This is a genomic window from Vibrio sp. Y58_MX_L22, assembly GCF_024181865.1.
Lineage (GTDB): Bacteria > Pseudomonadota > Gammaproteobacteria > Enterobacterales > Vibrionaceae > Vibrio > Vibrio alginolyticus.
The window spans coordinates 57,672-173,014 of sequence record NZ_JAMZAN010000006.1 but is presented as its reverse complement, the minus strand read 5'-3'; the positions used below and the strand labels follow the sequence as shown (position 1 = coordinate 173,014).

The following is a 115,343-nucleotide window of genomic DNA, read 5'->3' as shown; positions in this document are numbered from 1 at the left end:
AATCTCACCTAACCAAGATGAACCGGATCTTGGCACAGAATGAATTGCAAATCTTTTCATATTAAATAATCCATCAACTGGGTCTTAGGTACATTAAAAATCATATCAAGTATTGAAAGTCCTGGCTCAAAATCACTTGTCTGAGTATGCGTATATGGTTTTAATGATACATTTAGGAATTCTAGAGTTAAGCCTTGAGATCGAAAGTTCGATTCACTGTATAAATCCCGCCCTCCAGGAGGATTGATATAAGTGTCACCAGCTAATTTAACACAAGTATCTATAACTCTATCTTGTCCTTTAAGATTTTTATTATTCAGACTCGATGAAATTATAATTTCAGTATCAATATCTAAATAAGATTTTATTTTTTCTATAGAGTTTAGAATGAAAAGAAATAGATTATCTTCTTCATCCAACAAAATATCACTAAAAATCTGATATCCTTCATCAAAATTTGGTGACTTTCGATAAGACTCTCTAATCTTATTTAATAGTTTAGTTCTTTCTTTCAAGAATGTTGGAGATATAAAACGCTCTCTAACATCAAGGTAATCAGAGTCTTTCTTAATAGGAATGGTAAAAGTCTCTACTTTCCCTGAAGCACTTAAGTAACGATTACGATTTATCCACCCTTTCTTGGTGTACTGAATATCATCATAAACAATAAATTTATCTACAGAAGCCAAGAGCTGCCAGTAGCCAATATATGGTAAAAAATAAGGCTGCATAATAGCAATTTTCATACTATAAGAACTCTCACATGGTTAATTTAATATCAATTCTATAACTTTACATACTGCTTCAACATCATTTGAAGACATACTGGCATGTAGCGGTAGACAAATAATTCCTTTTGATATCTGCTGACTTATAGGGCATCCAAAGCTCAGATTATCAGGGTAAGCAACATCTAAAGATGGTGTAAAATATCGTCGATGTTCAATATCATGCTCAGACAAAGCATCAAGTAGTCTTTCCTGCTTGTCTTTATCTCTAACGAAAATTGGCATGTAAGCACCGTTATACGACGCTTCGGGTAGCCAAAGAGGTAATTCAACATAAGGTTCTAAAAGCGTCCGGTACAAACTAAACAGGTTGGATCGATGCTCAATTACCTCTTCAATCTGATCAAGTAGTGTTAATCCTACTGCGCATTGGTACTCATTCAACTTTGCATTAATACCTGGCTCGCCTAATTGTCCATTCGCTTGAAGACCAAAGTTAATGAACTCTTTCGCACGTAAATAATCTTCATGCCGCTTGAATACAATTGCACCACCTTCGACTGTATGGAATATCTTAGTGGCATGAAAACTCAATGTACTAGCATCGCCAAAGTTTAAGAGAGACTCCTGACCAACCTTAACTCCAAATGCATGAGCAGCGTCGTATAGAACTTTGACCTTATATTGCTCTGCAATTTCTTTGAAACTCTCAACTTCACAAGGATTTCCATATACATGTGTTGCAACAACACCATCTACTTGAGAATTTGCTTCAAGAGCTGCTTTCAAAGCATCTGGAGATAAGTTATAAGATTTTGAATCGATATCGCAATAGCTCACATCAATACCTTGCCACATCAACGCTGATGAAGTTGCAACAAAGCTAAATGGTGTAGAGATCGCGGATTCAATTCCTAAAACTTTACATGCCACCTGAAGTGCCAGCGTACCATTAGAAACTAACAATAAGTTTTTAACACCCAAAAACGTTTCAAGTCGTCTAGTAAGCTTTTCATGCAATGGCCCAAAGTTAGTATACCAACCACTCTCATTTACTTGAGATAAATAGTTAGAAAGCTTAGTTAAGTCTGGGGCTAATGGGCTGTTAAGTTTAATTGTCATCTTCGCTCACAATGCTTGATAGGTAGATACCATAATTGTTCTTCTTAAGGGCATCAACTGCCGCCATTAACTTCTGTTTGCTAATCCAACCATTGTTAAAGGCAATTTCTTCCAAACATGCAATCTTATAACCTTGTCGTTTCTCTATCGTCGAAACAAATTGAGCAGCTTCGAGCAAGCTTTCGTAAGTACCTGTGTCTAACCAGGCAAAACCACGCCCTAACATTTCAACATTGAGCTCGTTTGCTGTTAGGTACATTTGATTTAATGTGGTAATTTCCAGCTCACCTCGCTCTGATGGTTCGACTTGCTTAGCTCTACTCACGACTTGGTTGTCAAAGAAATACAGCCCCGTCACAGCATAGTGGCTCTTTGGCTTAGCTGGTTTTTCTTCAATAGAGATAGCTTTTCTGTCGGCGTCAAACTCAACCACACCAAATCGCTCAGGGTCTTTCACTTGGTAGCCAAACACCGTAGCCCCATTGCCACTCTCTGCCGTCTCAACCGCTTTCTTTAACTTTGGAGTGAACCCTTGCCCATAAAAGATGTTGTCACCCAGCACCAAACATACTGAGTCATCGCCAATGAATTCTTCACCAATGATGAAGGCTTGAGCTAAGCCGTCTGGGCTTGGTTGAATCGCGTATTGCAACTCAATGCCAAACTCTGAGCCATCACCTAATAGACGCTGAAAGCCTTCCTGGTCTTCTGGCGTGGTGATGATCAAGATTTCACGAATGCCCGCAAGCATGAGTACTGACAACGGGTAGTAAATCATTGGCTTGTCATAAACCGGCAGTAACTGCTTAGAGACACCGCGTGTAATAGGGTAAAGGCGAGTGCCCGAGCCACCTGCTAAAATAATGCCTTTCATTATTCGCCCGCTCCTAATCGCTCAAGACTGTATGAACCATCAAGCACACGTTGCCACCATTGTGGGTTGTTTAGGTACCATTCGACGGTTTTGCGAATACCGCTTTCAAACGTTTCTTCTGGCGTCCAGCCAAGCTCTTGAGCAATCTTGGTGGCATCAATTGCGTAGCGCACATCATGACCAGGGCGATCTTTCACATACGTGATCAAAGATTCATAAGACTCAACACCTGCAGGTTTGTTTGGTCGCAGCTCTTCAAGTAGCGAGCAAATGGTTTTCACGACTTCAATATTCGCTTTTTCATTGTGACCACCAATGTTGTAGGTTTCACCGACTTCACCTTCGTTGACCACTTTGTACAGCGCGCGAGCATGGTCTTCCACAAACAGCCAATCTCGGATCTGCATACCATCACCATACACAGGCAACGGCTTGCCATCGAGGGCATTTAGAATCATCAGAGGGATCAACTTCTCTGGGAAGTGGTACGGGCCATAGTTGTTGGAGCAATTAGTGATAAGTGTTGGTAAGCCATAAGTACGTTGCCAAGCGCGAACCAGGTGATCGCTCGAAGCTTTAGATGCAGAATATGGGCTGCTCGGCGCGTATGAAGTGGTTTCGGTGAACAAATCATCCGTTCCCTCTAAATCACCATACACTTCATCCGTAGAAATATGATGAAAACGGAATGCCGATTGGCGCGCTTCATCTAAGCCCGACCAATATTGACGAGCCGCTTCAAGCAAATGGTAAGTGCCCATCACGTTGGTCTCAATAAAAGCAGCAGGACCATCAATAGAGCGGTCGACATGAGACTCGGCGGCCAAATGCATCACCCTATCGGGTTGATGCTCTGAAAACACGCGATCTAGTTCAGCTCGGTCACAGATATCTACTTGCTCAAAGTAGTAACGTTCACTCCCTGAGACATCAACCAGTGATTCTAGATTCCCTGCGTAGGTCAGTTTATCTAAATTGATGACGGTATCTTGGGTGTCACGAATGATATGTCGGACAACAGCTGACCCAATAAAGCCTGCTCCACCGGTTACTAATATTTTCATTACAAATGTTACCTACGTTAATTTTTGTGCCATCAGATACACATGAATACTTTATGATTATTGTAGTTTATAGACTCACTCGAGCATCGTTAGACTCAAGAAGGCTTACTTAGAGCAATCAACATAAAATGATAAAAAACTCAATTAAGATTGAGAAGCATAACCGTCCTGAAAATGTTCAAAATCGGATTCTTGCCAAATAATCTGTCGCTTTAAACGCTCTTTATTAAATGAACGCAGAAGTCTATTTAGATTTTGATGCTTCCAGTCACCAGAAGTTTCAAAACGACACTTATCAAAATCGATAATCCATACCTTATCTTTGTCGTCGATCAAGATATTGTGGATATTCAAATCAGTATGGTTAACGCCAACCTGATGCATCTTGGCAATTTCTTGCCCTATTTTCTGATACATTTCTACCGATAAAGACTGTTCTTGCAAGATACTAACCAGATCTCTGGCGTTTGGGATTCGCTCACTTAATAAATCAGCTTGATAGAAGAGTCCTGACTTTACGGCTCTTGCTGCAATAGGACGAGGAACGTGCACCCCAGCCTCAATTAGCGCCAACAAAAGCTGAAACTCTTGCGCACAACGGGTGTTATCCCAGCCAGAGAACCAATAATGATCGTTAACTAACTTCCCAAACAAACCGCCACGACGGTAATGACGTAGTGCCGCTTGCATGTTCTCTAGTTGGATAAACCATGTCGTGCCTCGCCCCGTCGCACTGCCAACCACCTTGTCGGAGGACTGCCAGTATTCCTCATCAAATATCGGTTGGCTAGGGTCTGTAATGATCTCGTCATCAAACCAGATCACTTGGTTGTTGTTTTTATACTGTCGAGTCATACGCTCACCCTCTAGCCTAAATACCGGCTGGCTAATATATACAACCAAGTAAATGCGGCAAACGCCAAAGCAACCATAACGGCAGCAGAGCCTATATCTTTAGCTCGACCACTGAGTTCATGCCGTTCAATACCGATACGATCCACTACCGCCTCAATTGCTGAGTTTAAAAGCTCTACAATCAAGACTAATACCACGACCCCGATCATTAAGATACGCTCAACCATGCCGACATCCACTAGCCAAGCCAAAATCACGGCGATACTCAACAGAGCCAACTCTTGTCGAATGGCAGCTTCATGCTTAAAAGCCGCATTTAATCCTTGGATCGAATAACCCGTCGCTTTAACGATGCGCTTTAGTCCGGTGTTACCCGGCTTGCCAGATTCTTGCGATTGATGTGGTGTTGTCTTTGACATTGCAGAACACTTATCAGTACTTAGCTATATTCGAGCCGTGTATTTTACATTTATTGGGGATGTCTGCATAATTTACCTGCCTCTATTCATCGAATCAGACAATAATTATGTTCACTTCTGCCCCATCGTCACTATGCGTCTTGCGTTTGTCCGCTATCGGAGACGTTTGCAATACTATCGCCACCATTCAAGCTATTCAGAAACACTGGCCTTCGACCCAGATTACTTGGATAACGGGTAAACTTGAAGCCCAGTTATTAGCCGCCATCGATGGTGTAGAAGTGATTGTTTTTGATAAAAAAGCGGGACTTGATGGCTACAAATCACTTTGGCGACAGCTGAAAGGCAGAGAGTTTGATGCGCTATTGCATATGCAGTACGCGATTCGAGCGAGTGTCGCAACGTTGGGCATTAAAGCAAAATACAAACTTGGTTTCTCTTCTGATAGAAGCCAGGACTTTCAAACACTATTTACCAATGTCAAAGTGCCTTCCCCGCAATCTCTGCATGTCGCAGATGGCTTAATGGCCTTTGCCCATCAAATTGGGGTACCAAAGGCAGAACTAGACTGGGTACTTTCTTATTCAGACCGTGACCAAGCTTGGGCAGAGTCTCATATTTCTCGTAGTAAACCTAACCTGCTGATTGTGCCTGGTGCGAGCAAAGCTTATAAAAACTGGAACGCGGAAGGTTATGTGGATGTGATTCATCACGCCAGAGCAAAAGGCTGGAACGTGATTCTGGCAGGCAGCCCGGCTCAGGTAGAATTGGACCTGGCAGAGGCCATTCAATCTCGCTTGGAAGAACCGTGTCTAAATTTAGTTGGACAAAGTTCAATTCTGCAAATGCTTGCGTTAATAGATAAGGTTGAAATGGTCATCGCCCCCGATACCGGACCAGCACACATGGCAAATGCCATGAAAACGCCAATCATCGGACTCTATGCACACCATAATCCGCTTCGAGTGGGACCTTACCGTTATCTAAAATACGTTGTCTCAGTGTATGAAGAAACGATCTTTGCGGAAACAGGTAAAAACAGTCACGAGTTAAGCTGGCGAACTCGCGCTAAAGATGAAACGGCAATGAACCGCATTACCAGCACTCAAGTAATGAGCATGTTCGATCAAGTCTTAGAAGATTTGTATCCTCAATACCAGTAAACTTACTGTCTTGATTTGTTAAGAAGGAAATGACCTTGTCCAAACCAACCTTAGCCGTTGCCTTAATTGTAAAAAATGAAGAGAAGCACTTACAAGCTTGTCTAGACACAGTAAAAGATTGGGTCGATGAGATTGTCCTTCTAGACTCGGGCAGCACTGATCGCACTGAAGAAATCGCCCGACAATACACAGATAAGTTTTACACCAACCTAGATTGGCCAGGATTCGGTAAACAGCGCCAACTGGCGCAGCAATACGTTACGGCAGACTACGTTTTGTGGCTTGATGCGGACGAACAAGTCACTCCAGAGCTAAAAGAAAGTATCTTACATGCGGTATCAGCCAATAAGCCGAACGTTTTATACAAACTTAATCGACTAAGCTCAGCGTTTGGTAAGTTCATCTACCATTCTGGTTGGTCTCCAGACTGGATTGTGCGCTTATATCGCACCGAATATACACAATATAATGATTCGCTCGTTCATGAAAAAGTTGATGAGAAAAACTATCAAACTGAAAAACTGGATGGTCGACTGCATCACTACACTTACGAGCACCTTCATCATTACATCAATAAAACCACTGGCTACCTCAAGGCCTGGACGGATGAACGTGAAGGTAAAAAGAAAGCGGGTTTAACGACCGCTATCGTTCACGCTCTTGCTAGCTTTTTGAAGATGTATGTTCTCAAACGAGGCTTCCTTGATGGCAAGCATGGCTTCATTCTAGCTTGGCTAAGCATGCACTCTACTTTTGTAAAATATATCGATCTCTACTTACGTGAACAGGCAAAAAAATCATGAAAACGACTTTAATTATCACCACTTACAACTGGAAAGAAGCATTAAAAGCGGTGTTAGAAAGCGTGAAACGTCAAACCGTTTTGCCTGACGAAGTAATTGTTGCAGATGATGGCTCTCGAGACGATACCAAAGCAATGGTTGACCAAATGCGTGAAGGTTTTCCGGTTCCACTGATTCATAGTTGGCACGAGGATAATGGCTTTCAGCTTTCAATGAGCCGCAACCGTGCGATCGCCAAAGCATCAGGTGACTACCTCATCATGATTGATGGCGACATGGTGCTGTCCCAAACGTTTATTGAATCACATAAGCAAGTCGCAAAACCAAATTGGTTTGTGCAGGGTGGACGTGTGTTAACGGATGAAAGCTGCAGCAAGGCCATCATGGAAAACGGCTTAGTGCCTTCCATTTTCAGCAAAGGCATTCGCAATCGTAAAAACTGCATCACCAACGCCTTGCTATCGAAATGGTTCTCTTACGAGCGTAATAACGATAAAGCCACTCGCGGCTGCAACATGGCGTTTTGGCGACAAGATGTCATCGAGGTGAATGGCTTCAACCAAGATTTTGTTGGATGGGGACGCGAAGACAGCGAGTTTGTTCATCGCATGTTGAATGCGGGTAAGTCACGTCTTTACCTAAAATTCGCAGGTGTGGGCTACCACTTGTACCACGTAGAAAACTCTCGTGCGTCACTCGGACAAAATGACGAGATTTTAGAGAACACCATTAAAAACAAGCTTAAACGCTGTGAGAATGGTGTTGATCAATTTCTAGAAGCTTAAGATTATAAAAAAGGGGCGTTTCGCCCCTTTTTTATTGTTGCTGAGATAAAGCGAAGTACTTATCGGCAACCATCAATGAGATCAAACGCTCTTTACGTTTATCTTTGAACTGCTCAACCCACTGGTGCGCATTTTCAATGATCGCTAATGCTTCTTGCTCATTCGCTAGGTAATAATCCATCTTTTCGGGTAAATCCGAATAGTCATCCTTCACTTCAACATAGTGGACGCCTGCCTCTAACTTACCTTCCATAAACCAAGTCTCATATTTTGGCTTTGACATAATAACCAAGGAGTTAGACGACATAGCCCACTTAAGGTTGGTGGCCACATCATTGCCTTCTATACAGAGCAAAAACTTATACTGCAGTTGCTCTTCAATACTCATAAAGCCCTTTTCCCATGGTTTCCCTTCTACCGGGCGGGTCTGGCCAATATTGCATTGCGGATGGTTATAAAACGCATGAATTACCTTTTTACGATGCGGCTGAAAACCCACGCCGCGCCACGCTACCATGTCCTTTTTATCTTGATAGCGAACAGGATCATCAATAAATTTAAAATGACGAACTTGATTAAGTTTCAACACCACTGAATTTTGGTTGTTACCAAAAATAGGGCGGCTTTTTATAAAGCTCGGTACATTGGGGATGTGTGTAACATCGCCGTTGATGTAGTTAAACGCAAAACTGGAAGGGAAATAGCGTACAACTTGGCGAAGATCGAAAAAATACGTCCAGCCTTTCGTTTTTTTGAATGTATCGATGGTCGCGTAACTTTGTTCTCGGCTATCGACTGAAAACGGCATTTCACACTTATTGTAATAGTTCACCCGCTCAAGACAGCGGTGCTGCTCTGCCTCAGTCAGATTCGAAAGTAAACGCTTGGCTTGTGCTCGATATACAAAGCGAGGGATAAGTATCGAGAGAGCGTTTGAGAAATAATAAGGGAACTTACTGTCTTTCATTCAGTTTTTCCCCAATCGCGATGGCTACTGGCTTGGGAACGAATTGTTCGATACTTCCGCCATGAATCGCGACTTCTCTCACGATAGTCGACGATAAAAACGCAAACTCTTCTTCAGGAGTTAAAAATACGCTCTCAATTCCTGGTAATAGCTTTCGGTACATGTTGGTCAGTCCAAACTCGTATTCAAAGTCTACCGTTGTTCGTAAACCACGAATAAGAACCTTAGCTTTCTCATCTCTCGCGAAATCCACTAATAACCCGGAGAATCCCTTTACCGTCACACCAGGTAAATGCGCTACAACGTCCTGCATCAGTGCAACGCGCTCTTCCAATGAAAACATAGTGTTCTTCGATGGGCTTGCGGCTACGCCAATCACAACCTCATCAAACATTTCGTGAGTACGTTCTATTAGATTGAGGTGACCATTAGTCACTGGATCAAAAGTGCCCGGATAAATGACTTTCATATAATTTACTAAGTTATTCGAAACTAATTGAATTATTGAGGCTCGAACGCAAGATTACAACAACTTAAGCTCGATAATAGCTCGACTTACTTCTGACACTCACTACAAAAGAAGGTATTACGTTGGCCAACCTTTAGCTCTTGAAGTCGTTCGCCGCACTCTGGGCATGGCTCTCCGGCTTTTCCGTAAACCAATAACTCTTGTGCAAAGTAACCCGGCTTTCCATTGGCTTGCGCAAAATCTTTCAGAGTAGTCCCACCTTGCGTAATGGCAACCTCAAGTGTCATTTTGATATTTTCAACAAGTAACCCCCACTCTTGAGAAGTTAGCTTACCTGCAGGCCTTGAAGGGTGAATTCGAGATTTAAACAACGACTCATTCGCGTAGATATTTCCGACACCAACCACGACTTTGTTGTCCATGATGAACTGCTTGACGGCGACACGCTTATTTTTAGCTTTCTCCGCTACATATTCCGCATTGAACTCTTCAGTTAAAGGCTCAGGCCCCATGTTTGCTAGTACAGCATGTGACTCACCAGGAGCACACCACAGCCATGCCCCAAAACGACGCGGATCGTTATAACGCAGTATTTTTCCACTGCTTAGTTTGAGATCCACATGATCGTGCTTTGCTGGCGGAAAGTCGGCGTCTAGAACACGTAAAGACCCCGACATGCCCAAGTGAACAATGGCTGTACCGGTGTTTGTCTCGATCAGTAAGTATTTCGCACGACGACTAATCGCACGGATCACCTGCCCTTCCAATTTTTTAAGCTCTGTAGGAATATCCCAGCGCAATTTAGGCGTTCGAAAAGTAAACGACTGGATCGTTTGTCCAACCATGTGGGGGCTAATCCCCATACGACTGACTTCAACTTCTGGCAACTCAGGCATTAGATTCTCCAATTCACCGGCTAATAGTTCTCGCTGCTAGCATAATCGAAAAGAAAAACGATAAATAGGGAAGCTTATTAGGGGTATAGACGCAAAAAGGCTTTACTCTGGCATAAGGTAGTTTTCATCAACGGAGATAGCTACCCATTTGTCTTGCCAGGTTTTAAATAGCCAAAAATCAGGTAAACGAAAGAAAGTCACCCGCTGCGGCTCTTCGAGATCCTGATACCAGACTTCTACCGTTTCAGGTACCGCTAGGTTAGGTTTTAAATGGTCGTACTGTTCTGAGGTAAGCTCGGTCCCTTCCAATGATTGCCAGCGTGATACAAGCTCACTGATCGGTGCATCAACTTTGATGTTGGATTGCCACCGTCCATCATGCAGCTCGAACTCCCAGCCACTATAGTACAAAGACTCCACCGTATAGTCGGAGCGAAGTACATTTGGGTAAGGGTCTGCTTGGTCTGTTAATAGGTAAGTTTTGATCCACATCGGCGCATTTAAGATCACTATAAACGCGATAATGCCCAGAATAAGAATATTGTTCCATCGGCGGCGACGAGCCGGACTCACACGCATAACCATCTCTACTCTCTTATAGTTATGAGTAAATTACCAAAGAGTATTGAGCTTGACTAGAACAACGGTGTGCAAGTGTGTAGGGAAGTGGTAACTAAGCGGCAGAGAGCGATCAATCAAAAATTCGAGTATAGAGTCGGACCAGTAAAATAACTTCAGCAGTACTTTATAATCCGATGACGTACTGAACACTTTATCTTCAGCACTTTTATTCAGGTAATAAAAAACCCAACTCGAAAGTTGGGTTTTTCAATTCATCAAAGAGACTGAAACCAATTATTTGATTTTTGCTTCTTTGTACATAACGTGCTGGCGAACTACTGGATCAAACTTTTTGATCTCAAATTTGCCTGGCATGTTACGCTTGTTCTTATCAGTTGTGTAGAAGTGGCCTGTACCTGCAGAAGATACTAGACGGATTTTCTCACGAACGCCTTTCTTTGCCATTGCTTATTTCCTCTTAAACGTTTTCGCCACGTGCACGCATGTCTGCAAGAACAGTATCAATACCTTTCTTGTCGATGATGCGCATACCTTTAGCAGATAGACGTAGTTTAACAAAACGTTTTTCGCTCTCTACCCAGAAACGATGAGTTTGTAGGTTCGGCAGAAAACGACGCTTAGTAGCATTTCGTGCGTGTGAACGGTTGTTACCCGTTACTGGACGCTTACCAGTTACTTGGCATACTCGTGACATGAATGTCTTCTCCAAAATCGTTTCAGCTCGATATCAACCTTGGTGGCCGAACCTCTCTATCTCTCGAAAAGAAGTTAGAGGTTAAGAACCGCTATGGAAAATCCATACAAGGCTATCAAAGGTCGCGCATTATACTAACTTGATATGCATTGCTCAAGACCCGAACAGATCCTTTTTACAGGTTTTCGTGATCTTTTTTTAGACAGCAGATTTTTTTAGCAGTCCAAGCTGAATTCAGTTAAAAATTTAGTGGCGTGGATGATAGCAGATTTTTAGCAACTAACAACCTAAAAAACGCACAGTTACATCCAGCCTCTTTCAGCAAAAGAGACACTTTCCCCATCTCCGATGACGAAATGGTCCAAAATACGAATATCCACCAATGCTAATGCGTCGATGAGACGCCTTGTAATCCTTCTGTCAGCTTGGCTCGGCTCAGCAACCCCTGAAGGATGATTGTGCGCCAAAATCAAAGCTGCCGCGTTATGATGCAGAGCACGCTTAACAACTTCTCTCGGATACACCGACGCTGCATCCAACGTTCCTTCAAATAAAATTTCATCTTTTATCACTCGGTGCTGGTTATCGAGAAAAAGAATATAAAAAGCCTCTCTTTGCCGATCCCTCAAAATAGAAGACAGATATAACTTAGTTTGGTCGGGGCTGGTTAAGGCATCACCACGCTTTAGCGTCTCCGCCAAGTAACGTTGTGTCATTTCTAGTACAGCTTGCAATTGAACATACTTGGCTTGCCCTAATCCTTTGTGACGACAAAACTCTTCTTCTGATGCTGAAAATAGTTGTCTGAGCGAACCAAAGTCTTGAATAAGAAAGTCTGCAAGCTCAATCACGTTCATTCCGCGGGTGCCTGTGCGCAAGAAGATGGCCAGTAGCTCAGCATCGGTCAAAGCTTGCGGCCCTCGTTGCAGTAGCTTCTCTCTGGGCATGGACTCATTTGGCAAAGCTTTCAGTATCATCTGATGTCTCTTTATATGGAAAGTGTCCCTATTCCACAAAACAAAAAGCGAAAGTCGAGTATGACTTTCGCTTTCTTCGTACTATCAGTGTTTTCCATGCAACTTAACAGTTCATCAGAGTTTAAAGTTGCCAACCAAGCCGTGAATTTCTGTTCCAGACTGTGATAGCTGCGTGCTGATTGACTCGGCATGCTGCAACGTCTCATTAATGTTGTTCACGATCTGTTGAATAGCCACTAAGTTTTGGTTGATGTCTTCTGCAACCGCGCTTTGTTCTTCTGCGGCAGACGCGGTTTGAATACCCATATCTCGAATTGTTCCGATAGAATGATGAACACCAGAAAGAGATTGCTGAATGAGCGCAGATTCTTCCGCCGTTTTGACACCTCGTTTTTGGCTCACCGACATCGTACTGACCGCTCTTGATACACCATTTTGTAGCTGCTTGAGCATGTCGCCAATTTCATGAGTACTATTTTGCGTACGACTGGCTAACGAGCGCACTTCATCCGCAACGACGGCAAACCCTCGACCTTGCTCACCGGCTCTAGCCGCTTCAATAGCCGCATTTAGGGCCAACAAATTCGTTTGCTCGGCTATCTCGCCAATCACATCCAGCACTTTGGTTATTTTTTCGGTCTGTAAACTCAACTCAGAAATTGCATCTGACGTGCTGTCTATCTCCGTCACGAGTTCGGTAATGCCTTCTATTGCTTGCTCGACCTCATGCTGAGCGGCGGTGACTTGACTGTTGGCATCGTCAATTGCCTGCGCGGTCGCATTAGTATTGCTGGCTACTTCTTTGGCAGTCATGCTCATTTGCGTCACTGCCGTCACGACTTTGTCCGTCTCTAAACAGTGATCCTGCATTTGACCGCTCGCTTGGCAGGTCTGAGTGTTCAGGCTTTGAGAAACGGTCTGTACTGTCGTCGCAGAGCGATGAATGTCCTGCATCAGTGGGTGCAGCTTATCCATAAACTCATTAAACGCGGCCGCCACTTCACCGACTTCATCCTGACTTTCGACTTTTAAACGAGCCGTTAAGTCACCGCCGCCTGCGGCAACATCTTTTAATGAAGCCGCGACATGTTGTAATGGCTGAATACCTTTAGACACCACGATACTTGTGAGAACACTGGTAATGATCAATCCAATAGCGGAAATCAACACGGCAGATAATGTATGCTCTTTTAGCTCTTGAGTCTTTAACTCTCTGTGCATCGCAACTTGCTGGTCGATGTCATCAATATAAACGCCAGTACCTAAAACCCAGTCCCATTTCGATAGATATTCTGCATAGCCTAGCTTAGGCGCTTGTGCGTCAATGGTCGGTTTGTGCCACGAGAAATAGAGGAACCCATCCCCTTTTTGAGAAGCGTCAATCAAGCCCGCAATAACTGCGACCCCATTTTCATCTTTTAAGTCGTAAAGGTTTTTACCCTCTAATGCAGGTTTGATGGCGTGCAACGTATTCACACCTTGAGAGTCGTAGGCAAAAAAGTAGCCATCGCTTTCAAAGCGCATGGCTTTCAGAATTTCTTTTGCTGCCTCTTTATTACTTCCATTTACATCCGCGTCGTATAACGGTTTTATCGCCGTCACGCCCATCATCATGTAGGCTTGTAACTCTTTCTTTTTCGTTTCGATGAGCTCTTGCCTGTCTCTTGCCAGCTCCGCTTCCAAACTTTTACTGCTGTTGATGTAATACACCACTGAGATCAACGTAGTGATCAACAACAGCGGAATTAGGGTTATCAGCAGCAATTTATTTCGACTTTTCAACACCATGGTTTCCACTACCTCTTTTTCTTTTCAGACTTGCAAACTCCGCGCAACTTGTCTGTGAGGTAGGCGAGAATTTTCCCTTCCTCGGTCAGATTAATACTCTGGAGTTTGATGTGAATTATCTTCTCGTTATATATGCTCGGGCGGTCAGACTTTGAATTGTGTTAAAATCCGGTCATCAAATTGGAGATCTCACATGCAAACACTAGCAGGAAAGAAAATTCTACTCGGCATCAGTGGCGGTATTGCCGCGTATAAATGTGCGGAGCTAACCCGTCGCCTCATAGAGAGAGGAGCGCAAGTTCAAGTTGTAATGACGAAAGCCGCAAAAGAGTTCATTACCCCTTTAACCATGCAAGCCGTTTCGGGCCGTCCTGTCTCGGACAGTTTACTAGACCCAGCAGCGGAAGCCTCTATGGGCCATATTGAATTGGCCAAATGGGCAGATTTAGTGCTATTAGCGCCAGCGACCGCGGACTTAATCGCGCGCATGTCCGCAGGCATGGGGAACGATTTACTTACCACGCTCGTGCTCGCGACGGATTCCCCTGTTGCTGTTTCTCCTGCGATGAATCAACAGATGTATCGCAATATCGCAACCCAAGAGAACATCGCTACGTTAGCGCGTCGTGGTATGCACATCTGGGGCCCTGCGGCAGGAGAGCAAGCCTGTGGTGATGTAGGACCAGGTCGAATGCTGGAACCAATGCAGCTAGTACATCTATGTGAACAGTTCTTTCAACCAAAATTGCTAGAAGGTAAGTCGATACTCATTACCGCCGGACCAACTCGCGAAGCGATTGATCCAGTGCGTTACATTACTAACCATAGCTCCGGGAAAATGGGCTATGCATTGGCGAGCGCCGCAGCGCAGATGGGAGCAAAAGTCACCCTCGTGAGCGGTCCTGTCAGTTTAAATACGCCCGTAGGTGTTGAGCGCATTAATGTTTCCAGTGCACAAGAGATGCACGAAGCCGTTATGACACATGCAAACAGGCATGATGCCTTTATTAGCTGCGCTGCCGTTGCCGACTACCGCCCACAAACGATCGCGTCTCAAAAGTTGAAAAAGACAGAAGACAACGACGAAATGGTCATTAATATGGTTAAAAATCCTGATATTGTTGCATCTGTGGCAGCAATGACGGAGAAGCGTCCGTTTACCGTCGGTTTTGCGGCTGAAACCAATGATGTAGAGACCTATGCTCGAGGCAAGTTAACAAAGAAAAACCTCGATATGATCTGTGCAAACGACGTTTCGGTTGCAGGGCAAGGATTTAACAGCAACGACAACGCAATTACCCTTTACTGGCCTGAAGGTGAACTTGCGCTCGCTTTAGAATCAAAAGAAGCATTGAGCTTTAAAATTCTCGAAAAAATGCATCAATTGATGTAACTAACGTTTGAAAACCCTGCCAATTTTTTACAAAAGCTGGCATAAATTTGGTACAAAAATGACAACTAAGGGTGTTAAATCTCCCATTCCACCCTTAGTGGTCTAGTTTGAGGCGAAATAGCGTCTTATAATCCCCTCCGCTCAACTTTGTATTTTGAAAGGAAGTAACTAATGGCCGGCAGTAAAAAATCCAACCGTCGTGAAGAGATCTTACAAGCATTGGCAGAAATGCTTGAATCAACAGATGGCGCTTCACGCATTACTACGGCAAAACTGGCCAAGCAAGTCGGCGTTTCAGAAGCCGCGCTGTATCGTCATTTCCCAAGTAAAGCGCGCATGTTCGAAGGGTTGATTGAGTTCATTGAAGAAGCCTTGATGACACGTATCAACCGTATTCTAGACGACGAAAAAGATACACTAGAGCGTATTCGTATGGTGATGCACCTTATTTTGGCGTTCTCTGAACGTAACCCAGGTCTGACACGCATTTTGTCGGGTCATGCTCTAATGTTTGAAAATGAACGTCTACGTGAACGCATCAATCAACTCTTTGAGCGTATAGAAACACAATTGCGCCAAATCCTGCGTGAACGTAAGATTCGTGAAGGGAAGTCTTTCCCTGTCGAAGAGCGCATCCTAGCCGCGCAAATTCTGGGACAAGTTGAGGGGAGCCTAAACCGCTTTGTGCGTAGCGACTTTAAATACCAGCCGACTGCAAACTTTGACGAGTACTGGGCGCTTTTGAGTGCACAAATAAAGTAAAAGACTATGAGTAAAGACAAATACACGCAGCCCGAGTTTTCTCTTTCACTTCTTCACCCTCGTAACTGGGGCGTATGGCTTGGTTTTGGTCTGTTGGCCATCCTCGTCAATATTCTTCCTTATCGGCTGCTGCTTTCATTAGGTCGTTCACTCGGTAAACTTGGCATGCGCTACGGTAAAAAGCGTGTCCACGTTGCTCAGCGTAACTTAGAATTGGCCTTTCCAGACAAAACACCTGAAGAGATTCAACATATTGTTGAAGAGAACTTCAAAAATACCGGTATGGCACTGATAGAAACCGGAATCACTTGGTTCTGGCCGACTTGGCGCTTTAAAAACCTGATCGTCGAGAAAGATCTCGGCGCACTGCGTGAAAAAGCCAAAGAAGGTAAAGGCGTCCTACTTTGTTGTGTCCATGCTCTTAATCTAGAGATCACTGCGCGTGCTTTCGCCGTGTTAGGCGTGGCCGGGTACGGCGCGTTTCGTCCGCATGATAATCCTGCTTATAACTTTATCCAGTATTGGGGACGAACACATAACGGCAATAAACTGATTGATCGTAAAGATGTAAAAAAGATGATTCGTGTTTTACGCAGCGGTGAGCGTCTGTTCTATTTACCAGATCACGATTACGGTCGCAAAAAATCAGTATTTGTGCCCTTCTTTGCCGTAGACGATGCGTGTACGACAACAGGCACGAGCATTCTGGCGTATACCTCAAAATGTGCGATCATCCCAGGCTCAGGGTTTCGCAATGACGAAGGAAAATACGACATCATCGCCGATAAGTGCATTGAAGCCGATTATCCACAAAAAGACGAAGTCGCCGCTGCCGCTTATATGAACAAGTATGTGGAAGAAGTCATTCTACGCGCTCCAGAGCAATGGATGTGGCTCCATAAACGCTATAAAACCATGCAAGATGAGCATGTCGAGAAAGGCATTCGCTATAAGTAAGTGGTCAAGGCGATAAATCCAAAAACAAAAAAGGGCAGATGAATATCCATCTGCCCTTTTTACTTTTTCAGAAAAAGTAACGAATTAAATGCCGTATTCTGCGCGGTACGCTTTGACTGCTTCTAGATGCTCTTTGTCTGTGCCTTTCTCTTCAAGGAAAGTCACAAGGTCAGTCAGGCTAACGATCGAGATGATTGCACAACCAAAATCACGCTCCACTTCTTGGATCGCAGACAACTCACCTTTGCCTTTTTCTTGGCGGTCAATCGCAACCAACACACCAGCAAGGTCTGCGCCATTTGCTTGAATGATTTCCATCGATTCACGAATCGCAGTACCTGCTGTGATTACGTCATCCACTAGCATGATTCGACCTTCAAGCGCAGAGCCTACAAGGTTACCGCCTTCGCCGTGATCTTTCGCTTCTTTACGGTTGAAGCAGTAAGGCGTGTCGATATCGTGGTGATCCGCCAGCGCGACTGCTGTTGTCGTCGCGATTGGGATACCTTTGTACGCCGGGCCAAACAGTACATCAAACTCAATGCCAGAATCAGCGAGCGCGGCTGCGTAAAAACGACCAAGACGCGCTAGGTCACGACCAGTATTGAAAAGACCAGCGTTAAAGAAGTACGGGCTTTTACGGCCAGATTTCAAAGTAAACTCACCAAACTTAAGAACTTCTTTCTCAAGTGCAAACTCAATAAATTCACGCTGGTATGCTTTCATTATTTTCTCTCTATGTCCTTGGTTTCTTGTGTCTCTTCTCGACAATCATTCATTTCTCTATTGTCGAGATAAAAAAATAGCCCCCATAATGGGAGCTATTTAAATCAATTGGCTAACGCCGCCTTCTGCGCTGCGACAATTTCCGTAATGCCGACTTTCGCCGACTCTAGCAGAGCCATCAGCTGCTCGTGACTGAACGGTTCACCTTCTGCGGTGCCCTGAATTTCAATCATCTTGCCTTCTTCGGTCATTACGACGTTCATGTCTGTGTCTGCCGCTGAATCTTCAACGTATTCAAGATCACACAATACTTCATCGCCTAGCAAGCCGACAGAAACTGCCGCTACGTGGCCTTTCATTGGATTCGCTTTTAGCTTGCCGCTATCTACTAGGTGTTGGAATGCATCGGCCATTGCAACACTTGCGCCGCTGATGGATGCAGTACGCGTACCACCGTCAGCTTGGATAACATCACAGTCAACGGTGATCATGAACTCACCCATGGCTTTTAGATCGACAACAGCGCGTAGGCTTCGCGCGATAAGACGCTGAATTTCCATCGTACGGCCGCCTTGTTTGCCACTTGCCGCTTCACGACGAGTACGCGAATGTGTTGCTCGAGGTAGCATGCCGTATTCAGCTGTAACCCAGCCTTTACCTTGACCTTTTAGCCAACGTGGCACAGATTCTTCGACGGTCGCATTACACAACACTTTGGTGTTACCGAACTCAACTAGCACTGACCCTTCAGCGTAAGCTGTGTAGTTACGAGTAATTTTGATAGGGCGAACTTGATCCGCCTTGCGATCGTTTGGACGCATGGGCATCTACCTTAAATATGAGGAGAAGACGATTTGGTTGGGCGAAGATTATAACGGAATCGATTCCGGATTCATAGGTTACGCATCTGGCACAACATAAACAATCCATACATCCCGCGCACCTATCGACGCAGCGTGATACACTCTTGAAGTAATTTTCAAAAAATGAAGACAGGAAAATTCGATGATTTACAGTATGACAGCGTATGCACGCAAAGAAGTAAAAGGCGATTGGGGTTCTGCGGTATGGGAAATCCGCAGCGTGAACCAGCGTTATTTAGAAACATACTTCCGCATGCCAGAGCAATTTCGCGGGTTAGAGCCCGTTTTACGTGAGCGTTTTCGTAAGCGCTTAGCGCGAGGCAAAGTAGAATGTAATCTACGCTTTGAAGCAAACCCTGCCGCAAAAGGTGAGCTTAGCATCAATGAAGCGCTTGCTAGCCAGGTAATTAAAGCCGCTGAACAAGTCATGCACATGACTGGTGAACTGAGCCGAATCAATCCATTTCAAGTCATGCAATGGCCGGGGGTAATGGAAACGCCAGAGCAAGACATGGATGCGGTAAATAAAGTGCTACTAGAAGCGTTTGATGGCGCAATGGATGAATTTATTGAAGCGCGCGCTCGTGAAGGCGAGAACATGAAGGCGCTAATTGAGCAACGCCTAGAAGCGATCACATCAGAAGTTGTGAAAGTGCGCGCACGCATGCCAGAAATACTAGAGTGGCAACGTGAGCGTCTGTTCTCTAAGTTTGAAGATGCGAAAGTAGAGTTAGAACCATCTCGCGTTGAGCAAGAGCTTATCCTTCTGGCACAGAAATCAGACGTAGCAGAAGAGCTAGACCGTCTTGACTCTCACGTAAAAGAAACAACAAACATCCTGAAGAAAGGTGGCGCAGTCGGTCGTCGTCTAGATTTCATGATGCAAGAGTTCAACCGTGAATCGAACACGCTAGCGTCGAAATCCATCAGCACCGACATCACCGCATCGGGCGTTGAACTGAAAGTTCTAATTGAACAGATGCGTGAGCAGATCCAAAACATTGAATGATCTAAAAGTCATCGAGTATTGAAACAAAAAAGCCCCGCTAATACGGGGCTTTCTTTTATTCGTCTTTTTCCAAGGTTCTGTTATCAACGTAGGGCCAATAATGGTGCCCAATTCTGATCAGCAAAGTAGCCGCAGCCAAAATAAACGCAGCCAGAGATAACCACACAACCAAAACTGCATCCAGTTCTTTCATTCCGAGTGTGATGTAGCGGGCGATGGCCATCATCGCGATGTAGATAGGATAGCGTACCGGAATTTTACCGTTCATCACGAACTGCTGCACCATGGCGAGCACTTCCAGATAGATAAACATCAAAAGAATATCTGTGAGCAAGACACGCTTCTCTACAAATACGTGCACAAACTCTTGCATCATGGCGTACAACGTCGCCAAGGTAATAGAGACTAATAACACCGCCTCCAAAATATGGAAGATTTTCAGGAAAGGTCGACTAAAGGATTTCGGTAAATTCGACGGCATGGTCCATTATCCAAACAAAGAAAATAGGCCTTGAGTTTAGCATGCAACGATCTTCAATCAATCAGAATAAACATCAGTGCAAATCGACTCCAAGTCCTGGCATTTGCTTATAAAAACGCTCCGATTATTTGGCGGAGCGCTTTTGTGTTATAGGACCTGTGGCATCACTTACGCCACTTGCTGCTTTTTTTCAGCTACGCGCTTTTTCTTCCGATATTTAGGGTGAGTGATCGGAATCGCAGATAGGAGTTTTTTGGTGTATTCGTTTTGCGGGTTTGCATAAATTTCTTTAGCACTGCCCGCTTCTACCACTTTGCCAAAATACATCACGGCAACTTTGTCAGAAACATGTTTCACCACAGAGAGATCGTGAGAGATAAATATGATCGCCAAGTTCATTTCTTGTTGCAGTTGTAGCAATAGGTTCAAGATTTGCGCCTGTACCGACACATCTAACGCAGATACCGATTCATCACAAATCAGCAGTTTAGGCTTCAATGCAATCGCGCGAGCGATACCGATACGCTGCCGTTGTCCGCCTGAAAATTCATGTGGATAACGGTTTACTGCCGTTTCTGGTAATCCCACTTTGATTAAAAGCTCTTTTACCCATTGTTTACGCTCTGTTGGCGTGCCAATTTTATGAATAACAAACGGTTCTTCCAGAATCATACCGATGGTATGACGCTGATTGAGTGACTCCATTGGGTCTTGAAAGACGATTTGCATGTCTTTACGCAGCGAGCGCATCTCTTTCACAGACAATTTTGTGATGTCTTTACCTTCAAAGAAAATCTTACCTTCCGTTGGCTCGTATAACTTTAAGATCGTGCGACCAAGGGTGCTTTTACCACAACCTGACTCACCAACTAGCCCCAGTGTTTCACCTTCAGAAACAGACAGTGAAACTCCGTCTACCGCTTTGATGGTGTAGCCTTTCTTGAACAGCCCTTTACCAGAAACAAAGTGCTGCTTAAGATTTTCAATTCTTAATACTTCTTTTGCCATAACATCCTCTTTTATGACTGGTTCACTTTGCTCAGTTAACTGGCAAACATACTGGCATCAATAGGCTTGATATCGATCATCTGCTTTGGCTCATTATCTAAGCTCGGCATCAGCCCCATCAAACGCTCTGTATATGGGTGCTGTGGGTTATCAAACAACTCAAAAATTTCTGCTTTTTCGACAATACGCCCGCCATACATCACGGCAACATCATCACACACTTCTGCCACAACCCCGAGATCGTGAGTGATGAAGATCATCGCCATGCCCGTTTCTTCCTGAAGCTCGTTCATCAGTTCAAGGATAGACGCCTGAACCGTAACATCCAACGCTGTAGTCGGTTCATCACAAATCAGAATATCCGGCTTACAGGCCAATGCCATCGCGATCATGACACGCTGGCGCATACCACCAGATAGGTTATGGGGATACTCATTCAATCGCTTCTCTGGCATTGGAATTTTTACTTTTGCCAGCATTTCAATCGAGTACGCCTCCCGCTCCTTTTTGTCGAGCTCAGGTCGATGGAGCTCAAGCACTTCACATATTTGACGACCAATGGTATGCACTGGGTTAAGCGCCGTCATTGGGTCTTGGAAGATGATCGAAATGCGATCGCCACGCATGGCGTACATCTCTTCCGCAGGCAAATCAACTAGGTTGGTGCCGCGATAATTCACTTCACCTTTAATGATGTTGCCATATGGCTTAGGTAATAGCCCCATGATCGACATTGAGGTTACGCTCTTACCACTACCTGACTCTCCCACCAGACCGAGTGTACGCCCAGCTCTCACATCAAAGTTCACACCATGCAGAACCTTCACTGGCCCATCATCGGTGGTAAATTCAACTTCGAGATCTTTAACACTTAGGATTACATCGTTTTCCATAACCAATCCTTACAGCTTATAAGTGTCATCTACGACAACAACAGGTTCAAAAGCTTTGCCTGATTTCATCGCTTGTTTCGTTTCTTTTTTGATATCACTATCAATCCAGTAAGTGCCATCGCCTATGATTGAACCACTGAACAGCGCCTCTGTCATGCGATTCATTGGCTTATCTGGAAACTTTAACCAGCGCCAGTGACCATAGCGGACATAAGGAACCATGTAGCCTGGGACGATAACGTGAGCATCAATGATGTCACGCTGAATCTCATGACCTAGCTGGATCTTTTTATCCATATCCATGCCAAAACGATACTCGATGATCTTTTCATCCAGTTCAGGCGTGCTGTAGTTTGTGAAAGAGTTAGTTTGCGGCTTGTTCGCATTGACTGAATGGAAATACTCCCAATACGTTGGGATCTCAGACGTACCCATATCTAAGAAAGCCAAATCGTGCTTTTTCTCACGTACGTATTTGAACATGGATGAGCCATCAACTAACTTGAGCTCAATATCCAGCCCTGCTAGCTTGGCTTGCTCACGCAAAAAGGCAATACGAGGAGTATGAACAGGTGTTCCGTAGGTCAGCTCGAAGCTTAAGCGCTCACCTTTATCATTGACACGAATACCATCAGAACCAATTTTGTTAAAGCCTGCGGCTTCGAATGCCTCGGCCGCTTTTGCGGGATCAAACTTCGGTGCCTTAGCATCTGGTAGGGTGTATTTACCATGACCATAACCGGTCGGGTTCGGTTTACGGGAGTAGTCGCCACGCATGACATTCTCTATCATGCCATCAAAGTCAATCGCGTAAGTAATGCCCTTGCGAATGTTTAAATCATCCAGCAAAGGCATCGCGGTGTTCATCCATACACCACCAGCCCCAACTGGAAATTGGTTGTAACCCCAGAACTTTTGAATGTATCCCTTTTGGTAAGGTTCCGTATTCGATTTATCATGCCATAAGCTTGGTAAAACAAGACCAAATGCATCCAGCTTCCCTTTCTCAAAGTGCTTCATCGCGATATCACTGTCGCGAATCACTGTGATGCGGATTTTGTCGACATTATAGCGATGTTGATAATACTTATTGCTGTAACCCCACCAGTCTTCACCGACATGCTTGAAGGTCACACTTTTACCTTTTTTAATGTCATCTAGGTAGTATGCACTGGTCGTTGGTTCACTTTTAAAATTGTAGTAGCGGACAAAGTTGTCATGTATACCGTCACCATTTTCATCTTTTGAAGGGTTAGCATAAAAATGTGCGGGACGTGGGCGCAGAGCCCCCATTCGTAACAGCAATTCTTCCGGATTGAACTCTTTCGCCGCCTTAACAGCAAACGTGTGAGTGTCGTACTTGATAACATCCGCAATCGTTTTGTTGTAGTAATCGTTGTACCAAGGTTCCAAGATATCTTTGGAACGATAAAACTTCAGCATGAACACGAAATCGTCGGCAGTCACAGGTTTGCCGTCCGACCATTTGGCTTCAGGGTTGAGTTTGAAATAGACCGTTTTGTTGTCACCTGCTAACGCCCACTCGTTAGCAAGCTCAGGGATGAACTCTAAAGTATCTGGGTGGCGGACCACCAAGCCTGGTGTTTCATCTAAGATAAAAGAACGTAGCCCTGCATTAGCATCTGGGCCAACACTACGTAACGTCTGCGGGAAACTTGACATAAAGGTGCGATAAGTCCCTCCACGTTTCGCTTCTGGCGAACCATATTGAGGCTCATCCCAGTTTGTTTGCCAGTCTAAGTCGGTCGGAAGCGTTGCTGACATTGCACCAAAACTCAGGGCGCTCAGCGTGGACGCTAAAAATAATTTCTTCATAAAACTTCCCTTTTTTATGTTTTGCTCACAATGCTCGCTTAAACATAGCGTGTGAATTTTTTCGGGTCGAAAGCCGCTCGAATGGCTTCACCAATAAAGGTCACCATTACCAGAACCAGAACAATAGAAGTCACTACTGACGCAACAATCCATGGCGAATCTAAGTTTGACTTACCTTGTTGCAGTAGTTCACCCCAACTTGGCGTTGGTGGCATCAAGCCTAAGCCTAGGTAATCGAGAGCAGTCAGTGCTGTGATGTTAGCTGCAATAGTGAAAGGCGCTAGGGTTACAATCATCACCATCGTATTTGGCAAGATGTGATTAAACAAGATACGTCCGGTCGATGCCCCTAAAGCACGAGCCGCCATTACATATTCTCGTGCCGCTTCTTTATAGGTCATGGTCCGCATGTACCAAGTCATCCCCATCCAAGTGAAAAGCACGTTAATAGCGACAAAGAGAGCGAACGTCGGTTGAACGATTGAGACAAGAATCATAATGACGTACAAAAACGGGACCATTGACCAGATTTCGATAAGTCGCTGTACAAACAAGTCAAATTTACCGCCCCAAAAGCCCATAGCACAACCGACTGCAGTACCGATCGCGTAGGAAATGGCCATCGTAAGCAACGCAAATCCCATCGCCGTTCTGAATCCGTAGACAAGTCGCGCCAAAATATCGCGACCTATCACATCTGTACCTAAATAATGCTTATTTTCGGCGCTAGGTGCTGTTGGCGGGAAATCACCACTAAAATCTTGTTCATATGGGTTCCATGGCACAAGCGGCAAAATAACAAAGTTGTCGCCCCCTTCGGCCTCAAACGCTTTTTGCAGTACGCGATAATCCGCTTCGCTGGATGACTCTTGGCCGAATTCGCTACCTAAACGTACGTCACTGACAACAGGAAAATAGTAGCTACCATCGTACTTGACGACTAGCGCTTTACTGTTAATCAAAAGTTCGGCGAATAGAGAAAGGATCAACATGATAGAAAGAGCAACAAACGACCAATAGCCTCGTTTGATCTCTTTAAAGTGACGAATTTTCTTTTGAGTTAATGGACTAACTTTAATCATGTTACGCTCCAAACTTCACACGTGGGTCGACTAAAGCAACACAAATATCTGAAATGATGTTACCAATGAGCAGTAACAACGCATTAATGGCGACAATACCCATAACAACAGGGTAATCACGCTCCATGATTGATTCGTAACCCAATAAGCCAATGCCATCAATATTGAAGATAACTTCAATCAGGAAGGCACCGGTCATGAAGAACAACAAAGAGTTACCAAAGTGACTCGCGATTGGAATTAAGCTGTTACGCAACGCGTGCTTACGAACTGCTTTTTTGAAAGGTAATCCTTTCGCAATTGCGGTGCGGATGTAATCTGAGGAAAGGTTTTCCATCAGGTTATTTTTCATTGTCATCGTCAGCGTGGCAAAATCACCAATGAGGTAACAGATCAAAGGCAACACCGCATGCCACATAATGTCTTTAGCGCGTTCAAAGAAGGTTTCGTAATCGTCGAAGTCATCGCCGACAAAGCCTCCCATCGGAAACCATTCCAAGTGATAACTAAATAACGTGATCAGCAATACACCCACCACATAACCTGGTAGCGCGTAGCCTACGAAAATGAGTACTGAAGAAGCGGAATCAAACACAGAACCGTGCTTGAGCGCCTTATAGTAACCAAGAGGAATCGAGATAAAATAACTAATAAAGAAGGTCATGCCGCCATAAAACAACGACACTGGCAAACGCTCTGCGATCATGTCCGAGACAGGCTCGTAGTAACGCGTCGACTCGCCAAGATCTAGCATTACCAAACGACTTAACCACTCGACGTACGCTTCCGTTACAGGTTTATCCAGGCCATAAAACGCATTCAGCTCCGCGATTTGATCGTCAGAAAGGGCCGTATTACCACCCGCAGACGTCATTGATGCGGCGCCGTCCCCCTGGGACTGCATTTGTGACAACATGCGTTCAACAGGTCCGCCAGGCACGAAACGAGTGATAGCAAAGATGAGAATAGTTATCCCGAGAAACGTTGGGATAACCAACGCCAAACGGCGTAAAAAGTACGACAGCATATACAACTTGCTCCTTGTCTACTGTCCAGTTCAAACGGAGTGAAAGAGGATATTTTCCGCCCAAAATGGTGCATATTTATCTCGTAGTAACTAAAACTGTTGAAGCACACTCCCTGCGCCTCAAGAGCTAGACTTTTCTACTACTGCAATAATTTCAGCGTCATATTTATCTTGAATCCACATCAGCTTCAAGTGTTTGAAACCAAAACATGACAAACTTCCTTCGATGTCGAAAAACAGAAATGTTTTTGTAAAAAATTATAAAAAACCACAAAAATAATTCATACAGAATATCAATCTAGGCTGTTTAGAGCCAAAACCCTACATAAAAATGCACCCTAAACACATAAATAGACACATAATCCAAGGTTATATTTGACCTAAAAATACGAGTGAGCCCTTTAACCGCAATGGGTATCATATTTTGATACCACCTAATAAGTTCGAGCTAACAAAGTATGGATTCGATATAAAACTCATCTCAGAACAATTCACTGGAAAAATATCTTTTTCCAGATTCAATTACCCACTAAAAAACCATAGGCAAGATAAGTCATTAAAGTTTATAAGAAACACAAAATACGGTGTTTTATTGAAATTTAATCTCGATTCATAAACCTTACTCGGTTTTTTATTCCGCCTTTTAAATAAAGTCTAGTTATTTACATCTTTTTTACATTTAAGCATCCCCGTTTACCACTGGTTTGACTTCCTTTTTTCATCTCGGTTATACATTGGCCGAACGTTAACGAAATATTAACGTCACATTTGGCCGCTATGCGGCCAGACATAGGAAATAATAATAATCGGAGCAACAAGGATGTATAAAAACACAACCGCTTTATCTGTTGCGATAAGCCTTGCTTTGGGGACAGCAGCAGTTGCAGCCCCAGCAACAGCACTGGCAGAAGAGCAGCAAGTTGAAAAACTTCAAAAGATGAAAGTTACTGGTTCGCGTATCTCCACGACGGATATGGAAGGTCCTTCACCAGTTACTGTTATTAATAGTAAAGACATTGAGTCTAAAGGCTTTAACAGCGCGCAAGACGTATTGAACAGTTTGACCCAAAACACAGGTGGTGTAATGGCTCAAACAGACTCTTTCTCGTTTACACCAGCAGCGCAGTCAGTCAACTTACGTGGCCTTGGCGCGTCGCGCACATTGATTCTTATTGATGGCCGTCGTCTTCCTCAATACCCGCTAGCACAAAATGGTACATCTAACTTCCAAGATATCGGCCAAATCCCTGTCGCCGCTATTGAGCGTGTTGAAGTAATGACCGACTCAGGTTCTGCTATCTACGGCTCCGACGCAATCGGTGGTGTCGTAAACTTCATTTTAAAGAAAGACTTTGATGGCGTTTCTGTAAAAGTACGCGCGGGTGACGCGACGGATGGTGGTTACCAAAATGGTCGTTTAGACGTTGTAGCTGGCAAAAACTTTGACGACAAACGTATTCTCTTCGTTGGCCAATTTGCGGGCAACGAAATGCTAAAGCAATCTGACCGAGATGATTGGGCTGGCGATGACGGTTCTAGCCGTTCTCAGCTAAGTGGCTACTCTAGCTACGGTGCAAACTTTGAAGGCGCCAACGGAACACTTCTAACACCAGCTGATGCTGGTTCTTCATGTAAAGAAGTCGTTGGTGATGCCGCGATTGAACGAGCGGATGGAAAGTGTGGTGTTAACCGTTCTGCATACCGAACATTAAAACCAGAAAACAAACAAGTAGACCTACTTTTACGTGGTGAAATGGACATTAACGACAATGTCACTGCCATGGCAGAAGCCCGTTTTGGCTACAAGTCTACAGAATCTGAATTCGAACCTAACCCTTACAGCGTTGAAGTTGATGCCACTCACTTCCGCGGCGAAGGCGAATACACTCGCCGTATGGTCGAATTTGGACCACGCGAAAGTAACACTGAAGCCGATTCTTTTGGCTTAACCTTAGGCTTGAACGGCCTGCTTGCTGATACGTATGATTGGGACCTATCCGCTGGTTACTCTGAGCAAAGCGTTGAAACAAGCAACCCAGCAATCTTTCTAACTCTCGACCAAGCTGTACAAAATGGTGATGTCGATCTTCTAGGGCCTATCTCACAAGACGTTGTAGACAAATACAGCGGCACTTCAAGCAAAGAAGCTTACTCAAAGCTTTACTCTGTTAACGGCTCACTGGCTGGTGATTTGGTTGAACTTCCTGCAGGTATGTCTGGCTTTGCTGTTTATGGTGAATGGAACCGTACTGACTACAATGAGACGATTGATGCTACAACAGCAGCTGGTGGTTTCTCTGGTCTAGGTGGAACGTCAGGCGGCGGTGACCGCGATCAGATTGGTCTTGGTGTTGAAGCTCTTATTCCTATCATTGAAGATTTAGAAATGACTGTCGCTGGTCGTTACGACCACTACTTCGACGACTCGGCAACTGGCGGCGCATTCACTCCTAAAGTAGCCCTAGCATACCGTCCTACTGACACCCTATTGCTACGTGGTAGCTACGGTCTAGGCTTCCGAGCTCCAGACTTGAAGCGACTATTTGGTGATCAAACTCGAGGCTTTGGTTCTGGCTTTGACCCAGAGCTTTGTACCAATGCTGGTGGTAGCGGCCCACAAGATAAAGATAAGTACCCAGAGTGTGATACTCAGTACTTCGATACGCTTAATGGCCCTAACTCAGAGCTGAAAGAAGAAACAAGTACAAACATTAACTTGGGCCTAGCGTGGGAGCCTGTGGATGATCTTGGTGTAACCGTTGACTGGTACCACATCAAAATGGAAGACGTCGTAACTGCACCAACTTACCAAGATGTAATTAACGATCCAGGTAAATACCCAGGTACTGAAGTCGTTCGTAACCCAGATGGCACCATCAAGTCGGTATCCTATGGTCCAGTGAACCAGTCGTATGAAGAGCGTTCTGGTATTGACCTAGCGATCAAATACGCATACGACACTAATGAGTTCGGTTCATTTAACACGCGTGTTGCTGTAACGAAGATCTTGATTGCTGAATATCAAGAAAACGACAGCGAACCTGTAACGGATGAAAGAGATTTCATGCCTGAATACACCGCAACGTTAAATCTTGGCTGGGCATATGAAGATGTCGCTATCAACCTATTTGGTAAATACCGCGACCGTATGTGTTCAAGCTACGCAAACCGTTACTACTTTGATGACTGTGATTCTGCTAAAAAAGCGGGTTACAAAGCAGAAATCGCTAGTATGACAACGTGGAACCTAACGGCTTCTTACCAATTCAACGAGAGTGGTCGTGTAACTCTTGGTGCTATCAACATGTTTGACAAAGTACCGCCTGCAGATCCTCTAAGCGATACCTCTCCATTCTATGCAACTGGGTATGACGATCCAATCGGACGTCAGCTATACGTCGAGGCATCATACGACTTCTAAAAAATATTTGGCGCGGGTTTTCCGCGCCCTTTTCGACTGACTAAAACACTGACAAGGATGCAACCATGAAATTCAAGGAATTTGGTCTCAGTGCCATAGCTGCAGCATTGCTTACTATCAGTAGTAGCTCTATAGCGGCCAACTCTGGTGCTGTCGTTTCCACACAAGCAAAAGCAAATCAATCTTCAGAAGCTTCGCAACAAAAAATCGACAATTATGCCGAAAGTACTGAAGGCATGTTGGCAGAATACAAAGGCTTACTACGTCAAATCGACAGCATGAAAGTCTACAACGAGCAAATTAATCGTATGGTTCAATCACAGCAAGGTGAATTGGACTCATTAAATAACCAAATTGCTCAGATCGATCAAACGGCAACAGAAGTAGTGCCACTAACACTTAAAATGATCGATGCACTCGATGAGTTTGTGACTCTCGATCTGCCTTTCCAGAAAAAAGAACGTAATAAACGTGTCCAAGAACTGCGTCGTCTCATGGATCGCGCCGACGTAACGACTTCTGAGAAATTCCGTAAAGTGATGGAAGCCTACCAAATTGAAGAAGGCTTCTCTCGCTCAATTGAATCTTACAAAGCTAGCCTAGATAGAAATGGGGAAACCGTGACTTACGACTTCCTACGTATTGGTCGCACGGCGCTTTTATTCCAATCTCCAGACGGTGGTGAGACAGGTATGTGGAACCAACAAACACGTCAATGGGAAACATTACCGGAAAGCTACCGCATAGCGGTACAGCAAGGCCTTCGTATCGCGAAGAAGCAAGCGCCACCAGCGCTAATCAAATTGCCTGTATATGCTGGGGAGGAATAAGAGATGAAAGGATTCAAAACTCTAGCCGCTGGTCTACTAGCGAGCTTATTTATGGTTTCAGGCGTACAAGCAGAAACGCCTAAAAACCTATCTGAACTACTCAAAAACGTAAAATCAGAAAGCATCGTTGAGTCAAAAGAGAACAAAGCCCGAGAAGCTGAGTTCAAGAACAACCGAGATAAGCAAGCGGCATTATTGCAACAGGCTCGTGAAGAGCTAGCTTCACAGCAAGCACTGGGCGATCAACTTAAAGCGACATTTGATGAAAACGATAAGCAGCTGACTGAACTAACAGAAACCTTACGTGTTCGCTCTGGTACTTTGGGCGAAATGTTTGGTGTGGTCCGCCAATATGCGGGCGAGTTTAAGGGCTTATTTGCTGCCTCTCAAAACGCTGTTCAGTTCCCAGAGCGTGACGCTCTACTAACGAAACTGGCTGAAAGCAAAGAACTGCCATCAACACAAGAGCTAGAAGCATTCTGGCATACCATTCTTCAACAAGTGGTTGCCTCAGGCGAGACAGCAACAACCCAAGCAACGGTTGTTTATGGCGAAGGTAAAGAAGCGGTTCGCGATGTTACTCTTGTCGGTGAATTTAACGCGATTGCCGATGGTAAGTACGTTACTTATGTACCTCAAACAGGTAAGTTCGAAGAACTCTCTCGACAGCCTCGCACCAATATTACACGTCATGTTGCGGGCTTTGAGTCAGCGTCAAACAGCTATGAGCCACTGTTTATTGACCCATCCCGTGGTGTAATTCTGTCTCTACTTGTACAAAGCCCTACCGTTCAAGAACGTATTGATCAAGGTGGCATTGTAGGTTACGTCATCCTTGGTATGGGTGCAGTTGGCGCTATCATTGCTCTAGTTTGCTTCCTACGCCTTCAAGTGATTGGCGGTAAAATGCGTAAGCAAGCGAAATCAGAAACCGTGATTCCTGGTAACCCTCTGGGTGAAGTTATCCAAGCTTACCAAGAACACAAAGGTGACAACCTTGAAGATCTTGAAGCGAAACTGGACGAAATCATCCTACGTAACGCACCGAGCATTGAACGCTTTATCAGCTCAATCAAACTGTTCGCTTCTGTAGCACCACTTCTAGGTCTACTGGGTACGGTAATGGGTATGATCGGTACGTTCCAAGCAATCACACTATTTGGTACAGGTGATCCTAAGCTAATGGCTGGCGGTATCTCTGAAGCACTTGTTACTACGATGCTTGGTCTGGTTGTCGCAATTCCTCTACTGTTCCTGTACACCATCGTACACAGTAAAGGTCGTCGTTTGGTTCAAACTCTTGAAGAACAGAGTGCAGGCTTCATCGCTCGCTATCAGGAAAAACTACATAAAGCCGAAAGCTAAGGAGGCGTTATGTGGTGGTTAGTTGGAGAACTTGAATCAATTAGGCGCTTCTTGGGAATGGGTGGCGATGTACTCGTCGCCATCTTCATCCTCAGCTTTATGCTGTGGGCAGTATTGTTAGAACGTTGGTTCTATTTTGCTGCCGTCGCTCCAAAAGCCATGAAAAAAGCCGTTGGCTCATGGCAGGGGCGCTCAGAGCACCAGAGCTGGAACGCTAAGATGATCCGACAAGAAATTGTTTCTCGTCAGGACATTGAGAATAAAAAGGGCCTGCCAATCGTGAAAGTATTGATTGCGCTTTGTCCCTTACTGGGCTTGCTCGGCACCGTTGTTGGCATGATCCAAGTATTCGACATCTTAGCGGTAACAGGAACAGGAAGCCCTCGAGCAATGGCCTCGGGGATCTCAAAGGCAACAATCCCAACTTTAGCCGGGATGGTGGCTTCTCTATCAGGACTGTTCTTTAGTTCACGTCTTGATCATTTAGCCAAAGTCACAACGCAAAAGCTGGAAGATAAGCTAAAGCATATTGCCTGAGTAAATGGAATTAGAGGTATAGGTCATGAAAAGACGCTATAGCAGTGATAGCAGTGATGAAACCGCTATCGATATGACACCGATGCTCGACATCGTATTCATCATGTTGATCTTCTTTATCGTAACAACATCGTTCGTAAAAGAAGCTGGTCTAGAAGTAAACCGCCCGACGGCAAGCTCTGCGCAAACCGTGAAAAAAGGTAACATCATGGTCGCAGTTGGTGCGGCGGGTGATGTTTGGGTTGATAAACGCCGCATCGAAGTGGACGCGGTTCGCGCGAATATTGAACGTCTTCGTGCAGAAAGCCCTGATGGCGCAGTTGTTATCCAAGCCGACACTGAAGCAAATGCTGGCGTAGTCGTGAAGGTTATGGACCAGATCAAAATGGCAGGTGTAGAAAGCATCTCCATTGCCGCAACCAATAAGGATTAAGCTTATGCGGTATCTGGCCTCAATTGCACTGGCGCTCATTGTCTCCCTCGGGTTGTTCTGGGGGATGGACAAGCTAGTAAACAAAGAGCGCCACGAGTTAGTGTCGAATGATGACCTGCGTATGGTCGAGTTTATTCGCATTAAACCAGACGAAAAAATACAGGAGAAAAAACGCGAACTTCCAAAGCCACCACCGCCTAAGCGTCCGCCGCCGCCGCCAGAAATGAAAGTGACAGCGACAGTAAAACCGGTGATGGAGCAGACCCCAATGGATATGCCAAAGCTTGACCTACCCGTAAATGTTACAGGTGGTTCGGTGCTTGGACATTATAGCCAGGGTGGAGGTGCGCAACTCGCGGGTAGCGGAGGTCCAACACCTCTAGCGACATTCCAACCTCAAATGCCTAGGAAGGCTGCGAAAGCAGGAATAGAAAAAGGGGTCGTCTTATTAGAGTTTACTGTAAACGCACGTGGTGCCGTAGAGGACATCAAAGTTCTTAAAGAGCAACCACGACGCTTAGGCCTCGGTCGAGCGGCAAGAAAAACAGTCTCTAAATGGACATTTAAACCAAAATTGGTTGACGGGAAACCTGTTAGCTCGCGCCTATCGCAAGAAATAGAGTTCTCAACCAATTAAGGAGTCACGATGAAAAGTTTATGGAAAAGCAAAGTGGCTTCTTTAATTCTCTTCGCAGGAGTGGCAATGGCCGCTCCTACGATGGCAAAAGAAGCTCCTCAGTTATCAGATCGGACATTTCGAACCGTTAACAAAGTGCAAGAGTTGATCGCAACTGAAAAATATTCAGCAGCAAAAGAAAAACTAGCAAGCGCTTTAGAAAGCACAAGTTCGAAAAAATACGACCGAGCAGTTTTACTTCAGCAGACTGGCTTTTTGTATTCGCTACAAGACAATTATGTGCAAGCAGCAAAATACTTTGCCGAAGCATTACAGCTCGACGCACTTCCCGTTCCTGTTGCTCAACAAGTTCGCTACAGCTTGGCTCAGCTTTACCTAGCTGAAGAAAAGTATACGTTGTCTGTAAAAACGATGAAGGAATGGTTCAAGGTTGCAGAAACAACCAAAGAGAAGCCTCAAGCTCATGCTTATATCACGTTAGCGAGCGCTTATGTTCAGTTGGAAGATTACAGAAATGCAATCCCACCAACCAAAAAAGCCATCGCGATGAGCAAGAGCCCAAGTGAGTCTTGGTACTTAATTCTCGTTGCATCTCACTACGAGTTAGGCCAGCTGAAAAGCGTTGCCAGTGTACTCAAAACTCTGACTTCAAAGTACCCTCAGAAAAAGCGTTACTGGATGCAACTTTCTGGTGTCTACATGGAGCTAGGTCAAGAACGCAACTCTCTAGCCACCCTAGAAATGGTTTACAAAATGGGGAAACTAGAAGGAGAGAAGGAATATTTACGCTTTGTAAACTTCTTGGCTTATCAAGGTATTCCATATAAAGCAGCCAAAACTCTTGAAAAGGAAATGGCAGCTGGAAACATTGAAAAGACGAAGGAAAACTATGACCGCCTAGCCAGTTTCTGGCAGCAAGCTAAAGAGCTAGATAAATCAATTCTCGCTTATAAAAAGTCATATAACCTCGCTCCTTCTGCTAAAACGCAAATTCAGATTGCTCGCTTAATGATACAAGACAAGCAGTATTCTGAAGCAACTCGTTTTGTAGAAAGCGCGGCATCCAGTGCCTCTAAAGAGCAAAAGGCAGAACTTGAATACATTCGCGGGATGGCCTATTTCGAGCTTAAGCAACCACAAAAGGCCTTGCAGGCAATGAAAGGCGCTGCTCAATCGCCAAAATTCAGGTCAACTGTTAGCCCTTGGATAAATTTCCTAGAGTCTCAAGGATAATTCGAAGATTAAGTGTGAGTCAGTCGCACGCCTGGGGAAGTGAAAGCTTCCCCTTTTTTCCGTTTTATCTTTATTAACCCCTATTTTTAACCAGAGTCACTCACGCAAGCCAAATCGGGACTCTAAACCTAAAATCAGCACACTAAACGGTTGTAGAAATGGTTTTAGCGCGGATGGTAAGTCCTGTACCACGCTCCTTCTTCGCTGTTTAGGAACACTCTGCCGTAAGTAACTATTTCATCTGGGACGATCACAGACAGAAAGATCAACTGGTAACAAAATAGAGATCATGATACTCTTCGCCTCCATTTTTCTGGCGGGATTATCACCAAGATCCACTCCTTTGGTGGTTGATTTCTCAATGCCAGTGCTATCGTTATAAGAATGTCGAACTTTCCTTCGGCACTCAATCAATCCAATCAAAAGTGGAACAGTACAATGGGCAAAGGTACTCTCTATATCGTATCTGCACCTAGCGGCGCAGGTAAATCTAGCTTGATCTCAGCGATGTTGGAACGCAACCCAACCTACGCAATGAAAGTGTCTGTGTCTCACACCACGCGCAACATGCGACCAGGTGAAGAAAATGGTGTCCACTACCATTTTGTAGCGAAAGATGAGTTTGAAGCCCTGATCGCTAAAGGTGACTTCCTAGAATACGCAGAAGTGTTTGGTAATTATTACGGCACATCTCGTGTATGGATTGAAGAAACACTAAATAAAGGTATCGACGTTTTTCTAGATATCGACTGGCAAGGCGCACGCCAAATCCGTGAACAAATGCCAGAAGCCAAAAGCATCTTCATCCTGCCACCATCAAACGGTGAGTTAGAGCGCCGCTTGAACACTCGTGGTCAAGATAGCGATGAAGTGATCGCAAAGCGTATGGCTGAAGCCAAGTCGGAAATCTCTCATTACAACGAGTACGACTACGTGATCGTAAACGACGATTTTGATACCGCTTTGATGGATTTTAAAGCTATCTTGCGTGCTGAAAGATTGAAGGAAGAAAAGCAAGCTGCTAAATATAAAGGTATGCTTGACGCGTTGTTAGCAGAGTAACTTCAAAAAAGTCACGCTGTAAAACATAAAAGAATTTCCCGTTTTTTGCCCAGTGCGAAAAACACAATAAACTACCTGAGAAAGTCCACAAACGGTGGCTTGTCTAATTGCTAGTAAATAAAGTAGTTAGGTTGTATACTTTCTCGTCATTCTAAAATTTTAGTTAACTATTTGGAGTCCTCATGGCACGCGTAACTGTTCAAGACGCTGTTGAAAAAGTTGGCAACCGTTTCGACCTAGTACTGATTGCGGCTCGCCGCGCTCGTCAAATGCAAACTGGCGGTAAAGATGCACTAGTGCCAGAAGAGAACGATAAGCCAACGGTTATCGCTCTACGCGAAATCGAAGAAGGTTTAATTACTAAAGAAGTTCTAGACGCTCGTGAACGTCAAGAACAGCAAGAGCAAGAAGCGGCAGAGCTAGCGGCAGTAAGCAGCATCGCTCACAACCGTTAATTCTGACTTTAGAATTCAACAACCTCCCGGGCCTATAATTTGTATCTATTCGATAGCCTCAAAGACGTTGCCCAAGAATACCTAACAGAGCCTCAGATTGAGGCTCTGCGTCAATCTTATGTGGTAGCGAGAGATGCCCATGAAGGGCAAACCCGCTCTAGCGGTGAACCATACATCATCCACCCTGTCGCAGTGGCTCGTATCTTGGCCGAAATGCGCCTTGATATCGAAACCCTCCAAGCTGCTTTGCTGCATGACGTCATTGAAGACTGTGATGTAACTAAAGAAGATCTCGAAGAGAAATTCGGCAACACTGTCGCAGAATTGGTTGATGGTGTATCTAAACTGGACAAACTCAAATTCCGCGATAGGAAAGAGGCTCAGGCTGAGAACTTTCGTAAGATGGTTCTGGCCATGGTGCAAGATATCCGCGTCATTCTGATCAAACTGGCTGACCGCACGCACAACATGCGTACGCTTGGCGCGCTTCGACCAGATAAAAAGCGTCGTATTGCTCGTGAAACATTAGAAATTTACGCGCCCCTCGCTCATCGTCTTGGTATTCACAATATCAAAACCGAACTCGAAGAGTTGGGCTTTGAGGCGCTATATCCCAACCGCTACCGCGTACTGAAAGAAGTGGTTAAAGCCGCACGTGGTAATCGTAAAGAGATGATCCAACGCATTCACAGCGAAATAGAAGGCCGTCTGCAAGATTTCGGCTTGAATGCTCGCGTCGTTGGTCGTGAGAAAAACCTGTTCTCTATCTATAACAAGATGAAAACCAAAGAACAGCGCTTTCACACCATCATGGATATCTATGCGTTCCGAGTCGTTGTTGATACCGCTGATACTTGTTATCGCGTTTTAGGCCAAGTACACAGCTTGTATAAGCCACGTCCTGGTCGCATGAAAGATTACATCGCGGTACCAAAGGCGAACGGCTACCAATCGCTACACACTTCCATGGTTGGTCCACACGGCGTACCTGTTGAAGTTCAGATCCGTACTGAAGATATGGATCAAATGGCGGACAAAGGTGTCGCGGCACACTGGTCTTACAAAGACAAAGGCGACAAGTCTGGCACCACTGCGCAAGTAAAAGCTCAGCGTTGGATGCAAAGCCTGTTAGAGCTACAACAAAGCGCGGGTAACTCATTCGAATTCATTGAAAACGTAAAATCCGATCTTTTCCCAGATGAGATTTACGTCTTCACACCAAAAGGTCGTATCGTTGAATTACCTTTAGGCGCAACGGCTGTCGACTTTGCCTATGCCGTACATACCGATGTAGGCAACTCTTGTGTTGGTGCTCGTGTTGATCGTAACCCTTACCCATTGAGTAAGGCATTGAAAAACGGTCAGACGGTGGAAATTATCAGTGCCCCTGGTGCGCGTCCGAATGCGGCATGGCTAAACTATGTCGTGACTTCTCGTGCCCGCACTAAGATTCGACAAGTACTGAAAACGATGCGTCGTGAAGAGTCGATTACTTTAGGTCGTCGCCTACTTAATCACGCACTTGGCCGTCACTCGATTGATTCAATTTATCCAGAAAATATCCAAGAAGTCTTGAATGATCTTCGCCTAGAAAGCATCGATGATTTATTGGCTGCTATTGGATTGGGTGAGTTGATGAGCATTGTGATCGCACGTCGTCTCCTTGGTGACACCGAAGAGCTCACAACAACAAGTTCAATCCCAACGGACTCGAAGAAGAAGCTTCCGATTCGTGGCGCAGAAGGCTTATTGCTGACGTTTGCAAATTGTTGTCATCCTATCCCAGATGATCACATCATTGCTCACGTATCGCCTGGTCGTGGTTTGGTTGTTCACCGAGAAACATGTCCGAACGTTCGTGGTTATCAGAAAGAGCCAGACCGTTATATGGCTGTCGCTTGGTCTGAAGACTACGATAAAGAGTTCATTGCTGAACTTAAAGTCGACATGCTTAACAACCAAGGTGCTCTTGCAGAACTGACCAACGTGATCTCGAAAACAGGGTCAAACATTCATGGTCTTTCAACGGAAGAACGTGATGGTCGTTTATACACTGTGACAGTGCTGTTGACGACGAAAGATCGTGTCCACCTTGCTGGTATCATGCGTAAGATTAAGGCAATGCCTCAAGCAACCCGAGTCAGACGCAGAAAGAACTAACCTCTATCGCCACCTACTCTGTTAGGTGGCGATTTTTTATACCTCAATAAATATGAACCTAGAACGTTACAACCGTATTCACCAAGTCCTAAAAACTCGCCAAACTGATCTGACACTTTGTCTCGAAGAAGTACATAAGCCAAACAACGTCTCTGCTGTGATCCGCACCGCTGACGCGACAGGCTTACACAAAGTTCACGCAATTTGGCCAGACAAAATGCGTACGCTGAGCCATACCTCAGCTGGCGCGCGTAACTGGGTTGAAGTGGATACTCACGATTCGATTGAAACTGCGATTACCGAACTCAAAGCGCAAGGTATGCAGGTTTTGGTGACCAATCTTTCGGACACCGCCGTCGATTTTCGCGAGATCGACTACACCAGACCAACGGCAATCATTTTAGGCAGTGAAAAAGTTGGCGCTTCGGAGCAAGCCAAACAGCTTGCCGATCAAGACATTATTATCCCAATGGTGGGCATGGTGCAGTCACTAAACGTATCGGTTGCCAGTGCCGTAATTTTGTATGAAGCGCAACGTCAACGTGAAGCCGCAGGCATGTACGACCGAGAAGAAAGCGCTCTGCCTAAAGAGACAATCAACCGTATTCTCTTTGAACGTGGTCACCCAGTGCTGGCAAAGGTCGCGAAACGAAAAGGGCTCGTTTACCCACCACTCGATGAAGAAGGTCAAATCATCGCCGATGACGCGTGGTGGCAAGAGATGCAAAGCAAGTAACAGACTTTCGTCATCCTGAACGGCGGCGAAGGAGCGTGGTTCAGGATCTAATTCTCAAATATACAGATGCTGATAGTGTTAACTTCAGCGACATACTTGTTGGAAATAGAATCCTGATGTCGCTAAAGCTCCTCGGAATGATAGGTTATCAGTCAAATCATGACACTAACTAAAGCATGACTATTTTTTCCTGTACAAAAACACAGCTCCATGGTTAACATACTGCTATGTTAACCATTTTCTTGAGCCCTCTATGTCCGCCCAAATGTTATCTGCCGTCCCATTAACCTCCCTTTCTGGAGTTGGCGCGAAAGTCGCAGAAAAACTAGCCAAAGTTGGCTTACATAGCGTTCAAGATTTGCTGTTTCACCTTCCGTTACGCTACGAAGATCGTACTCGTATTTACCCTATTGCCAAACTGCATGCTGGCCTTTGGGCGGCAGTGCAAGGTAAGGTCATGGTAGTCGACACCATCTTCGGTAAGCGCAAAATGCTAACGGTAAAAATCAGCGACGGTAATGGCACTATCACGCTGCGCTTTTTCAACTTTACCGCAGCCATGAAGAACAATTTCACGCAAGGTAAGTTAGTACATGCTTACGGTGAAATTAAGCGCGGTGGCATGGGTTTGGAAATTGTTCATCCTGACTACAAGTTTTACGTCAGCGAGCAAAAGCCCGATGTAGAACAGAGCTTAACCCCTGTTTATCCCACCACCGATGGATTGCGTCAAATCACATTGCGCAACCTTACCGAACAAGCTTTAGCCCTGCTTGATAAAACCGCAGTGCAGGAATTACTTCCAGCGGGGTTGTATGACCATCAAATCACGATGTCGCAAGCGCTGCACACCATTCATCGCCCACCACCAACCATTAATTTAGATGAGTTTGACGAAGGCAAACATCCTGCCCAAATCCGCTTGATCATGGAAGAATTGCTCGCACAAAACTTATCGATGCTAGCGGTGCGTAGCAAAGGTCAGAAGGATTCAGCGCTACCTCTCAGTCCTTGTAATAAACTAAAAACGCAGCTTTTAGCCCAACTGCCTTTCTCTCCTACAAACGCTCAAACCCGAGTAGTACAAGAGATTGAAGCCGATCTAGAAAAACCGCACCCAATGATGCGATTAGTGCAAGGCGATGTTGGTTCGGGGAAAACGTTGGTTGCCGCTTTGGCCGCTGTTAGAGCCATTGAGCATGGCCATCAGGTGGCACTCATGGCGCCAACCGAACTATTGGCCGAGCAACACGCTATCAACTTCGCAAACTGGTTTGAAACAATGGGCATTCAAGTCGGTTGGTTAGCGGGCAAACTCAAAGGTAAGGCAAAGGAAGCCGAGTTGGCTCGTATTGCCAGTGGTGAAGCACAAATGGTAGTGGGTACTCACGCGCTATTCCAAGAGCACGTTGAATTTCATCACCTTGCTTTGGTCATCATTGATGAACAGCACCGCTTCGGTGTCCATCAGCGATTAGAATTGCGTGAAAAAGGCGCAAAACAAGGCGCCTATCCACATCAGTTGATCATGACGGCGACGCCTATTCCTCGCACCTTAGCCATGACCGCTTACGCCGATCTGGAAACTTCCGTGATTGACGAACTACCACCGGGTCGAACGCCGATTCAAACCGTTGCTATTCCTGATACAAAACGTGACGACATCGTCGAGCGTGTCCGAAATGCCTGCTTAAACGAAGGCAAGCAGGCATATTGGGTGTGTACCCTGATTGATGAGTCGGAAGTATTAGAAGCGCAAGCCGCGGCAGATACCGCAGAAGAGCTTCAACGTAAGCTACCGGACGTAAAAATTGGTCTAGTACACGGACGAATGAAGCCGGCAGAGAAACAAGCGGTGATGCAAGATTTCAAAGACAATAAACTGCATTTGCTGGTCGCAACGACAGTGATTGAAGTTGGTGTGGATGTGCCAAACTCTAGCTTGATGATCATAGAAAACCCTGAACGTCTTGGTTTGGCACAATTACACCAGTTAAGAGGTCGCGTGGGCCGAGGTTCCGTTGCTAGCCATTGTGTGCTGCTGTACCACTCTCCGCTGTCAAAAACCGCGCAAAAACGTCTCGGAGTACTACGTGAAAGTAACGATGGCTTCGTCATTGCGCAGAAAGACCTAGAAATTCGTGGCCCTGGAGAACTATTGGGTACAAAGCAGACAGGTCTTGCTGATTTCAAAATCGCAGACTTAGTTCGAGATCAACGTCTGATTCCCGAAGTTCAGCGTATTGCGCGTCATATTCATGACAATTACCCGACTAACGCAACAGCAATTATCGATCGCTGGTTGGGTGAGCGGGATATTTACTCCAAAGCGTAATGATTGAAAGCGAGCCAAATGGCTCGTTTTTTAATACGCCAAAAACAAAGCAAACGTTTGCTTTTTGAGTAAATCTCTCTATAATCGCGCACAAATTTTTAAGTGTGTTAGATCACACTCCACCAACCTGAGTTGACTCTGATTAACAGCAATCACAGGTAACGACGTCAACTCCACCCTGCTCTCCCATTCAGCGAGAACTAGGGAAATATTGCGACTAGCGAGACAAACAATGACAACTTCAAACCGATCTTCGGAACTGGTCTATCAACTCAACGATCGACCACCTTTGCCTCAAACCATTTTTGCCGCACTTCAGCACTTATTGGCGATGTTCGTTGCGGTGATTACACCTTCATTAATCATTTGCCAATCTTTGGGCGTTCCGGCCGATCAAACCAACACCATTATCAGCATGTCGCTGTTTGCATCTGGTGTTTCTTCCTTTATCCAAATCCGTACCTTTGGCCCTATTGGCTCCGGCTTGCTATCGGTGCAAGGCACCAGCTTTAACTTTTTGGGTCCAATCATCGGTGCGGGTTTATCACTCAAAGCAGGTGGCGCGGACATCAGCACCATGATGGCGGCGATTTTCGGTACGATTTTAGTCGCCTCTTTTGCCGAGATCTTACTGTCTCGTGTGCTTGAGCATGCCCGCCGAATCATCACTCCGCTTGTTTCAGGCATCGTCGTCACTCTTATCGGTCTCACACTGATTCAAGTCGGCTTAGTATCAATGGGCGGTGGCTACGCAGCATTAAATGAAGGAACCTTCGGCAGCTTAGACAAACTTGCTCTGGCTGGGACGGTACTTGGATTAATTGTGATTTTAAACCGCTCGAAAAACCCATACATCCGTGTGGCTTCAATCGTGATTGCGATGCTAGTGGGCTACATCATGGCGTATTTTATGGGGATGGTAGATACTTCTCAGCTAGGCGCAACCGAGATCGTAGCACTGCCCGTACCAATGCAATATGGCTTATCGTTTGACTGGTCTCTGTTCATTCCGCTGGTACTGATTTTCTTTATTACCGCACTAGAAGCCATCGGTGATATTACCGCAACATCTGAAGTGTCTGGTGAGCCAGTAAAAGGCCCAGTGTACATGAAACGCATTAAGGGCGGTGTGTTAGCAGACGGCTTAAACTCTGCAATCGCAGCCGTTTTCAACAGCTTCCCGAACTCAACGTTTAGCCAGAATAACGGCATCATCATGCTAACAGGAGTCGCGAGCCGCTACGTTGGTTACTTTATTTCTGGCATGTTAGTGATTCTTGGCTTGTTTCCTGGCGTCGCTAGCTTTGTTCAGCTGATTCCTGAGCCAGTACTTGGCGGCGCAACGATTGTCATGTTTGGTACGATTGCTGCCGCTGGTGTGCGTATTATCTCTCGTGTTGAGCTCGATCGCCGCGCAATTCTGATCATGGCCTTATCCTTCTCAATGGGACTTGGTATCGCACAAAAACCAGAGATCCTGCAATTTATGCCAGAATTTATTAAGAGTATTTTCTCAACTGGTGTTGCAGCAGGTGGCATCACAGCGATCATTTTAAATCTACTTCTGCCAGAGAAACTGGAAGACGAAGATGAACTTCCTCAGGAAGTGAAAGAGTCTTAAGATTATTGAGAATAAGAAAAGCCCAACCTATTTAGGTTGGGCTTTTTGTTTAAAGGGTGCAGGCCATCGACTTACTTGGTAGGAAAGCTGATTTGAGCGATTAAACCGCCTTCACTGCGATTACGCATCACCACAGAGCCTGAATGTTGGCTGATTATACGCTTCACAATCGCCAACCCTAGCCCAGTGCCTTCACTACCGCGAGCGGTGTCACCACGCGTAAAGGGTTCAAATAACCTCGCGATTTGAGAATGCTCAATACCCGGTCCGTTGTCCTCTACTGAGATCCACACTAGCTGCTTATCTGCTGTCACACCAGTGCTGATTTTGACCCAGCCATTACCATAACGTAGCGCATTCACAACTAAGTTACTGATCGCCCGCTTAATCGCAATCGCACTTCCTTTGGCTGGCGGCAAGTTAAGATTAAGATCTGTTTCAATTTCAACCTCATAACCACCTTCAGAACTGGCGACGTCACTGGCAATCGTACTGATATCAACCGCTTCAAACGATTCTTGGTTCACCGGTTTGAGGTAATCCATAAACTGACTGATGATCTCATTACATTCTTCCGTATCGCTAATGATCCCCTCCGCAAGATAGCTGTCCTCAGGAGACATCATTTCTGTCGCTAGGCGAATACGCGTCAGAGGCGTTCGTAAGTCATGGCTAATCCCCGCCATTAATAAGGCTCGGTCTTCTTCTAGCTCTTGAATACCTTTCGACATTTGATTAAAGGCTCGAGTTACAGAGCGAATTTCCGATGCGCCTTTTTCTGCCAACGGTGGCGGGATTTCGCCTCGACCGACGTCTTTCGCGGCTCTCTCTAAAGCCAAAAGTGGGCGGTTTTGTAAACGAATAAACAACCAACCACCAGCAATGATCAGCAGCGCCATAATCAAGCTGTTACGAAACAGCGGTGCAAAATCTTCTTCTTGCAGCTCAGATAAAGGAATACGAATGATGGAGTTCGGCAACTTTTCGATGTGCATCCACAAAATGTAACTTTCATCGCCAAGCAATAAGCGCACTTCTGTAGGCGAACCCAGCTCTTGGCTCATTTCTTCAGACATCAAATCAATCGACATTGCGTGATGAAATTCAATCGCCTTATCGCTATCGAGACTATGAACCGTCACCCCTAGTCTTTCTAATAATTGACGTCTTAACGGTGCATCAGACTTTAAAGGTCCTTCATCATCAAGCACTAAATTGAGCTCATGGGCGAGAATTTTATTGAACTGCTGCAAACTCGGCATCAACGCGTAGTTAAAAACGGCGTAATAAGAGAAAACTTGGCTCGCGAGAAGCAAAGAGATGAACAGCAGAATAGATTGTGTCAGTGAACTTCGGATGCGCATGGAACGTTCCTAGTGGTCCTAATCGCGAAATTTCAGCCTTCAAAGGGAAGGTAATGAAGGCTGAAGTTGCTATAGCCAAGTGCTGGCTATGGAGTGAAGAGGTTACACCTCTTTGCCGTCTGGGACGAAAACATAACCTAGGCCCCATACGGTTTGAATGTAGCGCGGCTTGCTCGGATCGTCTTCTAACATGCGACGTAAACGTGAGATTTGTACGTCAATAGAACGTTCCATTGCAGAATATTCACGGCCACGCGCCATGTTCATCAATTTGTCTCGTGACATTGGCTCACGTGCATTCATCACGAGCGCCTTTAGGACAGCAAACTCTCCAGAGGTGAGTGGCATTGCCTCATCACCGCGGAACATCTCGCGAGTGCCTAGATTGAGTCGGAACTCCCCGAACTCCACCACTTTTTCTTCCGTGCTTGGTGCACCCGGCAACTCTACGGTTTGGCGGCGTAATACGGCCTTGATGCGAGCCAATAATTCGCGTGGGTTAAACGGTTTTGGCAAATAATCATCCGCCCCTACCTCAAGACCTACGATGCGGTCCACTTCATCACCTTTCGCGGTGAGCATTAAGATTGGCAACATATTGTTCGCGTGGCGTAGACGACGACAAATTGACAAACCGTCTTCACCTGGCAACATTAGGTCTAGCACCATTAAGTGAAAGTTTTCGCGCGTTAGTAGGCGATCCATCTGTTCGCCATTGGCGACACTTCGTACCTGAAAACCTTGCTCAGAAAGGTAACGCTCCAATAGAGCACGTAAACGAGCATCGTCATCAACCACTAAAATTTTATGATTTTCTTGCATTGAAACATCCTTTCAGAAGCGTCTATTGTCGAAAATGTATCACTGTTTTTCCTAACGTGCTCAAGCAAATTGTTACTCTTTTTATCTTAAGCGCTTTATTCTCTCTCTAGCAGGTATTTTCAGCACCTACTATTGACCATAATTCCATTCCAGTTCACGTTTGGCCTCAAGCAGCTCTTGCTGTGCCTCAGCCAGCTTGTGACGTTTTTTCTCAATTTTGTCTGCTTTCCCTGAATGCTGAGCTTCGACTAATTCTTCCTCTCGCTCCTCAACTTCTTTAGTCTTTTCTTCCACTTCTGCTTGCAGCTCTTGCCGCAGCTCACCTTCCGAGCATTCATTCTGGATAGCGGAAAGTGCTTGCTCCAAGCCTTTAATGCGATGCTCATTACCTTGCGCTTTTGCATACTCAAGCTGCTGCTCTACCGCTAACTCTTTAGCGTCACAGCCTTTCACTTCATCTTGAGCAAAAACTGAAAGTGAGAATCCTATTGTTAGTGCAGCACTACACATGACTGCTTTGTTCATTTTACTTCTCCGAGAAAGGCACCATGCCTTTATACCAAATATTCTGACGTTGAGACCCAAGTCACTTCTAGTGAACTTCATGAGACTTGAATCGGTGATAAAGCCTCAGTCTTCCGAGGCCGGTTGAGTGTATTCAATTGAGTTGATGAACCACTCTTTTTCACCTTCTGGGGTGCGTACCGTGAACTCTTCATCCACTTGTTTTTTCAACATCGCTCGCGCCATAGGTGAATCGATAGAGATGTAGTCTTTCGCATCGCCATAAATCTCTTCAGGCCCGACAATACGAAACTTTTTCACTTCTCCTGCCTCATTTTCTATTTCCACCCATGCACCAAAAAAGACTTTGCCTTCTTGTTGCGGAGAATAGTCAACGATCGTGACTTCTGGCAGGAATTTACGAAGGAAGCGGACACGACGGTCGATCTGACGGAGTAAACGTTTATTGAAGGTGTAATCCGCATTTTCTGAGCGATCGCCCAGGCTCGCAGCCCAAGTGACGATCTTGGTGATTTCCGGACGCTTTTCATTCCAAAGGTAATCATGCTCTTGTTTGAGTTTGTTGTAACCTTCTCGTGTAATCAGCTTAGTTTTCAAATTAACTCCTATCTCAACTAAAAAATGCTGCTCTTTGGCAGCATTAAGGAGATGATATACCCAAAGATCCAATGTTGTTCAGGCTTTGGGTATCAAGGTGATAAGGCGGCCAGAGTGTTACTTTTCGTAATCCGGTTTTTGCGTCACGATGTAATTCGTATCACTCGAAACAACCGCGCCATGTTTTAGGAAGTTTTTACCTAAAATCATGCTGTAATGGAAGCGACCTCGGTCCTGTAAGTTGACTCGGATCTTCTTCTCTAATTCGCCAAGCTTAACATGCATTTCAACCACAGGGCGTACGTTCGCTTTCTCACCTTTCTTCGCTTTAATACGCATGACATCAACAACAGGCTTAGTAAACGCCTGTTTCATGCCAAGATCGTTCTCATAGGTAAAGCTCACCATGTCTTTGCCGTCTTTCTTAAACTGCTTGATGTTCTTAGCATTGATTGAGCTTACATCTGCACCCGTGTCTAACTTCACAGGGAAAGACATCCCCTCAACTTCCGCCACTTCGATGTGGCCAGCTTTGAAAAGTGGCCTTGCATCTAGTAGATGGTCTGCGCGAGTGTTCAGCAACACACCACCCTTGGCTATGTCATGACCAAAGACGAAAAAGGGTTGAGTGTCACCCTCATCAAGCACATCGAGCGCAAACTTCATTGATGTGTCTTTCCTACCGAGAAGAAAGTCTCCTTCAACAACAGGGCGCACCGCGCTGCCAACCTTGAGCTTTTTCAACACTGGTTTGGTGATTTTTTCTTCTTTCCCCTCATCGTTCATTAAATAAAACGTGACGGACTCATCCTTACCTTTTTCTGTTACTTCAAACCCATTTACACGCAGTAATGGCGTTTTCACAGTAAAAGTGGGGTAAGCAGGGACGGTATAACCATCAATGGTGACCTGTTCTTCTGGTGAAACGACAAGAGGTTTTGATTTGAGCGCGCTTTTGAACGTTTTTTCTACGCCACCCAGTAGATTTTCTCTGTCCGTATCAATAACAAAGTGCTGACTCGCGACGTCCCGACCTAAGCGAATTTGCGAACTGAACTTACTGCGATCACGCAGATACACCAACCAACGTTGAGTTTCATTTTCGCCGACTTTGACGGGTAAATAGACTAAAGGGCGCTCGCTTTTGGTCGTTTTCAGCATTCGTACCAAGGGTAATGTCATTGGATGACGCTTGCCATTCTCGCCCTCTAACATAAAAGAGACTTCGTTATGCTTTTTGTCTACCTTGATGTCCAGTGCATGGACGTTGGTATAACGGCTAGAAGTTGAGATGCTGATCTTATATGGCACACCTTCGACTTCAACCGTCTCTTTTTTGCCAATCATTTTTGCGCGTGGCTGTTCTTGAAGGTAATCGTAACCAGCGAAGACCCATGCGTTATCATCGAGATAGGTTTTACCAATCAAGATAGGAGAAGAGAATTGCGTACGCTTGGTCAGGTTCACTTCCGTATCAACGGTGTGACCAGCGATTGTCATCGGCATTTTTATTGTCGGGCGTAGGATGGGCTTTTTGCTTGTTCGGCTGCGAATCGCGCTCACTCTTTCCAGATCATCGGTAATCTGTATTTCCTTCCCTGTATAAGGGTGAGGAACCGTAAAGCTAACCTTTACTTGATATGGCTTAAAGCTGTCGGCGTCCCACTTTGCCTTCGTACCACCTAAGTCATCGACAATCGCCCAAAGTAACTCGTTATCTTTCAAATCTTGGTAATCTGGGTGTGAGCTACTGACATGGATATTCTCCGCATGCATCGATGTCGTATCTGCACCAGTATCAATCTTGCCAATAAATGGCACCGCTTTTAGTTCCGGAATGTCACTGTAGTAGACGCTCTCCACACGCCCTAGTACCAATTTGTTATCGAGCTGATAAACGGGAGCTTGTGTGGTTCCTGAGATAGATTGCGCCCAACTAAGCGGGGCGACAAGTAAGGCACTCGTAAGCGCTAACGCCAAAGACATTTTTTTCATCATGATTATCCGTATAAGCCGAGGTACATTTAGTGATATCAACAACCGTGGAATTAGGTTAGTCGATAACTGCGGATATAAGTTCTCAATTTAATTACAGTTTTGACATAAATCTGACTGATGTCCACCAGCGCCCGGTAAATTTTTGCCTCGTTAATTTAAAACATTGCAAATTCTTCGAATGACCCCAATGTTCTATACAACCCAAACCGAATTAAAAGAGAAAACACGGATGAGCCAAGCTATCTGTCGCATGATTGCTCAAGAACTGAATGTTCGCCCAGAGCAAGTCAACGCCGCTGTCACCCTAATTGATGATGGCAACACTGTCCCTTTTATTGCACGTTACCGCAAAGAGGTGACGGGGGGCCTTGATGATACCCAGCTGCGTACTTTGGACAGCCGTCTGTCTTACCTTCGTGAAATGGATGATCGCCGTCAAACCATCCTCAAATCAATCCAAGAGCAAGGCAAACTGACGCCAGAGCTAGAACAAGAGATCGCGCAGGCAGACAGCAAAACTCGTCTTGAAGACTTATACCTACCTTACAAACCCAAGCGTCGTACGAAAGGTCAGATCGCGATTGAGGCTGGTCTTGAGCCACTCGCAGATCAACTTTGGAATCATCCACAAACCGAGCCAGAAAGCGAAGCAAGCAAATACCTTGATGCAGACAAAGGCATCGCAGACACCAAAGCTGCATTGGATGGCGCTCGCGCGATCATCATGGAGCGCATCGCAGAAGACGCAAACTTACTGGAAAAAATTCGCAACCACTTAAATCGCAATGCGGAACTGGTTTCACGAGTCGTTGAAGGCAAAGAGCAAGAAGGCGAGAAGTTTAAAGATTACTTCAACCACAACGAGCCCCTAAGCAAAGTGCCATCGCACCGCGCACTGGCGATGCTACGCGGCCGTAACGAAGGCTTCCTGACATTGGCGATGAACGCTGATCCAGAACAGGAAGAAGGCGCTCGTCAGTCTTACTGCGAAACGATTATCGCCGACCATTATGGCGTAACGCTAAGCAGCGCACCGGCGGATACCTGGCGTAAGCAAGTGATCAGCTGGGCATGGCGCATCAAAGTATCGATGCACATGGAAACCGAGCTAATGGGCGCAATGAAAGAGCGCGCTGAAATCGAAGCGATTGAAGTATTCGCCACTAACCTAAAAGACTTGTTGATGGCAGCACCGGCTGGCCCTCGTGCAACACTTGGTCTCGATCCGGGTCTGCGTACAGGTTCAAAAATCGCGGTTGTCGACTCAACAGGTAAAGTGCTTGCAACCGAAACCATCTACCCTCACCCACCACAAAAACAATACGACAAGTCAGCACAAATCGTTGAGCAGTTGGTGCGTAAGTACAACGTGGATTTGATTGCGATTGGTAACGGTACGGCTTCACGTGAAACCGACAGCTTTGTCGCAGACGTCATCAAACGTGGCAACCTGAAAGTTCAGAAGATCATCGTAAGTGAAGCGGGGGCTTCGGTTTACTCAGCGTCTGAGCTTGCAGCAAAAGAGTTCCCGAATATGGACGTATCACTGCGTGGTGCAGTGTCGATTGCACGTCGTTTGCAAGATCCATTGGCTGAACTCGTGAAAATTGATCCGAAATCTATTGGTGTGGGTCAATACCAGCACGATGTAAGCCAATCTATGTTGGCAAAACGCCTAGATGCGATTGTGGAAGACTGTGTAAACGCGGTTGGTGTTGATGTGAACACTGCTTCTGCGGCGCTACTGACGCGCGTAGCAGGCTTATCAAGCACCATCGCGCAGAACATTGTCGACTTCCGCGATGAAAACGGTCGCTTCGAAGCACGTACAACCTTGAAGAAAGTACCTCGTTTAGGTCCTAAGGCGTTCGAGCAGTGTGCGGGCTTCCTGCGTATTATGGATGGTAAGAACCCACTTGATGCGTCTGCGGTTCACCCAGAAGCGTACCCAGTGGTCAAAGCGATTTCTGAAAAGAACAACAAAGATATCAAAGCGCTAATTGGTGATTCTAGCTTCCTAAAAGGTCTGCATGCGGTCGATTACACCGACGATAACTTCGGCGTTCCAACCATTACAGACATCATCAAAGAGTTAGACAAGCCGGGTCGTGACCCACGTCCAGAATTCAAAACGGCGACCTTTGCAGAAGGTGTAAACTCGGTATCTGACTTGGAACCGGGCATGATTCTAGAAGGCGTGGTGTCTAACGTAGCCAACTTCGGTGCCTTCGTTGATATCGGCGTTCACCAAGATGGTCTTGTGCATATTTCTGCACTGACAGATCGTTATGTGTCTGACCCACGTGAAGTGGTGAAAGCAGGCGACATCGTCAAAGTGAAAGTGATGGAAGTGGACGTGCAGCGTAAGCGCATTGGTCTATCGATGCGTATGAACGACGAACCGGGTCAAGACAACCGCAGCCAACGCTCATCAGCAGCGCCACGTCGTAATGACCAACCGCAGCGTCGTCAGCCTCGCCGTGATGATTCGTCATCGAACAGCGCGATGGGCGGTGCGTTTGCTGCAGCGTTTGCTAAAGCGAAAAAGTAACCTTACCTAGGCTTCACCGCTAACGAGCTTTCATAACTAAAAAGAAAACGCTCCAATCAGTCAACCTGCTTGGAGCGTTTTTGTTTGAGTAGGATATTGAGTCGTCATAATACTGCTATCACTTCTGACGGGGTATGGGGAGCGACTGCATGACCATAATGAAACTTGATCACCTTCCTGCGCTTTTCCATTAATCCTTCATTGATCGCAGCATCCAAAATGCGCTTTGGTAAGCGAAAGCGGATCGCGTAGCCTTTCCCCTGGTCTTCACTATACGATTTGAGCGCAAGCAAACTAAAAAGCCGTTCTAGTGTATCTTCCGGCTCTTCTTGATAACGCGTGTCGACTTCCGTTTCCATATCATAATCAGGATGCTCTGAAGGATCCCAAGAAGACTGACGTCGGCGCTTGTCATCACCTTTTACTTTTCGCTCTGCATTGGTTTTGGCCAATGCGACCGTTGGCGTTACAGGCTCTCGGACTTTATTGTCGCGAGCTGCTTGTTCCGTCTGCACATTCACGGATGGGGCGATCAGTGGCACACTTACGTTGGTCGGTGACACAATCATTGCGAACCCTCCTCAGAGTCGCCCAACTCGTCAATATGGCTTAGCTTTATTGGCTAATAAAACCTCACCAGCCTTTATATCGACCACTTTTTAAACAACTTGAGGTATTTCCGCTCGTACTTGCTCAATCGTGAGCAAACTCTCGGATTTGAACACAAAATTCGTCATGTTCGGTGATAAAAGGCGCATGAGAGGACTGATTAAAAACAAACTGCTGGGTATGAGGCAACTGTTCACTTAAATCGTTAGCTACTTTAATTGGCACCAACCCATCTAAACGGCCATAAAGACGCAACATTGGAACAGAAAGAGACGTCAACGCATCGCGCAGATCCACATCAGCAAGGATGTTTAGCCCAACCAACAGCGATTCAGGGTTTGGCTGAGGGCGCGATAGTACCGCTTGCTTGAGCTGTTTAACGTCTTTACGCGCTGATGGGCTGCCCATCGCTTGCAACGCCATAAAGCGCTCAATGGTCAGTGAGAAATCTTCTAGCAACTGAGAGGTGAACGCACTCAGTACATTCGGTTGAATGCCGCGCCACGGTTTTTCTGCGGCAAATTTTGGTGAGCTGGCAACCGTGATTAACTTGCTCACACGCTGCGGAGCATTAAGTGCAATGTGGGTTGCCACCAAGCCACCTAATGACCAGCCAAGCCAGACCGCTTTTTCTGGCGCGTCTTGCAGAACAAGGTCAGCAATTTTGGCTAAGTCTTCAGCGTGAGTTTCAGCACTGTGTCCGTACCCCGGAAGGTCGACCACATGCACTCGGAAATAAGGTTGAAGAGACTCGACCGTCTGCTGCCATACCGCACCATTCATGCCCCATCCATGAAGCAACACCAAATCTGGTCCTTGACCAAATGACTGCCAGTGTAATTTCGTGCTCATGCTCTCAATCTCTCCCACTTATTTTATTCCCTACGGCTTCAGCCAAGCGTTAGGCTGAGTAAAATATCACCATGAATACACGCTATGTTATCTCATCACTGGCAAAACATCATGCATCGTGTATTGAGCAGTCAATGCGGCCTGTGTCGGTTCCCTATTCAAACACCAAGCCACACAAATACTCTGCGCTGGTGCGAGCACTGTTTAAAATACCTAACTCCGGTAAAACGATGTCAACGCTGCGGTTTATCATTACAGAAAGAAGAAATGAGTACGGATAGTATTTGTGGTGAATGTCTTTCAAAGCCACCGCCATGGCAAATGCTATACACGTTAGGCGATTACGACTTTCCCCTTTCACGGGAAGTACAACGCTTTAAAGATCACGGAGAGTCTTGGCATGTAAAAGCATTAACCGAGCAACTGGCACAGCGCATCACCACGCCAGCTCCAATCATTACCAGTGTGCCATTGCACTGGCAGCGTTACCTGCGCCGGGGTTTTAATCAAAGTGATGTTTTAGCCCGACACCTCGCCAAGCAATTGCAGACTAATTTTGATGCGAAGGTCTTTCGTCGAGTAAAGCTCGCCCAATCACAGCGTGGTAATACCAAAACAAGCCGTGAACAAAACTTAAAAGGCGCGTTTATTCTCAATAAGCGCCCTCACTCTTCCCATGTTGCCATCGTCGATGATGTAGTCACCACAGGCAGTACCGTCCGACAATTATGTCATTTACTACTTGAAGTTGGCGTAGAAAGCATCGATATTTACTGCATCTGCAGAACACCTGCTCCTCGTTCTCTCTAGATCGCTTCGCCATGCCTTAGCATCAAAAAGACTAGACCCATACGTCAACAAGAGTAGAATAGCAGCAGTAACCTACAAATTTACTCGGGTATTCGTCGTGTCAAATATTACTATTACAGAAACTGCGCAAACGCATTTCGCTAACCTTTTAGGTCAACAACCTGAAGGCACTAACATTCGTATTTTCGTTGTGAACCCAGGTACACAAAACGCTGAGTGTGGCGTGTCTTACTGCCCACCAGAAGCAGTAGAATCGACCGACACTGAACTCTCTTACAGCGGTTTTTCAGCTTACGTGGATGAGCTAAGCCTGCCATTCCTTGAAGACGCTGAAATCGATTTTGTTACCGATAAAATGGGCTCTCAGCTAACGCTAAAAGCACCTAACGCTAAAATGCGTAAAGTTGCGGACGACGCACCACTGGTCGAGCGCGTTGAGTACGTTATCCAAACTCAAGTGAACCCACAACTTGCTGGCCACGGTGGTCACGTAAACTTGGTTGAGATCACTGAAGACGGTGTTGCGATTGTTGCATTTGGTGGCGGTTGTAATGGCTGTTCTATGGTTGACGTAACACTAAAAGAAGGCATCGAGAAAGAGCTGCTAAACCAGTTCATTGGTGAACTAACCGCAGTTCGTGATGCTACAGAACATGACCGTGGTGATCACTCTTACTACTAAGAGTAAACACTGTCAGAAAATGGGAGGCTTCGGTCTCCCATTTTTGTATCGATACTGAGGTGATGCTGAGATGCTTAGCTCGACTCGTAAAATCCGCTAGAAACTCAGGCGGAGTTCTCATATATTAAGAATCTTACGCATCTCGTAAACGCCAACGACACCAAGGAGCCAGCGTCATGCCGAAACGAACCCCACCAGAGATACTCTCATGCCAGACGGTTGCAAAATCCAAACTGTTTGCTGTGGAAGCGCTCGACCTTCGTTTTTCCAATGGTGAGCATCGTACTTATGAGCGTATGAAGCCAAGTGGACGAGATGCTGTAATGGTGGTTCCTGTAACAGAACAAGGCGATTTATTACTGGTGCGTGAATACGCCGCGGGAACTGAACGTTACGAGCTAGGTTTCCCAAAAGGGCTGATTGACCCAGGAGAAACACCACACCAAGCTGCGGATCGTGAGTTAAAAGAAGAAATCGGCTTTGGCTGCAATCAGTTAACCCCGTTGAAACAAGTTATCCTCGCGCCATCTTACTTTTCGAGCAAAATGACTCTGTTTTTAGGACAGGCGCTTTATCCAGAAAAGCAAGAAGGCGATGAGCCTGAACCACTGGAAATTGTGCGTTGGCCACTTGCGCAAGCCGAAGAGTTATTAACTCACATGGATTTCTGTGAAGCACGAAGCATCACAGCGCTAATGTTGGCACTGAAACACTTACCAAACACCACTCACAAGCATAACCAATAACGGTCATTAGAACCGAATAACACTGTGAGTAAGGACTATCACTTATGCCAATGACAAAAGATCTATCTCACCTACTTCCTCAAGTCATCGAGATTGCCCGCAGTGCTGGGCAAATGATCCTCGAAATATATGAAAAGAAGCAATACGAGGCCTACACCAAAAGTGACGAAACTCCCGTAACAAGTGCGGATATTGCAGCTCACAAGTTCATCACTGAACGCTTGAGTGATCTGACGCCTGACATTCCCGTGTTGTCAGAAGAAGACGCAGACATAAGCTTAGAGCAACGCGCTCAGTGGGAACGTTATTGGTTAGTCGACCCTCTTGATGGTACTCAAGAATTCATCGCTCGCAGTGGTGACTTTGCCACTATTATCGCGTTGGTCGACAACAATCGACCAACCATGGGCGTCGTTTACGGTCCTGTATCTGGCGTGACTTACTACGCTTATAATGGCAAAGGCGCCTGGAAAATTCCCGACATGTCGGACAGCGTCAAAATCCATACACACAAACACGAACAGCCAGAGCAAAGCATCGCAATTGCTATTAGTCGTCGCCAAGACATCAATCGTATTACTAACCGTATGAGCAGCGCCTGGAATTACGACTTAATACCGCTCGGTTCTGCGGCATTGAAAGCATGCCTCGTCGCGGAAGGGGCGGTAGATTGCTATCTCCGACTAGGTCCAACAGGTGAGTGGGACACCGCTGCGACACAATGCATTGTTGAAGAAGCTGGCGGACGTATTCTCAGCACGCAATTAGAACCGCTGTCATATAACGAGCGGGAAACACTAGAAAACCCGAACTTTATTGTTCTTGGTGATGCGGATTTACCTTGGAATGAGATTTTACAACGCAAAGATTAAGCGCCCTATCGGTAAAATTTAGAGCACAAAATTCTAGCAATAGAAAGGCCACGAATATCTTCGTGGCCTTTTCTTTTTGACCTTCTGTACAGCACTTGGAGCATTTGGCCTACTATGTTCCAATTACTTGCAAAGCTGAACGAAAGAAAACAAATCAATTAAAAATCATGGTTTTAAACTTTCACTCATTCCCAATCAAGATCGAATGTACAGCGAATAGAGGTTTTAGCTTACGATGATCCAAAAGCAAAAAGAGCTGCACAATAGCAGCTCTTTTAAGATATTGGATTTTGTCACGATAGGTTAGAAGCGCCCTTGGTAATTAAACTCATATTGACCTTGAGCATTCGGCTTACCCAACCATTTCAGTTGCTCCCCCATGCTGGATGGGAACTCTGCACCAGGTTTGAACCACGCTTTGGTTGAGTACCGTTGATTAGGCATCAGTTCAGCGGAAAACGCCGCAGAGACTTGTTTGCTGCTCTGCTCACCAGTTGCCGTCAATACACTATCCTGACAGTTTATATCGGCAATCACAGGACCGAGATCTAAGCTGCCAACGGGGCTTTGAATACCACTGGCATTCCATACTAAAGTGCCTTCACCGTTCTTACACCAAGGCGCAGCATAAGTCGCATGACGAATATTCAGCTCAAGCTGCCCATCAACACCAACAGGCACAGGGAGGCGCGCTTGCTCAACAACTTTTACCGCCGGAATCGAGGCAACTAAGTTTTTGGCATAAGGGCCATCACTTAAGCTATAGCCGACAAAACCGCGCCCACGGACGTCCATTTCACTACCACGACCAAAGCGCACAGCAAACTCAGCTTTACCTGTCAGTAGACTCGACCATTGGAAATCCCAATTAACTTCTCCAAGGTTCTGGCGCTGCCAACGAATACTAGAAGCTTGACCTTGCCATACCGAACCGTTGGCTCCTTGAATGTCCAGGCCTCTCACTGTTGGTGCTTGTTGTAACACCCAAGAGACTGGTAATCCCATTAAAAGACTGACTGAAAAAAAGACGATAAAGATAACAACGTAAAGTACTGCTCGCTTCACCTTAACCTCGCTTAAACTGAAGGCGGTTTACATCGATCATGCCCGCTTGCTCTGTTCGGTCGATATCTAAAAATTCGACTTCAATACCCTGTTGCTCTTTCAAGTAACGTAACCAATCCACTAGTTGATTAAACGCGAGTGGTTTGATCCACACTTGAACGCTCTCATTACGAGGTTGTACGCGAATCAACTCAACTTTATAACGACGAGCTGAAGAAGAAACCAACTGATTCAACGGTTGACTAGAGTAGCTCACACCGCTGCTTTTTCGCAGTGCAGTGATGCCATCCGCTTTATCTTGTACCCAAGCTAGCAACTGTTTTTCGCTTTGAATACGTGACTGAGCTAGCTCCGCACGTTGGCTCATTGGCTGTAATAAACCCCAATAAATAATACCGATAACGGCAATAGCGCCACATCCCATGACTAAACGCTGCTCACGCTGCGAGATGCTGCTCCACCAAACCTGAGCTTGAGAAATTAAGTTTTTCATCATCACCTCACAAACGCTTCAAAACAAAGCTGCCAACCACAACGTTATCGCTACGGTTCAACTGACCTTGCTCAACATTAAACTTCTCTGCCAATTTCACACGAGCCTGCTCAAAAGGTTGGAAGTCTGAACTACGAGCCTGAATACGTACTTCGCCACGTTGTCCGTCGTATTTAAAGCTAGTGATCTCCAAATCGCTGACCTGACCAAGCGTCGCGGGTAATGCCGCCAACCATGACAACATTGCCTGCTGGCCACTTCCACCAGATAAGCGGCGCTCTTCATCATCCATTTGTCGTTTGAGGTAACTAACGGTAGGAATGCGTCGTTTATTTGGGAACACCTGGCGGAAAATACGCTCACTCTCCTCACGATACGCTTGAGCTTGTGCTTCGTACTTGTGGACCACGAGCAACTGCTGCGCAACCATGACGACGATAAGCACCCCCGCAGCAATGGTGGCTTTTTGCCAGAGCTTCCAGTATTTACCCCAAGAAGATTTCGGCTTGAAGATCCCAGTCAGCAAATTGACTTTGCTTTCTGTCACCCCCTTCGCCAGTAAAGCCATCGTCATTTCTTCTGGTTGCGGCTCCCATATTTCAGGTAACGCAGATTCCGGGACCGAGCTATAGCAATCGAGCTTCCAACCTTCATGATTTTGTAGATAAGAAGAGAGGTAAAGGTCTAACCAAGAAGCGTCGACAACCGCGCCCTCTGTCGCAGAGTGACGAATCAGCCATTGCTCGCCAATCATTGCAGTACTGCTGTGATCTCCACGAACCGGTAACGCAAGCACATCGGGTAAAATGCGTTTAATGGCGATACCTTGGCTTGAGAAACGTTGCAGTACAGTCTGAATCCAAGCACGTTCAACTGCGCAAATCTGCGCTTTGTCCGCTTGTTTACCCAACACGCTAAAGTGCAGGCCATCAACGTCCTGAGCAACTTCGTCTTCCACTAAGTACGGTAACATCGCCTCGAATTGGCGTGTTGCACCAGGTGGTATATCCACTTGCGTCAGGACCACATCATTACTCGCCAGCAGCGCCACAACTTGGCGCTGACCAGCATATGAGACCAACTCATCTAAGTGTTCCCATCCGGCGATTTCACCGCTAGCAATCACTTCCTGTTGATCTGTCGACCACACCACCCAAGGAATGGTACTTTGTTGTTCGCTACTCAGCCGAACGGTCAGAAACTCGCTCACTGATCCCTCCAAAACGACGGCGAACTACGGTCACCGTTTCTCTATTTGTACTTTGTAAAAGGCTTCGGATACGTACACGTGATTCATCCACCAACACTTGTGCATCCAATTCAAAAAAGGCGCTATCCACACCCAAATAGCCTTTGGCGTTTTTCTTTACATCTTCACTTAAGCCAGCCATTTCTGACTCTGCTAAAAATTCATCAATGCTATCCCACCCATCAAATGGGCGTTTTTCAATTAGCTGAATCGCATCACTACTGCTTAAGTTTGGTGAGAACATTGCCACCAAAATCGGAGTTTGCTCAACATCAATCGTATTCACGTTTAAACGCCAGTCATCACTTGGTAATGCACAGACCAGCGGCTCCAATTTTTGGAAAATTTCACCACTCACCTGATAGACAGCCCGTAACTCGGAAGCATCTGCCATCCAACCATTTGATGCTAAATAGGAAGGCTTCATCGCTTCATATGTGCTGTCTTCAACCCCAGTAGTCGAACGGACAGAGTCGTCAGCATCAATGTATTCCCAAGTAGAGTCTGCAATGATTTCTGCTTGATATGGCTCGACATCCAGCTCTTCTAATAGGCGCTGCAATACATTCACTAAATATGGTCTTGTAATTTGCTGACCCGTTGGTTGCACACGACTCAATACATTTAGATTAAAGCACGCTTGCTTGTCTCTAATTCGTCCCGCCGCTTGACCATAATCTAACGGATAGACTTGCTCTTTTATCGCCCACGGTTGACTCATATTAATCGTGTCGGTGTCTTTATAACTTTGCTCGATACCCACTTTTGCTAGCGCCTCGACGCCAAGGCTGTACCAATACGCTTGCTGGTAATTGATTTGATTAGCGCCTCGCTGAAACTGCAAGAACAAACGTTCCGACATACTGGCAGCAACCGTTGCCATAATCGCCAGCAACATCAACACTATAATCAAAGCAACACCGCGCTGACGGTTAACCATTATTGCTGTCTCCTGAACTTTCCTCTTTCTGACTCAATGTGCCATCAGGAGTGAGATAAGTGCGGGCAATTTCTCCATAGTCTTTGAGAGTGAGAACAACAGAAACCGCTTTCGGCAGCGCTTTTTCTTCAGCCCACTCTTTTTTCCATTGCTTACCATCATAGAAACGCATATCAAATGACTCGACCTGCGTTAGCAATGGAGTAACAGTACCTTGTTGCCCAACCGGCGTATCAGGATAGCGCCACCATACTCGCTGCAGTGTTTCTTCTTTTAAGCGATAGCCAACCTTGGTTACTTCTCCACGAGGGAACTGCTGCTGAGGGTTGTGCCAACCTAAACGGGCAAACATCAGCCCTTTAGTATCGGAGTCCAACAGGTAATCGGACCAAAAAATTAGCCGGCTAGCAGGCTCTTCACCATTAGTACGTGTTTGACGCATCGCCATTTGACGAAAATCGTTATCCATCATCACCATGGCACGCTGAATTTCGTTTAAGCGTTGGGTTCGTTCTTGTGATAGCGCATTGCTACGCTGTACTTGCGATACCACTTGGTACGCAGCGACACTTAAACTGGCAAAGATGGCAATCGATACCAACACTTCAATAAGTGTAAAACCTTTTACCCTTTGGCGCGTGTTTGCGCGGGGATGATTATTGCGCCACATAGCTTCGTACCGTTACTACAGGGCTCGCGCTTTTCTCTACCGAGACGCTCACATCAAATGCTTTCAGCAATGGCTGCGTCGTGGCGACTGGCGTGACTTTCCAGAACCAAGTGCGTCCTGCCAGCTCTTCTGTGCCGTTTTTCGCTTTGAGTTCTCCGGTATTCAACATCACATTTGCCATCTGATTATCCACAACCATGGCTGCAAACATTTTTTCTTCTAGATAACTGATTGTATTAATATGCTGGCTCACAGAGCGAATGACACTGATGGCAGCGGTGGCGAAAATTGCCAGTGCGACCAATACTTCCAGTAAGGTCATGCCTCTCGTCCGGCGATGACTCAAATTGGGGCGAGCTTGCTTAAAATTGCGCATTCTCATCCTCTTTCACTTCTTCGCCCGGAGCTAATAACAAAATTTGTCCACTTTCTTTGCCAATGACTCGCCAACCGTCATTAAAGGCATCACCATTTTGCGGAAAAAAAGACAGGGTAAATGGCGTGACTTCGGCGCTGGAAAAGATAAACACTTGCGGTGGCTCAATTTTCTTTTCGTCCTCTTCTTCTGCGAACATGTCTTCATCAAAAAGAGAACCTGGTTTGAATAAGCGCTCATCATTATCCCAAGCACCACCGCCGAGTTCGAGTTGTAGCGTAATATCTTCTTCTAGCTTGGTTTTGCTCGGAATCTGCTTTAATTTCAGAGGCTGCCAACCTTCTGAGGTTAAACTCAGTAGAGCGTAGGTCGATTTGGCATCATCCACTCGAACGCCAAAATCTTTACCGCTCAGCACCGCTTCTTCATTGAGCAGCTGTAAACGCTGAAAAAAGCTTTGAGCATACTGTTTGGAAAGATCTTTTTGGCTAGTCGGTAACGTCGAGATCACGGCCACAGCCGTAAGAGATAGCAAAACCAGCACCAATAGAATTTCTATCAATGTAAAACCGTTATGTTTTCGCATTTGTTTCATTAGTGCTGGCTTAGGCTCAATTATTGGAAGTCTTGCATGTTCCAGTTGCCAATATCTGCAGCTGGACCTTCTCCACCCTCTTGGCCATCTGCGCCTAGAGTGAAGATATCGATTGTACCGTTATCACCTGGGCTTAAGTATTGGTACTGGTTGCCCCAAGGGTCATTAGGAAGACGTTTGATGTAACCACCATCACGGTAGTTGCGTGGCTCTGGGTTAGATGGCTTACTAACCAATGCTTCTAGACCTTGGTCCGTTGTTGGGTAAACGCTGTTATCCAACTTGTACATATCTAAGGCATTTTCCAACGCGACAATGTCCGTAATCGCTTTTTGTTGGTCAGCCTTCTCTTTGTTACCCAATAGGTTTGGAACAACAAAACTTGCCAAAATACCTAGGATAACCACAACAACCATCACTTCTAAAAGTGTAAAACCCTGTTGTTTACTACGCTTAAACTTCATTTTTTTCTCCGAAAGTTAGATTAAAGCCATGCCGTTAGTAGACACGTCTTAATTCGAAATTATCCGCTCATCAAGTTATTCATTTCTAACATTGGCATCAAGGTCGCCATCACAATGAACAACACTAATCCAGCCATTAATGCAATCAGCGCAGGAGTAAACACACCCAGAGCAATATTGACTGTTGATTCAAAGTTTTGATCTTGGTTATCGGCTGCCCGCGTCAACATGCTCTCTAATTCACCACTTTGCTCACCACTGGCGATCATGTGTAGCATCATTGGTGGAAACAAGCGGGTTTGGTCCAACGCCTTACGCAGACTAGCGCCCTCTCGAACGTTATCCGCTGCAAGCAACACTTGCTGCTTCACATAACGGTTAGACATAACATCTACCGCAACGCGCATACCCTCTAGAATTGGAATCGCACTGGAAGTACAGATCGAAAGCGTTCGTGCGAATCGTGCGGTATTCAAACCTCGAGAGATCTTACCTATTAGCGGTAAGCTCAAGATTTTTCTGTCCCAAGCTAAGCGAAAGTCTGGCTTTTGCAACGCCAGTTTGAGGCCATAGAAAAGCACCACCAGCACAACGAAAATAATCAGCCCCCAATCTTGCACAAACTCACTGGCTGCCAGTAAAAATTGCGTCGATTGAGGTAACTCTTGGCCCATCTGAATGATGGGTTCAATGATTTTAGGAACCACTGTCGCCAATAAGAACGAAACGATGACAACCGCGAATACCACCAAAACTACAGGATAAATCATGGCTTGAAGCAATTTAGATCGCATCTTTTGGCGGTTTTCGACATAGTCTGCCAAACGCTCTAATACGGTATCGAGGTGACCTGATTTTTCACCCGCCGCAACCATGGAGCGGTACAGTTCATCAAACACGTGTGGGTAATCGGCAAAACTGTCGGCGAGCGGATAACCCTCGGTTACTTTCGAGCGAACCGCAGCCAGCATAGAACGAATTCTCGGCTTTTCAGCCTGCTCAGAGACCGCGCGCAAACATTCTTCCAGAGGCATACCTGATTGGACTAACGTGGACAATTGACGTGTGATTAGTGCCAGCTCAGATGTTGAGATGCCGCGCTTAAAGCTGACTGAGCCTGAAGACTTAGCCGATTTAGCTTTCGTCTCAACCACTTCAATCGGGATCATCCCTTGCTCTTTGAGTCGCTGGCGCACTTGTCGGGCGTTGTCCCCTTCTATCGTGCCTTTTTTATGCTTGCCTTTTGCATCTAGCGCTTTGTACTCAAATGCCGCCATTAGGTTTCCTTCGTCACTCGCATCACTTCTTCAAGTGACGTAATGCCACGACGCACTTTGCTTAAACCATCGCTGCGAATACTTGGCGTATGGGCGCGAACGGCTCTCTCAATTTCTTGCTCACCAGACTCTCGGTGAATCAACTCTTGCACTTGCTCATCAACCATAATGAGCTCGTGGATACCTGTTCGACCTCGGTAGCCTTTTTGGTTACACGCTTCACAGCCTTTTGCTCGGTGCAGTTCTAACGGTTCATGCGCTTCCATACCAAACAGTTTTTTCTGTTCCGCATCGGCTTCATACGGCTCTTTACAGCTTGGACAAAGCGTTCGAACTAAGCGCTGCGCTAGCACCCCTAATAACGAAGAAGAAATAAGGAATGGCTCAATACCCATATCACGTAGACGCGTAATCGCACCCACTGCGGTGTTGGTGTGGAGAGTAGACATTACCAAGTGACCCGTTAAGGACGCTTGCACTGCAATTTGTGCGGTTTCTAAGTCACGGATCTCACCGACCATCACCACATCCGGGTCCTGACGCAGAATGGCACGCAAACCACGCGCAAAAGTCATGTCGACCTTTGGGTTCACCTGAGTTTGACCGATACCATCAATATCAAATTCGATCGGGTCTTCAACCGTTAAAATGTTGCGTTCGTTGCTATTGATCTCTTGCAAGCCAGCGTACAAGGTGGTTGATTTACCAGAACCTGTCGGGCCCGTCACCAAGATGATACCGTGAGGGCGGCCAATCAAGTGACGGAAGTTGTCATGCACTGAAGGTGTCATGCCCAAACTATGTAAATCAAGACGAGTCGCGTTTTTATCCAACAAACGCATTACCACGCGCTCACCATGTGAGGACGGCATCGTAGATACACGCACGTCCACCGCACGACCACCGATACGCAACGAAATACGGCCATCTTGAGGCACACGCTTTTCTGCGATATCTAGTTTAGCCATAACCTTCACACGAGAAACTAGCAAAGGCGCTAGCTTACGACTTGGGGTCAGAACTTCACGCAATACGCCATCGACACGAAAACGAATCGAAAGGGTTTTCTCGAACGTCTCAATATGAATATCCGACGCACCTTCTTTGATCGCTTCGCCCAACATGGCGTTGATCAATTTGATGATTGGCGCATCGTCTTCCGATTCTAATAAGTCTTCATCGTGCGGCAGTTCTTCAGCCAAAGAGAAGAAATCATCGCTATCAGCACCAATATCTTCCATCAACTGACGCGCTTCAGACGAGTCGCGTTGATATGCTTCGGTCAGCTTTTTATCAAAGGCTTCTTTATCGATAGGTTGCGGTACGAAGCTTTTCTTTAATACACGACGGACTTCAACCAGAGCCGCAGGGTTAAGCGGCTCGACATAGTAAAGAATAGGTGGACGCTCAGGATGCTCTGTCTCCAGCACCAGTTTAAAGCGGTTGGCAAAACTGAATGGCAGACGACGCATACTTGGCGCTGTGTCTAACATATCAACCATTAGTTGTTTTCCATTTGATCAATAAACGCTTGAATCTCTGTTGGGTGCTGACGCTCCTGGCCAAAGGCTGGCATAACCGGGATCTTCTCGTCTGCCATCAACTTCAACCCTTGATCCGCTTTATAAAGCTGTTCTGCGCGAATAAAGTTGTATTTACGCTGCGTAATACCGTCAGCCGTCACACCATCGCGAATAATCGTCGGCTTGATGAACACCATCAAGTTACGTTTTTCTGTTTGCGTGCTAGTTGACTTGAACAGGTGACCCAGTACCGGAATGTCACCCAATAGCGGCACTTTAGACTCACTTTCAAGTGCGCGTTCATCGACCAAACCACCAAGAACCAACATCTGACCATCTTGGATCATGACAGAGGTGTTTAACTGTCGTTTAGCAAAGCGAACGTCAACCGCACCGTTTGCGCCTAATACGTTGGAAACTTCTTGTTCAATGTTTAACTGTACAGAGTCACCTTCGTTAATTTGTGGCACTACTTTGAGTTTGATACCGACTTCTTTACGGTCAACCGTTTGGAATGGGTTGTCGTTGTTTGAGCCAGCCGTAGAGCCCGTAATAACCGGAACCTCTTCACCCACAATAAATGATGCTTCGCCATTATCCATTACGGTAATACTCGGAGAAGATAGAATGTTTGAGTTGGAGTCAGAAGCAACAGCACTAATTAGCGCTGTCCAGTCACCCATGACAATACTCATTGCCGCACCATTTACTCCGCTAAGCGCTGACGCTAGCGTAGAGTAGTCACCTGATTCAGTAACATCATATGGCGTTCGTTCGCCATTAGAGTTGGTATAGTATTCAGTTCGGGTTTGATCTTTTGCTTCTTCTAGACCAACCATCACCTGACCAATCGGGGCTCCTGAGTTACCGTACTGAATTACAGCACCCGTTTCTAACGAACCCCACTGAACACCTAGGTTAATACCATCACCTTCAGACATTTCGACAATTAACGCTTCAATAAGAACCTGAGCACGACGAATATCGAGTTGAGAAATGACGTCTTGTAATGCCATCATAATATCTGGCGGCGCTGTTAAAACTAACGAGTTAGTTGCAGCGTGAGCAGCAATGACGACCTCACCACGCGATGCACCTGATGTTTTCTGACCGGCTTGTTTTTCAGCTTGCAGGTTATCGGAAACACCTTTCAATACATCCACCAAGTCTTCAGCTTTCGCATTTTTCAGGTACACAACTCGGTTGTTACCTTTTGTCGCCATTTCAACATCAAGTTGACGAATCAAACGTTTCAAGCGGGCTCTTACTTTTGGATCACCAGAAATTAAAATCGCGTTAGTACGTTCATCGGCCACAATTTTAGGTTCAAGGAACTCTGGCGTGCTTTTCTGATTCGCACTTTTATTCAGTGCTTCGACAATGCGTACCATTTCAGCAGCAGATGCATTACGCAGCTCCACCAATTCAATTTCTTTATCGCCGGCTTGGTCAACACGCTTGATGATCTCTGCTAAGCGATTCACTACTGCCGCACGACCAGTAATCAAGATAATATTCGCTGGATCATAATGAACCACGTTACCGGCACCGGCGTTATCAATCAGCTGGCGAAGTAGAGGAGACAACTCACGGACCGACACATTACGCACCGCGACAACTCGAGTGATAACACTATCGCCTTGCGCGCTACCATCACCTAACACAGGGATTGCTGAGGTTTTTGAGTCTTTTGCTTTGATAACCTTAAGTACCCCATTGTCCATCTCTACGACTGCGTAACCGTATACTTCAAGGACATTAAGGAAAAAGCTGTAATATTGCTCTTCGTTAAGTACGTCATAGCTGCGGACATCGATCTTACCGCGTACTGAAGGATCAACAATGATGGTCTTTTCGAGGTTACGACCCACTATGTTGATGAATTCTTGAATATCAGTGCCTTTAAAGCTCGCACTAAATTCGTTTGCCATTGCACCTGGTACGCAGAGTAAACTTCCTGCTAGTAGCCAAGCACTTTTGCTGAACCAATGTTTCACGTATGTCTCCCTGAACTTACGCCGGTTGCCTAAGTCTTACAATTGGATATAGATATCGTACTGTTGGCCGTCTCGCTCAACAGTTAAATTTAATTCTTGCGGATCGCTCATCACTTGCATCAGTTGTACTGAAGAAGACGGATCACTTAAATCGATCCCGTTCAGTTGAACCGCAATATCACCAGGTTGTAGCCCTACATCATTAAATAATGCGGCATCACGACCAGGTGATACTCGATAACCAACAATGTCTCCGTCTTTTTTGACGGGTGAAATGGTGATGTATTTAAAAACGCTTTGTGGATCTTTCGCAATTTCCTCGCGGATTTGCTCTAATTTCTCTCCAACGTCAGACGTCGCTGCTTCTGCTCGCTGAGCTTGCGCCCTAGCTACCTGCGGCGATTCAGATAGCTTCTTATATTCTATACCTTGCATCATTAAGGTCTCGTCTCGACCTTGGTTATCAATGATGACGCGATCCACCAATACCGCTTTTAGCGTCGCACGTGTCCCTTCGATTTCTTCACCCAAACCGTACGTAGCTTGCTTACCTCGGTTAGCAATAACAGCAAGGCTGGTATTGGCATCACTGCTGGCAACCGCACCGACTAGGGTGAGGTTAAGGCGCGTCTTAGGGGCGTCTTTAACAATAGGCTGTTCTACAACTGCCGCTTTTTGCTCAGTGAATTTACCGAATAGGTTGGCATTCTGAAGGGCATTAAAATCTATCGCGTCGCCTTTATTACTCGCAGTAACGCTACTCGCCGATGGACGCCATTGCGGCACTTCCGACGATTGAGGTATGGCTAACCACACAATTTTGCCAAGTATCCATCCGGTTATCGCAATAAACAGACAGGTAAGCAACAAGCTAAGTTTGGCTTGAATGGTATAATGATTGGACTTGATCTGAGCCAGTAGCGGTCTGCTTGATAATCCTGCACTTAGCTCTAAACGTTTCACTGAATGGATTCCTTTATTCTAACGTCCGTCATTTAAGCTATAACGATAGCTATCGACTTTAAATTGCTAAATTTGCAATAAAATTATTACTCAACAAAGAGCAGTGAACTATATCACAAGTTGTCTTTCATACCTTTTTCTTATGCAGTTTTTGCCAACTCCCTTGAAAAAAATACGCCTTGACTCCATCTGTAGGTGAATAATCCATCACTCATTGCCGTATTCGGGCAGTGATTAGATAGCGTAGTGTTCTATGAGTTCCCTAAATGAAGCCGTTAGGCTAGATAAATGGCTATGGGCCGCAAGATTTTACAAAACCCGCTCCATCGCGCGTAACATGGTCGATGGCGGTAAAGTCCACTATAATGGCCAACGAAGCAAGCCGAGTAAAATCGTTGAAGTGGGCGCTGAAGTAAGACTTCGTCAAGGCAACGAAGAAAAAATCGTGATCATCGAACAAATCTCAGATCAACGCCGAGGCGCTCCCATCGCACAAACCTTATATCGCGAAACTAATGAAAGTATAGCGAAACGTGAGGAACACGCGACTCAACGTAAGCTTAATGCCCACAACCCAAGTCCGGAACGCCGCCCAGATAAAAAGCAGCGCCGAGACATCATTAAGTTCAAACACCAATAAAAGCCGGAATTACCAACGAGGAAAGCACTCCATGGCAAATAATGTTTTAAACCGCTACCTATTCGAAGATCTTTCAGTACGTGGCGAGTTGGTACAATTAGATGAAGCGTACCAACGTGTTATCTCCAGCAAGGAATATCCGGCAGCAATAGAGAAACTGCTGGGTGAGCTACTCGTTTCAACTACTCTTTTAACTGCCACTCTTAAGTTCGAAGGTTCGATCACCATCCAGCTACAAGGCGACGGTCCTGTGTCTCTTGCCGTTATCAACGGTGACCATAACCAACGTGTTCGTGGCGTAGCTCGCTGGGAAGGCGATATTGCCGATGACGCAAACATTCACGATCTAATGGGTAAGGGCTACCTTGTGATCACTATCGAACCGAAAAACGGCGAGCGTTACCAAGGTGTCGTTGGATTAGAAGGTGACACTTTAGCAGAAGTGCTAGAAGGCTACTTTGCAAACTCAGAGCAGTTAAAAACGCGCCTATGGATCCGCACTGGTGAGCATGAGGGCAAAGCACACGCAGCAGGTATGTTGATTCAAGTGATCCCTGACGGCACTGGCTCTCCAGATGATTTCGAACATCTAGAGCAGCTCACTGATACAGTAAAAGATGAAGAATTGTTTGGTTTAGAAGCGAACGAGTTATTGTATCGACTATATAACCAAGACAAAGTACGTCTGTACGAGCCGCAACCTGTCGAGTTCCATTGTGGCTGTTCTCGTGAGCGTAGCGGTGCCGCAATCATCACCGTTGAGAAAGCTGAAATTTATGACATTTTGGCAGAAGTTGGATCAGTTTCTTTACATTGTGATTACTGTGGCACAACTTATACGTTCGACGAATCTGAAGTCACTGAACTGTATGCACAAGCTTCTACGGACAAGAAAACCCTGCATTAATTTACATAGCTTATCAAGCACGTAATTTACCCTACAAAAGGCCAGCTTAATGCTGGCCTTTTTGTGATCAACCCCTCGTAATAACTAACCTCAAGCGTAATAAAACAACTGCTTAATTTTAAACAATTAATAATGATTTTGCCCTAGCGCAAAGGATTGCGTGCACGATAGACTATTCCCACCAATATGTGACGGGTTACCTAAAACCTTATTGAAATCATGGGTAAATTTTGAGCTATCTCCCTGTTTTCTCCCCGCCCCGTTGCTAGCATGGTGAGCAGATTAAAATTAAAACATTCTTACAAAATCCCTACAAAATCCTTATAAGGAGCACCTATGACCGTTATGGAACATACTAAGGCTGCAACACTTGATCTAACCAAGCACGGACTGCATAACGTAAAAGAGGTTATTCGCAACCCAAGCTACGAAATGTTGTTTGAGGAAGAAACGCGTGAAGACCTAACCGGTTATGAGCGCGGCGTGGTTACTGAACTAGGTGCGGTTGCCGTTGACACTGGCATCTTTACTGGTCGCTCACCAAAAGATAAATACATCGTCAAAGACGCTACGACAGAAGAACATATGTGGTGGACGTCTGATCAAGTGAAAAATGATAACAAGCCAATCACTCCTGAAGTGTGGGACGAGCTAAAAGAACTGGTCACAAACCAGCTTTCTAACAAACGCTTGTTTGTTGTTGACGGTTACTGTGGTGCAAACCCAGATACACGTTTGAGCATTCGTGTTATCACAGAAGTCGCATGGCAAGCGCACTTCGTTAAAAACATGTTTATTCGCCCGACAGAAGAAGAGTTAGCGACATTTGAACCAGACTTCGTAGTAATGAATGGCGCAAAATGCACTAATCCAAAATGGGAAGAGCAAGGCCTGAACTCAGAAAACTTCACCGTATTTAACCTAACTGAGCGCATGCAACTTATCGGTGGTACTTGGTACGGCGGTGAAATGAAGAAAGGTATGTTCGCCATGATGAACTACTTCCTTCCACTAAAAGACATCGCATCAATGCACTGTAGCGCTAACATGGGCAAAGATGGCGATGTAGCGGTATTCTTCGGTCTATCTGGTACGGGTAAAACGACCCTGTCGACTGATCCTAAACGTGCGCTAATTGGTGATGATGAGCACGGCTGGGATGATGACGGTGTCTTCAACTTCGAAGGTGGTTGTTACGCAAAAACCATCAAACTTTCGAAAGAAGCGGAGCCGGACATCTACAACGCAATTCGTCGTGATGCACTGCTAGAAAACGTAACAGTACGTGGCGATGGCTCTATCGACTTTGATGATGGTTCGAAAACAGAAAACACACGTGTTTCTTACCCTATCTACCATATCGATAATATCGTTAAGCCAGTATCAAAAGGCGGTCACGCGAATAAAGTGATCTTCCTATCAGCCGATGCATTTGGCGTACTGCCTCCAGTATCTAAATTGACACCTGAGCAAACTAAGTACCACTTCCTGTCTGGCTTTACCGCCAAACTAGCGGGAACAGAGCGCGGTATTACTGAGCCAACACCAACTTTCTCTGCTTGTTTCGGCGCGGCGTTCCTAACACTTCACCCAACTAAATACGCAGAAGTACTGGTTAAACGCATGGAAGCAGCAGGCGCTGAGGCTTACCTAGTGAACACAGGTTGGAACGGCACTGGCAAACGTATCTCCATTCAAGATACACGCGGAATTATTGATGCCATTCTTGATGGCTCGATTGAAGAAGCACCAACTAAGCACATTCCTATCTTCAATCTTGAAGTACCAACGTCACTACCAGGTGTGGATCCTAGCATTCTAGACCCTCGCGACACCTACGTTGACCCACTTCAGTGGGAAAGCAAAGCGAAAGATTTAGCAGCGCGCTTTATCAATAACTTTGATAAGTACACAGACAACGCTGAAGGTAAATCTCTGGTTGCGGCTGGTCCTCAGATTGATTAAATCGAGTAGCAGCGACGTCGCGTAAACTCAGTGAAAAGTTGGCATTAACTTATCACCTTTACGTAGGCCAAGTTACAAAAATTGCTTCAAGCCCCTCTTTTGAGGGGCTTTTTATTGAATACCACAGAATATTGATACAAGCTAAAGCCTATCTAGTTTTATTTAATAACACACGTAGGTTCTAGCAAAGATGAAAACAGCGCGTCGAGTTCTACTTCTGTTACTGGTTATCTTGGTTGCCATTCCGGCCGCTACGATTGCGCTGCTAACAACATCTTACGCGGACGCAACCTGGCGCTTGCTGTCAAACACCTTTTCTCTTCCCTTCCGGGCCGAAAACGTGCGTTATGGCTTTCCCTATCACCTAACTTTACAACGCGTGAACACCAGCGGAGACGATGCGTCTTACATCGAGCAAGTCGATTTATGGATGAATCCCGATGTTTATCGCGATGGTAAATGGATCGTTGATAGTTTATTGATTGATGGTATGAGCTTGCAGTATGGCGCACCAAAGCTCCCAGCTTTAGAGAACGTATTATTCCATCAAATCGCGCTCAAAAATATTGATTACGCCGACGAGCATTTCTCTGCCAATGGCATTGATCTTCAAATTCAATCACCACAATGGAATGGTCAATTAATACCATATGGCGAAGTTCAACTTGCAGCTGACCAACTCTATTGGAATGGCGAAGCCTTTAATCAAGTCTTAGTCGATATAGACTACAAACCGCAAGACAGTACGCTTTATGGCACCTCTTTTAACTGGCGTAACAGTCAAATATCTGGGCAAGGGGAGCAGTATCCTCAAGGTTGGTCTTTAGTAAATGTGACCATCAACAAGCTGAAACTGAGTAATACGCAGCGCCAATCACTGCTTGCAAAACCTTGGCACGATCTACCATTTAACATTAATCATATTAATAGCTTAGATTTGCTTAACGCCGATATTGAATGGGGCGACTGGCACTGGCAGAACTTGGATCTTTCTGTGGAAAACGCCACACTGCCACTGTCTCTCTGGAAGACAAAAGCTCAAGTGTCATTGCAGGCGGATAGCGTTCGATTCCAGCAGCAAACCGCAATAGAGCCACGTTTGAGTGCCGCTATCGAGCCAGGAGTAATCCAGCTCAACGAGCTCAGCTTAGATTGGCAGCAAGGTCGAGTGCAAGTTTCTGGATTGTTCACGCCAACACAATGGAAGCTCAAAGAAGCCTCTATTCAAGGCCTCAAGTGGGCAACACAGCCAGAAGACAACCTAAATTGGTGGCACGCCGCCACCAGCGAGTTAGAGCATGTTGCAATCGAACGACTCGACATTGAGCGCAGCCAAATTATCCAGCTATCTCACGAACCTTATTGGCAACTTTCCGGTTTAAATATCGAAGGGCAACAGCTTGATATTAAACAGTCGGCTCAACGTTGGGGCCTTTGGCAAGGCGAATTGGAAGTCAGCGTTGTCAACGCTAGCTATGACCAAATACTCACGTCTCACGCAGCACTTGCCATGCAAAGCAAAGATGGCTTTTGGCAATTGACTCGCCTTTTTGCGCCACTCGAGCAAGGCTACGTAGAAGGCATCGGACAAATAGATTTGAGTACCCCGAGCCAACCTTGGGCGCTCAACGTCAATGCTGATGGTATTCCCTTATCGCTCTTCCACGATTATTTTTTACCCGACACACTGGCTATTGATGGTTTTTCCGATCTCAGCCTCGATCTACAAGGGTTATCAGGTGATCGCAACATGCTGGCCTACAGCTTATCGGGTGAAGTGGAAGCCAATCTCCGAGATACCCGCTTGAAGTCCCAAGCGGATCATTCGCTCAAAGCTATTACCTTAAGTCCACTGCGTTTAAGCGCGCAACGAGGGGAAGTTGCCATAAAGCCGGTCACCATCTCAGGAAAAGCCATAAGTGGTAAGGTTTGGGGAACATTTGATATGGCCAACAACCCGCTAAGTGGCATTACTTATCAATTGGAAGAGTCGTGCGGAAACATTGAAGGTGATCTACTAAGTGGCGAAACCCACCGTAATGAGTGCGTGAACGCATCAAAACTGGCCGAGCCTACTGATATTGAGACTCCACAGAAAAATGAACCTTCCATCGAGCAGCCAATCGTAATTGATAACATCAATTTGGAGACTCAAGAGGAAGAGCTTTACGAAGAAGTTATCGAAGAAGATGAAGTACCCGACACGAATTCCGCAGCAGAACAAACCCTCTCACCGACAGAGCAAGAAGGTGAAACAGATAAGCGCCCAGCAGATCAGTCGGCGCTTACCCCATCAGCAACTGAGTAACTGCGAGTAGTTCGGTATCAGCATATAGGTACCGACAAAATCAACAGCTGGCGTGTCACCACTATAAATCACTACGTGAATAACGATGCGTGCTTTGCGTCCCGACTCCAATCGGTCTAGGTCACCACTGATCCCATCCAACGAAGTACTCGCCACGGGGTTTTGTTCGACTGGTTGACGATAGCGAATCGAGCTGTCGGCCAACACAATATCACCGTGCAGCCCACGCTCTTTAAGCAGCAGCCACGTCATCCCCCACCCTGTCAGGGTTGCTAAGGTAAAAGCTGACCCAGCGAACATGGTGTTATGCGGATTAAGGTTAGGATTAAGCTGCGCACAGCATTCAAACTGGTAACCCGTGTACTGGTTAATTTTGATCCCCATTTTGTCGCTAATTGGGATTTGTTGCTCCCAGCGCTGTTGAAGCTCAGTACACCATTCAGGGCGACGTAACACATTGGCCATCGGATCCAGTTGCTTCACCATTTGCTGATGGCGCACAGGGCCACGCTCATCGGTTAGCTCGCCTCGACGCTCAAAGCCATTTTTTTCATAAAAGGCGATGGCATCTTCACGGGCATTACACACCAAGCGTTTCGCTCCTTCTTGGCGCGCTAACGACTCTAGTGCAACCAAAACCAGCGAACCCATTCCTTTGCTACGGCGATTATTTTTAACCGCCATGTAGCGGATCTGGCCATCATTATCCGGTGTAATGTATAAACGGCCAATCGCCATAGGACGACCTCGTCCATCAACAATCATGCGGTGATGGCTCATTTCGTCGTATTCATCGCGCTCTGAGCCGATCGGCATACGCCATGGCTCACGAAGCAGTTGCCAGCGAAACTGATAATACTTGTTTATCTGATTATCGGTTTTGGGAGTAATGAGTTTGAACATATCAATCCTTTGAAAGCACAACACTAATCAGTGTCGGAAAAATTACTCCAAGCCAATTCCATGAGCTTGGAGTTAAAGCTTAGACTATGGCGCCTGTGTTACCAGATTAGACCTGCAACCAAAACGTCACTGGACCGTCATTCACCAAGGACACTTTCATATCGGCAGCGAAGCGGCCACGCTGTGTGGGTAAGACTTCTTCACACAAGTCAGAAAAGTAATCATACAAGCGCTCTGCATCAACAGGATGCGCACCGCGAGAAAAGCCAGCTCGCGTGCCTTTTTTTGTATCCGCAGGCAGCGTAAATTGAGAAACCACCAGCACTTTACCTTCCACCTGTTTAACGTTTAGGTTCATCTTGCCTTCGTCATCTTCGAACACACGGTAGGTTGTAACACGCTCCATTAAACGCTTTGCTTTAGCTTCATCGTCGTCCTTCTCTACGCCCAATAAGACCAGCAGACCACGATCAATTTCTCCTACGACTTCACCATCCACACGGACGGCTGCTTCACTGACTCGTTGAATTAGCGCTATCACTACTCTCGCTTCCTTCATCTGTTAACTGAGATTCAGCGGTCGAGTGTATCATGTCTAAATCTTCACTCCAGTGCTCTCGCTCACCAAGCGCAGCCGTAACTTCCGCCCCCAATAACACGATCATCCAACATAAATACACCCAAACAAATAAGATAGGAATCGCGGCTAACGCGCCGTAGATGAGCTGATAAGACGGAAACTGAGTGATATAAAGCGCAAAGCCTTTTTTACTCAACTCGAACAGTATCGCGGCGACTGCTGCCCCCATGGCACCATGAGCGAGGTGTACTTTTTTATTCGGCACTAGAATATACAAGCCAAGAAAAGCAAAAAAGGACAGCAACAACGGTAGCCAACGCAGAAATAAATTAAACGCCCCAGATAATGTCTCGTTCTCTAAAATTTGCAGCGAAGTCACGTACGACGTCGCCGCAATACTCGCACCGACCATGATCGGCCCTAACGTGAGTACCATCCAATACATAGAGAATGAAAAGACTAAACGGCGCTTGTCTTTAACTCGCCAAATGTAGTTTAAGTTCTTATCAATGTTGGAAATCAGCATGACCGCTGCGATGAATAAAAACCCACCGCCAACCGCGCTCATTTTGCCCGTATTCGCCACAAATTCCTGTAATGCCGTATGTACAGCTTCTCCAGAAGCTGGCACAAAATTCTCAATAATGTAGCCTTGCAGCACCTCACCAACGTTCGCAAAAACGGGAAATTTCGACAATATTGATAACAATACCGTCAGCATTGGCACGATGGATAACAAGGTAATGTAGGCAAGATAGCCCGCGTTCACATTCACACGGTCATGCGTTAATCGCTTAAGAAGATACTTAAAAAACGCGACGCAACTTGGCAGTAGATTGATTAATCTCGCCTTGTAACTCTCTGATAACTGGTTCATAGTTCATCCCATAATTAGCGCCGAGGACATAAGAATGCCTTATTTATTAGCAATTGTACTATCAATTTTCACTTTAACAGGGTGTCAATCTGCTTATTACTCAGCAATGGAGCAGGTTGGGTATCATAAACGAGATATTATGGTCGACCGCGTCGAAGATGCCAAAGAATCTCAACAAGATGCACAAGAAGAATTCACCAGTGCACTTGAAGCCTTATCTGCGATCACCAACTTTGATGGTGGTGAGCTAGAAAATGTCTACAACAACATCAATGACAAATACGAAGATAGCGAAAAAGCGGCTCAAGACGTACGTGACCGTATTGCTGCGATTGAAGACGTATCCGGCGCACTGTTTGATGAGTGGCAAGATGAGCTAGAGCTGTACTCGAGTGCGAAACTGCGTCGTTCAAGCGAGCAAAAGCTACGTGAAACCAAAGCCTCGTACAAAACCATGCTTAGCGCTATGAAGCGTGCAGAGAAAAAGATGACACCGGTACTGGACACGCTGCGTGACAACACGTTGTACTTAAAACACAACCTTAACGCCAGTGCGATTGGTTCTTTGCAAGGTGAGTTCTCTAGCTTAGAGAAAGACATTCAGTTTGCGATCAAACAAATGAACGAAGCGATTGCAGAGTCCGATAAATTCCTGCAAAAGCTCAATCAAAAGTAAATGATTCAGACCTCCTCCTAGCGAGGAGGTTTTAGTCGGCGACCTTACCGAGTAAACCGATGACTCTTCGAACAAAGCCTACCCTCTCTGGCACAGTTCCCCATGGCACTTCTACCACTTCATAACCCAACTCAGTATAGACACTCACTAACGACTGATGAATCTCCAATGCTTCTTCAAAGCTGTGCGGACGCACTTCATCTTGTACGTAAATGGATGCTTCAGGTCGACAAGTAAACACCTGACTATGATACCCAGCGCTTTCGGTTAAGAAAGCTTGATCAACCTTACAGCCGCCCACTTGCAGGTATGCAATGATGTCGGGGATGGCGCGATCAACAAACGCAACATCATGACAACGCGCATCACTCTTTTGCTTGTCCATCAACCCAAGGCATAACTTGGCAAACTCAGGTAAATTCGTCCACGGCAAAATACCATTTTCTAACTGGCTTTGCTGCTCAATCAAGTCGCGAGACCCTTCAGGAAACGTGGCGTAACCACACGCGTCTAGCGCATTCAGCAGTGTTGTTTTTCCCGCACCTGGCCCACCGGTGATAATAATCGGGTTCATATTCAACTCCAGAAAACAAAAAGCCCCGAGCATAACTCGAGGCTTCTTCTTAATTGAATCGCTTAACGAAAATTATTTCGCGCCACGAGAAGCACGCTTACGGTCGCTTTCCGTTAGGAACTTCTTACGGATACGGATGCTTTCAGGCGTTACTTCTACTAGCTCGTCGTCATCGATGAATTCTAGTGCTTGCTCAAGAGTCATCTTGATAGGCGGAGTAAGAACCTGTGCGTCATCGGTACCAGATGCACGAACGTTGGTTAGCTGCTTACCTTTCAGTGCGTTTACCGTTAGGTCGTTGTCACGGCTGTGAATACCGATAACCATACCTTCGTAAACTTCAACACCGTGACCGATAAATAGACGACCACGCTCTTGAAGGTTGAACAGTGCGTTAGTTAGCGCTTTACCCATCGCGTTCGCGATTAGTACACCGTTTACACGTTGACCGATGTTACCGCCTTTGTGAGGGCCGTAGTGATCAAACGTATGGTAAAGAAGACCTGAACCTGAAGTCAGTGTCATGAATTCCGTTTGGAAACCGATCAGACCACGTGATGGCATAACGAAGTCCATACGCACACGACCTTTACCGTCTGGAGACATGTCTTTCAGCTCACCTTTACGTAGGCCGATGTTCTCCATGATGCCGCCTTGGTGCTCTTCCATTACGTCGATAGTTACCGTTTCGAACGGTTCCATCAACTGACCATCCTCTTCTTTGATGATTACTTCTGGACGAGATACCGCAAGCTCAAAGCCTTCACGACGCATGTTTTCGATCAGGATAGAAAGGTGAAGTTCACCACGACCTGATACGCGGAATTTATCTGGATCGTCTGTTTGCTCAACGCGTAGTGCAACGTTGTGTACCAATTCCTTCTCAAGACGCTCAAGGATGTTACGTGACGTTACGAACTTACCTTCTTTACCCGCGAATGGAGACGTGTTTACTTGGAACGTCATTGTTACTGTTGGTTCATCAACAGACAATGGTGGTAATGCTTCTACTGCGTTTTGTGCACAGATAGTGTCAGAAATTTTCAGCTCGCCAAGACCAGTGATTGCGATGATATCACCCGCGTTAGCTTGTTCCACTTCGTGACGCTCTAGGCCAAGGTAGCCCATTACTGTACCCACTTTACCGTTGCGAGTTTTACCGTCAGCACCAATAATGGTTACCTGCTGGTTTGGCTTAACGCTACCACGAGTTACGCGAGCCACGCCGATAACACCAACGTAAGAGCTGTAGTCTAGCTGAGAAACTTGCATCTGTAGTGGACCATCAAGGTCAACATTTGGCGCGTCAACAACATCAACGATAGTTTGGAATAGTGGTTCCATATTCTCGCCAGTTTCGCCTTCTTCTAGAGAAGCCCAGCCGTTAAGTGCTGATGCGTAAACTACTTTAAAGTCTAGCTGGTCATCAGTTGCACCTAGGTTGTCGAATAGATCGAACACTTGGTCCATAACCCAATCAGGACGTGCACCAGGGCGGTCAATCTTGTTGATTACAACGATTGGTTTTAGACCGTGAGCAAACGCTTTTTGTGTTACGAAACGCGTTTGAGGCATTGGACCATCGACTGCGTCAACGATAAGTAGTACTGAGTCTACCATCGACATGATACGCTCAACTTCACCACCGAAGTCCGCGTGTCCCGGAGTATCTACGATGTTGATACGGTAATCGTTCCAGTCGATTGCTGTGTTTTTAGCAAGAATGGTAATACCGCGCTCTTTCTCGATGTCGTTCGAGTCCATGACTCGCTCTTCAGCTTCACCGCGAGACTCAAGCGTGCCTGATTGTTGTAGCAGCTTGTCAACCAACGTGGTTTTACCGTGGTCAACGTGCGCGATGATCGCGATATTTCTTAATTTATCAATCTGTGGAGTAGCCATGGATATTGATTCACTTAGATAGATGAAATGCCCCCACGCTGAGAACGGGTGCTCTCTGGCGACATTTGCTGATTAAAAAAACGGCCATAATGTACCAGATTTTAGCAAAAAGCCTAGAAATATGTGATCTACTCCCGAGCATTTCTGCGATTTTTACGCTTAATGCCCATTTTCTTCCTCAGAACGAATTGATTAAACGCAACTTTATTCTAATCGATGCATAATTCAAATTGACTCTTGCTCAAAAACTGGGCTGAATACGCAATGTACCTGTCACATTATGGTGCAACAATGATTTTTGGCACCATAATAGTGCAAGCAAAGATCATTTTGGTGCAAGCAAGTGCACCAAACTAGCATTCAAAAACACAATTGCTTGAAATTAATGGAATATTTTTTTTGGCACGGTTTTGGCTTTAGTTAAAACAGCATCGATTAATGAAAAGTCAAATTGATTAATCAATGCCAGGTTTCATGAATAATTCATAAATCGAGCTTTTACCGCTTATTAACACTGGAGGTTATCCAAGATGTCAGTAGAAAACGTTCTATCGCTGATCCAAGAAAACGAAGTTAAGTTTGTTGACCTACGCTTCACTGATACAAAAGGTAAAGAGCAGCACATTTCGATCCCTGCTCACCAAATCGACGCAGACTTCTTCGAAGAAGGTAAAATGTTCGATGGTTCATCAGTTGCTGGCTGGAAAGGTATCAACGAATCAGACATGGTAATGATGCCTGACGCATCTTCTGCTGTGCTTGACCCATTCACGGAAGACGCAACACTAAATATCCGTTGTGACATCTTAGAGCCTGCAACAATGCAAGGCTATGACCGTGACCCACGCTCTATCGCAAAACGCGCTGAAGACTTCATGCGTTCTACAGGTGTTGCAGATACTGTACTTATCGGTCCTGAGCCAGAATTTTTCCTATTTGATGACGTGAAGTTCTCGACGGACATGTCAGGCTCTTTCTTCAAGATCGACGACGTAGAAGCGGCATGGAACACAGGTTCTGACTACGAAGAAGGTAACAAAGGTCACCGTCCAGGCGTTAAAGGTGGTTACTTCCCAGTAGCTCCAGTAGATTCATCTCAAGACATCCGTTCTGCTATGTGTCTAGTAATGGAAGAAATGGGTCTTGTTGTTGAAGCGCACCACCACGAAGTGGCAACGGCGGGTCAAAACGAAATCGCAACTCGTTTCAACACGCTAACAACCAAAGCTGACGAAATCCAAATCTACAAGTACGTTGTACACAACGTTGCTCACGCGTTTGGTAAAACAGCGACGTTTATGCCTAAACCACTTGTTGGCGACAACGGCAGCGGTATGCACGTTCACCAGTCTCTAGCAAAAGATGGCGTAAACCTATTTGCTGGTGACAAGTACGGCGGTCTATCTGAAATGGCGCTTTACTACATCGGTGGTATCATCAAACACGCTCGTGCAATCAACGCATTCGCTAACCCATCAACAAACTCGTACAAACGTCTTGTACCAGGCTTCGAAGCACCAGTAATGCTAGCTTACTCAGCGCGTAACCGCTCTGCTTCAATCCGTATCCCAGTGGTACCAAGCCCGAAAGCACGTCGTATCGAAGTTCGTTTCGGTGACCCAGCGGCGAACCCATACCTATGTTTCGCAGCAATGCTTATGGCTGGTCTTGACGGTATCAAGAATAAGATCCACCCAGGCGAAGCGATGGATAAAGACCTTTACGATCTTCCAGCTGAAGAAGCAGCAGAAATCCCAACTGTTGCATACTCACTAAAAGACGCGCTAGCAGAGCTAGATGCTGATCGTGAGTTCTTAACAGCGGGCGGCGTATTCTCTGACGACTTCATCGATTCATACATCGACCTTAAGTCTCAGGACGTAGAGCGTGTAAACATGACAACTCACCCTGTTGAGTTCGAACTTTACTACTCTGTGTAAGGTCGACACTGTGTAAAATGTAAACACAGCAATAAAATATTAGGCTCGCCTCGCAGGCGGGCCTTTTTTGTATTCGCCACTCAAGCTTCGACGTTTAACATGAGGGGATAATAAAAATACGCTTAGAATTTTTCCTTACAGGTCAAAGAGCTAAGCCATTGAAACGTGAAATCATCGAACAAGAGAAGGTGAGCAATGAAAGTTCAGCTTATTCCATCACTGTGTGCACTCAGCGGATTGTTAATCGCCTCTATCGCCTTCGCGCAGGTCGCGTATACGTGGGTAGATGAAAATGGCGTGGTTCACTTTAGTGATACGCCAAACAAAGGAGCAAAAGCGATCGCACTGCCAAACCTTGAAGCCAGCGCACCAGCTCCTGAGGTAGAAAGTACTGAATCGCTCGCACCTCAGACTACGCCATCTACTGCATCACAAAACAAGCCAGAGAAAACAACCGAGAAGCCTCTTCCATTAGAACTCTCGATGCTGACTCCCAAGCACAACGAGACCATCCGCAGCAATCGAGGCATCATCAATATTCAATTAGAAACCAATCGCAAGCTTGGTATCGGTGAGCAATTGCAATTGTTACTCGATGGAAAACCTTATGGTGCACCACAAAACCATATAGTGTGGCAGTTAAACAATATTGACCGAGGCACTCACACACTTGCTGTGCACGCGAAAAGAAGCGGCAAGCTTATTGCATCTACTAGCCCTATAACGGTGCATTTACATAGAGCAAGTGTTAAGCCGACCGTAAAAGGGGCAAAATAGAATATCTGGTGAAAAAAATCACATCACAGCGATGCTTTTCACTTTTTCTTCTAAGATTTATTCGCCATACTTAACGTTCAATTGCACCATTATTGTGCATCGCACAATCTTAAAGCAAAACAAGGACGTAATGTGGATACCAGTCTTCCTAGTGCCATTCTCAACAATATGGTGACAGCAACGCTGATTCTTGATGATGGATTGGCCATCCGTTATGCCAATCCGGCTGCCGAATTGCTGTTTTCTCAAAGCGCCAAACGAATTATTGAACAATCACTTTCTCAATTGATTCAGCATGCGTCGCTGGATCTCGCGCTGCTCACTCAACCGTTGCAAAGTGGCCAAAGCATCACCGACAGTGACGTCACTTTCGTTGTTGATGGCCGCCCTTTAATGCTAGAGGTGACGGTTAGCCCTATCACTTGGCAAAAGCAGTTGATGCTTCTGGTCGAGATGCGCAAAATTGATCAGCAGCGCCGACTCTCTCAAGAACTGAACCAACACGCCCAGCAACAAGCAGCGAAGCTGTTAGTCCGAGGGCTTGCACATGAGATCAAAAATCCGCTTGGCGGCTTACGCGGTGCGGCGCAATTGTTAGAAAAAATGCTGCCAGAGCCCTCTCTCACCGAATATACACACATCATCATTGAGCAAGCAGACCGTTTAAGGGCGCTCGTGGATCGATTACTAGGACCGCAGAAGCCAGGTAAGAAGACACAAGAGAATCTGCACCAAATTCTTGAAAAGGTTCGCCAGCTGGTTGAATTAGAGTCACAACGCTCAATCATCATTGAACGAGATTATGACCCAAGCTTGCCAGAGATTTTGATGGATACAGACCAAATCGAACAGGCAATGCTTAATATCGTCAGCAACGCCGCACAAATTCTTAGCCATCAAGAACACGGGAAAATAACCATTCGCACCAGAACGGTGCACCAAGCCAATATTCACGGCAAACGCTGTAAACTCGCTGCTCGTGTCGAAATCACAGACAACGGCCCAGGTATTCCACCGGAACTACAAGACACGCTGTTCTATCCCATGGTCAGTGGCCGCGAGGGAGGAACTGGATTAGGGCTATCTATTTCGCAAAATTTGATCGACCAGCACAATGGAAAAATAGACGTAGAAAGCTGGCCTGGTCACACAACATTTACTATTTATCTGCCGATCTGAGTGCGCTAATAGACTTCAAGTCGCGTCAGTTTTTCGGTTTGCTGCAAGGATTACTACATGAGTAAAGGATATGTTTGGGTCGTTGATGACGACAGTTCAATTCGCTGGGTAATGGAGAAAACGCTCTCCTCTGCCAACATCAAATGTGAAACCTATGCCGATGGGGAAAGCGTGTTAATGGCGCTCGAACGCGAAGTGCCGGATGTTCTAGTATCAGACATTCGCATGCCAGGTATTGATGGGTTGGAGCTACTAAAACAAGTACAGCGCGATTACCCAGACCTTCCCGTGATTATCATGACCGCGCACTCAGATTTAGATGCAGCAGTGAATGCGTACCAAAAAGGTGCTTTTGAATATTTACCAAAACCTTTTGATATTGATGAAACTTTAACTCTGGTTGAACGAGCCATTGCACACAGCCACGAAAACAAACGCGAGCAGCTCTCTCCAGAAGACATTCCAGCAGAAACGCCTGAAATTATCGGTGAAGCACCAGCGATGCAAGAGGTGTTTCGCGCCATTGGTCGTCTTTCTCGCTCCTCTATTTCAGTCTTGATTAACGGTGAATCGGGCACGGGTAAAGAACTCGTTGCTCATGCACTGCACCGTCACAGTCCACGTGCTAACAAACCTTTCATTGCGCTCAATATGGCGGCGATTCCCAAAGACTTGATTGAATCAGAACTGTTTGGCCACGAAAAAGGCGCGTTTACGGGGGCAAACAATGTTCGTCAAGGACGATTCGAACAAGCCAATGGCGGCACTCTATTTTTAGACGAAATCGGCGACATGCCATTGGACATTCAAACTCGTTTACTACGCGTTCTAGCTGACGGGCAGTTTTATCGAGTGGGCGGTCACTCTCCGATCAGTGTCGATGTACGAATTGTCGCGGCAACACACCAGAACTTAGAAAAGCTGGTGCACGAAGGTGACTTCCGTGAGGACCTCTTTCATCGCTTAAACGTGATTCGCGTGCAGATCCCGGCACTGCGTGAGCGTAAGCAAGACATTGAAAAGCTTACACAGCATTTTCTTATCCGTGCGGCTGATGAGCTTGGTGTGGAAACAAAAACTCTCCACCCGTCGACCGTGGAGATTCTTAACCGCCTTGATTGGCCTGGCAACGTTCGTCAATTAGAGAATATTTGCCGTTGGTTAACCGTTATGGCCAGTGGTAGCGAAGTGTTACCAAATGACTTGCCAAGCGAACTACTCGAAGAGAAAAAATCCATTTCAGACTCTTCACATGGTAGTTGGCAAGAACAATTGGCGGATTGGGCACGGCATTCACTCGCAGCAGGAGATAAAGAACTACTTTCTTACGCTTTACCAGAATTTGAACGCATTTTATTAGAAGCAGCCTTAGAGCACACTAAAGGTCATAAGCAAGATGCCGCTAAAGTATTAGGCTGGGGGCGAAATACACTCACCAGAAAATTAAAAGAATTGTACTGACAATCACTTACGTGGTGCGTTAACAACGAGCGTCGTTTGTCACTCGATATTAATAAAAACATCAGTACAATTGTGGCGCACCACCATCTATGTGATTAGGCGATGTCTACTGCTACGACTCAAATTACACTGCGTACTGCTGTTCTGATTCCATTTGTCATGATCTTCTTACTGGCGATCGGTGTCATTGTCTACGTCCAAAAACAAAGTTACGAAGAAGTGGTCACGGATATCAGTGACAAGCAACTTTCCGTGTTAACCGAAAGTGTCCACGACCACCTCAATAGCTATCTACGTAAGCCTTTTACTGCGGTTATGGCTCTCGCGCACAACGTCAGCTATCACAACCTTCATCGCCCTCACGATACCTCAGACATTCAAAACTACCTGCTAAGTGCATTCAAAAATCTTTACCAATCGATACCGCAGTTGGATGTAATCGCATTTGGTTCAGAAAACGGCGACTTTGCAGGCTTTCGCCGCGAACTTTCCGACGATTACACCTTAATGGTGCAAGATCGCCACACCGATGGTGATCTGGTTATTTATGGAACCAACCATGTGAGTAACAACATTCGAACGGTTATCTCCCAATACGATCCTCGCACTCGCCCATGGTATAAGCCCGTTGCAGAGAGCCAAAACGCCACTTGGTCTGAAATTTATACCAATGCTGATGAACGCCAGGATATTACGCTATCAGCCATGACGCCGGTGTACAAACACGACCAATTTGCTGGTGTTTTGGTGACAGACATTCGTATCAATACATTCAACGAATTCCTGCGCGAGTTAAAATACAACACTAAAGCGTCGGTCTACATCATGGACCCAGATCATCGTTTAATCGCTCACTCAGGCCCGGGAAGCGTCATCTCATGGGGCACAAAATTTTCGGATAAAGGGCAGCGTTTGCTTGCCGCTGAAAACGCAGACCCGATCATCAAAATCAGTGCGAGCCGCGTCCGGTCTTTCGATCTCAACAACACCAAGCAACCTTATACTTTTTCATTTGAACATGATGGACAACGTATTTTCAGTCGGCTAACCCCGTATCGAGACCAAGATGGCTTAACATGGTTTATTGGCACCTCCATTTCGGAGTCCGAGCTTCTCGGCCTGTTACCAAAAAGCCAGCAAGAGAGTTGGCTCGTTGGCATTATTGTAAGCCTATTTGGGATCGCCATCAGTTGGATCATTTTCAACCGAGTTACCAGACCAATTAACGCGACGGCCGCCGCCGCTCAGCACCTGGCAAATGGGGATTGGGATAGCGGCATGCCAAAGCCTGGTTATGTGTATGAGACAACCGTACTGGTTCATGCTTTTAATGAAATGGCGAACAATCTAAGAGCTTCATTCAAAGCATTGCGTGAACAGTTAGTTTATGACTCTCTAACACGCTTATATAGCCGTCAGGGTTTGGTCGAAATCTGTGAAAATCAGTCTCATCTTTGTCACGGCAGTTTATTTTTACTTGGTATCAACAAATTTAGAGATATCAACGACAGTGTGGGTCATCACAACGGCGACCAGTTGTTGGTCAGCATCGCTGAAAGGCTAAAACAGCAGTTTCGTGACAACGCATTATTAGCTCGGATTGGTGGTGATGAGTTCGCGGTGTTTCTCTCAAAGGTCGACACTGAAACCAAAATTAAACAAACCGAGCGTCGATTACAGCAACTCTTTTCCACCCCATTTATGGTGGAAGGCGAGAATGTAGTGATGAAGATTTCACTTGGTATTGTACAAACCCAGCCAAACGAAACCATGCCTTTATGGTTACGCAACGCCAGCATCGCATTAAGTTACGCTAAACAAGACTCACTGACTGGTGTTTGTCACTACAGCCCAGAACTAGCGAGCGCTTCAAAGTTTCGTACGCAAATGCTGACCAAGATCCAAACTGGCATTGAAAACCGAGAGTTTATTCCTCATTACCAACCGATTGTGGATCTCGTCAGTGGCACAGTGTGTGGCGCCGAAGCACTTGCGCGCTGGCATAGCGACTCAGGTATGGTGTCACCATTAGATTTTATCCCAATCGCGGAAGAAAGCGGCATGATCAAAGCCATCGGCCAACAGATTCTGTTACAAGCTTGTCGCGACACTTACCAAGCGATCGAAAGCAAACAGTGGCCGTCGGACTTCCAACTGCATGTGAATATCTCTGTTAATCAACTATCCTGCCCAAGTTTTGTTGATACGGTGACAAGCGTATTGGATATCACGAAATTACCAGCAAGTAACCTCACACTAGAGATCACAGAATCACGTATCATTGATAGCGCACCGACCACACTAGAAAATATGACTAAACTGCGTGAAATGGGTATTGGTATCGCGATAGATGACTTTGGCACCGGCTACTCATCACTGGGTTACCTCCACTCTCTGCCGTTTACCTGCTTGAAGATTGATCGCACTTTCATCAATCAACTCACACAAGAAAACTTAAACAGTTCAGTCGTCGCTGCCGTCATCAATATCACAGCAGGTCTCAAAACTAATGTCGTCGCGGAAGGTGTCGAGGATAGCAATCAAGCACAATTACTGCGCTCTTTAGGCTGTAATCAGGTGCAAGGCTTCTACTACAGCCGCCCTATGCCACTAGAAGAATGGCCAACACATTTGGTGAACATGAAGTAGAAAAGAGCGAGAATCGTTGATTTCCTAGTCATCCTCTACTGACAATCTACCCAACTGTTATTTATACTTAACTGCAAATCTTACCCATGTATTGTCACAGATGATGTTTGGGCCCTGTTCCAGTTCATAACTATCCGGATCGACAAAATGATAACGAAGAACCTTCCTCTTACTGATTTGCACCGTCACCTCGACGGTAACATTCGTACTAAAACGATTCTTGAGCTAGGCCAAAAGTTTGGCATTGCCCTACCAGCGTACGATATTGAGTCTCTCACTCCTCACGTTCAAATTGTCGAAGCGGAACCCTCTCTTGTTGCTTTCCTTTCTAAGCTCGACTGGGGTGTTGCTGTCCTGGGCGATTTAGATGCGTGTCGTCGTGTCGCGTACGAAAACGTAGAAGACGCGCTAAACGCACAAATCGATTACGCAGAGCTGCGTTTCTCTCCTTACTACATGGCGATGAAACACAAACTACCAGTAGCGGGGGTTGTTGAAGCCGTCGTGGACGGTGTGCAAGCGGGTATGCGCGATTTTGGCGTGAAAGCCAACCTGATCGGTATCATGAGTCGCACATTTGGCACTGACGCATGTCAACAAGAACTGGACGGCATTCTGAGCCAGAAAGATCACATCGTTGCCGTCGACCTTGCGGGGGACGAGCTAGGCCAACCGGGTGATCGCTTTGTGTCTCACTTCAAGCAAGTACGCGATGCTGGCCTTGGGGTAACGGTCCATGCTGGTGAAGCAGCAGGTGCAGAGAGCATGTGGCAAGCAATCAATGAGCTGGGCGCAACTCGTATCGGTCACGGCGTAAAAGCGATTCACGATCCAAAACTGATGGATTACCTAGCAGAAAACCGCATTGGTATTGAATCTTGCCTGACGTCAAACTACCAAACAAGTACGGTAGAAACGCTAGAAAACCACCCTCTCAAGCAGTTCCTAGAGCATGGCGTTCTTGCGTGTCTGAACACTGACGATCCAGCGGTTGAAGGCATCGAACTGCCATACGAATACGAAGTAGCAGCACCAGCCGCTGGCCTGAGCCAAGACCAGATTCGCCAAGCGCAAATCAATGGCCTTGAGATTGCGTTCCTTTCAGAAGCAGAAAAAGCGGAACTGAGAGAAAAAGTAAAAGATCGCGCTTAAATCCAGCGAAAACATAAAAAAATGCCAGCATCTGCTGGCATTTTTTATATCTTGAATCTGTATCTCTGATTAAATAACACGAGAGAATTGTTGCTGACGCGCCTTCGCTCGCAGGTACTTATCGAAGCTCATACAAATATTACGGATCAGCAAACGACCTCGCAGCGTCACACGAATTTCATTGTCATCCACTTCCACCAGCTCATCGTTGATGAAGGTCTGAAGTAGCTGTAAGTCTTCTTTAAAGTACTGATCAAACTTCACTTTAAACTCAGACTCAATGGCTTTTTTGTCTAACTTGAAGTTACAAATCAGCTGCTTAATCACTTCACGACGGAGCAAATCATCGGAGTCCAGAGAGACCCCTTTCCATAGAGCGTGACGAAGTTCGTTGACTTGAGCGTAGTATTTCTTCAGCTCTTTCTGGTTTTGCGCGTACGCATCGCCGATCATCGAGATTGCAGAAACACCAAAGCCAACCAAGTCACATTCACCTTGTGTGGTGTAGCCTTGGAAATTGCGATGCAAAATCCCTTCGCGCTGGGCAACAGCAAGTTCATCGTCCGGCAAAGCAAAGTGGTCCATACCGATAAATTGGTAGCCAGCATCAGTCAGTGTCGCGATGGTGTCTTGCAGAATCGCCATCTTCTCTTCTGCCTTTGGCAGGTCTTCGTCTTTAATCTTACGCTGCGCTGCAAATAGCTGTGGCATGTGCGCGTAGTTAAACACGGATAGACGGCCCGGCTGCATCTCTAGCACTTGTTCTAGAGTCTTGGCAAAAGATTCTTTGGTCTGCTTCGGTAAACCGTAAATTAAATCTAGGTTCGTCGAACGAAAGCCTAACTCTTTTGCGCGCGCAACCATCGCAACGATGAACTCTTCATCTTGCTCACGATTCACCAGCTTTTGCACTTCTTTGTTGAAGTCCTGAACACCGATGCTCAAGCGATTGAAGCCTTCACTACGCAGATGATCCAGCATGGTCAGCTCTATTTCACGCGGGTCAACCTCGATACTGATTTCTGCATCGCTGCTAAAAGTAAACTCTTGGCGTAGCAGGCTCATCACACGCGTGATTTGCTTTTCAGAGAGAAACGTCGGTGTACCACCACCAAAATGCAATTGCGTCACGGTGCGACCAACAAGTAATGCAGCACGTTGACGAATTTCGTGTTCAAGCACGTCGAGGTATTCATCCGCTTTGTGCGAGTGGCGTGTAATGACTTTATTACATCCACAGTAGTAACAAAGCTTGTGACAGAACGGAATGTGTACGTACAGCGATAATGGGCGTTCTGGGTATTGAGTGCATGCCATATCATAATCAGAAATGGTGAACGCTTCATGAAACTCCAGCGCCGTTGGGTACGACGTATAACGAGGCCCGGAATAGTTGTACTTATCCAATACCGCTTGATCCCAGACGATTTGCTGTTTCGATTCAGTGTGTTGATTCGACATGGTGGTACTTTCCGTTAAATGCTAGGGCAACGAAAGCCGTCACCCGATATTCAGAGCCGCTATTTTGCCATACGACGATGACAAGCGTGGCAACGCCGACTGGCTTTTTAAGTATAAAACTAAAGAAGTGCTAGCGTGATCACGATACCCCCATTAGCCATAAGGAGCCTATTGGGGGTCGCGCTTAAATCATCTGAATATTGATTTGATTATTCAGTGGCTGGACGTTTTTCTGCAACACTTTGAGCTCCTCAATAATCGCATCAGTGAGGCGGCTTTCCGCTTTATGACGCGTCAAGTTCTGTTGCATACGCTCTTTCTTGGCAAGTTGTTGGCGTTCTTCGCCACGCGCCATATCTTTCACGATGTGGTAAAGCTCAGAAATCGCAGGGTACGTTTTATCGAAATCAACGCGGTCTTCACCTTGTACATAATCCATGATGTTATACACACGGATACTGATTTCAGATAAATCGCACTGGCCTTGAATGCCCGCCTGACACAAGGTATGCACATTCTCAAAAATGTTGGCGTTACGTTTGTCTATCGCCAATTTTTGATGCTTCAGCTGCAATTCCTTTTGCTTTTTCAATTGAAGCAGAAGGTAACCTGCATAAGAAGCGAGTGCGATGATAATCACAACACCAGCAATAGCTAATAAGGTTACATTCATAGCTTAATTATCCTTTATAGTCGTCGAAATTAATGTCGTCGAAATCTGCCAGCAAGTCATCATCGTTGCGCGTGCTTTTCTCAGCAGGTGCAGTGAAGTCTTCCTCTTCTTCAGGTTCCAACAAACCTAGTTGGTCCATTAGCTTTTCAATGCGATCGAGTTTCTCATCGACGAATTTCTGTAGACCTGTGCCCAGGTTTTCACCCGCTTCAATACGGTCTAGCAACACGTTCAATTGCGCGTCATTTTCTAGCATCTCTAGTTCTTGCTCTGCCGACAAACGACGCTCTTGCTTCGTCATTTTCTTCGCAGGTTCAACAATCAGAGGTATTTTCTTTTTGCTGCCTAAGCGCGGGTCGCGATTTTGTGCAGCAGCTTGCTTTTTCTGCTCGTTAACTTCTGAGTTACGGTTACCCGTTTTCAGACCTTTACGCTTTTTAGCACGCTTGCGTAAGCGGCCTTCCACATCAGATTCTGTACGGTTACGAGTTACAACAAACTCAGGTGCACCAGCGGCACCCGGTTTTCTAGATTTTTTACTACGGCTCATTACTGGGGTTTCCTCAGTAAAATTACATCATTACCAATAAATTCGAGTTCGAGCTTATCCCGCTCTGCTAGGAACTGGAACGTGTCACGACTAAAGAACACTACGTGAGTGAGATCGTTCTTATAATGCCATGATTTGAAAGCCTCCACGTCGATGACCATTTTCGTCATCAGGCCTATCCAGCCCCCTGGCTTAACTAAATTCAACCATTGCTTCCACACCAAATCTGGGTGGTAGAGGTGCTCTATCACCTCTGTTGCTGTCATGAAGTCGTACGTTTTTTCTAAAACCGACGTATCAGGGTGGTAATAGAGATCGTACAACGCCATGTTGTGCCCCGCCTCTTCCAGCATCAAGGAGAGCGTTGGGCCAGGACCACAACCAAAGTCGATACCATTTGATTGTGGAGAAATTCGCTCTGTGATCGGGTCAGCAATACGCGACAAAAAGCGTCGGTAACCCAAATCATCGGGGTTGTTCTCATGCAAATCATAGTGAGCTTTTTCGCTTTCCGCATCCAAACGTTGGTCTGGATTTACGAATACCAAGCTGCACTGCTCACATTGAAGATATTCACGACGCTTATCTTCAAAATAATGGTGAGTGCGCTGATTTTGGCATAAAGGACAGGTATGCATGCTGACTTCCTCAAACAGGGATGCGAAACATACCAGAAAGTGAACTCGGATTGGAGTGTTGTTGAGTATTTTTTCAGCAATTTTTGTTAAAAAACTTTGTTTACAACCTATAAAGCTAAATAAGTGCAGTAATCTCAATTCAAGTTACGACTGAGCAAGTCAACGGATATAAAAAAAGCGACAGTCAGACTGTCGCTTTCTAAGTGCCATCAATTGGCGAAACTGTGTTGCACACATTTGGTGCACCAATGATCCCTTTGTTTTTAGAGCTTTCCCTGCCAAAAAGAGTTGTTTTTCATCTTCCTGATGAGTTTTGGCTATCCGTTTACTTCCTGTCTACTGAGCAACTTCCTGTGCCTGATCCGTTTCACTGTCTTAACCGTCAGACGAGATGACCATCCTTATCTGATAGGCTCCCTACCTATCTAAATCCCTTTCTAAATCACCAAGCATCCGAGCTACATCCTTGGAGACCTAAACCGTGGTCTTAAATCCTTACATTCACCCCCTGTGAACGAATTCTACTTTACGCCATCCCGTTATGCTCACAAGTAATGGGTTGAAAAAAAATCCGCCTATTTTTCTAAAAAATCAAAATTATCATTTAATCAAAAACTTAAAAACACTAACAAGAAAAAGCCAACATCAAGTATGGCAAATGTCTCACAAACTGCCGAGCCAACTATCGCTTTCGCATCCAAACTCGACTGTGATATCTGTCACGAACAAAAATGCCCTAGTGGATTCACTAGGGCATTTTTGTACAAGTTGCTCGAACGATGTAGGGACATCTACCCAACTAGCTCAAGATGCAGGATCTTGAGCAATTTAGGTATATTAGTGCAGACCGCCAACGTATTTAGACAGCACTTCGATATCTTCGTCTGTCATTTTCTTCGCGATGTCGCGCATCATGGCATTCATATCATTACCACGGTCGCCATCACGGAATTTTTCTAGCTGAGCTTTGATGTAGTCAGCATGCTGACCAGAAATTTTCGGGAAACCAGAAAGCTCAGTACCATTGCCACGAGGACCATGACATGCAATACATGCGGTTAGGCCACGCTCGGCATCACCAGCGGTATAAAGCGTTTTGCCTTTTGCTACTACATCTTCAGGTGTTGAGTTTTCTGAAACTGGTAGCGAAGCGTAGTAAGCAGATAGGTCTGCGATATCTTCATCGCTCAGTGGCATTGCCATACCACTCATTACAGGATCGTAACGACCTTGTTTACCACCACTTGTCATGCCTAGCTTAAGTTCTTTTAACTGCTTCTCAAGATACTTAGCGTGTTGGCCTGCGAGTTTCGGGTACGTTGTTATTGCACTGTTGCCATCTGCTCCGTGACAGGCGACACAGGTTTGTGATTTTGCTTTACCAGCCTCAATATTACCTTGGGCCCATACTGAGCAACTGGCTAAAAGACTCAAAATTAGCGCTAATTTCTTCATGACATTCCATTATAATTATCAAGCTTCCAGTACCACGGAATGTGAACATACCGCGTACACTCATGGTACAATAGGCGACCTTATGCCGAGCACGGTTATTTTACACATTTTCACAAAAAAGTAATCAATCGACTACACAAAGTCGAGATGGAGTTAACAGTGAGCGTAAAAATTCATTACCAAAATACGCATTTCATCACCAGCGCACCCGATATTCGTCACCTGCCGGAAGACGAAGGTGTCGAAATTGCGTTTGCAGGACGCTCAAACGCTGGTAAATCGAGTGCACTTAACCGTCTAACTAATCAAAAAAGCTTAGCCAAGACATCAAAGACACCTGGTCGTACGCAATTAATCAACCTTTTCAAAGTAGAAGAAGGTTGTCACATTGTCGATCTACCTGGATACGGTTTTGCTCAAGTACCGGTAGAAATGAAAAACAAATGGCAGAAATCTTTGGGTGAATACCTACAGAAACGCGAGTGCCTAAAAGGCTTAGTGGTTCTAATGGACATTCGTCATCCAATGAAAGATCTCGACCAACAAATGATTTTCTGGGCCATCGATAGCCACATTCCTGTACAAGTTTTGCTAACCAAAGCAGATAAACTAAAAAGTGGTGCACGCAAACAAACTCTACTGAAAGTTCGTAAGCAAGTAGAAACTTTCGGTGGTGACGTTTCTGTTGATGTGTTCTCTTCACTGAAAGGATTAGGTGTCGATCAGCTACGTGCAAAACTGGATACCTGGTTTGCACCAGCACTAGCGCACCTGATAGAAGAAGACGAACAAGAGACACCAACGAGCGATGAAGAATAATTAACAATATTTGTTAAATTTCTTCGACACGGCCCTGCCATTTGGTGGGGCTTTTGTTTATCTGAACTAAATAACAGGCAATAAAAATCCCCGCCTTCCTGGCAGGGATAACGGGAGAGAAAAATTGGTAATTATTGTTATTTGACGAAGCATTGCTGAACTGAGATTCGATTTCAATAGGTTAAAAAGCGCTCTTGTTTCCTGTGTATCACCAAACATTCACTCCAAAAACACCCAATAGCGTTACAATTCAGACAGTTAAGCCAAGCAAATCTTCAAAAAGATGTAACTTAGTTTCTTTCAAGAAAAAATAATAGTGTGACTGGCGTAAATTTACAGGATGAATAACGCAATAAATTTGAAGGAAAAATCGAGATTTTGCAGTGACTTAGAAAGGTCAAAAAAGAAGGTTTCTGAAGGTTTACTTTAAGCTACTGATCCAAAAGAATAATTTTCTTTCGCCCAATAAAAAACGCCCCAGTCAAAAACTGACTGGGGCGGCTGAATCAGCCTAATCCAATAACGTGAAACAAAAGGTCTGAAAGATAGAACATCTTACCTCTGTACCCTACGAGTATTAATGTACAACAATTGGTCAGAATTGCAAAGAATTTTTGTAGTTTTTTTTCATGAAACTTTTATTAAGCAACATCAAAGTTAACTTTGCGCTAGCTTTTTTAATCTCAAAAAAAAGCCAGCGTTTGTGCGCTGGCTCATAATTAATTGGTTATTTTGGTCTAAAAATGACTAATGAGCTTGATCCCAGTTATCACCATGACCTGCTTCTGCAACCAACGGTACTTTTAGCTCTGCTGCAGATTCCATCAATTTCTGTACTTTACTTTCAATTTCGGACAATGATGACTCTTCAACTTCAAAGACCAATTCATCGTGTACTTGCATTAATAACTTCACACGACCATTGCCTTCTTCCTGAATCCACTGATCAACCAACAGCATCGCTTTCTTAATGATGTCCGCAGCCGTACCTTGCATTGGTGCGTTGATTGCCGCACGTTCAGCAGCTTTACGACGCATCCCGTTGCGCGATTTGATTTCTGGTAAATGCAAACGTCGACCAAAAATCGTTTCAACATACCCTTTATCTGCTGCCGTGCTGCGTGTGTCTTCCATGTACTGCATCACGCCTGGGTAACGTTCAAAGTATGTATCCATGTACGCTTGAGCCTCACCACGAGGAATGCCTAATTGCTTCGCCAAACCAAACGCACTCATGCCGTAAATAAGACCGAAATTAACCGCTTTCGCACGACGACGTTGCTCACTTGAAACGTCCTCAATAGAAACACCCATGATTTCTGCTGCGGTTGCCGCGTGGATATCTTTGCCATCACGGAATGCATTCAATAAAGCTTGGTCGCCAGAAAGGTGCGCCATGATGCGCAGTTCGATTTGCGAGTAGTCGACCGCTAAGATTTTATGCCCTGATGGCGCGACAAACGCTTGACGAATACGACGGCCAGCTTCGTTACGAATTGGAATGTTCTGTAAGTTCGGATCAGTAGAAGATAGACGACCCGTTGCAGTCACTGCTTGGTGGTAAGAAGTATGCACGCGACCCGTTGATGGGTTGATCATCTTCGGCAGTTTGTCGGTGTAAGTTGATTTTAGCTTCGCCAGACCACGGTATTCCAAAATCAGTTTTGGTAGTGGGTAGTCTAGCGCGAGTTCTTGCAGAACTTCTTCATTCGTCGATGGTGTGCCTGATGGCGTTTTCTTCACAACCGGTAAACCCATTTTTTCAAATAGGATGGCTTGTAATTGCTTTGGCGAGTTCATATTAAACTCTTGCTCAGCAATTTCGTACGCTTTCTTTTCAAGCTCATCAAGGCGAGCGGTAATCTCGACCGACTGCGCACTCAGCTTCATTTCATCGATAAAGACCCCAGTGCGTTCAATGCGCGAAAGAACTGGCACTAACGGCATTTCAATCTCTTCGTAAACTGTCTTCAGGCTTTCATCCTGCTCGATATTAGCAAACAAGCGATTGTGCAGACGAAGGGTCACATCCGCATCTTCTGCCGCGTATGGCGATGCTTGTTCCAGTTCGATTTGGTTAAACGTAAGCTGATTTTTGCCTTTACCTGCAATTTGCTCAAAAGAAATGCAGCTGTGCTGTAGGAAGCGAAGCGCCAAGCTGTCCATATCGTGTTTACCGCCGACACTGTTGTAGATATACGATTCCAACATCGTGTCGTGCTTGATACCTTTTAGCTCAATGTCGTAACGAGCGAGTACAGACGCATCATACTTTAAGTTTTGACCGACTTTTGCTTTCGCTGCATCTTCAAGAATTGGCTTCAGCTGTTCTAGTACCCAATCACGATCAAGCTGTTCAGGCGCATCTAAATAGTCATGTGCAACTGGCACATAAGCCGCAATACCTTCATCGACAGCGAATGACAAACCAACTAGATTCGCTAGCATGTAATCTAGGTTATCGGTCTCCGTATCAAATGCAAACAGCTCAGCCGTTTGAAGTTTATCTAGCCAAGCATTGAAGGTTTCTTTATCCAGAATTGTTTCATATTGGCTGCGATCGATTGTTACCGCAGAAGTTTCCATCTCGGCTTGAGAAGAAGAAGCTTGTGAAGATCCTGCAAGCTCTACGGCCTCCACAGATCCAGAACCGCCTTCAAGTAGTTCATTCAACCAAGATTTAAACGTCAGTTGGCCATACAGCTTCACTAATTCGTCTTTATTTGGTTCCGCTTTCAGCAATGATTCTGGCGTTTCCTCAAGCTCAACATCCAATTTGATGGTCGCGAGCTCATACGAAAGCATGGCATTTTCTTTGTTGTCGATGAGCTTTTTCGCCATGGTTTTAGAACCACGGAAACCAAGCCCTGCAATATCATCGAGGTTTTCATACAACTTCGTCAGACCACCAATACCTTGCAGTAGTGCGGTCGCTGTTTTATCACCGACACCCGGTACACCAGGAATGTTATCTACTTTATCGCCCATCAGTGCTAAGTAGTCGATGATCAACTCAGGTGGAATGCCAAACTTTTCAACCACACCTTCACGATCCATTACGACGTTCGTCATGGTGTTGATCAAGGTAATGTTATCATCCACTAGCTGCGCCATGTCTTTATCACCAGTACTGATCAATACAGGCATGCCCTTTTGTGATGCTTGGTATGCTAACGTACCGATGACGTCATCCGCCTCGACGCCAGGAACACAGATCAGCGGCAAACCCATTGCACGAATAACATTGTGTAATGGTTCAATTTGACAACGCAGGTCATCCGGCATTGGCGGACGATTCGCTTTGTATTCTGCATACATATCATCACGAAAGGTTTTTCCCTTTGCATCGAAAACCACCGCGATGCGCTCAGACGCAAACTGACGCATCATGCTGCGTAACATGTTCACGACGCCGTAAACGGCATTAGTTGGAATTTCACCATTGCTCATGGTGCCCGGGTAGGCGTGAAAAGCGCGATATAGGTAAGAAGAGCCGTCGATAAGGATCAACGGATTTTCAGGAATACTTGCCATAATTGTCTGTATCCAATTCAGTACTTGAGAGATCTGCCTAGGATGCCATGACTGCTGATCTGAATCTATCTTGTTCGCTCGATCTAGGTCGCGTAAATTTTTCCGACTTTATTCACGAAAACACCACCCCCTGTGGATAACTCTGTTTATAGAAATTATCCACTGGTTATCCAATAACAAAAAACACAAGAAAACACCAACTCAAACTATTGATTTATAATAATAAATCCACATAACGGCGAGAAGATCAACGATCCTAAAATGATCATCGCATGTGGAAAAGATATTAATAGTGACGTCAAATAGAAATCGTAGAAAAGAAAAAAGCGACCCGAATGGGGTCGCCTAGCAGAAGTGGTAAAGCAAATTCTGTAAATAGAGCAGCTTAACCAAGAAGCTATAAATTACACTGGAAGCAATGTGAGCAATGTCGTGTCAAAAAGAATTCGTGCAAGTTCTCGGAAAAATGTTTCATCACTTCTCAACTTTCAGTTAATTAACTTCTGTTAATAAGTCACTCAACGTCCTTGTGAACTTTCCTCATTCCCTAAGACAGGTTTAATAATAATGATTCTCATTTCGTAGTCAACAGTTAAATGAGAAAAAATCTCATTTATTTTCACATTGCTTTAATGAAATGCACTCGAGACTCTCGAAGATTTACTTTTTCTTCAAACTTTTCAATGATATAGCCATTTCTCAATAACAAGCGAAGCATAGCCGGAAACTGGTTTCGAGATTTCACTTTTAATGTGTTGTAGCCTTGTTCTGCCACCCAATCCTCTTGAGCTTCCAAAAGCAGCTGTGCCACGCCTTCATTTCGAGCTTCAGGGACAACACCACCTAACCAGCTATAGAAAACACCATCCTCTAATTCGTAACCTATTTTGAAGCCGACAATCGTGCCGTTTTTTTCTGCAACGAGGATTAAACTGTTTTTCTCTTCTAAACGTTGAGTCATGGAGTCTACCGTTTCTCCTTTCGAAAACTCGGTAACACGCGCCACAACTTGAAGTGCTTCTTCCAATGTGCCTTCACGAATCAGCATTGTCATTGTTCTCTTCTCCAAAATAAAAATACCCAAGCACCTTGGATTGTTACTGTTGTAATCCGCCTGAGGTTACTTGGGTATATACAGACGAACAACTCTTGTTGGTCTGGTATTTCTCACTGAGCGATAATTACTCTTCTGTCGCTTCCGGAGTACGATTTAGGTGTTGAGCAGTTTGTGCATTCTCTTCTGCCAACCACTCAGCAACGTCTTTCGCAAAGTACGTTAAGATGCCATCTGCACCTGCACGTTTGAAGCACAATAGTGATTCCATCACAATTTCACGCTCTTTGAGCCAGCCATTCATGATCGCCGCTTTATGCATCGCGTACTCGCCAGAGACTTGATAAGCAAATGTCGGTACTTGAAGTTCAGTTTTTACTCGGCGAACTACATCTAAGTATGGCATACCAGGTTTAACCATCACCATGTCCGCACCTTCATTGATGTCTAGCGCCACTTCGTGAATCGCTTCATCAATGTTTGCTGGGTCCATTTGGTAGTTTTTCTTGTTGCCGCCTTTTAGATTTGAAGAAGAGCCAACCGCATCACGGAATGGTCCGTAGTAGTTCGATGCGTACTTAGCCGAGTAAGCCATGATTTGAGTATGAATGTAGCCCGCGTTTTCTAATGCTTCGCGGATCTTACCAATTCGGCCATCCATCATGTCTGAAGGCGCGACTACGTCAGCACCCGCTTCTGCATGAGACAAAGCCTGCTTAACCAATACTTCTGTGGTTTCATCATTCATTACGTAGCCATCTTCATCGATGATGCCGTCTTGGCCATGTGTCGTGAATGGGTCAAGTGCCACGTCTGTGATTACACCAATTTGAGGAATGTGTTCTTTAAGCGCTCGTACTGCTCGCTGAACCAAACCTTCTGGGTTGTAGGCTTCAGTAGCACATAGGCTTTTAGCGTCTTGGTTTACGACAGGGAAAAGCGCGATTGCTGGAACGCCTAGATTTGCAAGGTATTGTGCTTCTTCTAGCATTAAATCAATCGACAAACGCTCTACACCCGGCATGGACTCCACGCTCTCACGACGATCTTTACCCATAAGAATGAACATTGGGTAAATCAGATCATTAACAGAAAGTTGGTTCTCAGCCATCAAACGACGACTAAAATCGTGCTTACGTAAACGACGCATACGGCGTGCAGGGAATGGACCTTGAATTGATACAGACACCATTTTCTCCTTGTCTGGACGGTTATGATGATCAAATCATCTGGTGAACAAAATCATATCACTCTTGATGCATGTTGCGAGTGACAATCTGGAAAAAGGTAATGAAAAAAACTGAAAATGACCCAGCACTCACACTCAAGTATACTTCGAATACGAAACCAACCATGAAGCACAGAGAGTAACGATGATCGATACCCACGCGCACATCTATGCTAGCGAATTTGATAACGACCGCGATGAAGTAGTACAACGCGCCTTAACGCAAGGCATTAATAAAATCCTGTTGCCAAACATCGATCTGGACTCTATTGAGCCCATGCTACAAACCGAAGCGGCATATCCTGACGTATGCCACTCAATGATGGGGCTGCACCCTTGTTATGTGGACAGCAATGTTGAACAAACGTTGGAGATCATCCGCGGTTGGTTTGAGAAACACAAGTTTATTGCGGTGGGCGAAATCGGTATCGACCTATATTGGGATAAAACCTATCGTGCTGAGCAAGAAATGGCGTTCGTAGCTCAACTTAACTGGGCAAAAGAGATGGATTTACCGGTCGTTATCCACACTCGTGATTCGATTGAAGAAACACTCACTTTGCTACGACAAGAGCAAGATGGTCGTCTGCGTGGTGTATTCCACTGTTTTGGAGGCAGCTTAGAAGAAGCACAAGCAATCAATGAGCTAGGCTTCCACTTAGGCTTAGGTGGCGTATCAACCTTTAAGAATGGCGGGATGGATAAAGTCATTCCACATTTGGATATGCAGTGGGTCATTTTAGAAACCGACTGTCCATATTTAGCGCCGGTGCCACACCGTGGTAAACGTAATGAACCGGCCTACACTTCTCTCGTTGCACAACGTGTTGCCGACTTGCGTGATGTCGACATCGCAACCATCGATGCCATAACGACTGAGAATGCCAAAAAGCTGTTTAATATTTAATTCACGAGAATTGAAAAAAGCGACGAAATCAACGTCGCTTTTTTATCACCTAAACTATTGAATGAACGATTCAACCCGTTGAAATAGTAGAACAATCCATACAAAATTATTGATAAACATAATAATTAACTAGCAACTCTACTTACTTCTCATATCGTCACTTTACTTCGTCCGCTTTGCAAAACTGTCGACAACTCGACACATTATTTTTCTATACTGATTTACGCCCATTAATTAGCACAAATGTAAAACAGCATGAATATGGAAGTTGAAGTGTGTACACATGGTGCTTACTTACAACGCGTACCGCGCAGTTTTTTTCAAAAGCTGCTGGGCATCAAGGAAGTATACGTATGCACAAAATGTGGTTACGTCATGAAAGTTAAGTAATTAGCCCAAGAAAAAACCAACCGCAAAAAAAGCGGCTCAATTGAGCCGCTTTTCACATCTAGATTAGCCTTATTCTTCGGTTTCCGCTTCTACTTCTTCGCTTCGACGAGTATAAAAACGCGCGAAGAACAAACCGACTTCAAACAGTAAACACATCGGAATAGCGAGTAAGGTTTGCGAGATCATGTCTGGTGGCGTTAACACCATACCTACGACAAACGCAGCCACTATAATATAAGGACGTTTCTGTCTTAAATCTTCTGGTGTAGTGGCCCCAGTCCAACACAACAAAATAATCGCAACAGGCACCTCAAATGCGATACCAAACGCCATAAATAGCGCCAGCACAAAGTCGAGATAGCTAGAAATGTCGGTCGCAAACTCTACACCACCCAATGAGATAGCAGTAAAGAAGCCAAACACTAGTGGAAACACCACAAAATACGCAAATGCCACACCGCAATAAAACAGCAGTGAGCTGGAAAACAGCAACGGCATAATCAAACGACGCTCATGTTTGTATAAGCCAGGAGCAACAAAGGCCCAAACTTGATACAAAATAAACGGCACCGCAATAAATACCGAAGCAATTAACGTCAGCTTAAGTGGCGTAAAAAAAGGTGACGCTACATCCGTAGCAATCATGGTCGCGCCTTCAGGTAGACGCTCTACTAAAGGTGCGGAAACAAACTCGTAAATGTGGTTAGAGAAATAAATTAGTCCAACAAACACGACCAACACTGCGAGGATTGAACGCAGTAGTCGGTTGCGAAGCTCCAACAAATGACTAATTAAAGGTTGTGTCTGCTCGACGGTAGACATGGCAAACCTCTTATTAAAAACCAGATCAAAAAGGAGCTACCAATCACTAGTAGCTCCTCCTAATGAGACTATTCGGCTTTCTTATCTGCCGCTGTAACCTTGCTCTCTTGCGCTTTCTCTACCTTTTCTGCTGCTGGCTCTGTTTTTACAGGCTCAGCCTCTGAATCGGTGTTCTTTGCGTAAGGACGATTTACAGATTGCGCTGCCTTCTTCAACTCTTCAACTGAAGATTTCAACTCAGGGGACAAATCATCCATCCCCATTTGTTCTGCTTTGCGCAAGTTTTCTTGCAGCTCTTGGACTTTCAGCTCGTGTGACAATTCGTCTTTGACGCTATTTGCCATACTCTTAGCGGCACCGATAAAGCGAGACACGCTGCGAATAGCATGAGGCAAACGCTCCGGCCCAAGAACGACCAGACCAACAACAGATATTAATACCAGTTCCCAAAAACCGATATCAAACACGTTTTACGCCTGCTCTTTGTCTTTTTTCGTTTCAGGAGCAGCTTCTTTTTTCTGCTGCTCTTCTAGACTTTTTGGTTCGAAGTCTGCGTCTTTGTCATTTTTCGCAGGTTCATCTTCGCTCATCGCTTTTTTGAAGCCCTTAACGGCACCACCCAGATCGCCACCGATACCGCGTAGTTTCTTTGTTCCGAATAGCAATACAACAATTACAGCAATGATTAGAAGTTGCCAAACACTGATACCACCCATTCTCTTTACCTCGGGTCTTTAAACAAACAAAAATATTTCAAGAGTTTAACGTCTATTGACGATAAGCTCGCCAACTAAGCAGCCAAAATGTGACACCTGCGATACCGCAGGCCAACGAAAGCTGCTCAAAAGCATCGTTCACCAATATTGCCGAGCATACGACTAAAGTAGCGCCAACGCCAAACAAAAACTTTCCTGTCGCCTGCTGGCGCTTGCTCTGGCGATACCCTTGATAAAGCTGATCCATACGTTGATTCATCGCTTTACCTTGTTTCAGGCTATCGTAAAGTAGCTCTGGCAGTTCAGGTAATTTCTCTGCCCAAAATGGTGCGCGGTCTTTAATCGCATTCACTAGAGCTTGTGGCCCAACTTGATTCATCATCCATTCCTCCAGGAATGGTTTTGCGGTCTCCCACAAATCAAGTTGAGGATATAGCTGCCTACCAAGCCCTTCCACGTACAACAGCGTTTTTTGCAACAGTACAAGCTGTGGCTGAACCTCCATATTGAATCGACGTGCCGTATTGAACAAATTCAACAACACATGACCAAAGGAGATTTCGCACAATGGCTTAGCAAAAATAGGCTCACACACAATGCGAATCGCGAACTCAAACTCATCGACATTGGTATCCGCAGGCACCCACCCTGAATCCACATGTAACTCAGCCACTCGGCGGTAGTCACGATTGAAAAACGCCAGGAAGTTTTCCGCCAGATAACGCTTGTCTTCGCTATTAAGTGTACCAACGATTCCGCAATCTAGCCCTATCCACATTGGGTTCTCTGGATGTTCGGGTTTGACGAACACATTACCCGGATGCATATCGGCATGGAAAAAGCTGTCTCGGAACACCTGAGTGAAGAACACACTCACACCGCGTTCCGCGAGCAATTTCATATTGGTGCCATTTGCTTTCAAGCCTTCAATATCAGAGACTTGAATGCCATATATTCGCTCAGAAACCATGACAGTTTCATTACTGAAGTCGGGAAAAACTTCAGGAACATACAATTCTTCGCTGCCCTCAAAGTTGCGGCGCAACTGAATGGCATTCGCCGCCTCACGTCGCAAGTCGAGTTCATCAAGCAGGGTTTTCTCGTACTCACGCACGACTTCAACTGGTTTTAAACGACGTGCTTCAGGCATCGCTCCGGCGACTATACGCGCCATTCGGTGCATCAGTTTTAGATCTGAATCAATGACTGGGCGAATATCTGGGCGGATAACCTTTAATACCACTTCTTGGTTAGTGTCTTTTATGCGCGCAGTATGTACCTGAGCAATCGACGCAGACGCCAGTGGTTTGATATCAAACTCGGTAAACCATTTTTCTAACGGACCACCTAATGCTTGCTCCATCTGCTTTTTTGCCAACTCGCCATCAAAAGGCGCGACTTGGTCTTGAAGTAAAGCTAGGGGATCAGCGATATGCGGAGGAAATAAGTCACGGCGCGTCGACATCATCTGACCGAACTTAATCCAAACCGGCCCCAGCTCTTGCAGTGCTAAACGCAGACGTTCACCGAGTGGTTTTTCTGGATGCTTGTTCTTAATCCAAAACAAGCTTTTGCGCAGTAAAAGCGGAGCTTTGGTCAGTTGGTGATCGGGAAGCAGCTCATCTAAGCCGTATTCCAGTTGTACTTTGGCGATGTGGTATAAGCGCTTTAGTTCTGCTGGCGTCATGGTTTCTCCAATGCAGGCTTATCTGCATCCAGCTTATTCAGCAAAGCCGTTAAACGAGCTTCAATGCGAGAAGCCTGGCTGCGAACCTCATCAACTTGGTCGCAGAAATAGGCCACTTCTAACGGAGCGGGAGCCAGTTTCCATTCTTCAGTCACTACTTGTGCAAGATGACGCTGGTGTTTTTCTGCTTGAGACGCAAGAAAGTTGCCGATGTTTTTTGAACCTTGCACAAAGGTATGTGCGGCGACATCGCCAGTCACGCGAGACAACCACTCTTCAACATCTGGTTTGCAATCCACCATCAACTGAGAGAATTTCTGCGCCAATTGAATATCGCCTTCAAGTTCAAGTTTATCTTGTTTAATAAGACGAGTGATGTTGGCCTGATCGCGCAGCTCTGGTAATACACTCAAGTTGAGCGATAGATAGCAGTTAGGCTGCCCTTCGTAATGACCGAGCACATCAATTTGCTGACTAAAAACGAATGTCAGTGTTTTATTGATCTCTTTCAGGTGAACTTGAATAACTTGACCTTTTAGACGCGCTAAACGACGGCCCAATGCAGGGTCGTCTTTGATCAGTGTATTCAGTGACGTTTCAATCACAGCGGTGATAAGTGGTTCAAATGGCATGCCGTTAACCCTTAGAATTTATAACCGCGATGCAAAGCCACAATACCACCAGTTAAGTTGTAGTATTTGGTGTTTTCAAAACCTGCGTCTTGCATCATGCCTTCCAGCGTTTCTTGGTCTGGATGCATACGGATTGACTCCGCTAGGTAGCGGTAACTCTCTGAGTCATTCGCAACTAGCTCACCGATTCTCGGCAACAAGTGGAATGAATATGCATCGTATACTTTAGATAACGGCTCTAGCACTGGTTTTGAAAATTCCAACACCAATAGGCGGCCGCCTGGCTTCAGTACGCGGAACATTGAACGAAGCGCTTTGTCTTTGTCAGTCACATTACGCAAACAAAAACTGATGGTGATGACATCAAAATAATCATCTGGGAACGGCAGTTCTTCTGCGTTGGCTTGAACGTAATGCACGTTACCCACAATACCGTTATCACGCAGTTTATCGCGACCAACGTTAAGCATTGAGTTATTGATATCGGCAAGGATGACATGGCCTTCATCGCCAACAATGCGCGAGAATTTCGCCGTCAAATCCCCCGTACCACCACCTAGGTCAAGAATACGTTGGCCAGGGCGAGCGCCACTACAATCGATAGTGAAGCGCTTCCAAAGGCGGTGAATACCACCTGACATCAGGTCATTCATGATGTCGTATTTTGTTGCCACGGAGTGGAATACTTCGGCAACCTTAGTCACTTTTTCGTCTTTTGCCACTGTAGAGAAACCAAAGTGAGTGGTTTCATTCTCTAACGCTGTATTGGATTGCAAACTTGTGTCCGTCATTCTAATTCCTCTTAGGCAGCGCTTTCCTCTACGGGGCGTTTGTTGACAAATAAAATCGCCCACTGCACTGCGGGCGATTAGTTTACTTTATCCTCAGCCGGATGTCTTTCTACTAACGGGTCATTTTCTGAAAATGCATCACTCTGCGCTAACTGCGCGAGTTCGGAAGAAATCGGTCGTTTAATTTCAACTCCCAAGTGTTTAAAGCTTTCGGCTTGGCGAATCACATTTCCGCGCCCTGTGGCAAGCTTGTTCATCGCACCTTGATAGCTTTGATTCGCCTTATCCAGCGCACCGCCGAGCCCCTCCATGTCGTCTACAAACAATCGTAATTTGTCGTAGAGTTTTGTCGCACGCTGCGCAATCATTTTGGCGTTTTCATTTTGGCGTTCATTGCGCCATAGATTATCAATGGTGCGCAATGCCACCAGCAACGTTGTTGGGCTCACCAAAATGATGTTTTGCTCCATCGCGTCTTTAATCAAGCTCGGATCGGCTTGAATCGCGACTTGGAACGCCGGCTCAACCGGAATAAACATAAGTACATAGTCCAAACTCTGAATACCTTTGAGTTTGTGGTAGTCCTTCATGCTTAACCCTTTGATATGTGCACGTAGAGCAGCTAAGTGCGCATTCAAAGCCTGATCGCGCTCAGCATCAGTTTCGGCGTTGAAGTAGCGCTCATAGGCAACCAACGCCATTTTGGAATCTACAACCACTTGTTTGTTCTGTGGGAGATGAACAATGACATCAGGTTGGTAACGCTTGCCTGCTTCATTTTGTAAGTTCACCTGAGTCTGATATTCGTGCCCTTCACGCAAGCCAGATTCGGCAAGTACCCTAGCGAGCACCACTTCGCCCCAGTTACCTTGTTGTTTGTTGTCCCCTTTCAACGCTTGGGTCAAATTAACCGCTTCGCGCGTCATTTGCTCGTTCAAACGTTGCAGGTTTTTCAGCTCATGCACTAGGGTATGGCGCTCTTTAGCTTCTTGGCTAAAGCTGTCATTAACGTGCTTTTTGAACCCTTCTAACTGTTCTCTAAGCGGTGACAACAAGCCTTCTAAACTCTGACGGTTTTGCAAATCGACCTTCGCGGTTTTTTCTTCAAACAATTGGTTGGCCAAGTGCTCAAATTGTTGTTTCAAGCGTGCTTCCGCTTGTTCTAAAATTTGCAGTTTTTCGGCATTAGCTTGGTTAATTTGCTCATGGCGAGCTTGCTGTTCACGCAGCTGCGTTTCTAGACGTGATTTGTGTTCACGCATTTGACCAAGCTCATCAAAGTATTGCTGGCGCTCTTGCTTTACAGCCTCGAAGTAACGTAGTTTTTCCATTGCTGCCATCAGCTTTCCATGTGTTTGGCGTACTTCAAACGCGGCTTTATCGCGCTCATCATCTAATTCATCCAACTCTTGCTGGGCATCGGCAAGGCTTTGCTTGACCTGTTCAAGTTGCTGTTGATGAAGCTGTTTTTCTGAAACAAGTTGTTGCTCGAGAAGCTGAGTTTGGGTGATAAAACGCTGTTTCACCCACCAACCGGCAGCGACACCACTAAGCGTGGCAGCACAAAGAGAAGAGAGAATGAGAGATTGGTACTCAAGAATCCATTGCATAATAGCGAGTTAGCCTGTGTTTTGTATCTATAACAATGGTATTTAGACACTGGATAAATGTCCAGTTTGTTGGATGAAAAATCCTCGCATACACTAGGCCTTCCTATAATATTCTTTCTTCCGCTCAAATTATCCAAACCGAGCGGCACATCATCACGCAGAGGCATCATGAACGAGCGTCGCGCCCTAGGATTTGGGCTCTCAGCAGTATTACTTTGGTCTACCGTTGCAACCGCATTTAAACTCACGCTGGCAGAATTTACGCCGATTCAAATGCTATGCATTGCCAGCATCGTCTCTGCGATTGCACTAACAGTAATCTGTGGTGTGCAAGGTAAACTGGGCCAGTTAAGCGCTACATTTTTCTCAAACCCTTGGTATTACCTACTGCTTGGGTTGATTAACCCTTTGGCGTATTACGTTATTCTGTTCAAAGCATATGACTTGCTGCCCGCATCTCAGGCTCAAGCGATCAACTACAGCTGGGCCATCACCTTAACGCTAATGGCCGCTGTTTTCTTAGGACAAAAGATCCGTGGTAAGGACTGGCTGGCTTGCGGTTTTAGTTATGTCGGCGTGATAGTGATTGCCACACAAGGCAATCTTTTAGGCATGGAATTTGAGAGCCCGTTGGGTGTTGGTCTTGCGCTGCTATCAACACTGCTGTGGGCCGGTTACTGGATTTTAAATACCAAAAATAAGGCCGACCCTGTGGTTGGCGTTCTGCTCGGCTTTTTGGTCGCTATTCCATTCGCCATTGGTTTAAGTCTTTATGAAGGTGCGAGCTGGCAGGCAATCTCAGCTAAAGGCTGGGCAGCGGTGACGTATGTCGGACTGTTTGAAATGGGGATCACTTTCGTTTTGTGGCTGAGCGCACTCAAATCAACGCAAAACACCGCGCGTATCAGTAATCTGATCTTTGCTTCTCCATTTATCTCACTCATGTTGTTAGCTACCATCATCGGCGAAGAAATTCATCCTTCAACCTTGATTGGCCTGGTATTGATCATCAGTGGCTTAGTCATTCAGCAAGTCTCATGGGGCAAGAAAACCAAAGCGGTAAACGCTTCTTAATCACCTATCAAAAGCCCTAAAAAACGATGCAATAAGTTGGATAAAAAAGAGATATAGATAACATTTTAATGATAGAAAGCACTTTACGCTGCTAGGATTTAGCTACGCGTTGGATACGATACTCACAAAGCCCAATAGCTTACGCTAGATTCTAATATAATTACCTTTGGGCGATTTAGGACTCGTTATTAATTATGTTTCGCTTCGCTATTCCTTCGCCTTTGATGGCAGACTGGCAACACGTTCTGCGACAATGCTGTGATGTAACTCAAGCTCAGGGACAGCTTTATACTCTGAGCGATACTCAGCAGTGGCTATCGACTGAGGTGTCCACCTCAACCCAAAATCATCGTGCTATCGTCGATGTGATAACGCAAGTTGTCGATCACTTTACGCCGACAGATTTTACAGTTAGCCATACCCCCTTTGAAGAGCAAACCTTGAGCATTGGACCGATTTGGCTACCTAATGGCGAATTGCTTGCCGTACTGACATTGACTCACCCTAATGATCAATCAACGGTTGTTTCGGCATGGCTAAGCGCAATCGCGGGGCGGATCAGCTTTGATATCAACTTGCACTGTCAGCAAGAACAAACGCGACATCAAAGCGCGGAAATAAAGCCAACACCAACACCAACACTACAAGAGTTTATCGACTGCCTTGAAGACCACGTGTGGATAAAAGGCATGGATGGCCTTTATTCGATGACCAACCGAAGCGTAGAAAACGCGTGGCAAAAAACCAACAGTGAAATCATTGGAAAAGACGATTTTGCCCTGTTTAGCCATGAACGTGCGGAAAAATTCATTGATGCCGATAAATTGGTGGTAGCCACTGGCACGCAAAATATTGTTGAAGAATGCCGTCAAATTGATGAAAACAATAACCCCACTTGGCTAGAAACCATTAAGTCTCCTGTCCGTGATCATGCGGGAAACTTAATCGGCATTCTGGGGATGACACGTAACATCACCCGCCGAAAAATGGTAGAAACGCAGCTCTCCTTAGCGTCCCAAATTTTCAACAATTCGCAAGAAGGCATGGTCATTACAGACCGCAATGCCAACATCATTGATGTAAACACGGCTTTTACCCAAATTACAGGCTACCGCTCTGAAGAGGTGATAGGAAAAAACCCACGAATTCTGCGCTCAGGCCATCATGATCAAGGTTTCTATCAACAGTTGTGGCATCAACTCGAAAACAAAGGCCAATGGAAAGGCGAATTCATCAACAGAAAGAAAGATGGCAGCATTTATCCGCAATTAGCGACCATTAGCGCCGTAATGGACGATAAAAACCACCTTATTAACTACATTTGTGTGTTTGAAGATATCTCTGTGCGTAAGGCACACGAAGAAAAGCTGCAGCGCATGGCTTTTTACGATCCATTAACCAATCTACCTAATCGCACCCATTTACTTAGCTTACTCGAGCAACACATCGAAACCGGACACAAAAACCAGCAGACGTTTGCCACCCTATTCTTAGATATCGACCATTTCAAACACATCAACGATAGCATGGGCCACTTCTGTGGTGACCAATTGCTGTCTAAGTTAGCGATTCGTTTGCAAGATGTGCTTCACCTCAATGCGCATGTGGCTCGCATTGGCGGCGATGAATTTGTGATTATTTTGCCAGACATCCATAGTGATGTTGCCTTATTGGAAACCGTCGGCGATATTCTAAGCGTATTCCAGCAACCATTCGACTTGGCAAATCACGACTCACTTCGTGTCTCGACCAGTATTGGTATTGCCTTGTACCCAAGAGACGGTCAAGACAGTGAAACCTTACTGAAAAACGCAGACACCGCGATGTACTTAGCGAAGAAAAATGGACGCAACGGCTACGCGTTTTACTCACCGGATTTGACCGATAAATCCGTATCCCATGTACGCATTCAATCCGCTTTGCATCAAGCAATAGAAAAACAACAACTCCGGTTAGAATTCCAACCGCAATACAACTTGGAACAAAATTCGATTGTCGGCGTGGAAGCTTTATTACGCTGGCAGCATCCAGAGTTTGGCCTTGTACCACCAGCAGACTTTATTCCAATTGCAGAAAAAACAGGGCTGATTCAAAGCATTGGTGAGTGGGTGTTACAACAAGCTTGTTTGCAAGGTAATGCTTGGCTGGACCAAGGCATCGAGTTTGGCAAAATCGCCGTCAATGTTTCTGCGTTGCAGCTTCAGCAGTCAAATTTCATTCAGCGATTAAGTACTATCCTCGATAACACCGGATACCCTGCCCAACGGTTAGATTTGGAGATCACAGAGAGCTTTTTACTGATCGACCCTCAACAAGCCATTGCATCGTTAAATCAATTACGAGAACTGGGTATTGAGATTTCTCTGGATGACTTTGGAACTGGCTATTCGTCTTTGTCTTACTTGAAAGGTTTGCCAATCAACAAACTGAAAATTGACCGCTCATTTGTCAGTGATGTCCCAAGTAATAGTGACAGCAACGCGATTGTGAATGCCATTATTGCCATGGGAAAAACGCTGTCGTTGAAAGTCGTCGCGGAAGGGATAGAAACTCGGGAACAAGCCGATTATTTATTCGAAAAAGGCTGTATTTATGGTCAGGGATATTTATTTAGTCAGCCAGTGAGCGCTGGAAAACTGTTTCGTTGAACCAGCTTGACCCTCAAGTCACTCTCGCGGTGCCACGTCCGCGGAGGTGATTTGCTTTGCTTGATTTTGGGTTGATTGGCATAGCTCTAGGCGATCAACCAAAATATTGATACAAACCAGTAACGGCACGCCGATCAATAGTCCCATTCCGCCCCAAAGCCAGCCCCAAAAAACAAGCCAAACAAAAATCACTAACGGGTTTAAGTTAAACCTTTTCCCCAATAGTGTTGGTGTAACAAACTGACTTTCAATCAAATTGAGCAGTAAATAGATAGACACCACCGTCAGCATAAAACTGACCGACTCCAACTGAAGATAAGCAACAAAGCCAAAGCTCACCACGGATATGACAGGGCCGAGGTACGGCGCAAAATTCATCACGCCTGCAAATGCGCCCCATAGAAATGGATCTTCAAGGCCTAGAACAAAAAACACGGCCCCAACACTCAACCCCAGCCCCGCATTCACTAAAGTGATGGTGCCAATGTATCGAGATAGGTCTTTCTGTAGCGCTTTGACCAACTCAATCGCTTGGCGCTGTTTGGCGAACCCATGTAAGTAAGACACTGACTTTCGAAATAAGCTTCGTCCATGATTGAGCATAAAGTAAACCATAAACAGCACGATCATCGCTTGTGTCAAAATCGTCGGCGTAGTGGTCGCGAGCGTTTTTACCAAAGAAAATACGGTGTTGTTCCCGACCTCATCCATGCTCATATCGTTGGCGATATTCAATGGAGTATTAAGGTGATCAGCCGAAGCTTTAGTCACTTCACTCACTTCTTGCGACACATTTTTCACGATACTGGGCAGCTCAGACCACCATTGCTTGGCGGGCTCCGACATGGCGGCAAGACCAATAATTGAGGCGCCAACGAGGAATGACAGCGTCAACACGACGGTAATAGCACGTGGTAAACCTTTGTCTTCAAGATAATTAATGAAAGGGCTGCACAGCAGAGAAATAAAGGTGCTAAGCACAATAGGTAACAATATTGGCTTGGCAAAATACAGCCCTGGGACGAGTAACAGGACGAGAAGCGTTGCACCAATCGCAGTGTTGGCAGGAATGTTCAATTTCGCTGTCATAATAAGCTCAGAATCGGTAAGAAAATTTTGCGGTGAAATCCGCTGTTAGAGTGGTTCGCCCTCTGTCGTCGCAGCGTTGCTTACTTGTGTTGCTGCATTTCCATTTTGCTCCGCATCTGACTCATCCAGAGAAGCTGCCGCGACCGCCTTTGTGAGCGAATCGGTAATATCAGACACGCTGCTAACCAATAGCCCCATTGACGAAATAGAAGAAGTCAGTCGAGACAATCGACCTGCTTTTGCTGCGGTAACGGCAACGACAGCACTAATGCCTAATGTCGTCCAAGGGTTTTCTCTCACAAACTTCTTGGTGGTAAACGTGAACATTTCCATCGACAAACAGCATTGCTCTAGAGACGCTTTACCTTCCATCCGCTTGATCCGCATGGCTCGATTGAGCTTTTGTAGCGAGCGCATCCCACCCCTCCTGTAATTGTTCTGTCGTATTTTTGAATCCAAGAAATCCAACTAAACGCTTCTGCCACCAGGCTAAAGCAAATAATGCCAAGCCTAATGATGTGATAAATACACCCACGGCAACATATACGTTGGCAGTTAACTGATAAGCCACCACCCCAGAGGCAAGGCACAAACTGAATACGAACAATACCGACAATAGGGTAAAAACAACGGTACACAGCAAAATCTGACGCACTGCGGACACGTTAACTTTCATCTCCAAGAGGAACAAATCCAACGTTGAACCTGACCATGCTTTTAGCGATTTCGTCAGTTGGTCCAATTGCGCAAGAATGCTGCTCAAACCATTAATGGTTTGTTGGATATCCTGTTCTTCTGCCCCATCAGGGGCTCGGCCGCTGTCTGAAGCCGCCGAGCCTGATTGCTGATTGGTAACTTGCCCTGAGTTATTCATGTGAAGCCTCGCCTTTCTGTTGTGTGGCTTAATCCTTGGTGACCACTATTATTTGATCAGCTTCGAAACCGCCCAACCAGCAAGGAAGGCACAGCCTATGCTCAGCAATGGGCGCTCCTTGATTACATTTTCTGCCGACTTAGTCGCCTGCTGAACTTGCTGTGCACCGACATCCAGCTTCTCTTTGGCTTGATCTTTCATCGCGCCAACGGCTTCCGTCGTGGCTTGTTCCGCTAAGTGATATGCTTCTTCTAACTGCTCTTGAGGTTTTACTGTGCTTTCTTTTGTAGTAGCCATAACTAGCCTCCATTAATGAGTTGAATAGTGAATCAAGTGAAACAATGTTTGACCTCACTTACTCCCTACAAAGCCATATCCATGCCAGAACTTTAAGCTGTTGTTTTTTATTGATTTTATTTTTATTTCGATAAAAATCCGTATCTGTACGTGTAATTCTTTCCAGGCTTTCCCCGCCATTCTTGTAATTTTTTCTTAGCGCCTTACCGACTGTTAGCAATTTATTGCAAAACAAGACATTAAGTTACTGATTAATAAGACTTAAAACTCATTGGCATACAACCTGCAATTGAAGATGAACATCGTGTTTGTATTCCATACGCTCAAACACCCCTATCACCAGTAAATAAGGAGTGGCATATGAAAAATGAAAACATCGCCTCAATCATTGAGCTTATCGAAAGCGGAAATGAAATTTACAACAAGGCCATCGAGAACATCGACAACACTTCTTTGAATAATGTGTTGGTAGAACTGCTCAGAGTACGTGAGCGTGCAGTCATTGAGCTCACTCCCTACTCTCTAGCAAGTAACAATGAAGAATCTGCCGACGACACTCCGGTTTCCTACACCATCAAGGCGCGTGAGGTCTACAGCGACGTGATGAAGGAAGTGTCCTCTGACAAAGAGTCTATGTATTTAGAACAGCTTGAAGGTGTCGAAAGCAAGGTACTCAAAGAGATTGAGAATTTGATTACTTCCCACCCAGAGCAGGCGGATAACTCGGTTCTGCTGAAAGTTCGTAGCGATATAAAAATCTGCAAAGAAAAACTCAGCAGCATCAGCCTTATTAGCTAAAACTTGGTGGTCGCCTTTGCAATAAAGCTCGGTATTGATCAACGAAATGGCCAACTTGCTTTGGCCATTTCTGACAAGCCCACAGGCGCATTAACATAACCATCACGAGAAATGTCCCACGACAATAGTCATAAATAAAGAGGTCACTATGACATTGGATAACAATCGAGTAAGGGAGCTACTCGTAAAAATGACACACCATCGCCAAACGTGTTTGCCTCTCGTTAACCCGCAATCACATATGACACTCGCAAGAGCGGCATATCGATTCGTGAAAATAGAAAAAGTGATGATCAAAAAGATGGCGAAGCTGTTTTTCGACCAAGATGGTGAACAATTCATTGCAGAAAATGCCACCGAATACGGCGTTGCCGAGCTAGGTAATTACAAAGAAATGCATTTTATGAATAAATTACTGTTAGATGATTTAAAAGCCCTGCTTAGAGCCATTGACGACACCAACTTAACCGCACTTGTTTCTTATTGGTTAGCTGCTTTACAAGTTGAAAACGATGAAATTGAAAAGCACTTGCCTCAGGGTGAGTAATTATACTCGCCCTTCTTTCTTCACTTTGTTTAACCCTCATCCCCAATCAACCTAGTAAAAGGGGCAGATAGAAAAAAGCCGCTGCATCTACGCAGCGACCTTAATAGCCTTTTTACGACGCACACCAAATCATCAAACAACACAGAAAAAGCGCCATGTAGAATACGAAGCAAATGGCGCGTTATCCGCGGATTATCTGTGTTAAAGCGAAGCTGATTTACGTCTCTGGCTTGGAACAAATACGTTCAATGACTTTGGACGCAGCTTGATTGCCAGTTGCTCATCAGAATACAGTTCACCATCAATCACATACTCAATCGGTTTATTCGCAGAAATAGTGACGCTCTGAGCCGTCGCGTATTGAAAATGTGTCGATTCTTCCTGTGCGCCTACGCTCGTTAATGTCAGATCCGACAAGGCGATAAGACGTCCGCCTAAAGACTCGGTGTTATCTAAATATGTGATATGCAGCTTGCCATCATCAGGCTGCGGCGCATCACCACCTTGGGCAAGCAACGTACTAAATGGAGCGATATTCGCAACGACAAAACTATGGACTTCAAGCGTTTGTGTATTATTGTCGTGGTTTCCATCTCCAGTTGGAGCATCTAACGAAACGGTTAAAGCTTGCGTTTCTTCCGCCACTACAGCATTAAAAAAGCCGGTGAGGTAAGCGAGTTGTCCAAAAACATTTTTCTCTTCTCGCTGAGCGTGCTCGATCATTTTCTGTTCTAGCCCAATGCCTAAGACCAATAAAATAAGCCGCTGATTACATTCCGCAGTATCAATACGTTGGCAGTGTCCGCCAAGCAACGCTTCACACGCTTTTTCGACCGGTGAGAATTTTGCGCCAACGCCATAGAGCACATGACATAACGCATTGGCAGTTCCGAGCGGAACAATACCGAGTTTGAGGTCGGTATCCACCAATTGGCTCGCCACCTCTGTTACTGTGCCATCGCCACCAGCTACGATGATTTGCTTAGCTCCACTTTCTTTTGCCTGTTGTGTTAGCTGCTCGGCGCTGAGGTTTGTGGTGGTTTGATGAATACTCAAGCGATATTTTTTGGTTAGTTCACGAATCAAGTGCTGTTCGTTTTCCTCCCATTTGCCGCCACCTGCAACAGGGTTAACCACCATCCAAGTGGATTGATCCAGCCCCAGTACGCCTTTTTCACTGATCGCTCGTAACGTCCTAATCTGTAATTTATTCAATCTCGCGGTACTACGTACGTCATTGATTTTTTTCATCACGGATTCAATCGTCAGTGACGAGTCTTTGCTCAGTAAATACGCCGCCACAACAAACACTGAACGACCACGCCCTAAGGCACAATGCACAACCACGGCCCGCGAGCACGAGATTTGAGTATCAATCCAGTTAATCGCATGGCGAAGACGCTCTAGCGTTGGGGCTTTGTGGTCGAGTACCGGAATCGAAAGGTAATGAAACTGCTTGTCGGTCATCGCG

The 115,343-nt window shown here is 45.6% G+C and carries 109 protein-coding genes (2 of these 109 cut by a window edge); 42 read left to right on the top strand and 67 right to left on the bottom strand.

Translation table 11 applies throughout. The annotated features are described in order from the left end of the window. The 7 genes from NL626_RS15470 to NL626_RS15440 form a co-directional block, all read right to left on the bottom strand. A protein-coding gene (locus NL626_RS15470; protein ID WP_170893631.1) for a sulfotransferase crosses the window boundary here: on the bottom strand, positions 1-60 show its 5' portion. The gene continues 741 nt to the left of window position 1, outside the view; the window shows 60 of its 801 coding nt (coding positions 1-60); its start codon is at positions 58-60; its stop codon lies beyond the left edge, outside the window. After that, positions 57-746, bottom strand: a complete 690-nt coding sequence (locus NL626_RS15465) for a WbqC family protein (protein WP_170893630.1) — start codon at positions 744-746, stop codon at positions 57-59. The genes NL626_RS15470 and NL626_RS15465 overlap by 4 nt, the downstream gene beginning before the upstream one ends. Positions 747-767: 21 nt before the next feature. Further along, positions 768-1,850 carry a DegT/DnrJ/EryC1/StrS family aminotransferase gene (locus NL626_RS15460; RefSeq protein WP_170893629.1) on the bottom strand — a complete coding sequence of 361 codons (1,083 nt, stop codon included), beginning with the start codon at positions 1,848-1,850 and terminating at the stop codon, positions 768-770. After that, the gene (gene rfbA / locus NL626_RS15455) at positions 1,840-2,724 is read right to left on the bottom strand and encodes a glucose-1-phosphate thymidylyltransferase RfbA (RefSeq protein ID WP_253657496.1); all 885 of its coding nucleotides are present in this window, start codon (positions 2,722-2,724) and stop codon (positions 1,840-1,842) included. The genes NL626_RS15460 and rfbA overlap by 11 nt, the downstream gene beginning before the upstream one ends. Next, positions 2,724-3,788, bottom strand: a complete 1,065-nt coding sequence (gene rfbB / locus NL626_RS15450) for a dTDP-glucose 4,6-dehydratase (RefSeq protein WP_248487241.1) — start codon at positions 3,786-3,788, stop codon at positions 2,724-2,726. The genes rfbA and rfbB overlap by 1 nt, the downstream gene beginning before the upstream one ends. A 144-nt stretch (positions 3,789-3,932) precedes the next feature. After that, positions 3,933-4,643 (bottom strand): 3-deoxy-D-manno-octulosonic acid kinase, encoded by a 711-nt coding sequence (locus tag NL626_RS15445; RefSeq protein WP_053303388.1) that lies wholly within the window; start codon positions 4,641-4,643, stop codon positions 3,933-3,935. A gap of 11 nt (positions 4,644-4,654) precedes the next feature. Further along, complete coding sequence (locus NL626_RS15440) at positions 4,655-5,062, bottom strand: diacylglycerol kinase (RefSeq protein ID WP_253657495.1); 408 nt, start codon at positions 5,060-5,062, stop codon at positions 4,655-4,657. Between the two features lie 107 nt (positions 5,063-5,169). Between NL626_RS15440 and NL626_RS15435 the strand changes: the two genes are divergently transcribed. The 3 genes from NL626_RS15435 to NL626_RS15425 are packed head-to-tail and all read left to right on the top strand — an operon-like array spanning position 5,170 to position 7,813. After that, on the top strand, positions 5,170-6,225 hold the full coding sequence (locus NL626_RS15435) for a glycosyltransferase family 9 protein (protein WP_053349741.1): 1,056 nt from the start codon (positions 5,170-5,172) through the stop codon (positions 6,223-6,225). Between the two features lie 35 nt (positions 6,226-6,260). Continuing rightward, positions 6,261-7,028, top strand: a complete 768-nt coding sequence (locus NL626_RS15430; RefSeq protein ID WP_005395793.1) for a glycosyltransferase family 2 protein — start codon at positions 6,261-6,263, stop codon at positions 7,026-7,028. Beyond that, entirely contained in the window at positions 7,025-7,813 is a 789-nt protein-coding gene (locus NL626_RS15425; protein ID WP_171344436.1) for a glycosyltransferase family 2 protein, read from the top strand. The genes NL626_RS15430 and NL626_RS15425 overlap by 4 nt, the downstream gene beginning before the upstream one ends. Before the next feature lie 31 nt (positions 7,814-7,844). Here NL626_RS15425 and NL626_RS15420 read toward each other — a convergent pair whose 3' ends face one another. The 8 genes from NL626_RS15420 to NL626_RS15385 all read right to left on the bottom strand — a co-directional run bounded on the left by NL626_RS15420 (position 7,845) and on the right by NL626_RS15385 (position 14,186). Next, positions 7,845-8,780, bottom strand: a complete 936-nt coding sequence (locus NL626_RS15420) for a glycosyl transferase family 90 (protein WP_047103787.1) — start codon at positions 8,778-8,780, stop codon at positions 7,845-7,847. Continuing rightward, complete coding sequence (coaD, locus tag NL626_RS15415) at positions 8,767-9,249, bottom strand: pantetheine-phosphate adenylyltransferase (RefSeq protein ID WP_005379411.1); 483 nt, start codon at positions 9,247-9,249, stop codon at positions 8,767-8,769. The genes NL626_RS15420 and coaD overlap by 14 nt, the downstream gene beginning before the upstream one ends. A gap of 86 nt (positions 9,250-9,335) precedes the next feature. Further along, positions 9,336-10,145, bottom strand: a complete 810-nt coding sequence (mutM, locus tag NL626_RS15410; protein ID WP_253657494.1) for a bifunctional DNA-formamidopyrimidine glycosylase/DNA-(apurinic or apyrimidinic site) lyase — start codon at positions 10,143-10,145, stop codon at positions 9,336-9,338. A 102-nt stretch (positions 10,146-10,247) separates the two neighbouring features. Beyond that, positions 10,248-10,724 (bottom strand): hypothetical protein, encoded by a 477-nt coding sequence (locus tag NL626_RS15405; protein WP_025998646.1) that lies wholly within the window; start codon positions 10,722-10,724, stop codon positions 10,248-10,250. A 276-nt stretch (positions 10,725-11,000) separates the two neighbouring features. Then, on the bottom strand, positions 11,001-11,171 hold the full coding sequence (gene rpmG, locus NL626_RS15400; RefSeq protein WP_004410866.1) for a 50S ribosomal protein L33: 171 nt from the start codon (positions 11,169-11,171) through the stop codon (positions 11,001-11,003). Between the two features lie 13 nt (positions 11,172-11,184). After that, on the bottom strand, positions 11,185-11,421 hold the full coding sequence (rpmB, locus tag NL626_RS15395; protein WP_005384783.1) for a 50S ribosomal protein L28: 237 nt from the start codon (positions 11,419-11,421) through the stop codon (positions 11,185-11,187). Positions 11,422-11,723: 302 nt separating this feature from the next. Further along, positions 11,724-12,398, bottom strand: coding sequence for a DNA repair protein RadC (gene radC, locus NL626_RS15390; protein WP_253657493.1), 675 nt, complete (start codon positions 12,396-12,398; stop codon positions 11,724-11,726). Positions 12,399-12,512: 114 nt separating this feature from the next. Next, positions 12,513-14,186 carry a methyl-accepting chemotaxis protein gene (locus NL626_RS15385; RefSeq protein WP_253657534.1) on the bottom strand — a complete coding sequence of 558 codons (1,674 nt, stop codon included), beginning with the start codon at positions 14,184-14,186 and terminating at the stop codon, positions 12,513-12,515. Positions 14,187-14,379: 193 nt separating this feature from the next. Here NL626_RS15385 and coaBC point away from each other — a divergent pair, with 193 nt between their 5' ends. The 3 genes from coaBC to NL626_RS15370 all read left to right on the top strand — a co-directional run bounded on the left by coaBC (position 14,380) and on the right by NL626_RS15370 (position 17,298). Continuing rightward, positions 14,380-15,579: a bifunctional phosphopantothenoylcysteine decarboxylase/phosphopantothenate--cysteine ligase CoaBC gene (coaBC, locus tag NL626_RS15380; protein WP_064353527.1), complete on the top strand. Its 1,200-nt coding sequence runs from the start codon at positions 14,380-14,382 to the stop codon at positions 15,577-15,579. Between the two features lie 171 nt (positions 15,580-15,750). Then, on the top strand, positions 15,751-16,341 hold the full coding sequence (gene slmA / locus NL626_RS15375; protein WP_005379386.1) for a nucleoid occlusion factor SlmA: 591 nt from the start codon (positions 15,751-15,753) through the stop codon (positions 16,339-16,341). A gap of 6 nt (positions 16,342-16,347) precedes the next feature. Continuing rightward, positions 16,348-17,298 (top strand): Kdo(2)-lipid IV(A) acyltransferase, encoded by a 951-nt coding sequence (locus tag NL626_RS15370; protein WP_213869970.1) that lies wholly within the window; start codon positions 16,348-16,350, stop codon positions 17,296-17,298. An 84-nt stretch (positions 17,299-17,382) separates the two neighbouring features. Here the strand turns inward: NL626_RS15370 and pyrE are convergent, their stop codons facing one another. Together pyrE and rph are read right to left on the bottom strand one after the other, a co-directional pair. Continuing rightward, positions 17,383-18,024 (bottom strand): orotate phosphoribosyltransferase, encoded by a 642-nt coding sequence (gene pyrE, locus NL626_RS15365; RefSeq protein ID WP_005379384.1) that lies wholly within the window; start codon positions 18,022-18,024, stop codon positions 17,383-17,385. 104 nt (positions 18,025-18,128) lie between these two features. Next, complete coding sequence (rph, locus tag NL626_RS15360; RefSeq protein ID WP_031780917.1) at positions 18,129-18,845, bottom strand: ribonuclease PH; 717 nt, start codon at positions 18,843-18,845, stop codon at positions 18,129-18,131. A gap of 184 nt (positions 18,846-19,029) precedes the next feature. Here rph and NL626_RS15355 point away from each other — a divergent pair, with 184 nt between their 5' ends. Next, entirely contained in the window at positions 19,030-19,896 is an 867-nt protein-coding gene (locus NL626_RS15355) for a YicC/YloC family endoribonuclease (protein ID WP_151514496.1), read from the top strand. Between the two features lie 55 nt (positions 19,897-19,951). Here NL626_RS15355 and NL626_RS15350 read toward each other — a convergent pair whose 3' ends face one another. From NL626_RS15350 to NL626_RS15325, 6 genes are all read right to left on the bottom strand, one after another. Then, positions 19,952-20,377 carry a phosphate-starvation-inducible protein PsiE gene (locus NL626_RS15350; protein WP_047103769.1) on the bottom strand — a complete coding sequence of 142 codons (426 nt, stop codon included), beginning with the start codon at positions 20,375-20,377 and terminating at the stop codon, positions 19,952-19,954. A gap of 168 nt (positions 20,378-20,545) precedes the next feature. Beyond that, positions 20,546-21,385 (bottom strand): ABC transporter ATP-binding protein, encoded by an 840-nt coding sequence (locus tag NL626_RS15345; protein ID WP_005379372.1) that lies wholly within the window; start codon positions 21,383-21,385, stop codon positions 20,546-20,548. 35 nt (positions 21,386-21,420) lie between these two features. Then, positions 21,421-22,278, bottom strand: coding sequence for an ABC transporter ATP-binding protein (locus NL626_RS15340; protein ID WP_005379371.1), 858 nt, complete (start codon positions 22,276-22,278; stop codon positions 21,421-21,423). A gap of 9 nt (positions 22,279-22,287) precedes the next feature. Continuing rightward, a complete protein-coding gene (locus NL626_RS15335; protein ID WP_225473522.1) occupies positions 22,288-24,114 on the bottom strand; it encodes an extracellular solute-binding protein in 1,827 nt (608 codons plus the stop codon). 38 nt (positions 24,115-24,152) lie between these two features. Continuing rightward, positions 24,153-25,196 carry an ABC transporter permease gene (locus tag NL626_RS15330; protein WP_005379369.1) on the bottom strand — a complete coding sequence of 348 codons (1,044 nt, stop codon included), beginning with the start codon at positions 25,194-25,196 and terminating at the stop codon, positions 24,153-24,155. A gap of 1 nt (position 25,197) precedes the next feature. Further along, positions 25,198-26,223, bottom strand: coding sequence for an ABC transporter permease subunit (locus NL626_RS15325; protein ID WP_005384771.1), 1,026 nt, complete (start codon positions 26,221-26,223; stop codon positions 25,198-25,200). 820 nt (positions 26,224-27,043) lie between these two features. Here NL626_RS15325 and NL626_RS15320 point away from each other — a divergent pair. The 13 genes from NL626_RS15320 (at position 27,044) to NL626_RS15260 (ending at position 43,048) form a co-directional block, all read left to right on the top strand. Beyond that, positions 27,044-29,644, top strand: coding sequence for a TonB-dependent siderophore receptor (locus tag NL626_RS15320; RefSeq protein WP_213893906.1), 2,601 nt, complete (start codon positions 27,044-27,046; stop codon positions 29,642-29,644). Between the two features lie 65 nt (positions 29,645-29,709). Next, entirely contained in the window at positions 29,710-30,474 is a 765-nt protein-coding gene (locus tag NL626_RS15315; protein ID WP_005379365.1) for a DUF3450 domain-containing protein, read from the top strand. Between the two features lie 3 nt (positions 30,475-30,477). Then, the gene (locus NL626_RS15310) at positions 30,478-31,839 is read left to right on the top strand and encodes a MotA/TolQ/ExbB proton channel family protein (protein WP_005384750.1); all 1,362 of its coding nucleotides are present in this window, start codon (positions 30,478-30,480) and stop codon (positions 31,837-31,839) included. 9 nt (positions 31,840-31,848) lie between these two features. Further along, positions 31,849-32,376 carry a MotA/TolQ/ExbB proton channel family protein gene (locus NL626_RS15305; RefSeq protein ID WP_005379363.1) on the top strand — a complete coding sequence of 176 codons (528 nt, stop codon included), beginning with the start codon at positions 31,849-31,851 and terminating at the stop codon, positions 32,374-32,376. A 25-nt stretch (positions 32,377-32,401) separates the two neighbouring features. Continuing rightward, complete coding sequence (locus NL626_RS15300; RefSeq protein ID WP_005379359.1) at positions 32,402-32,809, top strand: biopolymer transporter ExbD; 408 nt, start codon at positions 32,402-32,404, stop codon at positions 32,807-32,809. 4 nt (positions 32,810-32,813) lie between these two features. Continuing rightward, positions 32,814-33,446: an energy transducer TonB gene (locus tag NL626_RS15295; protein ID WP_005379353.1), complete on the top strand. Its 633-nt coding sequence runs from the start codon at positions 32,814-32,816 to the stop codon at positions 33,444-33,446. A 9-nt stretch (positions 33,447-33,455) separates the two neighbouring features. Continuing rightward, a complete protein-coding gene (locus NL626_RS15290) occupies positions 33,456-34,679 on the top strand; it encodes a lipopolysaccharide assembly protein LapB (RefSeq protein WP_047103757.1) in 1,224 nt (407 codons plus the stop codon). Between the two features lie 438 nt (positions 34,680-35,117). Continuing rightward, entirely contained in the window at positions 35,118-35,741 is a 624-nt protein-coding gene (gmk, locus tag NL626_RS15285) for a guanylate kinase (RefSeq protein ID WP_005379347.1), read from the top strand. A 182-nt stretch (positions 35,742-35,923) separates the two neighbouring features. Then, positions 35,924-36,196: a DNA-directed RNA polymerase subunit omega gene (gene rpoZ, locus NL626_RS15280; protein WP_005379346.1), complete on the top strand. Its 273-nt coding sequence runs from the start codon at positions 35,924-35,926 to the stop codon at positions 36,194-36,196. A gap of 39 nt (positions 36,197-36,235) precedes the next feature. Beyond that, complete coding sequence (gene spoT / locus NL626_RS15275) at positions 36,236-38,356, top strand: bifunctional GTP diphosphokinase/guanosine-3',5'-bis pyrophosphate 3'-pyrophosphohydrolase (RefSeq protein WP_005379340.1); 2,121 nt, start codon at positions 36,236-36,238, stop codon at positions 38,354-38,356. A gap of 52 nt (positions 38,357-38,408) precedes the next feature. Beyond that, positions 38,409-39,092 carry a tRNA (guanosine(18)-2'-O)-methyltransferase TrmH gene (gene trmH / locus NL626_RS15270; RefSeq protein ID WP_017635001.1) on the top strand — a complete coding sequence of 228 codons (684 nt, stop codon included), beginning with the start codon at positions 38,409-38,411 and terminating at the stop codon, positions 39,090-39,092. A gap of 253 nt (positions 39,093-39,345) precedes the next feature. Further along, positions 39,346-41,427, top strand: coding sequence for an ATP-dependent DNA helicase RecG (recG, locus tag NL626_RS15265; RefSeq protein ID WP_253657492.1), 2,082 nt, complete (start codon positions 39,346-39,348; stop codon positions 41,425-41,427). Between the two features lie 232 nt (positions 41,428-41,659). Then, positions 41,660-43,048, top strand: a complete 1,389-nt coding sequence (locus tag NL626_RS15260; protein ID WP_253657491.1) for a uracil-xanthine permease family protein — start codon at positions 41,660-41,662, stop codon at positions 43,046-43,048. A gap of 71 nt (positions 43,049-43,119) precedes the next feature. Here NL626_RS15260 and envZ read toward each other — a convergent pair whose 3' ends face one another. The 5 genes from envZ to NL626_RS15235 all read right to left on the bottom strand — a co-directional run bounded on the left by envZ (position 43,120) and on the right by NL626_RS15235 (position 48,354). Then, positions 43,120-44,412 (bottom strand): two-component system sensor histidine kinase EnvZ, encoded by a 1,293-nt coding sequence (gene envZ, locus NL626_RS15255; RefSeq protein WP_017820700.1) that lies wholly within the window; start codon positions 44,410-44,412, stop codon positions 43,120-43,122. A 102-nt stretch (positions 44,413-44,514) separates the two neighbouring features. Beyond that, entirely contained in the window at positions 44,515-45,234 is a 720-nt protein-coding gene (gene ompR, locus NL626_RS15250) for a two-component system response regulator OmpR (RefSeq protein WP_005379333.1), read from the bottom strand. Positions 45,235-45,363: 129 nt separating this feature from the next. Next, positions 45,364-45,759, bottom strand: coding sequence for a DUF1090 domain-containing protein (locus tag NL626_RS15245; RefSeq protein ID WP_017635004.1), 396 nt, complete (start codon positions 45,757-45,759; stop codon positions 45,364-45,366). A gap of 105 nt (positions 45,760-45,864) precedes the next feature. Next, entirely contained in the window at positions 45,865-46,356 is a 492-nt protein-coding gene (greB, locus tag NL626_RS15240) for a transcription elongation factor GreB (protein WP_005379321.1), read from the bottom strand. A 117-nt stretch (positions 46,357-46,473) separates the two neighbouring features. After that, entirely contained in the window at positions 46,474-48,354 is a 1,881-nt protein-coding gene (locus tag NL626_RS15235) for a RimK/LysX family protein (RefSeq protein ID WP_086013892.1), read from the bottom strand. Between the two features lie 229 nt (positions 48,355-48,583). Here NL626_RS15235 and NL626_RS15230 point away from each other — a divergent pair, with 229 nt between their 5' ends. Then, on the top strand, positions 48,584-50,905 hold the full coding sequence (locus tag NL626_RS15230) for a Tex family protein (RefSeq protein WP_005379317.1): 2,322 nt from the start codon (positions 48,584-48,586) through the stop codon (positions 50,903-50,905). Positions 50,906-51,009: 104 nt separating this feature from the next. Here NL626_RS15230 and NL626_RS15225 read toward each other — a convergent pair whose 3' ends face one another. Both NL626_RS15225 and bioH read right to left on the bottom strand, forming a co-directional pair. Next, entirely contained in the window at positions 51,010-51,474 is a 465-nt protein-coding gene (locus NL626_RS15225) for a hypothetical protein (RefSeq protein WP_005379316.1), read from the bottom strand. A gap of 124 nt (positions 51,475-51,598) precedes the next feature. Continuing rightward, the gene (gene bioH / locus NL626_RS15220) at positions 51,599-52,366 is read right to left on the bottom strand and encodes a pimeloyl-ACP methyl ester esterase BioH (RefSeq protein WP_182015998.1); all 768 of its coding nucleotides are present in this window, start codon (positions 52,364-52,366) and stop codon (positions 51,599-51,601) included. A gap of 84 nt (positions 52,367-52,450) precedes the next feature. Between bioH and NL626_RS15215 the strand changes: the two genes are divergently transcribed. From NL626_RS15215 to cysQ, 4 genes are all read left to right on the top strand, one after another. Further along, positions 52,451-53,176, top strand: a complete 726-nt coding sequence (locus tag NL626_RS15215) for a ComF family protein (RefSeq protein ID WP_253657490.1) — start codon at positions 52,451-52,453, stop codon at positions 53,174-53,176. Positions 53,177-53,273: 97 nt separating this feature from the next. Further along, on the top strand, positions 53,274-53,858 hold the full coding sequence (gene nfuA / locus NL626_RS15210; RefSeq protein WP_005379313.1) for a Fe-S biogenesis protein NfuA: 585 nt from the start codon (positions 53,274-53,276) through the stop codon (positions 53,856-53,858). A 176-nt stretch (positions 53,859-54,034) separates the two neighbouring features. Beyond that, positions 54,035-54,604, top strand: a complete 570-nt coding sequence (gene nudE / locus NL626_RS15205; RefSeq protein ID WP_005379309.1) for an ADP compounds hydrolase NudE — start codon at positions 54,035-54,037, stop codon at positions 54,602-54,604. Positions 54,605-54,648: 44 nt separating this feature from the next. Beyond that, a complete protein-coding gene (cysQ, locus tag NL626_RS15200; protein ID WP_005379308.1) occupies positions 54,649-55,476 on the top strand; it encodes a 3'(2'),5'-bisphosphate nucleotidase CysQ in 828 nt (275 codons plus the stop codon). Between the two features lie 303 nt (positions 55,477-55,779). On the opposite strand, the gene NL626_RS15195 is transcribed toward cysQ, so the two are convergent. From NL626_RS15195 to gspC, 12 genes are read right to left on the bottom strand one after another with little or no spacing between them, the layout of a single operon-like run. After that, on the bottom strand, positions 55,780-56,541 hold the full coding sequence (locus NL626_RS15195; RefSeq protein WP_062730773.1) for a type II secretion system protein N: 762 nt from the start codon (positions 56,539-56,541) through the stop codon (positions 55,780-55,782). A gap of 1 nt (position 56,542) precedes the next feature. Next, complete coding sequence (locus NL626_RS15190) at positions 56,543-57,034, bottom strand: type II secretion system protein M (RefSeq protein WP_005383002.1); 492 nt, start codon at positions 57,032-57,034, stop codon at positions 56,543-56,545. 7 nt (positions 57,035-57,041) lie between these two features. After that, positions 57,042-58,244 carry a type II secretion system protein GspL gene (gspL, locus tag NL626_RS15185; protein ID WP_253657489.1) on the bottom strand — a complete coding sequence of 401 codons (1,203 nt, stop codon included), beginning with the start codon at positions 58,242-58,244 and terminating at the stop codon, positions 57,042-57,044. After that, complete coding sequence (gspK, locus tag NL626_RS15180; RefSeq protein WP_005382999.1) at positions 58,213-59,223, bottom strand: type II secretion system minor pseudopilin GspK; 1,011 nt, start codon at positions 59,221-59,223, stop codon at positions 58,213-58,215. Before gspK ends, gspL begins: the two co-directional genes overlap by 32 nt. Beyond that, complete coding sequence (gene gspJ, locus NL626_RS15175) at positions 59,216-59,893, bottom strand: type II secretion system minor pseudopilin GspJ (RefSeq protein ID WP_053307279.1); 678 nt, start codon at positions 59,891-59,893, stop codon at positions 59,216-59,218. The genes gspK and gspJ overlap by 8 nt, the downstream gene beginning before the upstream one ends. Beyond that, entirely contained in the window at positions 59,880-60,269 is a 390-nt protein-coding gene (gene gspI, locus NL626_RS15170; RefSeq protein WP_017635009.1) for a type II secretion system minor pseudopilin GspI, read from the bottom strand. Before gspI ends, gspJ begins: the two co-directional genes overlap by 14 nt. Next, on the bottom strand, positions 60,256-60,855 hold the full coding sequence (locus NL626_RS15165) for a GspH/FimT family pseudopilin (protein WP_017635010.1): 600 nt from the start codon (positions 60,853-60,855) through the stop codon (positions 60,256-60,258). Before NL626_RS15165 ends, gspI begins: the two co-directional genes overlap by 14 nt. Before the next feature lie 29 nt (positions 60,856-60,884). Continuing rightward, on the bottom strand, positions 60,885-61,328 hold the full coding sequence (gspG, locus tag NL626_RS15160) for a type II secretion system major pseudopilin GspG (RefSeq protein ID WP_005379298.1): 444 nt from the start codon (positions 61,326-61,328) through the stop codon (positions 60,885-60,887). 59 nt (positions 61,329-61,387) lie between these two features. Continuing rightward, the gene (gspF, locus tag NL626_RS15155) at positions 61,388-62,605 is read right to left on the bottom strand and encodes a type II secretion system inner membrane protein GspF (RefSeq protein WP_033905910.1); all 1,218 of its coding nucleotides are present in this window, start codon (positions 62,603-62,605) and stop codon (positions 61,388-61,390) included. Beyond that, the gene (gene gspE, locus NL626_RS15150) at positions 62,605-64,107 is read right to left on the bottom strand and encodes a type II secretion system ATPase GspE (RefSeq protein ID WP_005379296.1); all 1,503 of its coding nucleotides are present in this window, start codon (positions 64,105-64,107) and stop codon (positions 62,605-62,607) included. Before gspE ends, gspF begins: the two co-directional genes overlap by 1 nt. After that, positions 64,107-66,125, bottom strand: coding sequence for a type II secretion system secretin GspD (gene gspD / locus NL626_RS15145; RefSeq protein WP_005379295.1), 2,019 nt, complete (start codon positions 66,123-66,125; stop codon positions 64,107-64,109). The genes gspE and gspD overlap by 1 nt, the downstream gene beginning before the upstream one ends. A gap of 36 nt (positions 66,126-66,161) precedes the next feature. Next, complete coding sequence (gene gspC / locus NL626_RS15140; RefSeq protein ID WP_115385654.1) at positions 66,162-67,088, bottom strand: type II secretion system protein GspC; 927 nt, start codon at positions 67,086-67,088, stop codon at positions 66,162-66,164. Positions 67,089-67,341: 253 nt separating this feature from the next. On the opposite strand from gspC, the gene hslR reads away from it, so the two are divergent. From hslR to NL626_RS15120, 4 genes are all read left to right on the top strand, one after another. Then, positions 67,342-67,728, top strand: coding sequence for a ribosome-associated heat shock protein Hsp15 (gene hslR / locus NL626_RS15135; protein WP_005379292.1), 387 nt, complete (start codon positions 67,342-67,344; stop codon positions 67,726-67,728). A 31-nt stretch (positions 67,729-67,759) separates the two neighbouring features. Then, positions 67,760-68,635 carry an Hsp33 family molecular chaperone HslO gene (gene hslO, locus NL626_RS15130; RefSeq protein ID WP_031780788.1) on the top strand — a complete coding sequence of 292 codons (876 nt, stop codon included), beginning with the start codon at positions 67,760-67,762 and terminating at the stop codon, positions 68,633-68,635. 336 nt (positions 68,636-68,971) lie between these two features. Continuing rightward, entirely contained in the window at positions 68,972-70,600 is a 1,629-nt protein-coding gene (gene pckA, locus NL626_RS15125) for a phosphoenolpyruvate carboxykinase (ATP) (RefSeq protein ID WP_005379288.1), read from the top strand. Positions 70,601-70,790: 190 nt separating this feature from the next. Further along, the gene (locus NL626_RS15120) at positions 70,791-72,908 is read left to right on the top strand and encodes an AsmA family protein (protein ID WP_238852876.1); all 2,118 of its coding nucleotides are present in this window, start codon (positions 70,791-70,793) and stop codon (positions 72,906-72,908) included. Here NL626_RS15120 and NL626_RS15115 read toward each other — a convergent pair. The 3 genes from NL626_RS15115 to NL626_RS15105 form a co-directional block, all read right to left on the bottom strand. Then, positions 72,894-73,811 (bottom strand): bifunctional GNAT family N-acetyltransferase/hotdog fold thioesterase, encoded by a 918-nt coding sequence (locus NL626_RS15115; RefSeq protein WP_005379283.1) that lies wholly within the window; start codon positions 73,809-73,811, stop codon positions 72,894-72,896. The genes NL626_RS15120 and NL626_RS15115 overlap by 15 nt on opposite strands. A 106-nt stretch (positions 73,812-73,917) precedes the next feature. Further along, positions 73,918-74,352, bottom strand: a complete 435-nt coding sequence (gene dtd / locus NL626_RS15110; protein WP_005379282.1) for a D-aminoacyl-tRNA deacylase — start codon at positions 74,350-74,352, stop codon at positions 73,918-73,920. Beyond that, entirely contained in the window at positions 74,324-75,268 is a 945-nt protein-coding gene (locus NL626_RS15105; protein WP_005379281.1) for a virulence factor BrkB family protein, read from the bottom strand. The genes dtd and NL626_RS15105 overlap by 29 nt, the downstream gene beginning before the upstream one ends. A gap of 34 nt (positions 75,269-75,302) precedes the next feature. On the opposite strand from NL626_RS15105, the gene NL626_RS15100 reads away from it, so the two are divergent. Then, positions 75,303-75,944: a DUF2959 domain-containing protein gene (locus NL626_RS15100; RefSeq protein WP_005382972.1), complete on the top strand. Its 642-nt coding sequence runs from the start codon at positions 75,303-75,305 to the stop codon at positions 75,942-75,944. Between the two features lie 31 nt (positions 75,945-75,975). Here the strand turns inward: NL626_RS15100 and NL626_RS15095 are convergent, their stop codons facing one another. Continuing rightward, positions 75,976-76,518 (bottom strand): AAA family ATPase, encoded by a 543-nt coding sequence (locus NL626_RS15095; protein WP_065275007.1) that lies wholly within the window; start codon positions 76,516-76,518, stop codon positions 75,976-75,978. Between the two features lie 72 nt (positions 76,519-76,590). After that, entirely contained in the window at positions 76,591-78,420 is a 1,830-nt protein-coding gene (typA, locus tag NL626_RS15090) for a translational GTPase TypA (RefSeq protein WP_005379276.1), read from the bottom strand. A gap of 530 nt (positions 78,421-78,950) precedes the next feature. Between typA and glnA the strand changes: the two genes are divergently transcribed. The 6 genes from glnA (at position 78,951) to add (ending at position 87,578) form a co-directional block, all read left to right on the top strand. Beyond that, positions 78,951-80,360, top strand: coding sequence for a glutamate--ammonia ligase (gene glnA, locus NL626_RS15085; RefSeq protein ID WP_005379275.1), 1,410 nt, complete (start codon positions 78,951-78,953; stop codon positions 80,358-80,360). A 195-nt stretch (positions 80,361-80,555) separates the two neighbouring features. Beyond that, positions 80,556-81,137: a DUF4124 domain-containing protein gene (locus NL626_RS15080; RefSeq protein ID WP_047103732.1), complete on the top strand. Its 582-nt coding sequence runs from the start codon at positions 80,556-80,558 to the stop codon at positions 81,135-81,137. A 132-nt stretch (positions 81,138-81,269) separates the two neighbouring features. Next, complete coding sequence (gene glnL, locus NL626_RS15075; protein WP_017821940.1) at positions 81,270-82,316, top strand: nitrogen regulation protein NR(II); 1,047 nt, start codon at positions 81,270-81,272, stop codon at positions 82,314-82,316. A gap of 57 nt (positions 82,317-82,373) precedes the next feature. Continuing rightward, complete coding sequence (gene glnG / locus NL626_RS15070; protein WP_104979921.1) at positions 82,374-83,777, top strand: nitrogen regulation protein NR(I); 1,404 nt, start codon at positions 82,374-82,376, stop codon at positions 83,775-83,777. A gap of 102 nt (positions 83,778-83,879) precedes the next feature. Continuing rightward, complete coding sequence (locus NL626_RS15065; protein WP_239932002.1) at positions 83,880-86,426, top strand: EAL domain-containing protein; 2,547 nt, start codon at positions 83,880-83,882, stop codon at positions 86,424-86,426. Positions 86,427-86,573: 147 nt separating this feature from the next. Then, positions 86,574-87,578 carry an adenosine deaminase gene (add, locus tag NL626_RS15060; protein ID WP_005379257.1) on the top strand — a complete coding sequence of 335 codons (1,005 nt, stop codon included), beginning with the start codon at positions 86,574-86,576 and terminating at the stop codon, positions 87,576-87,578. A gap of 69 nt (positions 87,579-87,647) precedes the next feature. On the opposite strand, the gene hemN is transcribed toward add, so the two are convergent. The 5 genes from hemN to NL626_RS15035 form a co-directional block, all read right to left on the bottom strand. Next, complete coding sequence (gene hemN / locus NL626_RS15055; protein ID WP_104979917.1) at positions 87,648-89,039, bottom strand: oxygen-independent coproporphyrinogen III oxidase; 1,392 nt, start codon at positions 89,037-89,039, stop codon at positions 87,648-87,650. 184 nt (positions 89,040-89,223) lie between these two features. After that, complete coding sequence (locus NL626_RS15050; protein ID WP_005379254.1) at positions 89,224-89,712, bottom strand: DUF2489 domain-containing protein; 489 nt, start codon at positions 89,710-89,712, stop codon at positions 89,224-89,226. A gap of 7 nt (positions 89,713-89,719) precedes the next feature. Next, positions 89,720-90,262 (bottom strand): Der GTPase-activating protein YihI, encoded by a 543-nt coding sequence (gene yihI / locus NL626_RS15045; RefSeq protein WP_005379252.1) that lies wholly within the window; start codon positions 90,260-90,262, stop codon positions 89,720-89,722. Continuing rightward, positions 90,262-90,900, bottom strand: a complete 639-nt coding sequence (locus NL626_RS15040) for a class I SAM-dependent methyltransferase (protein ID WP_005379250.1) — start codon at positions 90,898-90,900, stop codon at positions 90,262-90,264. Before NL626_RS15040 ends, yihI begins: the two co-directional genes overlap by 1 nt. Before the next feature lie 837 nt (positions 90,901-91,737). Continuing rightward, on the bottom strand, positions 91,738-92,355 hold the full coding sequence (locus NL626_RS15035) for a cytochrome c (RefSeq protein ID WP_005379248.1): 618 nt from the start codon (positions 92,353-92,355) through the stop codon (positions 91,738-91,740). A 159-nt stretch (positions 92,356-92,514) separates the two neighbouring features. Between NL626_RS15035 and yihA the strand changes: the two genes are divergently transcribed. Then, the gene (yihA, locus tag NL626_RS15030) at positions 92,515-93,174 is read left to right on the top strand and encodes a ribosome biogenesis GTP-binding protein YihA/YsxC (protein ID WP_213877207.1); all 660 of its coding nucleotides are present in this window, start codon (positions 92,515-92,517) and stop codon (positions 93,172-93,174) included. A gap of 747 nt (positions 93,175-93,921) precedes the next feature. On the opposite strand, the gene polA is transcribed toward yihA, so the two are convergent. The 3 genes from polA to hemB form a co-directional block, all read right to left on the bottom strand. Next, positions 93,922-96,708 (bottom strand): DNA polymerase I, encoded by a 2,787-nt coding sequence (gene polA / locus NL626_RS15025; RefSeq protein WP_053303417.1) that lies wholly within the window; start codon positions 96,706-96,708, stop codon positions 93,922-93,924. A gap of 619 nt (positions 96,709-97,327) precedes the next feature. After that, complete coding sequence (locus tag NL626_RS15020; RefSeq protein ID WP_005379245.1) at positions 97,328-97,762, bottom strand: GNAT family N-acetyltransferase; 435 nt, start codon at positions 97,760-97,762, stop codon at positions 97,328-97,330. A 127-nt stretch (positions 97,763-97,889) separates the two neighbouring features. Next, a complete protein-coding gene (gene hemB, locus NL626_RS15015) occupies positions 97,890-98,951 on the bottom strand; it encodes a porphobilinogen synthase (RefSeq protein WP_031777176.1) in 1,062 nt (353 codons plus the stop codon). A 184-nt stretch (positions 98,952-99,135) separates the two neighbouring features. Between hemB and NL626_RS15010 the strand changes: the two genes are divergently transcribed. Continuing rightward, positions 99,136-99,897: a TatD family hydrolase gene (locus tag NL626_RS15010; protein WP_017821949.1), complete on the top strand. Its 762-nt coding sequence runs from the start codon at positions 99,136-99,138 to the stop codon at positions 99,895-99,897. Positions 99,898-100,356: 459 nt separating this feature from the next. On the opposite strand, the gene tatC is transcribed toward NL626_RS15010, so the two are convergent. The 7 genes from tatC to rmuC all read right to left on the bottom strand — a co-directional run bounded on the left by tatC (position 100,357) and on the right by rmuC (position 106,545). Further along, positions 100,357-101,109 carry a twin-arginine translocase subunit TatC gene (gene tatC, locus NL626_RS15005; protein ID WP_005379234.1) on the bottom strand — a complete coding sequence of 251 codons (753 nt, stop codon included), beginning with the start codon at positions 101,107-101,109 and terminating at the stop codon, positions 100,357-100,359. A 68-nt stretch (positions 101,110-101,177) separates the two neighbouring features. Next, entirely contained in the window at positions 101,178-101,576 is a 399-nt protein-coding gene (tatB, locus tag NL626_RS15000) for a Sec-independent protein translocase protein TatB (RefSeq protein WP_033905892.1), read from the bottom strand. A 3-nt stretch (positions 101,577-101,579) separates the two neighbouring features. Then, a complete protein-coding gene (gene tatA / locus NL626_RS14995; RefSeq protein WP_005382958.1) occupies positions 101,580-101,825 on the bottom strand; it encodes a Sec-independent protein translocase subunit TatA in 246 nt (81 codons plus the stop codon). Between the two features lie 52 nt (positions 101,826-101,877). Then, entirely contained in the window at positions 101,878-103,512 is a 1,635-nt protein-coding gene (gene ubiB / locus NL626_RS14990; RefSeq protein WP_005379226.1) for a ubiquinone biosynthesis regulatory protein kinase UbiB, read from the bottom strand. Beyond that, positions 103,509-104,144, bottom strand: coding sequence for an SCP2 domain-containing protein (locus tag NL626_RS14985; RefSeq protein ID WP_005379213.1), 636 nt, complete (start codon positions 104,142-104,144; stop codon positions 103,509-103,511). The genes ubiB and NL626_RS14985 overlap by 4 nt, the downstream gene beginning before the upstream one ends. An 11-nt stretch (positions 104,145-104,155) precedes the next feature. Beyond that, entirely contained in the window at positions 104,156-104,935 is a 780-nt protein-coding gene (gene ubiE / locus NL626_RS14980) for a bifunctional demethylmenaquinone methyltransferase/2-methoxy-6-polyprenyl-1,4-benzoquinol methylase UbiE (RefSeq protein ID WP_005379210.1), read from the bottom strand. Between the two features lie 77 nt (positions 104,936-105,012). Continuing rightward, a complete protein-coding gene (rmuC, locus tag NL626_RS14975) occupies positions 105,013-106,545 on the bottom strand; it encodes a DNA recombination protein RmuC (RefSeq protein WP_064353515.1) in 1,533 nt (510 codons plus the stop codon). 168 nt (positions 106,546-106,713) lie between these two features. Between rmuC and NL626_RS14970 the strand changes: the two genes are divergently transcribed. Together NL626_RS14970 and NL626_RS14965 are read left to right on the top strand one after the other, a co-directional pair. Then, positions 106,714-107,619 carry a DMT family transporter gene (locus NL626_RS14970; RefSeq protein WP_213912308.1) on the top strand — a complete coding sequence of 302 codons (906 nt, stop codon included), beginning with the start codon at positions 106,714-106,716 and terminating at the stop codon, positions 107,617-107,619. A 194-nt stretch (positions 107,620-107,813) separates the two neighbouring features. Further along, positions 107,814-110,267, top strand: coding sequence for an EAL domain-containing protein (locus tag NL626_RS14965; protein ID WP_253657488.1), 2,454 nt, complete (start codon positions 107,814-107,816; stop codon positions 110,265-110,267). 18 nt (positions 110,268-110,285) lie between these two features. Here NL626_RS14965 and NL626_RS14960 read toward each other — a convergent pair whose 3' ends face one another. From NL626_RS14960 to NL626_RS14945, 4 genes are read right to left on the bottom strand one after another with little or no spacing between them, the layout of a single operon-like run. Beyond that, complete coding sequence (locus NL626_RS14960) at positions 110,286-111,356, bottom strand: AI-2E family transporter (protein WP_064353513.1); 1,071 nt, start codon at positions 111,354-111,356, stop codon at positions 110,286-110,288. 45 nt (positions 111,357-111,401) lie between these two features. Then, positions 111,402-111,728 carry a hypothetical protein gene (locus NL626_RS14955; RefSeq protein WP_253657487.1) on the bottom strand — a complete coding sequence of 109 codons (327 nt, stop codon included), beginning with the start codon at positions 111,726-111,728 and terminating at the stop codon, positions 111,402-111,404. Then, complete coding sequence (locus NL626_RS14950; protein ID WP_005379198.1) at positions 111,718-112,230, bottom strand: phage holin family protein; 513 nt, start codon at positions 112,228-112,230, stop codon at positions 111,718-111,720. Before NL626_RS14950 ends, NL626_RS14955 begins: the two co-directional genes overlap by 11 nt. 48 nt (positions 112,231-112,278) lie before the next feature. Then, entirely contained in the window at positions 112,279-112,527 is a 249-nt protein-coding gene (locus NL626_RS14945; protein WP_005379196.1) for a hypothetical protein, read from the bottom strand. Between the two features lie 360 nt (positions 112,528-112,887). On the opposite strand from NL626_RS14945, the gene NL626_RS14940 reads away from it, so the two are divergent. Together NL626_RS14940 and NL626_RS14935 are read left to right on the top strand one after the other, a co-directional pair. After that, the gene (locus tag NL626_RS14940; protein ID WP_213893893.1) at positions 112,888-113,325 is read left to right on the top strand and encodes a DUF2383 domain-containing protein; all 438 of its coding nucleotides are present in this window, start codon (positions 112,888-112,890) and stop codon (positions 113,323-113,325) included. 148 nt (positions 113,326-113,473) lie between these two features. Further along, positions 113,474-113,872 (top strand): hypothetical protein, encoded by a 399-nt coding sequence (locus NL626_RS14935; RefSeq protein ID WP_005379193.1) that lies wholly within the window; start codon positions 113,474-113,476, stop codon positions 113,870-113,872. 201 nt (positions 113,873-114,073) lie between these two features. Here the strand turns inward: NL626_RS14935 and NL626_RS14930 are convergent, their stop codons facing one another. Then, positions 114,074-115,343, bottom strand: partial view of a diacylglycerol kinase family protein gene (locus NL626_RS14930; RefSeq protein WP_253657486.1) — the 3' portion only. Its footprint extends 395 nt past the window's final position; the window shows 1,270 of its 1,665 coding nt (coding positions 396-1,665); its start codon lies beyond the right edge, outside the window; it ends in the stop codon at positions 114,074-114,076.

Coding starts and splice junctions, on each gene's coding strand:
- NL626_RS15315 (WP_005379365.1), top strand. CDS start 29,710: ATGAAATTCAAGGAATTTGGTCTCAGTGCCATAGCTGCAGCATTGCTT.
- rpmB (WP_005384783.1), bottom strand. CDS start 11,421: ATGTCACGAGTATGCCAAGTAACTGGTAAGCGTCCAGTAACGGGTAAC.
- NL626_RS15245 (WP_017635004.1), bottom strand. CDS start 45,759: ATGAACAAAGCAGTCATGTGTAGTGCTGCACTAACAATAGGATTCTCA.
- ubiB (WP_005379226.1), bottom strand. CDS start 103,512: ATGACGCCAGCAGAACTAAAGCGCTTATACCACATCGCCAAAGTACAA.
- rpoZ (WP_005379346.1), top strand. CDS start 35,924: ATGGCACGCGTAACTGTTCAAGACGCTGTTGAAAAAGTTGGCAACCGT.
- gspE (WP_005379296.1), bottom strand. CDS start 64,107: ATGGTTGATATGTTAGACACAGCGCCAAGTATGCGTCGTCTGCCATTC.
- NL626_RS14950 (WP_005379198.1), bottom strand. CDS start 112,230: ATGAATAACTCAGGGCAAGTTACCAATCAGCAATCAGGCTCGGCGGCT.
- gspI (WP_017635009.1), bottom strand. CDS start 60,269: ATGCGCAATTTTAAGCAAGCTCGCCCCAATTTGAGTCATCGCCGGACG.
- rmuC (WP_064353515.1), bottom strand. CDS start 106,545: ATGCAATGGATTCTTGAGTACCAATCTCTCATTCTCTCTTCTCTTTGT.
- NL626_RS15385 (WP_253657534.1), bottom strand. CDS start 14,186: ATGGTGTTGAAAAGTCGAAATAAATTGCTGCTGATAACCCTAATTCCG.
- NL626_RS15435 (WP_053349741.1), top strand. CDS start 5,170: ATGTTCACTTCTGCCCCATCGTCACTATGCGTCTTGCGTTTGTCCGCT.
- NL626_RS15105 (WP_005379281.1), bottom strand. CDS start 75,268: ATGAACCAGTTATCAGAGAGTTACAAGGCGAGATTAATCAATCTACTG.
- NL626_RS15465 (WP_170893630.1), bottom strand. CDS start 746: ATGAAAATTGCTATTATGCAGCCTTATTTTTTACCATATATTGGCTAC.
- NL626_RS14960 (WP_064353513.1), bottom strand. CDS start 111,356: ATGACAGCGAAATTGAACATTCCTGCCAACACTGCGATTGGTGCAACG.
- NL626_RS15370 (WP_213869970.1), top strand. CDS start 16,348: ATGAGTAAAGACAAATACACGCAGCCCGAGTTTTCTCTTTCACTTCTT.
- NL626_RS14970 (WP_213912308.1), top strand. CDS start 106,714: ATGAACGAGCGTCGCGCCCTAGGATTTGGGCTCTCAGCAGTATTACTT.
- NL626_RS15190 (WP_005383002.1), bottom strand. CDS start 57,034: ATGAAAAACTTAATTTCTCAAGCTCAGGTTTGGTGGAGCAGCATCTCG.
- NL626_RS15050 (WP_005379254.1), bottom strand. CDS start 89,712: ATGAATGTAACCTTATTAGCTATTGCTGGTGTTGTGATTATCATCGCA.
- NL626_RS15010 (WP_017821949.1), top strand. CDS start 99,136: ATGATCGATACCCACGCGCACATCTATGCTAGCGAATTTGATAACGAC.
- ubiE (WP_005379210.1), bottom strand. CDS start 104,935: ATGACGGACACAAGTTTGCAATCCAATACAGCGTTAGAGAATGAAACC.
- NL626_RS15405 (WP_025998646.1), bottom strand. CDS start 10,724: ATGCGTGTGAGTCCGGCTCGTCGCCGCCGATGGAACAATATTCTTATT.
- rph (WP_031780917.1), bottom strand. CDS start 18,845: ATGCGTCCAAACGATCGCAAGGCGGATCAAGTTCGCCCTATCAAAATT.
- polA (WP_053303417.1), bottom strand. CDS start 96,708: ATGGCAAGTATTCCTGAAAATCCGTTGATCCTTATCGACGGCTCTTCT.
- gspF (WP_033905910.1), bottom strand. CDS start 62,605: ATGGCGGCATTTGAGTACAAAGCGCTAGATGCAAAAGGCAAGCATAAA.
- NL626_RS14935 (WP_005379193.1), top strand. CDS start 113,474: ATGACATTGGATAACAATCGAGTAAGGGAGCTACTCGTAAAAATGACA.
- NL626_RS15035 (WP_005379248.1), bottom strand. CDS start 92,355: ATGAAGAAATTAGCGCTAATTTTGAGTCTTTTAGCCAGTTGCTCAGTA.
- NL626_RS15120 (WP_238852876.1), top strand. CDS start 70,791: ATGAAAACAGCGCGTCGAGTTCTACTTCTGTTACTGGTTATCTTGGTT.
- NL626_RS15040 (WP_005379250.1), bottom strand. CDS start 90,900: ATGCATACCTGTCCTTTATGCCAAAATCAGCGCACTCACCATTATTTT.
- NL626_RS14985 (WP_005379213.1), bottom strand. CDS start 104,144: ATGCCATTTGAACCACTTATCACCGCTGTGATTGAAACGTCACTGAAT.
- NL626_RS15420 (WP_047103787.1), bottom strand. CDS start 8,780: ATGAAAGACAGTAAGTTCCCTTATTATTTCTCAAACGCTCTCTCGATA.
- NL626_RS15335 (WP_225473522.1), bottom strand. CDS start 24,114: ATGAAGAAATTATTTTTAGCGTCCACGCTGAGCGCCCTGAGTTTTGGT.
- NL626_RS14945 (WP_005379196.1), bottom strand. CDS start 112,527: ATGGCTACTACAAAAGAAAGCACAGTAAAACCTCAAGAGCAGTTAGAA.
- recG (WP_253657492.1), top strand. CDS start 39,346: ATGTCCGCCCAAATGTTATCTGCCGTCCCATTAACCTCCCTTTCTGGA.
- NL626_RS15330 (WP_005379369.1), bottom strand. CDS start 25,196: ATGATTAAAGTTAGTCCATTAACTCAAAAGAAAATTCGTCACTTTAAA.
- NL626_RS15020 (WP_005379245.1), bottom strand. CDS start 97,762: ATGACAATGCTGATTCGTGAAGGCACATTGGAAGAAGCACTTCAAGTT.
- NL626_RS15340 (WP_005379371.1), bottom strand. CDS start 22,278: ATGGAAAACGATGTAATCCTAAGTGTTAAAGATCTCGAAGTTGAATTT.
- hslO (WP_031780788.1), top strand. CDS start 67,760: ATGGCAAATAATGTTTTAAACCGCTACCTATTCGAAGATCTTTCAGTA.
- NL626_RS15300 (WP_005379359.1), top strand. CDS start 32,402: ATGAAAAGACGCTATAGCAGTGATAGCAGTGATGAAACCGCTATCGAT.
- glnA (WP_005379275.1), top strand. CDS start 78,951: ATGTCAGTAGAAAACGTTCTATCGCTGATCCAAGAAAACGAAGTTAAG.
- NL626_RS15325 (WP_005384771.1), bottom strand. CDS start 26,223: ATGCTGTCGTACTTTTTACGCCGTTTGGCGTTGGTTATCCCAACGTTT.
- NL626_RS15305 (WP_005379363.1), top strand. CDS start 31,849: ATGTGGTGGTTAGTTGGAGAACTTGAATCAATTAGGCGCTTCTTGGGA.
- rpmG (WP_004410866.1), bottom strand. CDS start 11,171: ATGGCAAAGAAAGGCGTTCGTGAGAAAATCCGTCTAGTATCTTCTGCA.
- add (WP_005379257.1), top strand. CDS start 86,574: ATGATAACGAAGAACCTTCCTCTTACTGATTTGCACCGTCACCTCGAC.
- NL626_RS15440 (WP_253657495.1), bottom strand. CDS start 5,062: ATGTCAAAGACAACACCACATCAATCGCAAGAATCTGGCAAGCCGGGT.
- rfbB (WP_248487241.1), bottom strand. CDS start 3,788: ATGAAAATATTAGTAACCGGTGGAGCAGGCTTTATTGGGTCAGCTGTT.
- NL626_RS15425 (WP_171344436.1), top strand. CDS start 7,025: ATGAAAACGACTTTAATTATCACCACTTACAACTGGAAAGAAGCATTA.
- envZ (WP_017820700.1), bottom strand. CDS start 44,412: ATGCGCATCCGAAGTTCACTGACACAATCTATTCTGCTGTTCATCTCT.
- NL626_RS15215 (WP_253657490.1), top strand. CDS start 52,451: ATGTTATCTCATCACTGGCAAAACATCATGCATCGTGTATTGAGCAGT.
- pckA (WP_005379288.1), top strand. CDS start 68,972: ATGACCGTTATGGAACATACTAAGGCTGCAACACTTGATCTAACCAAG.
- ompR (WP_005379333.1), bottom strand. CDS start 45,234: ATGCAAGAAAATCATAAAATTTTAGTGGTTGATGACGATGCTCGTTTA.
- NL626_RS15320 (WP_213893906.1), top strand. CDS start 27,044: ATGTATAAAAACACAACCGCTTTATCTGTTGCGATAAGCCTTGCTTTG.
- NL626_RS15295 (WP_005379353.1), top strand. CDS start 32,814: ATGCGGTATCTGGCCTCAATTGCACTGGCGCTCATTGTCTCCCTCGGG.
- nudE (WP_005379309.1), top strand. CDS start 54,035: ATGCCGAAACGAACCCCACCAGAGATACTCTCATGCCAGACGGTTGCA.
- NL626_RS15460 (WP_170893629.1), bottom strand. CDS start 1,850: ATGACAATTAAACTTAACAGCCCATTAGCCCCAGACTTAACTAAGCTT.
- NL626_RS15165 (WP_017635010.1), bottom strand. CDS start 60,855: ATGCGAAAACATAACGGTTTTACATTGATAGAAATTCTATTGGTGCTG.
- NL626_RS15345 (WP_005379372.1), bottom strand. CDS start 21,385: ATGGCAAAAGAAGTATTAAGAATTGAAAATCTTAAGCAGCACTTTGTT.
- NL626_RS15290 (WP_047103757.1), top strand. CDS start 33,456: ATGAAAAGTTTATGGAAAAGCAAAGTGGCTTCTTTAATTCTCTTCGCA.
- cysQ (WP_005379308.1), top strand. CDS start 54,649: ATGCCAATGACAAAAGATCTATCTCACCTACTTCCTCAAGTCATCGAG.
- gspK (WP_005382999.1), bottom strand. CDS start 59,223: ATGGTTAACCGTCAGCGCGGTGTTGCTTTGATTATAGTGTTGATGTTG.
- coaD (WP_005379411.1), bottom strand. CDS start 9,249: ATGAAAGTCATTTATCCGGGCACTTTTGATCCAGTGACTAATGGTCAC.
- NL626_RS15095 (WP_065275007.1), bottom strand. CDS start 76,518: ATGAACCCGATTATTATCACCGGTGGGCCAGGTGCGGGAAAAACAACA.
- gspJ (WP_053307279.1), bottom strand. CDS start 59,893: ATGTGGCGCAATAATCATCCCCGCGCAAACACGCGCCAAAGGGTAAAA.
- NL626_RS15080 (WP_047103732.1), top strand. CDS start 80,556: ATGAAAGTTCAGCTTATTCCATCACTGTGTGCACTCAGCGGATTGTTA.
- NL626_RS15235 (WP_086013892.1), bottom strand. CDS start 48,354: ATGATGAAAAAAATGTCTTTGGCGTTAGCGCTTACGAGTGCCTTACTT.
- hslR (WP_005379292.1), top strand. CDS start 67,342: ATGAGTTCCCTAAATGAAGCCGTTAGGCTAGATAAATGGCTATGGGCC.
- NL626_RS15230 (WP_005379317.1), top strand. CDS start 48,584: ATGAGCCAAGCTATCTGTCGCATGATTGCTCAAGAACTGAATGTTCGC.
- mutM (WP_253657494.1), bottom strand. CDS start 10,145: ATGCCTGAGTTGCCAGAAGTTGAAGTCAGTCGTATGGGGATTAGCCCC.
- NL626_RS15225 (WP_005379316.1), bottom strand. CDS start 51,474: ATGATTGTGTCACCGACCAACGTAAGTGTGCCACTGATCGCCCCATCC.
- NL626_RS15260 (WP_253657491.1), top strand. CDS start 41,660: ATGACAACTTCAAACCGATCTTCGGAACTGGTCTATCAACTCAACGAT.
- NL626_RS14940 (WP_213893893.1), top strand. CDS start 112,888: ATGAAAAATGAAAACATCGCCTCAATCATTGAGCTTATCGAAAGCGGA.
- gmk (WP_005379347.1), top strand. CDS start 35,118: ATGGGCAAAGGTACTCTCTATATCGTATCTGCACCTAGCGGCGCAGGT.
- pyrE (WP_005379384.1), bottom strand. CDS start 18,024: ATGAAAGCATACCAGCGTGAATTTATTGAGTTTGCACTTGAGAAAGAA.
- glnG (WP_104979921.1), top strand. CDS start 82,374: ATGAGTAAAGGATATGTTTGGGTCGTTGATGACGACAGTTCAATTCGC.
- NL626_RS15445 (WP_053303388.1), bottom strand. CDS start 4,643: ATGACTCGACAGTATAAAAACAACAACCAAGTGATCTGGTTTGATGAC.
- NL626_RS14965 (WP_253657488.1), top strand. CDS start 107,814: ATGTTTCGCTTCGCTATTCCTTCGCCTTTGATGGCAGACTGGCAACAC.
- NL626_RS15310 (WP_005384750.1), top strand. CDS start 30,478: ATGAAAGGATTCAAAACTCTAGCCGCTGGTCTACTAGCGAGCTTATTT.
- hemN (WP_104979917.1), bottom strand. CDS start 89,039: ATGTCGAATCAACACACTGAATCGAAACAGCAAATCGTCTGGGATCAA.
- NL626_RS15065 (WP_239932002.1), top strand. CDS start 83,880: ATGTCTACTGCTACGACTCAAATTACACTGCGTACTGCTGTTCTGATT.
- tatC (WP_005379234.1), bottom strand. CDS start 101,109: ATGTCTACCGTCGAGCAGACACAACCTTTAATTAGTCATTTGTTGGAG.
- tatA (WP_005382958.1), bottom strand. CDS start 101,825: ATGGGTGGTATCAGTGTTTGGCAACTTCTAATCATTGCTGTAATTGTT.
- NL626_RS14955 (WP_253657487.1), bottom strand. CDS start 111,728: ATGGAAGGTAAAGCGTCTCTAGAGCAATGCTGTTTGTCGATGGAAATG.
- radC (WP_253657493.1), bottom strand. CDS start 12,398: ATGATACTGAAAGCTTTGCCAAATGAGTCCATGCCCAGAGAGAAGCTA.
- NL626_RS15115 (WP_005379283.1), bottom strand. CDS start 73,811: ATGTTCAAACTCATTACTCCCAAAACCGATAATCAGATAAACAAGTAT.
- bioH (WP_182015998.1), bottom strand. CDS start 52,366: ATGAGCACGAAATTACACTGGCAGTCATTTGGTCAAGGACCAGATTTG.
- typA (WP_005379276.1), bottom strand. CDS start 78,420: ATGGCTACTCCACAGATTGATAAATTAAGAAATATCGCGATCATCGCG.
- slmA (WP_005379386.1), top strand. CDS start 15,751: ATGGCCGGCAGTAAAAAATCCAACCGTCGTGAAGAGATCTTACAAGCA.
- NL626_RS15350 (WP_047103769.1), bottom strand. CDS start 20,377: ATGCCGTCGAATTTACCGAAATCCTTTAGTCGACCTTTCCTGAAAATC.
- gspG (WP_005379298.1), bottom strand. CDS start 61,328: ATGAAGTTTAAGCGTAGTAAACAACAGGGTTTTACACTTTTAGAAGTG.
- rfbA (WP_253657496.1), bottom strand. CDS start 2,724: ATGAAAGGCATTATTTTAGCAGGTGGCTCGGGCACTCGCCTTTACCCT.
- trmH (WP_017635001.1), top strand. CDS start 38,409: ATGAACCTAGAACGTTACAACCGTATTCACCAAGTCCTAAAAACTCGC.
- NL626_RS15355 (WP_151514496.1), top strand. CDS start 19,030: ATGATTTACAGTATGACAGCGTATGCACGCAAAGAAGTAAAAGGCGAT.
- yihI (WP_005379252.1), bottom strand. CDS start 90,262: ATGAGCCGTAGTAAAAAATCTAGAAAACCGGGTGCCGCTGGTGCACCT.
- NL626_RS15100 (WP_005382972.1), top strand. CDS start 75,303: ATGCCTTATTTATTAGCAATTGTACTATCAATTTTCACTTTAACAGGG.
- coaBC (WP_064353527.1), top strand. CDS start 14,380: ATGCAAACACTAGCAGGAAAGAAAATTCTACTCGGCATCAGTGGCGGT.